The 112,401-nt window shown below is 66.2% G+C and carries 107 protein-coding genes, 1 pseudogene and 1 riboswitch (1 of these 109 only partly in view); of the genes and pseudogenes, 70 read left to right on the top strand and 38 right to left on the bottom strand.

Features of this window, described 5'->3' with window-relative positions:
- A protein-coding gene (acs, locus tag ITX31_RS08375) for an acetate--CoA ligase (protein WP_194782950.1) crosses the window boundary here: on the bottom strand, positions 1 to 1,702 show its 5' portion. 287 nt of this gene lie to the left of the window's left edge; the window shows 1,702 of its 1,989 coding nt (coding positions 1-1,702); its start codon is at positions 1,700 to 1,702; its stop codon lies beyond the left edge, outside the window.
- Between the two features lie 323 nt (positions 1,703 to 2,025).
- On the opposite strand from acs, the gene ITX31_RS08370 reads away from it, so the two are divergent.
- The 3 genes from ITX31_RS08370 (at position 2,026) to ITX31_RS08360 (ending at position 4,876) form a co-directional block, all read left to right on the top strand.
- Entirely contained in the window at positions 2,026 to 3,321 is a 1,296-nt protein-coding gene (locus ITX31_RS08370; protein ID WP_194783649.1) for a hypothetical protein, read from the top strand.
- 83 nt (positions 3,322 to 3,404) lie between these two features.
- Entirely contained in the window at positions 3,405 to 4,196 is a 792-nt protein-coding gene (gene nth / locus ITX31_RS08365) for an endonuclease III (protein ID WP_194782949.1), read from the top strand.
- Positions 4,193 to 4,876 carry an NUDIX hydrolase gene (locus tag ITX31_RS08360; RefSeq protein ID WP_194782948.1) on the top strand — a complete coding sequence of 228 codons (684 nt, stop codon included), beginning with the start codon at positions 4,193 to 4,195 and terminating at the stop codon, positions 4,874 to 4,876. The genes nth and ITX31_RS08360 overlap by 4 nt, the downstream gene beginning before the upstream one ends.
- Here the strand turns inward: ITX31_RS08360 and ITX31_RS08355 are convergent, their stop codons facing one another.
- The 3 genes and pseudogenes from ITX31_RS08355 to ITX31_RS08345 form a co-directional block, all read right to left on the bottom strand.
- Positions 4,877 to 5,185: a response regulator transcription factor gene (locus tag ITX31_RS08355; protein WP_194782947.1), complete on the bottom strand. Its 309-nt coding sequence runs from the start codon at positions 5,183 to 5,185 to the stop codon at positions 4,877 to 4,879.
- A gap of 61 nt (positions 5,186 to 5,246) precedes the next feature.
- Positions 5,247 to 5,540, bottom strand: a pseudogene (locus ITX31_RS08350) (response regulator transcription factor); the annotation flags it as partial.
- Positions 5,537 to 6,706: a sensor histidine kinase gene (locus ITX31_RS08345; protein WP_194782946.1), complete on the bottom strand. Its 1,170-nt coding sequence runs from the start codon at positions 6,704 to 6,706 to the stop codon at positions 5,537 to 5,539. The gene ITX31_RS08345 and the pseudogene ITX31_RS08350, both read right to left, overlap by 4 nt.
- 134 nt (positions 6,707 to 6,840) lie before the next feature.
- Between ITX31_RS08345 and ITX31_RS08340 the strand changes: the two genes are divergently transcribed.
- Positions 6,841 to 7,800, top strand: a complete 960-nt coding sequence (locus ITX31_RS08340) for a CPBP family intramembrane glutamic endopeptidase (RefSeq protein WP_194782945.1) — start codon at positions 6,841 to 6,843, stop codon at positions 7,798 to 7,800.
- A 3-nt stretch (positions 7,801 to 7,803) separates the two neighbouring features.
- On the opposite strand, the gene ITX31_RS08335 is transcribed toward ITX31_RS08340, so the two are convergent.
- A complete protein-coding gene (locus ITX31_RS08335) occupies positions 7,804 to 9,516 on the bottom strand; it encodes a bifunctional 3'-5' exonuclease/DNA polymerase (protein WP_194783580.1) in 1,713 nt (570 codons plus the stop codon).
- Between the two features lie 164 nt (positions 9,517 to 9,680).
- On the opposite strand from ITX31_RS08335, the gene ssd reads away from it, so the two are divergent.
- The 7 genes from ssd (at position 9,681) to ITX31_RS08300 (ending at position 14,874) form a co-directional block, all read left to right on the top strand.
- Entirely contained in the window at positions 9,681 to 10,805 is a 1,125-nt protein-coding gene (gene ssd / locus ITX31_RS08330) for a septum site-determining protein Ssd (RefSeq protein ID WP_194782944.1), read from the top strand.
- Positions 10,802 to 12,007, top strand: a complete 1,206-nt coding sequence (locus tag ITX31_RS08325) for a TadA family conjugal transfer-associated ATPase (protein WP_194782943.1) — start codon at positions 10,802 to 10,804, stop codon at positions 12,005 to 12,007. The genes ssd and ITX31_RS08325 overlap by 4 nt, the downstream gene beginning before the upstream one ends.
- A 73-nt stretch (positions 12,008 to 12,080) precedes the next feature.
- Positions 12,081 to 12,857, top strand: a complete 777-nt coding sequence (locus ITX31_RS08320) for a type II secretion system F family protein (RefSeq protein ID WP_323745620.1) — start codon at positions 12,081 to 12,083, stop codon at positions 12,855 to 12,857.
- A gap of 16 nt (positions 12,858 to 12,873) precedes the next feature.
- Positions 12,874 to 13,515 carry a type II secretion system F family protein gene (locus ITX31_RS08315; protein ID WP_194782942.1) on the top strand — a complete coding sequence of 214 codons (642 nt, stop codon included), beginning with the start codon at positions 12,874 to 12,876 and terminating at the stop codon, positions 13,513 to 13,515.
- A 209-nt stretch (positions 13,516 to 13,724) separates the two neighbouring features.
- Positions 13,725 to 14,129: a DUF4244 domain-containing protein gene (locus ITX31_RS16075; RefSeq protein ID WP_323745619.1), complete on the top strand. Its 405-nt coding sequence runs from the start codon at positions 13,725 to 13,727 to the stop codon at positions 14,127 to 14,129.
- Positions 14,126 to 14,482: a TadE family type IV pilus minor pilin gene (locus ITX31_RS08305; RefSeq protein WP_194782941.1), complete on the top strand. Its 357-nt coding sequence runs from the start codon at positions 14,126 to 14,128 to the stop codon at positions 14,480 to 14,482. The genes ITX31_RS16075 and ITX31_RS08305 overlap by 4 nt, the downstream gene beginning before the upstream one ends.
- Positions 14,479 to 14,874 carry an Rv3654c family TadE-like protein gene (locus tag ITX31_RS08300; RefSeq protein WP_194782940.1) on the top strand — a complete coding sequence of 132 codons (396 nt, stop codon included), beginning with the start codon at positions 14,479 to 14,481 and terminating at the stop codon, positions 14,872 to 14,874. Before ITX31_RS08305 ends, ITX31_RS08300 begins: the two co-directional genes overlap by 4 nt.
- Before the next feature lie 11 nt (positions 14,875 to 14,885).
- Here the strand turns inward: ITX31_RS08300 and ITX31_RS08295 are convergent, their stop codons facing one another.
- Both ITX31_RS08295 and ITX31_RS08290 read right to left on the bottom strand, forming a co-directional pair.
- Positions 14,886 to 17,282: a DEAD/DEAH box helicase gene (locus ITX31_RS08295; RefSeq protein WP_194782939.1), complete on the bottom strand. Its 2,397-nt coding sequence runs from the start codon at positions 17,280 to 17,282 to the stop codon at positions 14,886 to 14,888.
- Between the two features lie 68 nt (positions 17,283 to 17,350).
- On the bottom strand, positions 17,351 to 18,001 hold the full coding sequence (locus tag ITX31_RS08290) for a GNAT family N-acetyltransferase (RefSeq protein ID WP_194782938.1): 651 nt from the start codon (positions 17,999 to 18,001) through the stop codon (positions 17,351 to 17,353).
- 83 nt (positions 18,002 to 18,084) lie between these two features.
- On the opposite strand from ITX31_RS08290, the gene ITX31_RS08285 reads away from it, so the two are divergent.
- A complete protein-coding gene (locus ITX31_RS08285; protein WP_194782937.1) occupies positions 18,085 to 18,978 on the top strand; it encodes a rhodanese-related sulfurtransferase in 894 nt (297 codons plus the stop codon).
- Positions 18,979 to 19,038: 60 nt separating this feature from the next.
- On the opposite strand, the gene ITX31_RS08280 is transcribed toward ITX31_RS08285, so the two are convergent.
- Positions 19,039 to 19,686, bottom strand: a complete 648-nt coding sequence (locus ITX31_RS08280; RefSeq protein WP_194782936.1) for a TetR/AcrR family transcriptional regulator — start codon at positions 19,684 to 19,686, stop codon at positions 19,039 to 19,041.
- A gap of 80 nt (positions 19,687 to 19,766) precedes the next feature.
- On the opposite strand from ITX31_RS08280, the gene ITX31_RS08275 reads away from it, so the two are divergent.
- The 6 genes from ITX31_RS08275 (at position 19,767) to proC (ending at position 28,824) form a co-directional block, all read left to right on the top strand.
- Positions 19,767 to 21,224: an MDR family MFS transporter gene (locus ITX31_RS08275; RefSeq protein WP_228529110.1), complete on the top strand. Its 1,458-nt coding sequence runs from the start codon at positions 19,767 to 19,769 to the stop codon at positions 21,222 to 21,224.
- Between the two features lie 51 nt (positions 21,225 to 21,275).
- On the top strand, positions 21,276 to 22,901 hold the full coding sequence (locus tag ITX31_RS08270) for a methyltransferase (RefSeq protein WP_194782935.1): 1,626 nt from the start codon (positions 21,276 to 21,278) through the stop codon (positions 22,899 to 22,901).
- A gap of 170 nt (positions 22,902 to 23,071) precedes the next feature.
- On the top strand, positions 23,072 to 25,786 hold the full coding sequence (topA, locus tag ITX31_RS08265) for a type I DNA topoisomerase (protein WP_194782934.1): 2,715 nt from the start codon (positions 23,072 to 23,074) through the stop codon (positions 25,784 to 25,786).
- Positions 25,787 to 25,873: 87 nt separating this feature from the next.
- Positions 25,874 to 26,923: a Ppx/GppA phosphatase family protein gene (locus tag ITX31_RS08260; protein WP_194782933.1), complete on the top strand. Its 1,050-nt coding sequence runs from the start codon at positions 25,874 to 25,876 to the stop codon at positions 26,921 to 26,923.
- Entirely contained in the window at positions 26,920 to 27,753 is an 834-nt protein-coding gene (locus ITX31_RS08255) for a sugar phosphate isomerase/epimerase family protein (RefSeq protein WP_194782932.1), read from the top strand. The genes ITX31_RS08260 and ITX31_RS08255 overlap by 4 nt, the downstream gene beginning before the upstream one ends.
- A gap of 225 nt (positions 27,754 to 27,978) precedes the next feature.
- Positions 27,979 to 28,824 (top strand): pyrroline-5-carboxylate reductase, encoded by an 846-nt coding sequence (proC, locus tag ITX31_RS08250; RefSeq protein ID WP_194782931.1) that lies wholly within the window; start codon positions 27,979 to 27,981, stop codon positions 28,822 to 28,824.
- Positions 28,825 to 28,829: 5 nt separating this feature from the next.
- On the opposite strand, the gene ITX31_RS08245 is transcribed toward proC, so the two are convergent.
- Together ITX31_RS08245 and ITX31_RS08240 are read right to left on the bottom strand one after the other, a co-directional pair.
- Positions 28,830 to 29,498, bottom strand: a complete 669-nt coding sequence (locus ITX31_RS08245; protein ID WP_091602010.1) for a potassium channel family protein — start codon at positions 29,496 to 29,498, stop codon at positions 28,830 to 28,832.
- Positions 29,491 to 30,900 (bottom strand): TrkH family potassium uptake protein, encoded by a 1,410-nt coding sequence (locus ITX31_RS08240; RefSeq protein WP_194782930.1) that lies wholly within the window; start codon positions 30,898 to 30,900, stop codon positions 29,491 to 29,493. Before ITX31_RS08240 ends, ITX31_RS08245 begins: the two co-directional genes overlap by 8 nt.
- 106 nt (positions 30,901 to 31,006) lie before the next feature.
- On the opposite strand from ITX31_RS08240, the gene ITX31_RS08235 reads away from it, so the two are divergent.
- The 3 genes from ITX31_RS08235 to gdhA all read left to right on the top strand — a co-directional run bounded on the left by ITX31_RS08235 (position 31,007) and on the right by gdhA (position 34,246).
- Positions 31,007 to 32,215, top strand: coding sequence for an acetoin utilization protein AcuC (locus ITX31_RS08235; RefSeq protein WP_194782929.1), 1,209 nt, complete (start codon positions 31,007 to 31,009; stop codon positions 32,213 to 32,215).
- Positions 32,216 to 32,272: 57 nt separating this feature from the next.
- Entirely contained in the window at positions 32,273 to 32,818 is a 546-nt protein-coding gene (locus ITX31_RS08230; protein WP_194782928.1) for an ArsR/SmtB family transcription factor, read from the top strand.
- An 87-nt stretch (positions 32,819 to 32,905) separates the two neighbouring features.
- Positions 32,906 to 34,246, top strand: a complete 1,341-nt coding sequence (gdhA, locus tag ITX31_RS08225; protein WP_194782927.1) for an NADP-specific glutamate dehydrogenase — start codon at positions 32,906 to 32,908, stop codon at positions 34,244 to 34,246.
- Here gdhA and ITX31_RS08220 read toward each other — a convergent pair.
- On the bottom strand, positions 34,243 to 35,478 hold the full coding sequence (locus ITX31_RS08220) for an alpha-hydroxy acid oxidase (RefSeq protein WP_323745618.1): 1,236 nt from the start codon (positions 35,476 to 35,478) through the stop codon (positions 34,243 to 34,245). The two genes, gdhA and ITX31_RS08220, sit on opposite strands and share 4 nt — an antisense overlap.
- 305 nt (positions 35,479 to 35,783) lie before the next feature.
- On the opposite strand from ITX31_RS08220, the gene ITX31_RS08215 reads away from it, so the two are divergent.
- The 3 genes from ITX31_RS08215 (at position 35,784) to ITX31_RS08205 (ending at position 37,528) form a co-directional block, all read left to right on the top strand.
- Positions 35,784 to 36,881: a 3-deoxy-7-phosphoheptulonate synthase gene (locus ITX31_RS08215; RefSeq protein ID WP_194782926.1), complete on the top strand. Its 1,098-nt coding sequence runs from the start codon at positions 35,784 to 35,786 to the stop codon at positions 36,879 to 36,881.
- Between the two features lie 148 nt (positions 36,882 to 37,029).
- The gene (locus ITX31_RS08210) at positions 37,030 to 37,242 is read left to right on the top strand and encodes a helix-turn-helix domain-containing protein (RefSeq protein ID WP_194782925.1); all 213 of its coding nucleotides are present in this window, start codon (positions 37,030 to 37,032) and stop codon (positions 37,240 to 37,242) included.
- Positions 37,243 to 37,429: 187 nt separating this feature from the next.
- Positions 37,430 to 37,528, top strand: a complete 99-nt coding sequence (locus ITX31_RS08205; RefSeq protein ID WP_003792170.1) for a 30S ribosomal protein bS22 — start codon at positions 37,430 to 37,432, stop codon at positions 37,526 to 37,528.
- 115 nt (positions 37,529 to 37,643) lie between these two features.
- Here ITX31_RS08205 and ITX31_RS08200 read toward each other — a convergent pair whose 3' ends face one another.
- The gene (locus ITX31_RS08200; protein WP_194782924.1) at positions 37,644 to 38,456 is read right to left on the bottom strand and encodes an HAD family hydrolase; all 813 of its coding nucleotides are present in this window, start codon (positions 38,454 to 38,456) and stop codon (positions 37,644 to 37,646) included.
- Positions 38,457 to 38,522: 66 nt separating this feature from the next.
- On the opposite strand from ITX31_RS08200, the gene ITX31_RS08195 reads away from it, so the two are divergent.
- Positions 38,523 to 38,786: a glutaredoxin family protein gene (locus ITX31_RS08195; protein ID WP_194782923.1), complete on the top strand. Its 264-nt coding sequence runs from the start codon at positions 38,523 to 38,525 to the stop codon at positions 38,784 to 38,786.
- Between the two features lie 114 nt (positions 38,787 to 38,900).
- Positions 38,901 to 39,611, top strand: a complete 711-nt coding sequence (locus ITX31_RS08190; protein WP_194783575.1) for a redox-sensing transcriptional repressor Rex — start codon at positions 38,901 to 38,903, stop codon at positions 39,609 to 39,611.
- Between the two features lie 4 nt (positions 39,612 to 39,615).
- Here the strand turns inward: ITX31_RS08190 and ITX31_RS08185 are convergent, their stop codons facing one another.
- The 3 genes from ITX31_RS08185 to ITX31_RS08175 form a co-directional block, all read right to left on the bottom strand.
- Positions 39,616 to 40,527: a hypothetical protein gene (locus ITX31_RS08185; protein WP_194782922.1), complete on the bottom strand. Its 912-nt coding sequence runs from the start codon at positions 40,525 to 40,527 to the stop codon at positions 39,616 to 39,618.
- 173 nt (positions 40,528 to 40,700) lie between these two features.
- The gene (locus tag ITX31_RS08180) at positions 40,701 to 41,471 is read right to left on the bottom strand and encodes a DUF6264 family protein (RefSeq protein ID WP_194782921.1); all 771 of its coding nucleotides are present in this window, start codon (positions 41,469 to 41,471) and stop codon (positions 40,701 to 40,703) included.
- A gap of 208 nt (positions 41,472 to 41,679) precedes the next feature.
- The gene (locus ITX31_RS08175) at positions 41,680 to 42,219 is read right to left on the bottom strand and encodes a YceI family protein (protein WP_194782920.1); all 540 of its coding nucleotides are present in this window, start codon (positions 42,217 to 42,219) and stop codon (positions 41,680 to 41,682) included.
- Between the two features lie 145 nt (positions 42,220 to 42,364).
- Between ITX31_RS08175 and ITX31_RS08170 the strand changes: the two genes are divergently transcribed.
- The 5 genes from ITX31_RS08170 to ccsB all read left to right on the top strand — a co-directional run bounded on the left by ITX31_RS08170 (position 42,365) and on the right by ccsB (position 47,353).
- On the top strand, positions 42,365 to 43,027 hold the full coding sequence (locus ITX31_RS08170; protein WP_194782919.1) for a histidine phosphatase family protein: 663 nt from the start codon (positions 42,365 to 42,367) through the stop codon (positions 43,025 to 43,027).
- A 96-nt stretch (positions 43,028 to 43,123) separates the two neighbouring features.
- A complete protein-coding gene (locus tag ITX31_RS08165; protein ID WP_194783574.1) occupies positions 43,124 to 43,723 on the top strand; it encodes a TlpA family protein disulfide reductase in 600 nt (199 codons plus the stop codon).
- A 77-nt stretch (positions 43,724 to 43,800) separates the two neighbouring features.
- Positions 43,801 to 44,517 (top strand): cytochrome c biogenesis CcdA family protein, encoded by a 717-nt coding sequence (locus ITX31_RS08160; RefSeq protein ID WP_194783573.1) that lies wholly within the window; start codon positions 43,801 to 43,803, stop codon positions 44,515 to 44,517.
- Positions 44,518 to 44,585: 68 nt separating this feature from the next.
- Positions 44,586 to 46,322 (top strand): cytochrome c biogenesis protein ResB, encoded by a 1,737-nt coding sequence (gene resB, locus ITX31_RS08155; protein WP_194782918.1) that lies wholly within the window; start codon positions 44,586 to 44,588, stop codon positions 46,320 to 46,322.
- Positions 46,322 to 47,353, top strand: coding sequence for a c-type cytochrome biogenesis protein CcsB (gene ccsB, locus ITX31_RS08150; RefSeq protein ID WP_194782917.1), 1,032 nt, complete (start codon positions 46,322 to 46,324; stop codon positions 47,351 to 47,353). Before resB ends, ccsB begins: the two co-directional genes overlap by 1 nt.
- A 237-nt stretch (positions 47,354 to 47,590) precedes the next feature.
- Here ccsB and ITX31_RS08145 read toward each other — a convergent pair whose 3' ends face one another.
- A complete protein-coding gene (locus tag ITX31_RS08145) occupies positions 47,591 to 47,968 on the bottom strand; it encodes a PLD nuclease N-terminal domain-containing protein (RefSeq protein WP_194782916.1) in 378 nt (125 codons plus the stop codon).
- Between the two features lie 122 nt (positions 47,969 to 48,090).
- Between ITX31_RS08145 and ITX31_RS08140 the strand changes: the two genes are divergently transcribed.
- Together ITX31_RS08140 and ITX31_RS08135 are read left to right on the top strand one after the other, a co-directional pair.
- Entirely contained in the window at positions 48,091 to 48,399 is a 309-nt protein-coding gene (locus tag ITX31_RS08140) for a DUF4229 domain-containing protein (RefSeq protein ID WP_194782915.1), read from the top strand.
- Between the two features lie 81 nt (positions 48,400 to 48,480).
- Positions 48,481 to 49,530, top strand: coding sequence for a hypothetical protein (locus tag ITX31_RS08135; protein WP_194782914.1), 1,050 nt, complete (start codon positions 48,481 to 48,483; stop codon positions 49,528 to 49,530).
- Positions 49,531 to 49,592: 62 nt separating this feature from the next.
- Here ITX31_RS08135 and ITX31_RS08130 read toward each other — a convergent pair whose 3' ends face one another.
- The 8 genes from ITX31_RS08130 to ITX31_RS08095 form a co-directional block, all read right to left on the bottom strand.
- Positions 49,593 to 50,822 carry a glycosyltransferase family 2 protein gene (locus ITX31_RS08130; RefSeq protein WP_194782913.1) on the bottom strand — a complete coding sequence of 410 codons (1,230 nt, stop codon included), beginning with the start codon at positions 50,820 to 50,822 and terminating at the stop codon, positions 49,593 to 49,595.
- Between the two features lie 30 nt (positions 50,823 to 50,852).
- Complete coding sequence (locus ITX31_RS08125) at positions 50,853 to 51,599, bottom strand: hypothetical protein (RefSeq protein ID WP_194782912.1); 747 nt, start codon at positions 51,597 to 51,599, stop codon at positions 50,853 to 50,855.
- A 17-nt stretch (positions 51,600 to 51,616) separates the two neighbouring features.
- Positions 51,617 to 53,239, bottom strand: coding sequence for a polysaccharide deacetylase family protein (locus ITX31_RS08120; RefSeq protein ID WP_194782911.1), 1,623 nt, complete (start codon positions 53,237 to 53,239; stop codon positions 51,617 to 51,619).
- A 43-nt stretch (positions 53,240 to 53,282) separates the two neighbouring features.
- On the bottom strand, positions 53,283 to 54,284 hold the full coding sequence (locus ITX31_RS08115) for a dTDP-glucose 4,6-dehydratase (protein WP_194782910.1): 1,002 nt from the start codon (positions 54,282 to 54,284) through the stop codon (positions 53,283 to 53,285).
- Between the two features lie 38 nt (positions 54,285 to 54,322).
- Entirely contained in the window at positions 54,323 to 55,675 is a 1,353-nt protein-coding gene (locus tag ITX31_RS08110; RefSeq protein WP_194782909.1) for a nucleotide sugar dehydrogenase, read from the bottom strand.
- A 418-nt stretch (positions 55,676 to 56,093) separates the two neighbouring features.
- Entirely contained in the window at positions 56,094 to 56,978 is an 885-nt protein-coding gene (locus ITX31_RS08105) for a 1,4-dihydroxy-2-naphthoate polyprenyltransferase (protein ID WP_194782908.1), read from the bottom strand.
- A 202-nt stretch (positions 56,979 to 57,180) separates the two neighbouring features.
- On the bottom strand, positions 57,181 to 58,317 hold the full coding sequence (locus ITX31_RS08100; RefSeq protein WP_194782907.1) for an AMP-binding protein: 1,137 nt from the start codon (positions 58,315 to 58,317) through the stop codon (positions 57,181 to 57,183).
- A 6-nt stretch (positions 58,318 to 58,323) separates the two neighbouring features.
- The gene (locus ITX31_RS08095) at positions 58,324 to 59,277 is read right to left on the bottom strand and encodes a 1,4-dihydroxy-2-naphthoyl-CoA synthase (RefSeq protein WP_194782906.1); all 954 of its coding nucleotides are present in this window, start codon (positions 59,275 to 59,277) and stop codon (positions 58,324 to 58,326) included.
- Between the two features lie 126 nt (positions 59,278 to 59,403).
- Between ITX31_RS08095 and ITX31_RS08090 the strand changes: the two genes are divergently transcribed.
- Genes ITX31_RS08090 through ITX31_RS08055 form a run of 8 tightly spaced genes read left to right on the top strand, consistent with a single transcriptional unit; the run spans position 59,404 to position 69,998 of the window.
- Entirely contained in the window at positions 59,404 to 63,129 is a 3,726-nt protein-coding gene (locus ITX31_RS08090) for a nitrate reductase subunit alpha (protein ID WP_194782905.1), read from the top strand.
- Positions 63,129 to 64,805, top strand: a complete 1,677-nt coding sequence (narH, locus tag ITX31_RS08085; RefSeq protein WP_194782904.1) for a nitrate reductase subunit beta — start codon at positions 63,129 to 63,131, stop codon at positions 64,803 to 64,805. The genes ITX31_RS08090 and narH overlap by 1 nt, the downstream gene beginning before the upstream one ends.
- Complete coding sequence (gene narJ, locus ITX31_RS08080) at positions 64,802 to 65,497, top strand: nitrate reductase molybdenum cofactor assembly chaperone (protein WP_194782903.1); 696 nt, start codon at positions 64,802 to 64,804, stop codon at positions 65,495 to 65,497. Before narH ends, narJ begins: the two co-directional genes overlap by 4 nt.
- Positions 65,498 to 65,511: 14 nt before the next feature.
- Complete coding sequence (gene narI / locus ITX31_RS08075; RefSeq protein WP_194783572.1) at positions 65,512 to 66,318, top strand: respiratory nitrate reductase subunit gamma; 807 nt, start codon at positions 65,512 to 65,514, stop codon at positions 66,316 to 66,318.
- A gap of 22 nt (positions 66,319 to 66,340) precedes the next feature.
- The gene (locus ITX31_RS08070) at positions 66,341 to 67,585 is read left to right on the top strand and encodes a nitrate/nitrite transporter (RefSeq protein ID WP_194782902.1); all 1,245 of its coding nucleotides are present in this window, start codon (positions 66,341 to 66,343) and stop codon (positions 67,583 to 67,585) included.
- Between the two features lie 30 nt (positions 67,586 to 67,615).
- A complete protein-coding gene (locus ITX31_RS08065; RefSeq protein WP_194782901.1) occupies positions 67,616 to 68,341 on the top strand; it encodes a histidine phosphatase family protein in 726 nt (241 codons plus the stop codon).
- Positions 68,325 to 69,194 (top strand): NAD(P)H-hydrate dehydratase, encoded by an 870-nt coding sequence (locus ITX31_RS08060; RefSeq protein WP_194782900.1) that lies wholly within the window; start codon positions 68,325 to 68,327, stop codon positions 69,192 to 69,194. Before ITX31_RS08065 ends, ITX31_RS08060 begins: the two co-directional genes overlap by 17 nt.
- Positions 69,195 to 69,242: 48 nt before the next feature.
- Entirely contained in the window at positions 69,243 to 69,998 is a 756-nt protein-coding gene (locus ITX31_RS08055) for a CPBP family intramembrane glutamic endopeptidase (RefSeq protein ID WP_194782899.1), read from the top strand.
- A 16-nt stretch (positions 69,999 to 70,014) separates the two neighbouring features.
- On the opposite strand, the gene ITX31_RS08050 is transcribed toward ITX31_RS08055, so the two are convergent.
- On the bottom strand, positions 70,015 to 70,455 hold the full coding sequence (locus ITX31_RS08050) for a VOC family protein (RefSeq protein ID WP_194782898.1): 441 nt from the start codon (positions 70,453 to 70,455) through the stop codon (positions 70,015 to 70,017).
- 314 nt (positions 70,456 to 70,769) lie between these two features.
- Between ITX31_RS08050 and ITX31_RS08045 the strand changes: the two genes are divergently transcribed.
- From ITX31_RS08045 to ITX31_RS08035, 3 genes are read left to right on the top strand one after another with little or no spacing between them, the layout of a single operon-like run.
- On the top strand, positions 70,770 to 72,422 hold the full coding sequence (locus tag ITX31_RS08045; RefSeq protein WP_323745617.1) for a 3-hydroxyacyl-CoA dehydrogenase: 1,653 nt from the start codon (positions 70,770 to 70,772) through the stop codon (positions 72,420 to 72,422).
- A 41-nt stretch (positions 72,423 to 72,463) separates the two neighbouring features.
- Positions 72,464 to 73,273: an enoyl-CoA hydratase/isomerase family protein gene (locus ITX31_RS08040; protein WP_194782896.1), complete on the top strand. Its 810-nt coding sequence runs from the start codon at positions 72,464 to 72,466 to the stop codon at positions 73,271 to 73,273.
- Between the two features lie 2 nt (positions 73,274 to 73,275).
- Entirely contained in the window at positions 73,276 to 74,070 is a 795-nt protein-coding gene (locus ITX31_RS08035) for an enoyl-CoA hydratase-related protein (RefSeq protein ID WP_194782895.1), read from the top strand.
- Between the two features lie 50 nt (positions 74,071 to 74,120).
- Here ITX31_RS08035 and ITX31_RS08030 read toward each other — a convergent pair whose 3' ends face one another.
- Positions 74,121 to 74,861, bottom strand: coding sequence for an IclR family transcriptional regulator (locus ITX31_RS08030; protein WP_194782894.1), 741 nt, complete (start codon positions 74,859 to 74,861; stop codon positions 74,121 to 74,123).
- Positions 74,862 to 75,035: 174 nt separating this feature from the next.
- Here ITX31_RS08030 and ITX31_RS08025 point away from each other — a divergent pair, with 174 nt between their 5' ends.
- From ITX31_RS08025 to ITX31_RS08000, 6 genes are all read left to right on the top strand, one after another.
- Entirely contained in the window at positions 75,036 to 76,430 is a 1,395-nt protein-coding gene (locus ITX31_RS08025) for a TIGR00366 family protein (RefSeq protein WP_194782893.1), read from the top strand.
- A gap of 50 nt (positions 76,431 to 76,480) precedes the next feature.
- Complete coding sequence (locus tag ITX31_RS08020) at positions 76,481 to 77,908, top strand: phenylacetate--CoA ligase family protein (protein WP_194782892.1); 1,428 nt, start codon at positions 76,481 to 76,483, stop codon at positions 77,906 to 77,908.
- A gap of 47 nt (positions 77,909 to 77,955) precedes the next feature.
- Positions 77,956 to 78,945, top strand: a complete 990-nt coding sequence (locus tag ITX31_RS08015) for a zinc-binding dehydrogenase (protein WP_194782891.1) — start codon at positions 77,956 to 77,958, stop codon at positions 78,943 to 78,945.
- 137 nt (positions 78,946 to 79,082) lie between these two features.
- Positions 79,083 to 80,294: a thiolase family protein gene (locus ITX31_RS08010; protein ID WP_194782890.1), complete on the top strand. Its 1,212-nt coding sequence runs from the start codon at positions 79,083 to 79,085 to the stop codon at positions 80,292 to 80,294.
- A 38-nt stretch (positions 80,295 to 80,332) separates the two neighbouring features.
- A complete protein-coding gene (locus tag ITX31_RS08005; RefSeq protein WP_228529226.1) occupies positions 80,333 to 81,061 on the top strand; it encodes an enoyl-CoA hydratase/isomerase family protein in 729 nt (242 codons plus the stop codon).
- Positions 81,058 to 81,906, top strand: coding sequence for a 3-hydroxyacyl-CoA dehydrogenase family protein (locus tag ITX31_RS08000; protein WP_194782888.1), 849 nt, complete (start codon positions 81,058 to 81,060; stop codon positions 81,904 to 81,906). Before ITX31_RS08005 ends, ITX31_RS08000 begins: the two co-directional genes overlap by 4 nt.
- A gap of 54 nt (positions 81,907 to 81,960) precedes the next feature.
- Here the strand turns inward: ITX31_RS08000 and ITX31_RS07995 are convergent, their stop codons facing one another.
- The 3 genes from ITX31_RS07995 to ITX31_RS07985 are packed head-to-tail and all read right to left on the bottom strand — an operon-like array spanning position 81,961 to position 83,694.
- Positions 81,961 to 82,419: a hypothetical protein gene (locus ITX31_RS07995; RefSeq protein ID WP_194782887.1), complete on the bottom strand. Its 459-nt coding sequence runs from the start codon at positions 82,417 to 82,419 to the stop codon at positions 81,961 to 81,963.
- Positions 82,416 to 82,859, bottom strand: a complete 444-nt coding sequence (locus tag ITX31_RS07990) for a hypothetical protein (RefSeq protein ID WP_194782886.1) — start codon at positions 82,857 to 82,859, stop codon at positions 82,416 to 82,418. Before ITX31_RS07990 ends, ITX31_RS07995 begins: the two co-directional genes overlap by 4 nt.
- Positions 82,860 to 82,875: 16 nt before the next feature.
- Positions 82,876 to 83,694: a MerR family transcriptional regulator gene (locus ITX31_RS07985; protein WP_194782885.1), complete on the bottom strand. Its 819-nt coding sequence runs from the start codon at positions 83,692 to 83,694 to the stop codon at positions 82,876 to 82,878.
- A gap of 96 nt (positions 83,695 to 83,790) precedes the next feature.
- Between ITX31_RS07985 and ITX31_RS07980 the strand changes: the two genes are divergently transcribed.
- Positions 83,791 to 84,537 carry a tyrosine-protein phosphatase gene (locus tag ITX31_RS07980; protein WP_194782884.1) on the top strand — a complete coding sequence of 249 codons (747 nt, stop codon included), beginning with the start codon at positions 83,791 to 83,793 and terminating at the stop codon, positions 84,535 to 84,537.
- Positions 84,538 to 84,596: 59 nt separating this feature from the next.
- On the opposite strand, the gene ITX31_RS07975 is transcribed toward ITX31_RS07980, so the two are convergent.
- Complete coding sequence (locus ITX31_RS07975; protein ID WP_194782883.1) at positions 84,597 to 84,983, bottom strand: hypothetical protein; 387 nt, start codon at positions 84,981 to 84,983, stop codon at positions 84,597 to 84,599.
- Between the two features lie 16 nt (positions 84,984 to 84,999).
- Positions 85,000 to 85,133, bottom strand: a riboswitch (SAM riboswitch).
- 141 nt (positions 85,134 to 85,274) lie between these two features.
- On the opposite strand from ITX31_RS07975, the gene ITX31_RS07970 reads away from it, so the two are divergent.
- The gene (locus ITX31_RS07970; protein ID WP_194782882.1) at positions 85,275 to 86,315 is read left to right on the top strand and encodes an NAD(P)-dependent alcohol dehydrogenase; all 1,041 of its coding nucleotides are present in this window, start codon (positions 85,275 to 85,277) and stop codon (positions 86,313 to 86,315) included.
- Between the two features lie 7 nt (positions 86,316 to 86,322).
- Here ITX31_RS07970 and ITX31_RS07965 read toward each other — a convergent pair whose 3' ends face one another.
- A complete protein-coding gene (locus ITX31_RS07965; protein WP_194782881.1) occupies positions 86,323 to 87,417 on the bottom strand; it encodes an SGNH/GDSL hydrolase family protein in 1,095 nt (364 codons plus the stop codon).
- A 151-nt stretch (positions 87,418 to 87,568) separates the two neighbouring features.
- Between ITX31_RS07965 and paaZ the strand changes: the two genes are divergently transcribed.
- On the top strand, positions 87,569 to 89,653 hold the full coding sequence (paaZ, locus tag ITX31_RS07960; RefSeq protein WP_194782880.1) for a phenylacetic acid degradation bifunctional protein PaaZ: 2,085 nt from the start codon (positions 87,569 to 87,571) through the stop codon (positions 89,651 to 89,653).
- 98 nt (positions 89,654 to 89,751) lie between these two features.
- On the opposite strand, the gene ITX31_RS07955 is transcribed toward paaZ, so the two are convergent.
- The 3 genes from ITX31_RS07955 to ITX31_RS07945 all read right to left on the bottom strand — a co-directional run bounded on the left by ITX31_RS07955 (position 89,752) and on the right by ITX31_RS07945 (position 92,365).
- Positions 89,752 to 90,390 (bottom strand): TetR/AcrR family transcriptional regulator, encoded by a 639-nt coding sequence (locus ITX31_RS07955; protein WP_194782879.1) that lies wholly within the window; start codon positions 90,388 to 90,390, stop codon positions 89,752 to 89,754.
- A 68-nt stretch (positions 90,391 to 90,458) separates the two neighbouring features.
- Positions 90,459 to 91,802: a phenylacetate--CoA ligase PaaK gene (gene paaK / locus ITX31_RS07950; protein ID WP_194782878.1), complete on the bottom strand. Its 1,344-nt coding sequence runs from the start codon at positions 91,800 to 91,802 to the stop codon at positions 90,459 to 90,461.
- Between the two features lie 86 nt (positions 91,803 to 91,888).
- Positions 91,889 to 92,365, bottom strand: coding sequence for a hotdog fold thioesterase (locus tag ITX31_RS07945; RefSeq protein ID WP_194782877.1), 477 nt, complete (start codon positions 92,363 to 92,365; stop codon positions 91,889 to 91,891).
- A 161-nt stretch (positions 92,366 to 92,526) separates the two neighbouring features.
- Here ITX31_RS07945 and ITX31_RS07940 point away from each other — a divergent pair, with 161 nt between their 5' ends.
- Positions 92,527 to 93,321 (top strand): DedA family protein, encoded by a 795-nt coding sequence (locus tag ITX31_RS07940; protein ID WP_323745616.1) that lies wholly within the window; start codon positions 92,527 to 92,529, stop codon positions 93,319 to 93,321.
- Positions 93,322 to 93,379: 58 nt separating this feature from the next.
- On the opposite strand, the gene ITX31_RS07935 is transcribed toward ITX31_RS07940, so the two are convergent.
- The gene (locus ITX31_RS07935) at positions 93,380 to 95,563 is read right to left on the bottom strand and encodes a S9 family peptidase (RefSeq protein WP_194782876.1); all 2,184 of its coding nucleotides are present in this window, start codon (positions 95,561 to 95,563) and stop codon (positions 93,380 to 93,382) included.
- An 84-nt stretch (positions 95,564 to 95,647) separates the two neighbouring features.
- Positions 95,648 to 96,205: a hypothetical protein gene (locus ITX31_RS07930; RefSeq protein WP_194782875.1), complete on the bottom strand. Its 558-nt coding sequence runs from the start codon at positions 96,203 to 96,205 to the stop codon at positions 95,648 to 95,650.
- 226 nt (positions 96,206 to 96,431) lie between these two features.
- Here ITX31_RS07930 and paaA point away from each other — a divergent pair, with 226 nt between their 5' ends.
- The 11 genes from paaA (at position 96,432) to ITX31_RS07875 (ending at position 104,938) form a co-directional block, all read left to right on the top strand.
- Positions 96,432 to 97,415, top strand: a complete 984-nt coding sequence (paaA, locus tag ITX31_RS07925) for a 1,2-phenylacetyl-CoA epoxidase subunit PaaA (protein WP_194782874.1) — start codon at positions 96,432 to 96,434, stop codon at positions 97,413 to 97,415.
- 2 nt (positions 97,416 to 97,417) lie between these two features.
- Positions 97,418 to 97,780 carry a 1,2-phenylacetyl-CoA epoxidase subunit PaaB gene (gene paaB / locus ITX31_RS07920; protein WP_228529106.1) on the top strand — a complete coding sequence of 121 codons (363 nt, stop codon included), beginning with the start codon at positions 97,418 to 97,420 and terminating at the stop codon, positions 97,778 to 97,780.
- Positions 97,777 to 98,595: a 1,2-phenylacetyl-CoA epoxidase subunit PaaC gene (paaC, locus tag ITX31_RS07915; protein WP_194782873.1), complete on the top strand. Its 819-nt coding sequence runs from the start codon at positions 97,777 to 97,779 to the stop codon at positions 98,593 to 98,595. Before paaB ends, paaC begins: the two co-directional genes overlap by 4 nt.
- Before the next feature lie 56 nt (positions 98,596 to 98,651).
- Entirely contained in the window at positions 98,652 to 99,146 is a 495-nt protein-coding gene (paaD, locus tag ITX31_RS07910) for a 1,2-phenylacetyl-CoA epoxidase subunit PaaD (RefSeq protein ID WP_194783569.1), read from the top strand.
- Positions 99,147 to 99,148: 2 nt separating this feature from the next.
- Entirely contained in the window at positions 99,149 to 100,309 is a 1,161-nt protein-coding gene (gene paaE / locus ITX31_RS07905) for a 1,2-phenylacetyl-CoA epoxidase subunit PaaE (RefSeq protein WP_194782872.1), read from the top strand.
- 41 nt (positions 100,310 to 100,350) lie between these two features.
- Positions 100,351 to 101,118 carry an enoyl-CoA hydratase/isomerase family protein gene (locus ITX31_RS07900; protein ID WP_194783568.1) on the top strand — a complete coding sequence of 256 codons (768 nt, stop codon included), beginning with the start codon at positions 100,351 to 100,353 and terminating at the stop codon, positions 101,116 to 101,118.
- Between the two features lie 168 nt (positions 101,119 to 101,286).
- On the top strand, positions 101,287 to 101,889 hold the full coding sequence (locus ITX31_RS07895) for a hypothetical protein (protein ID WP_194782871.1): 603 nt from the start codon (positions 101,287 to 101,289) through the stop codon (positions 101,887 to 101,889).
- 55 nt (positions 101,890 to 101,944) lie between these two features.
- Entirely contained in the window at positions 101,945 to 102,562 is a 618-nt protein-coding gene (locus ITX31_RS07890; RefSeq protein WP_194782870.1) for a copper resistance CopC family protein, read from the top strand.
- A 132-nt stretch (positions 102,563 to 102,694) separates the two neighbouring features.
- A complete protein-coding gene (locus tag ITX31_RS07885; protein WP_228529105.1) occupies positions 102,695 to 103,345 on the top strand; it encodes a copper chaperone PCu(A)C in 651 nt (216 codons plus the stop codon).
- Positions 103,345 to 104,580, top strand: coding sequence for a Dyp-type peroxidase (locus ITX31_RS07880; protein ID WP_194782869.1), 1,236 nt, complete (start codon positions 103,345 to 103,347; stop codon positions 104,578 to 104,580). Before ITX31_RS07885 ends, ITX31_RS07880 begins: the two co-directional genes overlap by 1 nt.
- A gap of 94 nt (positions 104,581 to 104,674) precedes the next feature.
- Complete coding sequence (locus ITX31_RS07875; RefSeq protein WP_091602168.1) at positions 104,675 to 104,938, top strand: DUF6480 family protein; 264 nt, start codon at positions 104,675 to 104,677, stop codon at positions 104,936 to 104,938.
- Between the two features lie 95 nt (positions 104,939 to 105,033).
- Here the strand turns inward: ITX31_RS07875 and ITX31_RS07870 are convergent, their stop codons facing one another.
- Positions 105,034 to 105,483, bottom strand: coding sequence for an Lrp/AsnC family transcriptional regulator (locus tag ITX31_RS07870; protein ID WP_194783567.1), 450 nt, complete (start codon positions 105,481 to 105,483; stop codon positions 105,034 to 105,036).
- 255 nt (positions 105,484 to 105,738) lie between these two features.
- Here ITX31_RS07870 and pdhA point away from each other — a divergent pair, with 255 nt between their 5' ends.
- Genes pdhA through ITX31_RS07845 form a run of 5 tightly spaced genes read left to right on the top strand, consistent with a single transcriptional unit; the run spans position 105,739 to position 111,458 of the window.
- Entirely contained in the window at positions 105,739 to 106,842 is a 1,104-nt protein-coding gene (gene pdhA, locus ITX31_RS07865; RefSeq protein ID WP_228529223.1) for a pyruvate dehydrogenase (acetyl-transferring) E1 component subunit alpha, read from the top strand.
- A 13-nt stretch (positions 106,843 to 106,855) separates the two neighbouring features.
- Positions 106,856 to 107,908 carry an alpha-ketoacid dehydrogenase subunit beta gene (locus ITX31_RS07860; protein WP_194782867.1) on the top strand — a complete coding sequence of 351 codons (1,053 nt, stop codon included), beginning with the start codon at positions 106,856 to 106,858 and terminating at the stop codon, positions 107,906 to 107,908.
- Between the two features lie 2 nt (positions 107,909 to 107,910).
- Positions 107,911 to 109,344, top strand: coding sequence for a dihydrolipoamide acetyltransferase family protein (locus ITX31_RS07855; protein WP_194783566.1), 1,434 nt, complete (start codon positions 107,911 to 107,913; stop codon positions 109,342 to 109,344).
- A gap of 51 nt (positions 109,345 to 109,395) precedes the next feature.
- The gene (locus ITX31_RS07850; RefSeq protein ID WP_194782866.1) at positions 109,396 to 110,247 is read left to right on the top strand and encodes an MBL fold metallo-hydrolase; all 852 of its coding nucleotides are present in this window, start codon (positions 109,396 to 109,398) and stop codon (positions 110,245 to 110,247) included.
- Positions 110,226 to 111,458, top strand: a complete 1,233-nt coding sequence (locus ITX31_RS07845) for an MFS transporter (protein ID WP_228529221.1) — start codon at positions 110,226 to 110,228, stop codon at positions 111,456 to 111,458. Before ITX31_RS07850 ends, ITX31_RS07845 begins: the two co-directional genes overlap by 22 nt.
- Positions 111,459 to 111,471: 13 nt before the next feature.
- Here the strand turns inward: ITX31_RS07845 and ITX31_RS07840 are convergent.
- Positions 111,472 to 112,401 (bottom strand): phosphatase PAP2 family protein (locus tag ITX31_RS07840; protein WP_228529104.1); only part of this gene is annotated, 930 nt, incomplete at its 5' end.

Below are 112,401 nucleotides of genomic sequence, written 5' to 3'. Positions count from 1 at the left end.
TGGCGCCGACCACTGCCGCTTCGGCCACCGAGGGATGGCTGACCAGCGCGGATTCGATTTCCGTGGTGGAAAGCCGGTGCCCGGATACGTTCATCACGTCATCCACGCGGCCCAGCAGCCAGATGTCCCCGTCCTCGTCCTTCTTGGCGCCGTCTCCGGCGAAGTACATGTTGTCGAAACGGGACCAGTAGGTGTCCTTGAACCGCTGCGGATCTCCCCAGATGCCGCGCAGCATGGAAGGCCAGGGCTCCTTGACCACCAGGAAGCCGCCGGACCCGTTGGGTACCGGTTCGCCCATTTCATCCACGACATCCACGGAAATGCCGGGCACCGGAACCTGGGCAGAACCGGGCTTGGTGGCCGTGACTCCGGGCATCGGGGCGATCATGTGGGCTCCGGTCTCCGTCTGCCACCAGGTGTCCACGATCGGGGCGGGGATTTCCTTCTTGCCGCCGTTGCCGCCGATCACCGTGCGGTACCACATCCAGGCTTCGGGGTTGATGGGCTCGCCCACCGTGCCCAGGACCCGGATGGAGTCAAGGTTGAACTTGCCGGGAATGTCCCGTCCCCACTTCATGCAGGTGCGGATCGCCGTCGGGGCGGTGTAGAGGATTGAAACCTTGTACTTCTCCACCAGTTCCCACCAGCGTCCCTGGTGCGGAGTGTCCGGAGTTCCCTCGTACATCAGCTGCGTGGCGCCGTTCACCAGCGGTGCGTAGGTGACGTAACTGTGGCCGGTTACCCAGCCGACGTCGGCGGTGCACCAGTACACGTCCGTCTCCGGTTTGAGGTCAAAGGTTGCCCGGTGGGTGAAGGCCGTCTGGGCCAGATAACCGCCGGTGGTGTGCAGGATGCCCTTGGGCTTGCCCGTGGTGCCGGAGGTGTACAGGATGAACAGCGGGTGCTCGGAGTCGTGCGGCACGGCGGTGTGCTCTGCGCTCGCTGAACCAACGACGTCGTCCCACCAGACATCGCGTCCCCCGGTCCACTCAACCGGCTCGCCGTTGCGCTTAACCACGACGACGTTGGTGACGGTGTGCCCTTCCCTCACCAGGGACTCATCAACGGCAGGCTTGAGCAGGCTCGGCTTTCCGCGCCGGTAGGAGCCGTCGGCGGTGACGACCAGCTTGGCCTCGGCGTCGTCAATGCGGCTGCGCAGGGCGTCAGCGGAGAAGCCGCCGAAAACCACTGAATGCACGGCACCGATGCGCGCACAGGCCAGCATGGTGATCACGGCCTCGGGAATCATGGGCAGGTACACGGCCACGCGGTCGCCTTTGGAAACCCCGAGCGCTTCAAAAGCATTCGCGGCCTTTTTCACCTCTTCGGTGAGCTGGGCATAGGTGTAGGTGCGGGTATCCCCGGGCTCGCCCTCAAAGTAGATGGCTACGCGGTCTCCGCGTCCTTCTTCGACGTGCCGGTCAAGGGCGTTATAGGAGGCGTTCAGCCTTCCCCCGACGAACCACTTGGCGAAGGGTGCATCCGTCCAGTCCAGGGTCTGGGAGAAATCCTCATCCCAGCTCAGCAGCTCCCGCGCCTGCTTGGCCCAGAACTCCGGGCCGGACGCAGCGGCCTCGTCATAAAGCCCGGGCTGCGCTGCCGCCGCGGCCGCGAATTCCGCGCTGGGCGGAAAGCTGCGGCTTTCGTGATAGAGGTTCTCCAATGCGTCACCGTGCTGCTTGACCGGAGGCTGTTCAGTCATCTCGGACCCTTTCCGTTGGCTTGGACCCGGCGCCGGGGCCGGGCGCCTGCCCGGCCGGCGGGGCTGTTGGTAGTGTCTGCCCTTACCCTAGCGCGGACACGGCCAAGGTGTGGTGCCGGTCACAAGCACCTCCGTGAAACGGGGTAATTATGCGATAAACGGTCGACCCGCTGCCCCTGCGCAGGCGTGAACCGGTAGTCTGACCTGCTGGCGTTGACTAGGCTGTCATTGAAAGCAAACCGCTTGCGGCACCGCTGTGGCGGTGCCAGAGCACGGTCGGCGCACCCGCCTTCCGGTTGGATGCTCTCGGAACGGAGACCAGAATGAACCAGCCCCACGTTGAACACGAGGAACACCCCGCTGCGGAAGCCCCCGGCCCCCGGCCCGGCGCCGAACCGGCAACCGGGCTTCGTGCTGTCGCGGGGCCGTTCGGCCTGCGCGACATTGTGGTGGGATCCGCCGTTCTGGTGATGCTGGTGGGCAGCGTCCTGCCGTTCACCGTTGGCAGCGGACGGAACCTGTGGACCGCCTTCAGCCTTTTCTACGTTGGTATCGGCATCATCATGCCGCTGGTGGTAGCCGGGCTCTTCACCGCCCGCCGGCTGGCGCCGTCCACGCGCCTGCGCGTTGGCTCCCTCTCACTGGACCAGTTTGCCTCCGTCATAGCGGTCCTGGCCGCCGTTTTCTTCTTCCTGCAGATTGTCTACGTATTCAGCGTCGGCTCCCTGCTGGGACTACTGGGCGCCGTGGCGCTGCTCGCCGCGACCACGTTCGCGCCCTACATCCCGCCGTTCGCAGCTGAGTTCAGCGAACGCCCGGAGACTCCGGCGCACCCGGTTGCGCGGGAGGCCAAGCCGCTTGTCCGCGCTCCGAGGCCGGCACCCGCCCCCAAGCCCGCAGCGGCCGATGGCGCCGGGCACCCCGGTACGTTCGGACAGCCAGCCGCAACAGGTCCCGGCGCACCCCAATCCGGGCAGGTCCAGGCCCAGCAGCACGCCGCCACAGGCCGCCCGGAAGCCGGGTCCGGCGCGGCAGAAGCCCGTTCCGCCGGGACCGGCACCCGACACGAATCCGGCCAGGCCGGAGCCAGCCAGGGTGCTGCGAGCACGGGCGCTGCCGGTCAGGCCGGTGCCGGCCAGGCAGGAGCCAGCCAGGCCGGTGCTGGCCAGGGTGCTGCGGCCGCGGCCGGGTCGGCAGCGGCAGGAACGGCTGCAGCAGCCTCAGCCCCCGGAGCAGCCGGAACGTCCGGCGGGAACAGCGCCGGACGCGGCCGGGACATCCCGGCCGGAGAAGATCCGCTGCCCGCCACCACGGTGAATCCTGCCGTCCAGGGCGGTGCGGCGGCGTCGAACACCCAGGCCCAGGAATCAATCTCGGCGACCCGCGAAGAGAACGAAAACGTGGTGGAGGCTTTCTGGTTCGCCGTTGGCACGCCGCGCCAGATTGTCGACGAACGCACCGGCCTGCCGCTGTTCATGTTCTACCCGGGAGACTGGGAACTTGGCCTGGAAGACCGCGGCCACGAGTTCCTGGTGCAGGACAAGCGCACCGGCCGGATTGGCGTGCTGCGCGACCTGACCAACATCGAACGTGTCAGCGACGACAGCTCAGGACACTAAGGCAACCACCACCGATGCCCCGGCACCCCGGATTCTTCCGGGAGTGCCGGGGCATCGTTGAACTGCGAAGGAAACTACGCCACATGCCCACCGGCAACGACGCCTCCGCGCTGGCCACGAAGCGCCGCGCCCGCAAGATCAACCGCCTGCTCGGGGAGCTGTACCCCTATGCGGTGGCCGAGCTGGACTTCACGAACGCCTTCGAGCTGCTGATTGCAACGGTGCTCTCCGCCCAGACCACGGATGTACGCGTCAACGCCGTCACCCCGGTCCTGTTCGCCCGATACCCGGACGCCCGCTCGCTCGCGGAAGCGAACGCAGAGGAGCTGCAGGAACTGATCCGGCCCACCGGTTTCTTCCGGGCCAAATCGGCCGCGATCAAGAAGCTGGCCACCCAGATCGTCGACGACTACGACGGTGAAGTGCCGAACAAGCTTGAAGAACTGGTGAAATTGGCCGGGGTAGGCCGCAAGACCGCCAACGTGGTGCTGGGCAATGCCTTTGGAGTTCCGGGCATCACGGTGGACACCCACTTCCTGCGCCTGTCCCGGCGGTTCGGCTGGACGGACTCGAAAGACCCGGTGAAGGTGGAGCAGGACGTGGCGGAGCTCGTCGAACCCAAGGACTGGACGCCGCTGTCCAACCGCGTGGTCTTCCACGGCCGCCGGGTCTGCCATGCCAAGAAGCCCGCCTGCGGTGCGTGTGCCGTCGCGCAGCTGTGCCCCTCCTACGGTGAAGGCGAAACGGACCCGGACAAGGCCCGCAAATTGCTCAAATATGAACTGGCCCCCGGACGCGAGGACCTGCTTGCCCGGATGATGGCTTCCGAAACCAGAGCCCAGCTGCGCGCCGCCGGCTACGGGCTCGAAGCATGAGCGCCCGGGCTCAGCTGGAAGCCTTTGGCAGCGTGGTCAGCGGCGGGGGCGGAAACTACGGGCGGGACCTGCGTTTCCTGACCCGCGCGGTGGATCCCGCCGTGGCCCGTGAAGCGGCCGTGCTGATCCTCTTCGGCGTGCTCGATGACCACCCGGCACGGTTCCACGCGGATGCCGTTCCGGATGACCTGGACGTATTGTTCGTGGAGCGCGCCTCCACCCTGAACGACCACCCGGGACAGGTGGCTTTCCCGGGCGGCGGGGTGGACCCCTCTGACGCCGATGCGGTGGCAGCGGCGCTGCGTGAGGCGAACGAGGAAACCGGCCTGGACCCGAGCGGCGTGCGGGTGCTGGGCACGCTGCCGGAGGTTGGGCTGCCGGTGAGCAACTTCCTGGTGACGCCGGTCCTGGGCTGGTGGGACAAACCTACCCCGGTGGACGTGGTCGATGAGGCCGAATCGGCGTCGGTATTCCGGGTGCCCGTGGCGGACCTGCTGAACCCGGTCAACCGCCGGACCACCGTGCTGGGCCGCCCCGGGCAGGAACACCGGGGGCCGGCGTTCCTGGTCAACGGGGTGGTGGTGTGGGGCTTCACCGCCCTGCTCCTGGATGAAGTGTTCAACCAGCTGGGCTGGACGCTGCCTTGGGATGAGACCCGGGAAATGGTTCCGCCCCTGTAGCTACGTCGCCTCGGCGCTCCGCAGCGACTCCAGGACGGTGACGGCCAGCTGGACCCGGTTGGTCACGTCCAGCTTGGTGAAGGCGTTGGCGATGTGGGTCTTCACCGTGGCGACGCTGACGAACAGTTCGGTGCTGATCTCCGTATTCGTCAGCCCGCGGGCCACGGCCTCCGCGACCTCCCGCTCCCGCTCGCTGAGAACTTCCAGCCGGGTGTCCGGTATCCGGACGGAGGGCGGCGGGACCGCCGCCGCGGCGGCGACAATGCGCTTCAGCGGCGGGGGAGAACTGCAGTGAATCTTGCGCAGCATCCCGGACGGCGGATACCAGGGCTTCCGGTGCAGTGTCCTTGAGGAGGAACCCGCTGGCACCGGCGCGCAGGGCCGACAGAATGAAGTCGTCCGTATCGAACGAAGTCAGGACTATGATCCGGGGCGGGGCAGACATCGCTGTGATGCGTTCTGTGGCGCCGATGCCGCTCAGGACCGGCATCCGGATGTCCATGAGAACCACATCCGGGTGCAGCAGTCCCGCGAGCCGGACAGCGGCCTCACCGTCCGCAGCCTCGCCCACGATCTCGATGTCCGGTGCGCCGTCAAGGATGAGCCGCAGCCCCGCCCGGATGAGCGGCTCGTCGTCGGTCAGCAGGACCCGTACCGAATTCACCAGGGCACCTTCACAGTCGTCGCGTAGACGTCTCCGCGGACGCCGGTTTCAAAGGATCCGCCCGCGAGCCGGGCCCGTTCAGCCAGGCCGACCAGGCCAAGCCCGCCGGCATCCGGAGCTGCTGCGCCGGCCGGCAGGGGGTTGCTGACCGCCACAGTGATGCCTCGTCCGGGCGCTCCGGTGAGGGAAACCTGGATGGGCTGGTGCGGAGCGTGCTTCTGCGCATTGGTGAGCCCTTCCTGCACAATCCGGTACAGATGGCGGGAGGTTGCGTCCGGCAGGGACGCTGCAGCCTCGCCCTGGAGCGGCGGCTCCATCTGCAGCGTAACGTCGCTGCCGGCAGTCCGTGCGGAAGACACCAGGCCCGGAATCGAGTCCAGTGCAGGCTGGGGGGTGGTCTCCGCCGGATCTTCCCGCAGCACGGACAGGACGGTGCGCAGTTCACCCGCAGCTGTCTGCGCGGTCTCACGCAGGACCGCCGCGGTGGCCCGGATGGTGTCCCGGTCCAGATCGGAGCGGTACTCGAGGGCGCCGGCATGCATGGAGATCAGGCTCAGCCGGTGGGAGAGCGTGTCATGCATTTCCCGGGCGATGCGGGTGCGTTCAGCCAGCCGCGCTGCGGACATCCGCGCTTCCTGTTCGCGGTGCGCGCTCTGTGCCTCATGCTGCAGGGAGCGGATGAGCTGCCGCCGGGCACCACGGTTGAGGCCCACCAGAACTAGGACCGCAAGCAGCAGGCCGGCTGCCGTCGGAACGGCCCACCAGGGCAGGTCCCCGTCCGGATGCACGGCCAGGTCCACCGCGACGGCGGCAGCGTAGGCGGCTGCCGCGGCGCCCAGCGCGCGCGGCCGGCGCAGGGCGGCAATACCGATCAACGCCATGCAGGCCGGGATGAATGCCAGTGAGGAGAGTGAAGAGAGGACGATGATCGGCAGGCCGGCGGCCAGCGGCGCCCTCCGAAGCGCCAGCGGCAGGAGCCCGACGGCGGCGAGGCCCAGCAGCAGGTCCAGCACCATCAGTGCCAGGAAACCCGGTGGCGGCTGCGAACCCTCAGCGGGAAGCAGGCTGCCCTGCACCACCAGGAAGGCGACGATTCCGGCCGCCGCCGCGCCGAGGGTCAGTCCCGTGGTCCGGAGGACGCTGGGGCGGTAAGGCATCGGATGCATTCAATCGATCCTAGTGAGGGCCGCTTCTCCCCGGCAATTGGCCGAAAGCATGAGCTTCGGGGTGCCGGAGGAGGGAGCCTGAAAGGGCCGCAGGACGGATGCGGGACCGGGCCGGCGGCAAGGATGCTGGGAACATGGTCTTCCCTTCCTCACTCCACATCCCAGCCACGGCAGCACTCGACGGGACTGCCTTCCACCGGCTCGCCCGTTCCAGGCCGGACCACCGGTGGTGGCGCCCGGTGCTCACCCTGCTCTGTGCCGCCGGAATCTACTGCGTCCTGGTCCTGGCTTCCATCGTGTTCCTTGTCATCCTTGGGCTTTTCGTTCCATCCGTTGCCGCCACCGTAGAGAGTGCCGTTTCGTCGGGGACAGACCTACGCGACCCGGGGCAGCTGGCGTTCCTGCTGGGAACGGTGTGCCTACTCTGGCCTGCGGCAGCGCTTGGCGTGCGGTGGGGTGGCCGGCGGAGCGCCGGGACGCTTTCGTCGGTTGCCGGCCGGCTGCGCTGGCAGCTCTTTCCCAAGCTGCTGGGGCTGGCCACCGGGCTCCTCCTGGCCGGCAGCGCCCTTACGCTGCTATTGCCCGCTGAGCCCTCGGGCGAGTCATCCGGCAGCGGAGCCGGGGGATGGTGGGTCATGCTCCTGGTCGCCGCGGCGCTGGTCCCGTTCCAGGCCGCCGCGGAGGAATACGTTTTCCGGGGGCTGCTCATGCAGGTCATTGGGTCCTGGCTACGCCATCCGGCATTTGCGATCCTTCTCCCGGTGCCGTTGTTCGTGCTCGGCCACGGCTACGGGCTGGCGGGCCAGATCGACGTCGCCGTCTTCGCCGTGGCAGCAGGCTGGCTGACGTGGCGCACGGGCGGACTGGAAGCGGCCATTGCCCTGCACGTGGTGAATAACCTGGTGGTGCTGGCGATGGGAGCGGTGGGGCTGGCGGACCCGAACGCCGTCGACATGCCGCTGGCCCACCTCCCGGTATCCATCGCCATCGTACTGGCCTACGCGCTGCTGGCGGTGCGCTGGTTCCCGGCTCCCGGTTCCCCCCAGCGTCCTGCGCCCTTTGCTGCCGGCGCGGCAGCCAGCCGGGCCGGCTGAGCCCTACTTCGCCTCTGCGTAGGAGTCGACGGCGGCACACACCACCGGGAACTCGAGCGGGATCTTTCCGAAGAGCAACTCTGTCGCCTCCGCCGCGGCTTCGGTGACGATCACCTCTGCCTCCCGGACACGCCCGGCCGGAACCTCAAGCATCACTTCGTCATGCAGGAAGAACACGAGCCGTCCTGCCGGTGAGGCTCCCGACGCCGCCCGCAGCCGCCGTCGTATTCCCGCCAGCCAGCAGGTAGCCCACTCGGCCGCTGTGCCCTGGACCACGAAGTTCCGCGTGAAACGGCCCCGGGAACGGGCCAGGTTATCCGCACGGCGCTGTTCCTCCGCTGACGCGGTCCGCTGCGAGGCAAGCCACCGTTCGGAGGCCGGGGGAGTGCTGCGGCCCAGCCGGCTGGAAACCGTTCCGCCGGCTTCGCCGGCACGTGCAGCGCGTTCCACGACGGCGATTGCGCGGGGATAGTTCCGGGTCAGGACGGGCATCAGCCGGCCCGCCTCACCGCTGGTCGCCCCGTACATGGCTCCGAGCATGGCCATTTTGGCCAGTGACCGGTCGCCATTGAAGCCCTGGTCTGCAATGCCCTGGTACAGGTCCTTGCCGCGGGCAGCTGCAGCAAGGACCGAATCCTGTCCCAGGGCAGCGAGGACCCGGGGTTCCAGCTGGGCGGCGTCGGCGACGAGGAGCTTATGCCCGCGATCCGCCCGCACTGCATCGCGCACGGACTTGGGGATCTGCAGGGCGCCTCCGCCGCGGGAGGACCAGCGCCCGGACACGACGCCGCCCACCACGTACTCGGTGCGGAACCGTCCGTTCTCCACCCAGTCATCCAGCCAGCTCCAGCCGCTGGCTGAGAGGAGCCGGGCAAGCTTTTTATAGCGCAGCAGCGGTTCGATCGCGGGGTGGTCCTGCTGCTCAAGTTCCCAGGTGCGGGTGGTCCGCACCTCAATGCCGACGCGGTGAAGGGCGCGCAGGAGTTCCTGCGGCGAGTCGGGGTTGAAGGACGGATTGCCCAGCTTTGCCCGCAGCTCGGCAACTGCGGCTTCCAGTTTCACCGGACGCTGGCCTTCCGGCGGGCGTGGCCCGAGCTGCTCTTCCAGCATGGCTTCGTGCAGGTCCCGGCGCCAGGGAATGCCCGCGTGTTCCATTTCGGCAGCAACCAGTCCGCCGGCGGATTCGGCGGCGAGCAGCAGGGTGAGCCGGCGCCTTTCGGGGCTTCCGGCGACGGCGGCGAGCTGGTCCTGGAGCTCTTCGGTTAGTTCCTCCACCGTGCGGGTATGCTGCCGTGAGCGGGGATCGAGGTTCCCGGCGCCGTCGAGCCCCTCGAACAGCGATCCCTGGTCCGGTGCCGGGGCTGCCGGCAGCAGCTGCCGGGGTGCCAAATCGGGTTCGTCCTCCGGACGGCGGGCCCGCAGTTCCTTGATGTAGGGCGTTTCCGCGGCGTATTCCGAGTTGCGGAGGATCTCCCGGCACAGGCTGAGGTCATGGCTGCGTTCGACGCTGCTCCCGGCGGCCAGAAGCCTGCCGTATGTCTCCCGGCTGCGGTCCCAGACCCAGCGGACCGGCCGCTGTTCCGCCTGCGCCACAGCGTGCGCCAGCTCGGCTCCGGGTACGACGGCGCCCGGTGCGGTGGGTGCCCCGGCGGCATCAGCCGGCTGCAGGACCCAGGCGTCGGCGCTTCCGGGAGCGGGGGCCAGGACGAGGTGCATGCCCTTCATTCTTCCTTGTCCCGGGGACATCCGCAGACGGCACGGGGAGCCGGACCGGACGGCTTGTCCTCCACAGGACGCCAGCCCCTGAGCGCAGGGGCCTTTTAGTCCCCAGTCCCAGTTCTCATGGTCCGGGGGCGGGGCATGACCGAGAAGCTGGACCCATGACGGAAACTCTCTCCTGGACCCCGCGGGCCAGGCAGGTCCACCCGGAACGGGCACACTTCGGCCAACCCGGCGGAGGAGACGCCGTGCTGGTGATTCCCAAGAACCAGGAGCTCCAGGACGAAATCGCGCGCATCGCCGTCGCGGCCGGCATTGCCCTCGCCACGGCGGAGACCGTTTCCGGGGCACTGACGCTTTCGCCCGGAATCCTGCTGGTGGACCCCCACGCCCTGGAACGCGGCGGACGTGCGCTGGGAGGTTTTGGCGGAATGGAAACCATCTGTGTTGGTTTCGACGCCGACGAGCCATGGCAGCAGTCCGCCCGCCACGGCGTGGATGGCGTGGCAGTGCTGCCCCAAGCAGCGGCCTGGCTGGCGGAGCACCTCGCCCGCCGCAACTCTCCCACCGGCCGGATCCTCGGCGTGGCGGGGGCGTGCGGCGGTGCCGGCGGTTCAACTCTGGCTTGCCTGCTGGCCAGGGAAGCGGCTGAGTCCGGGCTGCAGGTACTGCTCGCTGAAACGGGCACCGGCGGGGGAGGGCTCGAATACCGTGTGGGCGCAGCGGATGCGAGCGGACTGCGCTGGCAGGACCTTGCCGGTGTTGAGGGAACGGTCAATCCGGCCCAGCTGGCGGCTGCCCTCCCGGAGGCGGGGCGCTTTGCGGTGCTTGGGAACGCCGCCGGTGAACCCGCGCCGGAAGGCCTGGAAGACGAGGTCCAGCCTGCGGTCCTGCACGCGGCCCGGGCAGCTTTTGAACTGACCATCCTGGACCTGGGCAGCTGTCCTCCGCGGACTTCGAGGGCGCTGGAACAGTGCGATGCACTGTTGGCGGTCGTCGGAGGAGGAACGGCCCGCCTGCTCGCTGCCAAGTCCTGGTGGAACAGCCTGGGCTCCGGAGCGCCGCCTGCATTCGCCGTCGTCCGGGGCCCGCTCCAGGAAGGCATGGATGAGGCTCGGATAGCCGGGCTGCTCGGGATGGAACTGGCCGGTTACCTGCCGTGGATGCGCGGCCTGGCGTCAGCCTCCGATGACGGACGCCTGCTGGATGCCCGGCGCAGACGGCTCCGCCGGGCAGTCGGCGGTATCCTGGCAGCCGCAGGGTCCACCCCGGGGCGGGATGCATGAACGGAGCGGGGCGGCGGGCCCGGCGCCCGGCGCAGCGGGCAGCTGATCCGCAAGCCTATGCCGGACTGGTCAACCAAATCCGGGAGGACGTCCTGGCCGGCGACGTCCCCGTCACAGGTGCGCGGCTGGCAGCGGCGGTTCATGCCAGCGGCCGCCTGCTGGGATCGGACGGCGGCCTGCGTGCCGTTGACCGGGTTCATGCGGAGCTGCAGGGCCTCGGTCCGCTGCAGGGACTTCTTCGAATACCGGGCCTGACAGACATCCTGGTCAATGGGCCGCGGGAGGTATGGATAGACACCGGAGCCGGCCTCTCACGGACCGAAGTCTCCTTCTCCTCCGAGGCCGAGCTGCAGGGGCTGGCTGTGCGGCTGATCGCCGCCGGTGGGCGGCGCCTGGATGATTCATCGCCCTGCGCGGATGTACAGCTTCGGGGGTGCCGCGTGCACGCAGTGCTGCCGCCGGTCTCCACCGGTTCCACCCTGCTGTCGATCCGGGTTCGGGCAGCAGACAATTTCAGCCTGGAAGAACTCCAGGCCGCGGGCATGATGGGCGCAGAGTGTGCGCGAATATTGCGGAGCGTTGTAGCCTCCAGGCTGAATTTCCTCATCAGCGGTGCCACCGGCACCGGCAAAACCACACTGCTCTCGGGCCTGCTGTCCCTCTGCCCGCCGCATGAACGCCTGGTGCTGATCGAGGATGCCGCCGAGCTAATGCCCGGGCACCCCCACGTCATAGGGCTGCAGGCCCGGCACACCAACATTGAGCGCGCCGGATCAGTGGACCTCGCCGACCTGCTTCGTCAGGCCATGCGCATGCGGCCTGACCGGTTGATCGTCGGGGAATGCCGCGGGGCGGAAGTGCGGGAACTCCTCGCGGCAATGAATACGGGCCACGACGGCGCCGGCGGAACGATTCACGCAAGCGCCGCGTCAACCGTGCCCGCCCGGCTTGCTGCCCTTGGTGCGCTCGCCGGGCTGAACGCCCGGGCCCTCACGCTGCAGGCTGCCGGGGCGCTGGACGCTTTGATCCACTTGGAAAGAGACACCGAGGGTCGCCGCGTTGCAGAGATCGCGGTCCTGGACCGAGCCGGCGACGGTGCCCTGGTTGCACTCACGGCGCTTGATTGCCGTCCCGGCGTTCCGGAATTCGGGCCGGGCTGGAAAAAGCTGCAGGCACGGCTAACCGCGAAGACGGCATGGTGACGGCAGCTGTCCGGGAGCTGTCCGCTGTCCCGTGCCGGTTGCCTGTCCGGCTACCGATCGCCCGGAGGCGGGCGTGACGGGCCTGTGGGTGACCGGCCTGCTGGCAGCGGCCTGGCTGCTGATGCTCAAGAGCCCGGACCACAAGGTATGGGAATTCACGCAGCGGAACCAGTTTGTGCTCGGGGCCGGCTCAGATCCCCCGCCCCGGAGCCCGCGCCGTTCCGTGCAGCAGCGGGCCAGACGGAAGAGAAGCTCCGCCGAGGACGAACTGCACCGGTTGCCACTGCTGGTCCACCAGTTGGCCGGTCTTCTTGAAGCGGGCCGGACGCCGGGCCAGCTCTGGGCTGATGCAGCCCGGCTGCATCGGGATGCAGAGGACTCACTTCCCGGGAACCATCTATCACCAACCCTGGACCGTGCTGCCCGTGCAGCCCTGCTCGGGATGAGCCCCGTTCCTGTGCTGCGCCAGGCTGCGCAGGGAACCTCCGGGCTGCGTGCGGTGCTGTGGAGCGACCTGGCGGCGTGTGTACAGGCCTCTGAGCGCAGCGGAGCGCCGCTGGCAGGCATCCTGGGACGCTACGCGCAGGGCCTTGAAGCAATCCTGGATTCCCGCGCTGCCCGGGCATCTGCACTTTCCGGACCGCAGGCCACCGTCCGGCTGCTCACCTGGCTCCCCGTGGCCGGGCTGGGGCTTGGATTCCTGTTGGGAACCAATCCGCTGGCTGTCCTCGCCCAGAGCCCGCTCGGATGGGCCGCGGCCGGATCGGGTGCGGTGCTCGGCCTGGCTGCACGGTTCTGGTCCAGGCGGCTAATGCGGCGTGCGGTGCCGCCGGGGGAGGGGGCCAGGTGACGTTCCGGACCGGGACATGACGGGCCTTGCAGTGGGCCTTCTGCTCTGCCTCGCGGCAGTAGTCCTGTGGATAAGTCCCGTCAGGTCGAGCGGAGTTGCTTCGGAGGAAGGGTCAACTGATGCAACCGGCGAGGCCGGACGCGCTGCAGCACTGGGCGCCGGGAAGTCGTCCGGTGCCGCGGCTACCCTTGCCGCTGCTCCCGGCATTCGGGATCCGGCGCTCATGCTGGACCTTTCTGCGGCCATGTTTTCTGCGGGGCGGCCGCTGGGTACCGTGCTGCTGGTGCTTGCTGAAACCTCCGACCCTCCGCTCGGGGTGGTCCTTCGCCGGGTAGTGACGGCGCTGGAGCTGGGGGCCGGTTGGGAACAGGCCTGGGAGCTGGGAACCAGGGTGGACGGACGGGAGGCCCGGGAAGCAGCGCCCGCGGCCGCAATCCTCAGGGACGCCCTTGCCTTTGCTGCGTCCAGCGGCGCGCCCTCCGCCGAGGTGCTCCACGCCCAGGCCTCCCAGATCCGCCGCCGCCGGGCCCGGGATGCGGAGCGGCGGGCCGCGGCACTTGGAATTCAGCTGGTCTTGCCGCTGGGCTTGTGCTCTCTGCCGGCTTTCCTATGCGTCACGGTGGTCCCGCTCCTGCTTGCGCTGTTGCCGGAGTTCTAGCCTCCAATCCCCAGCCCTGTGCCTGTGTCCGGGCTCGTGGAGGAGCACGCGGCCCAAGGACCGGGTGTTCCTCCACAAGGGCGTGGCTGAGAGCTGTTTTCCCTAGGTAAGGCCTCTTTGGCCTCCCCGGTTCCCTCTGCGGGCAAGACTCGGTTCATGCCACAGGCCGCCGGTCCGCGGCGTAATCCACTCAATCGAGGAGTCACAGAATGTCATCCATACAGCTCGAACCGACAGCAGCCCCCGAGCCCCGCCGTGCGGCTGCACCGACAGGTGCCAGCGGTGTCGGCGGTGCCGGCAGCGGTGCCCGTAACGCACCCGCTGGTGCCCGTCACCCGTCCGGAGGTGACGCACGCGCCGCCGTCTCCGGGCCCACCGGGCTTCCCGGCACGCCGGGCGAATCGATGCCCCTGGCCCGTATTTACCCATTCCCGGACAGGAGGAGACACACAACGGAGGCTGAGGACAAGGAAGCGGGGATGGCCACGGCAGAGTATGCCATCGCTACCCTCGCCGCCGTAGCTTTTGCTGCACTGCTGGTTGCAGTGCTTAGCAGCGGCGATGTTCGCGAACTGCTGATGTCCCTTATCCGTGCGGCGCTCAGTTTCGGGTGAAGCCGGCCCACCGACAGGCAGCCGATGAGGGCGCAGTCACCGCGGAACTCGCAGTCGCCATGCCGGCCGTGGCGATTCTCCTGGCAGCGCTGCTGTCCGGAGCCGCGGCCGGCTTGACCCAGTTGCGGCTGGAAGAAGCAGCAGGTGCTGCAGCCAGGCTGGTCATGCGCGGGGACATCAGCGAGGCAGCGGGAGCCGTCACACGCCTTGCGGGTGATGGTGCAGCGATGGAGGTGTCGGAGAACGGGTCCTGGATACACGTCCGCGTTGAATCCTCGCTCCGGGCTCCGCTGCTGGACCTGCTGCCCATCACCCTCGCTGCTGAGGCTTCGGCTCCGCGGGAGGAAAAATGATGAACCGCGGCCACTGCCGGGCCTCGGTGGACGGCGATACCGGGTCTGGAACGGTCCTTATGCTCGGCATTGTGCTGGGGGTGATCACGCTCGCCGTGGCCGCGGTGCTTCTGGCCTCCGCAGTAGTTTCCGGAGCCAGGGCAGGTACAGCGGCGAACCTGGCCGCGCTCGCCGGGGCGGATGCACTGCGGGGGCTTCGCAGTGCGGACCCCTGCACGCTGGCCGCTGCGGTCGCGGAACGGAACAGAGGGCAGATGGTGCAGTGCGTGCCGGATCTCCAATCACGAACGGTGACCGTCAGCGTGCATACCGCAGCCGGGCTGCTGCCCTGGCCTGCAGCAGCCGAGGCTCGGGCAGGACCGCCGCCAGTCAGCCTGGCGGAACGTGGCTGATGGCGGCCGGACTATGAACGGGTGCCGACTTTGCCCGCAGCGTGTTCTTCCCCGGACGGGTTGCCGGACTGGTCCGGGGAAGCGCCGGTCCTGGGCGCATTCTCCAGCAGCACGCCGATCAAGGTGACAGCGCCCCTCTTGTCCAGGGGGTTGTTCTTGTTGCCGCATTTGGGGGACTGCACGCAGGAGGGGCAGCCGCCGTCGCACTCGCAGGCCCGGATCGCGTCCCGAGTGGCGGTGAGCCAGATCGCGGCGGCTTCGTAGGCCCGTTCCGCGAAGCCGGCACCGCCGGGATGGCCGTCATACACAAAAATGGTCGGCTTCCCGGTGTCAACGTGCAGGGCGGTGGAAACGCCGCCAATGTCCCAGCGGTCCGAGGTTGCCACCAGGGGCAGCATGCCGATCGCTGCATGTTCTGCCGCATGCAGTGAGCCCGGAAAGTCAGCAGCGGCCAGTCCGGCACCCAGCAGAAGCTTCTCGTCGATGATGAACCATACGGCCTTGGTGAACAGTTCCTTGGCCTCCAGCTCCAGCGGCTCCTCGCCAAGGATTTCGTTGGAGACCAGGGCCTTGCGCTGGAAGGAGACTACCTGGGTGGTTACCTTCACAGTGCCGAAGCACATCTGGACCTCGCCCCACTGCTCGGAGCGCTCGGTTTCCATGACTTCTATCTGGGTGATGTCCCGGGCCTGGGTATAGAACTCGGGGTTCGCCCGGGTGACAACGGCGCAGTGGTCCGCTTCATTGAGTTCCTCCACCAGGAAGGTCTGTCCCTGATGCACATATATGGCTCCGGTGTGGGCCTGGTACTGGCTCTGCGCGCCGTCCATGGTGCCCAGCAGCGTTCCGGTCTCGGCCTCCACGATGTTGATCGGACCGCCGCCGGCCGCCCGCAGGTTAACCATCGAGGCGGCGCTCTCGGCATGGGTCCAGAACCACCCGGCCGGGCGGCGCCGCAGGTACCCCTGCACCACCAGCGAATCCAGCAGTGCCGCCGCCGTGGGGCCGAACATCTCCCGTTCCTCGGGCCTCAGCGGCAGCTCGGCCGCCGCCGCGCACAGATGTGGCCCCAGGACATACGGGTTCGAGGGATCGAAGACCGTCGCCTCTACGGAGATGTCGAAGATTGCTTCCGGATGATGCACCAGATAGGTGTCCAGCGGATCGTCACTGGCCACAAAGGCGGCCAGGGCATCCTGCCCGGAACGGCCTGCCCGGCCGATCTGCTGGAACAGGGATGCCCTGGTACCCGGCCAGCCGGCCACGAGCACGGCGTCCAGGCCGGAAATGTCGATGCCCAGTTCCAGCGCCGACGTGCTGGCAATGCCTAGGAGCTGCCCGCTGCGCAGCTGATTCTCCAGGGCACGGCGCTCCTCCGGAAGGTACCCGGAGCGGTAGGCGGCCACACGGTCCGGAAGGGAAGGGTGCACCTCGTCGAGCAGCCGCCGGGTAATGGCGGCAATGGTTTCAGCGCCCCTGCGGGACTTGATGAACGCAATGGTCCGTACCTGCGCGGAGACCAGGTTGGCGAGCAGATCGGAGGTTTCGGCAATCACGGTGCGGCGCTCGCGGGCACCGTTCTCCCCCTTGCCGTCCGTGAGCTGCGGCTCCCACAGTGCAACCGTTGTCGCTCCGTGCGGCGAATAATCACGAGTAAAGGCCTGGACCTGGCTGCCGATCAGCCGGCCGAAGGACTGGGCAGGATCAGCGGAGGTAGCGGACGCTCCAATGAACACCGGGTCCGCCCCGTAGTAGGAGCAGATTCGCCGCAGCCGGCGCATCAGGTTGGCCACGTTGGAGCCGAATACACCGCGGTAGCTGTGCGCCTCGTCGATGATGACGTACTTCAGACGGCGGAAGAACCGCGCCCACCACGCGTGGTTTGGGAGGACCCCGAAGTGCAGCATGTCCGGGTTCGCCAGCACCAGGTTGGCATGGTCCCGGATCCAGCGGCGGGCACCCGGGTCCGTATCGCCGTCGTACGTTTCGGCACGCAGCGTTGGCAGGTGGAGGGAGTTAAGGGCGGCCAGCTGGTCAGCGGCGAGGGCCTTCGTAGGGGAGAGGTAAAGGGCAACGGACCCGGTGGGCTCCAGGGAGATCCGGTCGTCCAGGGCGGTGCGGTGAATCTCGTTGAGGACCGGCAGCTGGTAGGCCAGCGACTTGCCGGACGCAGTACCGGTGGAAATGATGGTGTGCCGTCCGGCATGGGCGCAGTCAGCTGCCTCGGCCTGGTGCTGCCAGGGGGAACGAACCCCCAGCATCGTGTATGCCTCAACAAGGTCAGGGTGCACCCACTCTGGCCAGGGCACAATCTTGGCTTCCCGCGCGGGAATCCGGTGGATGTGGACCAGCTGCTCCGGGTCGGCTCCGCCGCCGAGCAGCGGGATCAGGGAATCAGAAATGGCCACGCGGCCATTGTCCCACCGGTACCTGGACATTCGGGACTCGAGCACCGCCGGTCCGCGGCGGGCGGAATCTACAGCCGCGGCTCGAACATCATGACACTGGCAAGCGATTCCCAGCCTAGATACCGGTACAGTTCCAGCCCGGTCGCGGGAGAGATCAGCAGCCCGGTCTCGGCGTCGTGCTCGAGGGCGAGTGCCGTCAACGCCCGCATCACGTAGCTGCCCAGCCCCTGCCTGCGGAACTGGCGGTCTGTGTAGATCTGGTCGTAAACCGCAAACCCGTCCACCACCGCCACATGCCCCCGCGCGGCCGGCGTCTCCCCGGCGTCAACCTCCACCCGTCCTCCATTGGAACTGCGGATGGTCCTCACACTGAAGCCCTCCGGCGGAATTGGATCTTCGACGTCCTGGCTCTCCATCGGCAGCATCATGAAGACCTCATCCGTGGACCGGACGGCAAGCCCGTAGACGTTTGCTGCAGCGTGGAGTTCGGACACCCTCGACGTCACTATCGTGAACAACCGCCCTGCGCCCTGCCGGGCCGAATTAGCCAATGCCGCGAACTCGTCATGGGAGGGCTCCAGTGCGAAGTACTCCCAATCGTTGGTCTTGTCGTGCAGGAACGCGGCCGGAAACCGGCCCTCATGGCGGGTCTGGTAACCCCTGGCACTGGCCCACCCGCTCACCCAGGTTTCCAGGAGTTCGTCGGTTAGTCCGTTCATGCAGAAACACTAGCCTGCCGCTCCGGCCTGCGGGAGGGCGGCCCGGCAAATCAGGATTTCGCCCCCCGGTCTACCCTTAATAGGTGGCCATGAATCGAATTGCTCTCTACTACGCCTTTACCCCCCTTCCGGATCCCGAGGCGGTCCGGCTCTGGCAGCGCGCCCTGTGCGAGAAGCTCGGACTGCGCGGCCGCATCCTGATCTCGAAGGACGGCATCAACGGAACCGTCGGCGGCGAACTCAGCTCGGTCAAGGCCTATGTGAAAGCCACCCGCGAGTACCCCGCCTTCAAGAAAATGGACATCAAGTACTCCGAAGGCTCCGCCGAAGACTTCCCCCGCCTGAGCGTGAAGGTCCGGCCTGAAATCGTGAGCTTCGGAGCGCCCGGCGAGCTGAAGGTGGATGAAAACGGTGTCATGGGCGGCGGCACCCACCTGCGGCCCGAAGAAGTGCATGAGCTGGTTGAGGCCAGGAAGGCCGCCGGTGAAGACGTGGTCTTCTTCGACGGGCGCAACGCTTTCGAAGCCCAGATCGGAAAGTTCAAGGGCGCCGTGGTTCCGGACGTATCCACCACGCACGACTTCATTAAGGAACTCGAGTCAGGCAAGTACGACGACCTGAAGGACAAGCCCGTTGTCACCTACTGCACCGGCGGTGTGCGCTGCGAAGTGTTATCGGCGCTGATGGTGAACCGCGGATTCTCCGAGGTCTACCAGATGAAGGGCGGAATCGTCCGCTACGGCGAGACGTTCGGGGACAAAGGGCTCTGGGAGGGTTCGCTCTATGTCTTCGACAAGCGCATGCACACGGAATTTACCGACGACGCCGCCACTATCGGTGAGTGCGTGCGTTGCCACGCGCCCACCAGCAAGTTCGAGAACTGCTCCAATCCGTCCTGCCGGAAGCTGACACTGTACTGTGCCGAATGCGCTGCCGATCCCTCCACGCTGCGCTGCCCGGACGGCTGCGAAGACTAGTACCGGCCGGGAAAAGCACCACCGTACAACAGCACCGGGGCGGCAGCCGCCTGGCCCGGACTAGCGGCCGAACGCCGCAGGCGCGGTGATGTCCGCCAGTCCCTGCACAGCCTGTTCGAACAGGTCTGCAGGATCCGAGCTCCGGCCGGCGCTCTCCTCCCGGGCGAAGCACTGCCACGCCACCCGCCAGGTGCAGGCAACCAGCTCCGCCACGAGCTGCGCCTGCATCCGGGTCAACAGAGCGGGTTCCGTAAGTGTGCTGCTCAGCGTGTCCACCAGATGCATCTCCTGGCGGGAGACTGCCTGGAGCAGCCGGGGCTCACGCAGCAGGAGACGTGAGATCCGCCTGAACTGAACCTGTTCCACCTCGCAGGCGAACTGCTGCCGGCAGGCGTCGATCAGTTCGCGCAGGATCTCCGCCGGGGCCGCTGACGGGTCGATGTCACGGGAGAGCAGCGCTTCCAGCAGTTCGCCCTGACCTGGAACGGCGGCGGATTCCTTCGAGTCGTAGTAGCGGAAGAACGTCCGCTCCGAGATCCCGGCGCGCTCTGCGATGCTGGCCACCGTGGTGGCCTCCACCCCCGCCGTCTCCATCAGGTCCAGGGTTGCCTGCTGGATCTGCCGTCTCGTCGCGGCTTTGTGGTCGTCTCGTTTTCCCACGGTGTTCCAGCTTTCATCGGAGGGCCGCCACTCAATATCTTCTGTCACAGTATGCCAGTTTGTTTAGAATAATCTGTCAGTCTGTGACAGTATTTTCCGGTTCACGTCCCACAGAAACCGAGGAATCCTTGACTTCCGAAAGCCCCGCCGCCGAGCACAAAGCGGCACCCGCAGCACCTCCGCGTCCGGCCCTGCCCACCAGACAGCTGACCGGCATCATCGGCGCGCTGGCCCTGGCCGCGTTCCTCATGATCCTTAATGAGACCGTCCTCTCAGTGGCGCTTCCCTCGATCATGGCGGACCTGGACGTCACGGCGTCCGCAGGCCAGTGGCTGACCACCGGCTTCCTGCTCACTGTTTCGGTAGTCATTCCCACCACGGGATTCCTGCTCCAGCGGTTCACCACCCGGAGCCTGTTCATCTTCGCGCTGGCCAGCTTCCTGAGCGGAACCGCCCTGGCCGTCTTCGCCCCCACCTTCGCCGTGCTGCTCATCGCGCGGATCATTCAGGCGGTGGGTACCGCTATTGTGCTTCCGCTGCTGATGACCACCACGCTGACCCTGGTTCCGCTGCACAAGCGCGGCACCATCATGGGCCTGAATTCGATCGTCATCTCGGTGGGGCCGGCTATTGGCCCCACTGTCTCCGGAGCAATCGTCAACGCACTGAGCTGGCACTGGATCTTCGTGCTGATGATTCCGCTTGCCGTGGCGATCCTGCTGCTGGGAATCATCTTCATCAAGCTGCCCTCCCAGACCCGCCGCCTGCCTGTCGACGTTCCCTCCGTCATTCTTTCCGCCCTGGCCTTCGGGTTCCTGGTCTACGCGATCTCCAGCCTTGAGCACGCTTCGGACAACCTTTTCCTGATCTCCGCCAGCGTCATCGTCGGGGCCGGAGCCCTGGTGCTGTTCATCCGGCGCCAGATCCGCCTGGCCCGGACCGGCCGGGAACTGCTGAACCTGACGCCGTTCCGGAACCGGAACTTTCGGCTCAGCGCGATCATGATCATGATTGCCATGGGCACACTGCTGGGCACCGTCATGGTTGTGCCAATCATGCTCCAGACCGGCCGGGGCCTGGACACCCTGACCATAGGCATGGTGCTCCTGCCCGGCGGGCTGGTGCAGGCCGCCGTCGGCCCCGTCTTTGGGCGGGTCTTCGACCGCTTTGGTCCGCGTCCCGTCCTCATCCCCGGCGCGGCCATGCTGGCGCTGGGACAGTGGCTCTACGTCAGCATCACGCCGGATTCCCCGCTCTGGTTGTTCACGGTTTCCCATGTCGTGTTCAGCATTGGGCTGGCGATGCTGATGACCGGCCTGCTTTCCTCAGCCCTGGCCACGGTGGAGCCCCGGCTCTACGGCCACGGTTCAGCCATCTTCAACACCGGCCAGCAGCTGGGCGGTGCAGTCGGAACCACCATCTTCGTGACCGTGCTGTCCATGCTCTCGGCAAACCGGCTCGAGGAGGGGGCCGCGCTGGCGGATTCACTGTTCGCCGGTGCGCACACGGCGTTCATTATCGGGGCGCTGCTGGCCACGGCCAGCCTCGTCCTGGCGCCCTTCATCCGCATCCCGCGCCGCGCCTAAGCCAGGCACGGGGCGGAAACGGCGGCAGGCCGCGGAACCTAGACTGGAGGGGTGACTGACTTTTCCCGCATTCCGGGCACCCCCCAAAGCTCCAACCCCCGGCTGCTGGCCGGCCTCGCGGCCGACCTGTCCGAGGCCGGCTACACGGTCGACGGCGTCGCTGGCTTCCTCGGGGAAGAAGCCAGCGGGGCACTGTCCCGGGACCAGCTGGTTCCTGCCATGCTCGCCTGCAAGGCAGCGGCCGACGGCGGCACCCCGGTACCGGTGGCAGCTGCCGCAGCACTGTGGCTGGTGGGCTCCTCCGTTCCTGCACAGCAGGTCCAGGAGGCGTTTCCGCGCACCGGTGCGGAGGGACTGGCGGAACTCGGACTGGTGGAGAAGGACCCCGACGCCCCGGACATGCTCCGCGCCAGCGTGGACCTGCGCCCCTACGAGTTCGACGGACGTGACGGCGGCACGCACCTCTGGGTGGCCAGCGACCTTGGCGCCCACCAGCGCCCCGGAGTCCTCCCGCACGGCCACGTGCTGGGCATTGGGCAGGCCTCCCTCTCCCTGGCCCAGCTGAGCATCAACGCTCCGGTGGACCGGGCGCTGGACCTCGGCACCGGCTGCGGAATCCAGGTTTTCCACCTGCTGGGCCACTCCAGACACGTCACTGCCACGGACATTTCCGAGCGGGCGCTGGGCTTCACCCGCTTCAACCTGGTGCTCAACGCGCCCGCCCTCCGGCTGGACCCCGAAAATCCGGAGCAGCGCGTGGAGCTGCGGCTTGGCAGCATGCTGGAGCCGGTGGCCGGGGAGCGGTTTGACCAGGCGGTCTCCAACCCGCCGTTCGTGATCACTCCGCGGGTGGCCGGCGAGGATGAGGATCACCGCTTCACCTACCGCGACGGCGGGCTGCCGGGAGACCAGATCGTCTCCGGGCTCTTCCGGAACCTCGAATCCGTGCTGGCTCCCGGCGGCATCGCCCAGATGCTGGGAAATTGGGAGATTCAGGGCTCAGCGGACGAAGCGGCGGTGGAGAAGGATGCCTGGAGCGAACGGCTGCGCTCCTGGCTGCCGGAAGGCATGGACGCCTGGGTCATCCAGCGGGAAGTGCTCAGCCCGGCCGAATACGCGGAAATGTGGCTCCGGGACGCGGCGGAGAACCGGGACCGGAACGAGTACGCCGCCTCCTATGCCGCGTACCTGGAAGATTTCACCTCCCGCGGCACCACCGGCATCGGTTTCGGCTCGGTGTGGATGCGCCGGCCGGTAGATCCGCAGGCTGTGCCGCTGCGCCGGTTCGAAGACATCCCCCACCCGCTTGAGTCTCCGCTCGCGCCGCACCTGGCTGCCGCCGTCGGGCGTTTTGACTGGATCCAGGCGCATCCGAACCTTGCCGCCGAACACCTGGTTGTGGCCGAAGACGTTACCGAGGAACGCCATGCACGCCCCGGAGCCGAGCACCCCGGAGTGATCCTGCTCCGCCAGGGCGCCGGCCTGCGCCGGACCACCCTGATGAGCACCGAGCTGACCGGCTTTGTGTCAGCGTGCGACGGCGACCTCCCCGCCGGGGCGATCATCGCGGCGCTGGGTTCGCTGCTGGGCCGGGATGATCCGGAGTTCGCCGCGGGACTGGAAGAAGAGGTGCGCAACCTGGTCCTGGACGGATTCCTCCTTCCGGCTGAACCGTAACCCGTGGAACCGTAACCCGGCCCACAGCTAAATTGGTCCTGGTCCGCCCGCCGGTGCAGTTATGGTTACCCTTGTGCTTGGGGTTTCCCCATACTGTCTAAGGATGAGCGGGCATGCGGTGCAGCACGCGCCCTCATCCGTTTTGATCCACCCCCGTACGTAGGAGAACAGTGCCAGTTAAGGCAACGGACAAGTCGACCGGCAAGAAGAAGCTGGTAATTGTCGAGTCACCGGCCAAGGGCAAGACGATCGCCGGCTATCTTGGCGAGGGCTTCGAGGTCACGGCGTCGATGGGTCACATCCGTGACCTTCCGCAGCCCTCGGACCTGCCCGCCGAGCTCAAGAAGAGTTCGCTGGGCAAGTTCGCCGTTGACGTGGATAAGGACTTCGAGCCCTACTACGTTGTCTCCACGGACAAGAAGAAGAAGGTTGCCGAGCTCAAGGCCGCCCTCAAGGACGCCGACGAACTCTATCTCGCAACTGACGGTGACCGCGAAGGCGAAGCCATCGCGTGGCACCTGCTCCAGGTGCTCAAGCCCAAGGTTCCCGTCCACCGCCTGACCTTCCCCGAAATCACCAAGGAAGCGATCCAGCGCGCGCTCCAGGAAATGCGCGACATCGACATCTCCATGGTGGACGCCCAGGAAACCCGCCGCATCCTGGACCGCCTCTACGGCTACGAAATTTCCCCCGTGCTCTGGCGCAAGGTGGCCCGCGGCCTCTCCGCCGGCCGTGTCCAGTCCGTGGCGACCCGGCTCGTCGTGGAGCGCGAACGCGAGCGCATGGCGTTCCGTTCGGCGTCCTACTGGGACCTGCTCGGCACGTTCTCCACCGCGTCCTCTGAGTCATTCAAGGCCCGCCTGACCTCGGTCGACGGCGCCCGGATCGCTTCCGGAAAGGACTTCACCGACCGCGGTGAACTCAAGTCCAAGAACGTCACACACCTGGATGAAGCGGCCGCGCTGTCCCTCGCCGAGGGCCTGCAGTCGGCGTCGTTCACTGTCCGGTCCCTTGAAACCAAGCCGTATACCCGCCGGCCGGCAGCCCCGTTCACCACTTCCACGCTGCAGCAGGAAGCCAGCCGCAAGCTGCGCTTCTCCTCCCGCGTGACCATGCAGGTTGCGCAGCGCCTGTATGAAAACGGCTACATCACCTATATGCGTACCGACTCTTCGGCGCTGTCGGACCAGGCGATCAACGCTGCCCGCCGCCAGGCATCGGAACTCTACGGACCCGAGTACGTGCCCGAAGCCCGCCGCGTCTACAAGGGCAAGTCCAAGAATGCCCAGGAAGCCCACGAGGCCATCCGCCCCGCCGGCGACTCTTTCCGCACTCCGGCGCAGGTGGCCTCCTCGCTGCGCGGGGACGAGTTTAAGCTTTATGAACTGATCTGGAAGCGTACAGTCGCGTCTCAGATGGCGGATGCCAAGGGCTCGACGGCGTCAGTCAAGCTGGGTGCCGTCTCGGCGGACGGGCGCGACGCCGAGTTCTCTGCTTCCGGTACCGTCATCACCTTCCGCGGCTTCATGGCAGCCTATGAAGAAGGCCACGATGCCACCCGCGACGAGGACGAGGGATCCGAAGGAGGACGCCTGCCGGTCCTGAAGAAGGACGATCCGCTCAGCGCGTCGGACCTGGCAGCCAGCGGCCACGAGACCTCCCCGCCGCCGCGCTTCACCGAAGCTTCGCTGGTGAAGACGCTCGAAGAGCTGGGAATTGGACGCCCGTCCACGTACGCCGCGACGATCTCCACCATCATGGACCGGGGCTACGTTACGCAGCGCGGGCAGGCACTGGTGCCCAGCTGGATCGCGTTCTCCGTGGTGCGGCTGCTGGAGGAGCACTTCACGGATTACGTGGACTACGACTTCACTGCCGAAATGGAAGAGGACCTGGACCGCATTGCCCGCGGCGAAGCCGGCCGCGTGGAATGGCTCAACCAGTTCTACTACGGAGACCGGAAAGACACCGGCCTGCACACCATCGTCAACGACCTCGGTGAAATCGACGCACGCGCGGTGAACTCCATTGAAATCGCGGACGGCATTGTGCTGCGCGTGGGCAAGTTCGGCCCGTACCTGGAGCGGCCGCTGCCGGCGGACGCCCCGGAAGGCACCGAACCGGACCGCGCCAACGTACCCGAAGACCTTGCCCCGGATGAGCTGACCGCCGAGAAGGCCGTCGAGCTGATGAACAGCGCCGGCCCCGAGGAGCGGGTGCTGGGCGAGGATCCCGAGACCGGGCGCACCATCGTGGCGCGCAACGGACGCTACGGGCCGTACGTCATTGAAATCATTCCGGAGCCCACGGCCGAGGACCTGGCGAACCAGCCGGTGGAGTACTACAAGAACGGCAAGCCCAAGCCGCCGAAGAAGCCTGCCAAGGTCAAGCCGCGCACGGGTTCGCTGTTCAAGTCCATGAGCGTTGACACCGTCACCCTGGAGGAGGCGCTGAAGCTGATGCGGCTGCCCCGCGTGCTGGGTACTGACGCCGAGGGCAACGAGATCACGGTGCAGAACGGCCGGTTCGGTCCGTACCTGAAGAAGGGCACTGACTCCCGGTCGATCGGCTCCGAGGAGGAGATCTTCACGATCACCCTGGAGCAGGCACTGGAGATCTACTCCCAGCCCAAGCAGCGCGGCGGCCGGCAGGCCGCGGCTCCGCTGGCCGAGTTCGGTACCGATCCTGTCTCCGAGAAGCCGGTAGTGGTCAAGGACGGCCGGTTTGGTCCCTACATCACCGACGGCATCACGAACATCACCGTTCCGCGGTCCATGGCCATCGAGGAACTCACCCGGGAACGGGCGCTCGAACTGCTCGCGGAGAAACGCGAAAAGGGTCCGGCCAAGAAGCCGGTCCGCAAGCGCGCCGCGGCCAAGAAGTAAGACTGTGCCGGATGCCGCGCACGTTTTGCGGACCCTTGCACAGGGGGCCGGAAAGGTGCGCGGCCGGCACAGCCGCATAATGGGATCATGCGACTAGGAGTCCTGGACGTCGGGTCCAACACGGTGCATCTGCTGCTGGTGGATGCACACCCCGGCGCGCGCCCGGTTCCGTTCGCATCCCACAAACGGCCCCTGCAGCTGGTAGCCCACCTGGACGCCGAAGGGGCAATAACAGCCGAGGGCCAGCGCCTCCTGGCAGATTTCGTGGCCGAGGCCCGGAACTTCGCCCTCCGCCACCACGCGCAGGACATGCTCGCCTTCACCACCTCCGCCATCCGCGAATCCGCGAACGGCCAGCACGTACTGGATTTCGTGGAACGTGAAACTGCAGTGGTGCTCAGGGAGCTCAGCGGCCGGCAGGAAGCGTCCATGACGTACCTCGCGGTCCGCCGCTGGTTCGGCTGGGGCGCCGGCACCCTGCTGGACCTGGACATTGGCGGCGGTTCCTTTGAAATGGCGCAGGGGCAGGACGAACTGCCCGACGTCGCTGTCTCGGTACCGCTCGGCGCCGGACGGCTCACCCGCGACTGGCTGCACGGCGACCCGCCCGGACCGGCCGCGGTGCAGGCGCTGCGCAGCTACATCCGGGACGTGGCGCAGGACGCCGCGGAGGAATTCAGGGAGTACGGCGCCCCGCACGTGGCTGCCGGTACCTCCAAGACGTTCCGGTCCCTGGCCCGCCTTACCGGAGCCGCGCCGTCGGCCGCTGGGCCATACGTTCGCCGCAGGCTCCGCCGTTCGGACCTCACCGCTTTGATCCCGCGGCTGGCCGGAATGACTGCCGCCCAGCGCGCGGAGCTCGACGGCGTCTCCGCCCTGCGCGCGCCGCAGGTCCTCGCCGGCGCGCTGGTTGCGGAAGCAGCCATGGAAGCCTTCAGCATCAAGTCCCTGCGGATCTGCCCCTGGGCGCTTCGCGAGGGACTCATCCTGCAGCGTTTCGACACGCTGCGCTTTGACACACCGCATGTTGACCTGCCGGTCCCGCTGCCGGCCGGCCCCCGCATCCTCCCACCGGTACCAGCCGGGGCCCTGGTCCTGGCTGAGGCCGGCGAATCGAACGGAAGTGCACCACTATGACACTGACCTCCCCCCAGAACGTGCAGCCCGCGGCGAACCTGCCGCAGATCCCCGTGGCGCTGTCCAGTTCGTCCGTGTACCCGCTCTCTGTCCACGACACGTTCGCCGTGGCACATGACCTCGGCTACGACGGTGTGGAAGTGATGGTTACCGGCAGCCAGATCAGCCGCAATCCGGAGACTATCCGCGGCCTCATCGAGCGGTACCAGATGCCGGTGCTCGCCATCCATGCGCCGACTCTGCTGCTGACGCAGCAGGTATGGGGAAAGGCATGGACCAAGATCGAACTGTCCGCTGCGATGGCCGCGGAAGTCGGTGCCACCACCGTGGTGGCCCATCCGCCGTTCCGCTGGCAGTCCGGCTACGCGGAGAACTTCGCGGAGGGCGTCCGCCGCATCGCGGAGGAGTACGGCGTCACCATCGCGGTGGAGAACATGTACCCGTGGCGGGTTCGGGGCCGGGAGGCCAAGGCGTACCTGCCGCACTGGAACCCCCTGCCGGAACCTTATGAGCATGTGACCTGGGACTTCTCCCACGCCGCCATCGCCGGGATGGACTCCTATGAGGAGATCCGCAAGCTCGGCACGCGGCTGAGCCACGTGCACCTCACCGACGGAACGCCCAACGGCAAGGACGAGCACCTGCTGCCAGGGGAGGGCACCCAGCGCTGCGCCGAAACCCTGCAGTATTTGTCCGAAACCGGCTATACCGGCACCGTTGCGATCGAAGTCAGCACCCGCAAGGCAAAAGAAGCGGGCGAACGGGAGGAGATGCTGCGGCAGACGCTTGAGTTCGCCCGCGTGAACCTGAACCAGGTGCTGGACGAATAGCCCTTAAACGAGTGGGTGCCGGCGGTCAAACGGGACGGTTGGGGGAAAACGTCCGCGGATCGCCGGCACCACCGGACCGGGAAGACCGGCCCTTCATCACTCGCACCTCCAAGAGGCACTTCCTACGATAGGCATCGAAGTTGTGCGCAGGCACCGAAGAGCCTGGATTTCTGCTTTGAATCTGCGTTTTCGAGGCTCTGCAGCGCGGCGTGAAAGAATCGTGGCATGCAGAACCTACCCCGACTTTCATTCCTGGGCTGCGGCTCCATGAACGAGGCCATCCTCGGCGGCATCCTTGCCGGCGGCTTCCCGGCAGAATTCATCACCGCCACGGTTCGCCGGGCCGAACGTGCGGCGCAGCTGCGCGAACGCCACGGCATCACGGTGCTGGCTGAGTCCGAGGACGGCACAGCCAACCGCACCGCCGCCGAATCCGCGGACGTCGTCATTGTCGGGGTAAAGCCCGTGGGTGTCCGCGCCATGCTGGAAACCGTGGCCGGCGTCCTGAACCCGTCCGCCGTCGTCGTCAGCGTTGCGGCGGCAGTCCCGCTGGAACTCATGGAGGCCGCCCTGCCCGCCGGCGCCCAGGTGATCCGAACCATGCCCAACACGCCTGCGAAGCTGGGCCGCGGGGTCACCGCGCTTGCAGCGGGTTCGGCTGCGACGCCGGAGTCCGTGAAGCTGGTCCGTTCCCTGCTGTCAGGCACCGGGCGGATAGTCGAGGTCCGTGAGGACCAGATCAACGCGGTCGGCTCCGTCAGCGGTTCCGGCCCGGCGTACGCCTTTTACCTGGCTGAGGCGATGGCGAAGGCCGGCGCGGACCTGGGCCTGGACCCGGAGCTGGCCGCCCTGCTGGCCGCCGAAACCATCGCCGGAGCAGGCGCCATGCTGGCCGAGCCGGAAGCGGACGCCGCAGCCCTGCGGAAGGCCGTAACCAGCCCCAACGGGACCACGGAAGCCGCAATCGGCGTTTTCGATGATCAGGGGCTGCCAGGCATCATCGCCGCCGGAATGCAGGCCGCGGCGGACCGCTCAGCGGAGATCACCGACGAACTCAGCGCTTCCCGGTAACGGACCTAGGGCCTGGACGCGAAGCGTTCCAGCAGGTCAACGTGCCCGGAGACGATCAGCACGTCCCGGCTGGAGACTTTGGTGTCGGCCTGCGCATACGTGAAGTCCTCGCCGGGGGACTTCACCCCCACCACCGTGACCCCGTATTTAGAGCGCACGTTGGATTCCCGCAGGGTGAACCCCTGGGTCTCCTTCGGCGGGTACATCTTCACGATCGCGAAGTCGTCGTCGAATTCGATGAAGTCCAGCATCCGCCCGCCCACCAGGTGCGCGGCGCGCTGCCCGGCGTCGGCTTCCGGATAAATCACATGGTTCGCGCCGATCCGGGTGAGGATCTTTCCGTGCGCCGGGGTGATGGCCTTCACCCACAGGTGCTCGATGCCAAGGTCCACCAGGTTCACGGTGATCAGCACGCTCGACTCAATGGACGTGCCAACACCCACGACGGCGGCGGAAAAGTCCTGCGCGCCCAGCTGCTTCAGCGCATCGATGTTGGTCGCGTCCGCCTGCACCACGTGCGTGAGCTTGCCTGACGCTTTCTGCACCAGATCGGGGTCCCGTTCGATCGCCAGGACTTCGCGGCCCTGCTTCACCAGCTGCTCGGCGGTGGCGGAACCAAAGCGTCCCAGCCCGATGACCAGGACGGGGGCATTATGCGGCGGTCTCTCAGCCAATGATGGGCCTTTCTTCGGGATAGTGGTACAGCGGCTTGCGCTGCCTCAGCGCCAGGGCGGCTGCCAGGGTGATCGTGCCGACGCGGCCGGCGAACATCAGCCCGGCCAGGATGTACTTGCCCGACGGCGGCAGCTCGGGACTGAGCCCAATGCTCAGGCCCACGGTGGCAAACGCGGAGATCACTTCGAACAGTACCGGCTGCAGGGTTTCCTCCGTGACGACCAGCAGCCCAATCGTAGCCACCGCCACCATGGTCGCGCCCAGGATGACCACCGAAATGGCTACCCGCAGGGCTCCGGCCGGGATGTTCCGGCCAAAGGCACGCACGTCCGTATCACCGCGTGCTTCGGCTATGATGGCCAGGAAGATGACGGCGATGGTGGTCACCTTGATGCCGCCCGCTGTGGAGGCTGAGCCGCCGCCGGCAAACATCAGCATGTCCGTGATGAGCAGGGTGGAGGCATCCTGGTCCGCCATGTCCACCAGGTTGAATCCGCCGGAGCGCATCATGACGGAAGCGAACACTGCGTGCAGGATTTTCTCTCCCACGCCCATGCCGGCGATGGTGCGCTGGTTGAACCATTCCAACATGGCCCAAAGCACTGAACCGGCGGCCAGCAGGATCAGCGAGACCAACACGGTGAGCTTGGTGTGCAGGTTCCACCGGCGGGTCCGCAGCCGGCTCTGCAGCAGGACCATGATCACCGGGAAGCCGAGGCTGCCGATGAAGACGCCCGCCATGATGGGGATCAGTACCCACAGGTCGTTTTCGTAAGGGACCAGTCCGTCTGAGTGGGGTGTGAACCCGGCGTTGTTGAACGACGAAACGGCGTAGAACACGGCGTGCCAGATGGCCTGGCCGGGGGATTCGCCGAGGATCATGAACCGCGGTGCCAGCACGGCGGCCAGCGCAAGTTCGATGAGCACGGTGGTGCTCACCACGATCCGCAGCAGGTTGCCCACCTCGCCCAGGCGGCCGGTGTTCATGCCTTCCTGTGCGATCAGCTTGCCGCGCACGCCCAGCCGGCGGTTCACGGCCAGTGCCAGCAGCGAGGCCATGGTCAGGATGCCAAGGCCGCCCACCTGGATAGCCACAAGAATAAGAACCTGCCCGAAAGCCGACCAGTAGGTGGCCGTTGAAACTACTGTCAGTCCGGTGACGCAGACGGCTGAGACCGCAGTGAACAATGCGTCATGCAGGGCAGTGGCCTGGCCTGAGGAGGACGCGACAGGCAGGGCCAGCAGGGCCGTGAAGACCAGGATCACCAGGGAAAAGACAATCAGCGCGAGCCGGGCCGGGGAAGAACTGGCCACTGCGTCAATGAAGTCCCGGCCTGCGACGATGAAGCCGAGGGGACGGCGCTGCCGCGTCTGCAGCGTGCGCTGCGGTTGGGATGCCATGGGTCGAAAAAGTCCAGTTCTGTGCGGGGTCCTGCCAAGTAGTAAACCACTTAACCCGGCGTCCGGCGGTGCATGCCGCCGTGGGCGGATCGCGTAGCCTGTGAGCATGACGAGTACCGGGCTGGGCCTCACCGCTGTGCCCACGCACATCGTGTGGGACGAATCGCTGCTGGCGTATAACTTCGGGCCCTCCCATCCCATGAGTCCGCTGCGGCTGGACCTGACCGCCCGCCTGGCGAAGGAGCTGGGGATTTTCGACCTGCCCCAGGTCACCCTGGGAGCCCCCTACGTCGCCGAGGACCGCGAGCTGGCGCGGGTTCATGACCCCGCCTACGTCGCCGCCGTGCGGGAAGCCAGCCGGAACCCGCACACCTCCAATGCCGCCCTTGGACTGGGCACCGAAGATGACCCGGCCTTCGAGGGGATGCACGAAGCCAGTGCCCGGCTTGTGGGAGGTTCCCTGGCCGCAGCCGAGGCGGTGCTTTCCGGACGGGCACGCCACGCAGTCAACTTCGCCGGCGGAATGCACCATGCATTTGCCGGCAAGGCGGCCGGGTTCTGCATCTACAACGACGCCGCTGCCGCCGTCGCCCGGTTCCTGGACGCCGGCTACACCCGGGTCCTGTACATCGACGTCGACGCGCACCACGGGGACGGCACCCAGTCCATCTTCTGGAACGACCCAAGGGTCATGACCATCTCGATTCATGAAACCGGAATGTCGCTCTTTCCGGGGACCGGGTTCGCCAACGAATCCGGAGGGCCGGACGCGCCCGGCACGGCCGTGAATGTTGCCCTGCCGCCCGGCACCCGGGATGCCGGCTGGCTGCGTGCATTCCACGCCGTCGTTCCCCAGCTCGCAGCCGCCTTCGAACCGGAAGTATTCATCAGCCAGCACGGCTGTGACGGGCACCGTGATGATCCGCTCTCCAACCTGCGCGTATCCGTGGACACGCAGCGGCAGGCAGCCCTGAGCATTTCCGGGCTGGCAGACCAGTTCTGCGAGGGACGCTGGCTTGCCACCGGCGGGGGCGGATACAACGTTGCCAGCGTGGTGCCGCGGTCCTGGTCGCTGCTGCTGGCAGTTGCCGCGAATATCCGGATGCCGCTGAACACCGCCGTCCCCCAGCAGTGGCGGGAATACGTCCGCGAACGGCACGGGATCGACACTCCTGCAGAGATGGGGGACGGTGTGGATATGTGGTGGCGCTCATGGGAGGTCGGGTATGACCCGAATGACGATATTGACCGGACCGTCATGGCCACCCGCAGGGAAGTCTTCCCGCTGCACGGGCTGGATCCCTGGTTCGACTAACGGTCCTGCGATGTTGCCGAAACGGAGCACCACAGATATGCCGCTAAGGTAATGCCTATGGTCATTGACGATGTTTTCGCTGTCATAGCAGAGGGAACCCGGCGGGAGATCCTGGGTGCGCTGCGCTGCGGCGACAAGTCCGTAGGGACGCTGGTCCAGGAACTGGAGGTCAGCCAGCCCACGGTATCCAAGCACCTGAAGGTCCTTCGGGAAGCCGGACTGGTCGACATGCGGGCTGAGGGCCAGCGACGCTACTACTCCCTGAAGACCGGCCCCCTCGATGAAGTAGTACTATGGCTAAGCGCATTTGATCTGCCATCACTCACAGCCGCCCAGGCCACCACACCTCGTCTGGCAGGCGTCGCCGCCGGACTCAGCAGCGATGCCCGCGGCCGTTCCCTGTTTGCCGGGCTTCCCGGCACAACACGGCAAACCACTGCTGCGGCAGCCGCGGCCGAGATGCCGTCCGGCGCCGCCGAAACCCCGTCAGCAGCGGTCGATGCCAGAGTCCAGCAGCAGCTGGGCCGAACTGTAGGCCGTGCCGCGGAACGTGCAGCCGATCTGTTGGGAGCTCTGCCCAAGTTCCGCCGTCGCCGCCCGTAGGCGGCACCCAACCCGGTCCTGGATCGCTTACCGGCGCTGACCGGTCTAGCGTGGTAAACGGGTGGGGGCATCGATAAGGAGCAACACATGGACGCAACACTCACACGCGTGCGCGACGAAGTCTTCCGCCGCAATCCCGGCGAAACAGAATTCCATCAGGCAGTCGTCGAAGTCTTCGACTCCCTGGAGCCGGTGCTGCGCAAGCACCCTGAGTTCGGGGAAGCCGCAATCCTGCAGCGGATCTGCGAGCCTGAGCGGCAGATCATCTTCCGGGTGCCGTGGGTGGATGACCAGGGCCACGTGCGCATTAACCGCGGGTTCCGCGTTGAGTTCAATTCCGCCCTCGGCCCGTACAAGGGCGGCCTGCGCTTCCATCCCAGCGTGTACCTCGGCATCGTCAAGTTCCTCGGGTTTGAGCAGATCTTCAAGAATGCCCTGACCGGCATGCCCATCGGCGGCGGCAAGGGCGGTTCAGACTTTGATCCGCGCGGGAAGTCCGACGCCGAAGTCATGCGTTTCTGCCAGTCCTTCATGACTGAGCTTTACCGGCACATTGGTGAATACACGGATGTGCCCGCCGGCGACATCGGCGTTGGCGGCCGGGAAATCGGTTACCTGTTCGGCCAGTACAAGCGGATCACCAACCGCTATGAGTCCGGTGTCCTTACGGGCAAGGGCGTTAGCTGGGGCGGGTCGCTGGTGCGCCCCGAAGCAACCGGCTACGGCGCGGTCATGTTCGTCGAAGAGATGCTCAAGACCCGCGGACTGAGCCTGGACGGGCAGCGGGTGATTGTCTCCGGTTCCGGCAACGTGGCGGTCAACGCAATCGCCAAGGCACAGGCGCTGGGCGGCAAGGTTGTGGCCTGTTCCGATTCCTCAGGCTACGTGGTGGACGAAGCCGGGATCGACGTCGAACTGCTGCGCCGGATCAAGGAACACGAGCGTGGACGCATCTCCGAGTATGCCCAGCGCCGCGGGGGCAACGTCTCCTTCGTGGCCGGCGGCTCAGTGTGGGATGCCGGTGCCAATGTGGCCCTGCCCTGTGCCACACAGAACGAACTGAGCGAAGACGACGCCGTCTCCCTGCTGGAGTCCGGCGTTGTGGCGGTAGCAGAAGGCGCCAACATGCCCTGCACCCCCAAAGCCATCGAGGTCTTCCAGGAAGCGGGCGTGCTCTTCGGCCCGGGCAAGGCAGCGAACGCCGGCGGCGTCGCTACCTCGGCCCTTGAAATGCAGCAGAACGCCAGCCGCGACTCCTGGTCCTTCGAGCACACCGAGCAGCGGCTAAGCCAGATCATGGTCAACATCCACGACCGCTGCGCCGCCACCGCGGACGAATACGGCGCCCCCGGCAATTATGTGGTGGGGGCCAACATCGGCGGTTTCGTGAAGGTTGCCGATGCGATGCTGGCCCTGGGCGTTATCTAGCGCACAGATCCCAGCCGTACGTGGTCCGGTGTCAGTTCGCTGACGCCGGCCACGCCCATCAGGGCCATGGTCCGGGCTGCCTGGGAGGCCAGGATGCCGATGCTGCGGTCCACGCCCGCCCGCCCTCCGGCCATGAGGCCGTACAGGTAGGCGCGGCCGATGAGGGTGAAATCAGCGCCGAGGGCCAAGGCTGCGACGATGTCCCCGCCGTTCATGATTCCGGTGTCCAGGATGATGCTCGTCTTGCCCTTGAGCCGGGCGGCCACCTCCGGCAGCAGCTGCAGCGGAATGGGTGCCCGGTCCAGCTGGCGCCCGCCGTGGTTGGAGAGCACAATCCCGTCAGCACCGTGGTCGACCGCCCGCTGGGCGTCCTCGAGGGTCTGTACTCCCTTGACCACCAGGTTTCCCTTCCAGACCCCGCGCAGCCAGTCAAGGTCCTCATACGTGAGGGTGGGGTCGAACATGGAGTTGATCAGTTCCGCGACTGTTCCGGAGTACCGGTTCAGTGAGGCAAAGGACAGCGGCTCATGGGTCAGGAAGTTGAACCACCAGGCCGGCCGGTAGGAGGCATCGAGCACGGTCTTCAGTGTCAGGGCCGGGGGAATGGTCATGCCGTTGCGCACATCCCGCAGCCGTTCGCCCGCTACCGCGGTGTCCACGGTGACCATCAGGGTGTCGAACCCGGCAGCCGCAGCCCTGTTGATGAGCTCCAGTGACCTGTCCCGGTCCGTCCAGAGGTAGAGCTGGAACCAGTTCCTGCCGCTGGGCGCCGCAGCTGCAACATCCTCTATGGAAGCGGTCCCCATGGTCGACAGTGTGTACGGGATGCCCGCTGCCGCTGCCGCCTGCGAACCGGCGTATTCCCCTTCGGACTGCATCATGCGGGTGAAACCCGTGGGGGCGATGCCGAACGGCAGGGTGGAGGGCCGGCCAAGTACTGAGGTGGAAAGGTCTACCGTCTCGACGTTCCGCAGCACGCCGGGCCGAAACTGCAGGTCCGTAAAGGCCTCCCGCGCCCGCCGCAGGGTGATTTCCGCCTCGGCTGCGCCGTCTGTGTAGTCGAAGGGCGCCTTGGGGGTGCGCCTCTTGGCCATGTCCCTCAGGTCCCAAATGGTGCTCGCCTGCTGCAGCCGGGCGGCCGTTCCCAGCTGTGGCTTCCTGAACTGCATCAGGGGTGCCAAATCCTGGACACGGGGAATCCGGCGGGTCAGGGCACGGGGTTTGGAGGTCACCAAAAACTCTCTTTCACTGCTGGCTGTTCTTGGCACCCGAGCCTACGCCGTCAACGGCAGCCCTTGCGTCACACAGAGGCATTGTGAACCCGGGAATTTGCGTTGCCTGAGGAACCGGCTTACGGTCTTACCCATGACTAACCGTTGGTATGCGTATTTTTCGTTGGCTCTGGAGGAGCCCGCGCGATAATTCGCTGACGCCAACCTTCAGAGCCAACAGGACAGGGATCATTCCCTGTCCTTCGCCATTTCCGGCGGGTTCTGAAGCTGAGTCCCGCCGGTCCACCTCAACCGGATTCGGGACCATGAACCTCACCGCCACACAGCACACCAAGACCACCTCAGACCAGCGCGTACGTGAATTCCGCCCGTTGCCGGCGCCGGAGCAGCTGCTGTCCGAACTGCCGCTCTCCGGTGAGCTGGCGGCCACCGTGCGCAGCAGCCGCGACGCCGTGCGCGCGGTGCTCGACGGCGTTGACGACCGCCTGCTCGTCGTCGTCGGACCCTGCTCCATCCATGACCCGGACGCCGGCCTGGAGTACGCCCGCCGCCTGGCCGCCGTGGCGGAAGAGCACCGTGGCGACCTCCTCATTGTGCTGCGTGCCTACTTCGAGAAGCCGCGGACCACGGTGGGCTGGAAAGGCCTGATCAACGATCCCCATCTGGACGGCACCCATGACATTGAGGCTGGCCTGTACGCGGCCCGCAGGTTCCTGATTGCGGCCGGCGAGCTGGGCCTGCCCGTTGCCACCGAATTCCTCGAACCCATCAGCCCGCAGTACGTCGCTGACCTGGTCAGCTGGGGAGCCATCGGTGCCCGGACCACCGAAAGCCAAATCCACCGCCAGCTCGCGTCGGGACTGTCAATGCCGGTCGGCTTCAAGAACGGCACGGACGGTTCGCTGCAGATCGCCCTGGACGCCTGCGCGGCGGCCGCGGCTCCGCAGTCTTTCCTGGGGATCGACGGCTCCGGCCGTGCCTCCATGGTCCGCACTGACGGCAACGCGGACACCCACCTGATCCTGCGCGGCGGAAGTGCCGGACCAAACTACTCGCCGACGGACGTCGCTGCCGCCTCGCAGGCGCTGGCGGCCCGGGAACTGAACCCGCGGCTCATCGTCGATGCCAGCCACGCAAACTCCGGAAAGGACCACCACCGCCAGGCGGAAGTCGCACTGGAGCTGGCCGCCCAGCTTGAATCGGGAACGGAAGGCGCCGGCATCCTTGCCGGAATCATGCTGGAGAGCTTCCTGGTGGGAGGTGCGCAGGCGCATGACTCCGGGAATCCGGGTCCGCTGGTCTACGGCCAGAGCATCACGGACAAGTGCATGGACTGGGAAACCTCAGCGGGGGTCCTGACTGTCCTTGCCCAGGCCGCACGCACCCGCCGCAACGCGTCATAGGAGTCGAAGAAAGAGCGATTGAACTTCCACTATGGTTACTCCAGCCACTAGAGTAGGGTCCTAGACGGTCACGAGATGGTCATCAAGGCGACACGCCGCCTCCAGTTGTATGGCGCAGGTTGCTTCCGAGCGAAGGAACAGAAGAAAAATGGCAGACGAGAGCAATTTCTCGGACGTGCGGTTTCTGACGGTGTCAGAGGTTGCGGATGTCATGCGCGTGTCCAAGATGACCGTTTACAGGCTGGTGCATTCCGGGGAACTGCCGGCAGTCCGTTTCGGCCGGTCCTACCGCGTTCCGGAGTCTGCGGTGCAGCAGGTTCTGCGCAACGCCGTCACTGACCGGCAGTCCGGAACAGCGTAGGCACTTTCTCGTCCGTAACCTGACTCGAGGCTGCCCCGGCGCTGTCCATGAAGGCTGCGCGGAGGCGGTACCCTGTTAAGGAACGTTTCATTCTGGCTAGTAATTGCCGGAACCGATGCTGGCGGGCCGCAAGGCCTGACGGAAGCGGGGACCGGCATGGCTCCTAATTCAAGTTTGTGAGGACTCTGTGGGTTCAGTAATCAAGAAGCGCCGCAAGCGTATGGCCAAGAAGAAGCACCGCAAGCTGCTTCGTAAGACCCGCCACCAGCGCCGCAATAAGAAGTAGGTTCTTCTTAGCTGCCGCGAAGCCCGCCGTCCTACAGGACCTGGCGGGCTTCCGCTTTTAACTGTCGTCTTTTACTGTCGTCTTTAACTGTCGTCGTGATGCTCCGGCGGTCGCTCTAGCGGGAACGCACCCAGGAGAAACCGCGCCACAGTCCGTAGGCTGCACCGGCAAGGGAAGCCGTCTTCAGTCCCAGTGTCGCGGCACGGCGTCCGGAGCGGAAATCGTAGACCGGCCAGTTGCGGTCGCGGGCATGGCGGCGCAGCCGAGCGTCCGGGTTGATCGCCACGGGGTGTCCCACGATGCTGAGCAGCGGCACGTCGTTGTAGGAATCGCTGTAGGCCCAGCAGCGGTCCAGATTCAGCCCTTCCTGCTCGGCCAGTGCCTTCACACCGGCCGCCTTGGCAGGACCGTGAAGGAACTCGCCCACCAAACGCCCGGTGTAGAGGCCGTCCGTGACTTCGCTGACGGTTCCCAGCGCTCCGGTAAGGGAGAGCCTGCTCGCGATGACTGACGCGACTTCCACCGGGGTTCCGGTAACCAGCCACACAGGGCGGCCGGACTTCAGGTGCTGCTCGGTCAGCGCGCGGGTTCCCGGCCAGATCTTGGAGACGATCATCTCGTCATAAACTTCTTCGCCCAGAATGCGGACGTCCTCGGCAGCCAGCCCGGTGGCGAACGCCAGGGCTGCGTCCCGGACACTGTGTACATCCTTCAGGTTCTCTCCGCGGAGCATGAAACGCACCTGCTTCACGGCGAATCCGGCCGCTTCACGGAGCGTGAAGACCTTCTTCTGGTACATCTTCCTGCCCACATGGAACAGGCTGGCTCCGCGCATCAGTGTGTTGTCTACGTCGAAGAAGGCCGCTTCTCCCGGGGTGCCTTCCGCGGCCGGAGAATCGGCGGCACGGACGAGCGTGGGACGGGGCATGGAAGAAGTCTACTGAAAAACCCCGACCGTACGCGGAAACGCCGCTGGGAGACTAAGTTGGAGGTCATGAAAGACGCACTTTCCGGAACCCCAGTGCCTGAGCTCCTTCTGCTGACCCGTCCCGGCTGTCATCTGTGCCAGGGCGCCCGCGAGGTCCTCGAGCGGATCTCGGCCGACCTGGGTATTCCCTGGCAGGAACGTTCAATCACCGACGATCCCGAGCTGCAGGTGCGTTTTGCCGAAGAGATTCCGGTGCTGCTCATCGACGGCGTGCAGCGCGACTTCTGGCAAATCGACGAAGCCCGCCTGCGCCGGCTGCTGGCAGGATGACCGCACGCTGAACACACTTGGACGCCGGGGGAACCGGTTCTAGAGTGGAGAACCTGCCGGGGCATCCCGGCCTGCAGGAGCAGCCCGTAGCGAAGGAAAGTTGCCGAAGTGAGTATGCCGGATGAGACAGCCGCCGCAGGCGCGGCCGTGTCCGCGCACGGACGGCACATTCCGCCTGCGTCCCTGGCTCGGCTGACCGTGTATCTGAGGGTCCTGGGAACCATGCTGACCGAGGGCGTCGAGCGGGTGTCCTCAGAGGAACTCGCAGAAGCGGCAGGGGTGAATTCGCCCAAGCTCCGCAAGGACCTTTCCTACCTGGGTTCCTACGGTACCCGCGGGGTTGGCTATGACGTGCCCTATCTCAGCGGCCAGATTTCGGCCGCACTGGGCCTGACCCTGAACTGGCGGGTGGCGATCGTGGGCGCCGGACACCTGGGACGGGCGCTGGCCGGATATCCGGGGTTCGGGTCCCGGGGATTCGAAGTGGTGGCGCTCTTCGACGCCGATCCGCTGACCGTGGGACAGGAAGTCGGCTGGCTCCGCATCAGCGACGTGCAGTCAATGGAAGCCGTGCTTGAAAAAACGCGGGCCAACATGGCCGTCCTGGCCGTTCCCGCCGAAGCAGCGCAGGAGATGTGCACACGCCTGGTGGACGCCGGAATAACGAGTATCCTCAGCTTCGCGCCGGTGGTCCTGCAGGCCCCTCCCGAGGTCCAGATCCGCAAGGTGGACATGGCTACCGAGCTGCAGATCCTTGCCTACCACGCGCAGCGCGCCCAGGTCTCCGCTCTCGCGACGGATGCCCAGGCGCGGCTCATGCGCTGAGGACCTAAGCGGTCCTGCCACCGCGGCTCGCCAAATACCTGCGGCTGGACGGCACGAACAGGAATCCGGTTCCCAGCATGGCCAGCAGCGCCGCGGCCACATGCGCGGAAGAACTATCCCGGAACCCCAGGAACAGGGCTGCGGCCACCACCACACAGGCGCCGGTCCGTGCCCAGCTCCTGCCGTCCCGGACCAGGGATGCCAGCAGCAGGAAAATGCCAAAGGCGACTGCGGCAACGGCGACGTCCGCGATCCTCGCCAGTGACAGGACCGTCTCAACCGGAACGCGCAGCTCCGCCAGCTGGGCGGCCGCCTGGGGCGCCGGCCGTGCCGGATCCAGGGCCGCACGCAGGCCGGCTATCAGGCCCAGCACGCCGCCTGCGGTGATGAGCAGGGCAGCGGTGTTTATGGCTAGCGGCGCGGGACGACGTGTCCTGCGGGCGGAGATCTGCGGCGGCCGCGGGACTGTTGCCGGAGCCGACGGCGAGCGATCCGGCCGGGGCGGCGTTTTGGCTGCTGGGCGCGCCACCGGGGGTTTGGCGGATTGCCCGGACATGCCTGCTCCCGGGCTGGACGCCGTCTCCTTCGCCGTGCGGTCTTCCTGCAGGACCGCCGACCCGTTCAGGGCGGCCGGGGAGGGGCTCAGCCGCGGCCTGCGGGCAGCCGGAGAGGAGAGCGCCAGCTGGATGACTGCATCCGGAAAACGGGCCCAGCCGAACAGGCGGTCGCCGATGCCCATATGGCTGGCGGGGGTTCTGCGGGGATGCGAGACGGAAGCATTACCGGCTGGCAGGTCGAGGTCCGGGGAAGAATGATCCACTTCCGCATGACGGCGATGGCCGGGATGCAGGATGCGGTGGGTGAGGGAATTGGTGCCTGCTCTGGGGGAGCGGGGAGCTGCGGGAGGAATCGTCATAATCGTCGCCGCCTTCACAAGACCGGAGAATCTAACCACCGCCGTGTTCCCGAAGGTGCCGGCGGAGACTCAACGCTACGCGCCGGCGCTTCGGCTGTGACCTGTGCAGCCCCGAACCCGTGCGCTGTGGCCGCAGATTCTTTTCGCGGGCCCTCAGAACGGGTACCGAGTGCCTAGTAGGCGCGGTAAGGGTTGAATTCCCGGCGCCGGAAGTAGGGGTTGCTCGGGCGGAGATAAAGCATCACGATTCCGGCGATTCCGGCCAGCGAGGAAAGCAGCGAGAGCCAGCCAAGCACCGATGTCACATATACGGGGAGGGAAACCAGCAGCCCGACGGCGGAAAAGGCGGCGAACACTGTGCCCAGGATCCGCGCCCAGTTGTGCCCCTTCAGGATGAACCAGGCGACCAGGACGTACAGGCCCAGTCCAATAATGCTCATGACTACGGAGAACCAGACGATGAAGCCGCCGGCGTCCTGGACATCGACGTTGGCGTCCCGCAGTGCGTCTATTTGGGACGTGGTCAGGACATCTGGGAGCCGGAAGGAAGTCACCAGGTTGTTGATGAGGGACAGGACACCGGCGGAGATGATGAGCCAGAAGCCGATGACGACTTCCCGCGGTGCCGGTCCCTTGGGCTGGCCTTGCCGCTGCGGGGACCCTGGGGAGCTGTAGCCGGAGGGCTGGGCGGGCTGGTAACCGTAGGATTGGCCGTACTGGCCCTGTCCGTATGGCCCCTGGCCCTGTTGACTTTCCGGCGCGCCGTAGGGCCTCGAGCCTTGGGCCGGGTCCTGGCCCGGCTGCGGTGGAATGTGCGCTGCGCCCTGCTGCCCGGATGGCTGGCCGTACTGTCCATAGCGTGGCTCGGGCCGGGGGTCCGGTGCGGAGCCGCCTTGGTCTGGGTTGCCGTGGTCCTGCGGATCGGGAACGTTGGGAGTGCTCATTTGTGGCCCGCCTGCCGTGTGGATTGGCCTGCCGGAGGGCCTCCGGCAGGGCAGATAACCCATCTGCGAAGTCGGAAACCAGTCTATGCCCCCGCCCTGTCCCTCCACACGGGCGCCGGATCTTTTGCCACGGCGCCTAAGCCCTTAAAGACGTGGATCCGAAGCGCGTCAAGAGCGCTTCGGATCCACGGTGATGCCTGGTGGCGGACTAGGCCTTGACGAAGGCTACGTCCACGTTGATGGTGACCTTGTCGCCCACGAGGACGCCGCCGGTTTCCAGGGCCGCGTTCCAGGTCAGTCCGAATTCCTTGCGGCTGATGACCGTGCTGCCGGCAAATCCTGCGCGGGTGGCACCGAACGGATCAACGGCAACGCCGTTGAACTCGACGTCGAGGGTCACCGGGCGGGTGGTGTCCTTGATGGTCAGGTCTCCGGTGAGCATGTATTCCTCGCCGGAACCTTCGATACCGGTGGCGGTGAAGCGCAGTTCGGGGAACTGCTCAACATCGAAGAAGTCCGGGCCCTTGACGTGTGCGTCGCGGTTGGCGTCGTTCGAGTTGAAGGATGCGGCATCGATCACGGCAGTGATCTTGGATTCAGCCAGGTCCTGGCCGACTTCCAGAACGGAGGTGACCTTGTCGAAGTTGCCGCGGACCTTGCTGATGCCGGCGTGGCGGACGGTGAAGCCAACCTCACTGTGGGATGAATCGAGGTTCCAGGTGCCTGCGGTCAGACCGGTGGGGATCATGTGTTTCTCCTTGGTTTCGCCGGTGGGAGGCGTTCTGCCCCATCACCATTAGATGCATTTGCATTCACTATTGCATACGTTGCTCAAAGGTTCAACCGTTTGTGAAGATTTAATCTTCCCCGGCGTGTCTGCGAGACTGGGAGGCATGTCCCGCGCCTCAATCCACCTCGTCCGTCACGGTGAAGTCTTCAATCCGGACGGCATTCTCTACGGCCGGCTGCCTGAATTCCATCTCTCGGACCTCGGCCGGGAAATGGCGGACCGCGCGGCGAAGTACTTCGAAGAACGCCGGAACGACGGCGCGAAGCTGGTTTACCTGGTTGCCTCGCCGTTGACCCGTGCCCAGGAGACAGCAGCTCCGATCGCCCGCTCACTCGGACTTGAAACCGTCACGGACGAGAGGATTCTCGAAGCGGAGAACCGCTTCGAGGGGCTGCCCGGGGTGAAGCGCCAGCTGCGCAACCCCAGGTACTGGCCGCTGCTGCGCAATCCGATGAAGCCATCGTGGGGCGAGCCTTACGCCCGGCAGGTGGAACGGGTCATGGCTGCTGTGCATGAGGCGAGGATCCACGCCCTTGAGCTGGGTGGCAGCGGTGCCGAAGCTGTCCTGGTCAGCCACCAGCTGCCCATCTGGGTCACCCGGCTCGCCGCCGAAGGGCGCAGGCTCTGGCATGACCCCCGCAGCCGGGAGTGCACCCTCACGTCGGTCACCACCCTGGACTTCAATGACATGGAACTTACCGGGGTTCGCTACGCCGAGCCGTCCGCCGACCTCCTGCCCGGGGCGGCGAATCTCCCGGGCGCATAATACAATTACTACGCGTTGTAGAAGTGGCCGCCCCCGGCCGCGATGAAAGCTGGAGCTTCCGTGAAGAAACCCAATAGCGAAACACCCCCTGCTGCCATGCACCGCAGGTCCTTCCTGCGGCTTGGCGCCGGGCTGGCAGTTGGCGTGCCGCTGGCGGCTGTCCTGGCAGGGTGCACGGCGGATGATCCGCTTGCGGAGCAGGCCAAGGCCGGAGACAACAAGAACTACATAGCCGGTGACGGTTCAGTCACGGAATACGCGCCGTCCGAACGCGGCGAGGCGGTACGCCTGACCGGAACCCTCTTCGACGGTACGGAAGTCAGCGCTGCCGACTGGGCCGGCGACGTCGTCGTCCTGAACTTCTGGTACGCCGCCTGTGCACCGTGTCGGAAGGAAGCCCCGGACCTTGTGGAACTCCATGACACCTATGCCCCGGAAGGCGCACGCTTCTACGGCGTGAACATCCGGGATGAGGCGAAGACCGCAGAGGCGTTTGAGCGGAACTTCGCCATTCCCTACCCCAGCTTCGAGGACCGCAACGGGGGAGTGCTGCTGGCCATGACCAGTTTCGTTCCTCCGCAGGCCGTTCCCACCACACTGGTCCTTGACCGCGAGGGCAGGGTAGCGGCACGCATCCTCGGCCTTGCGGACAAGGGCACCTTGAAGACCCTCATCTCCGACGCGCTGGCCGCGTAGCCGACGTGCCTCCCGTGCTTGCAGCTGCCTCCGTACCGGCAGCCAACGTCTTCGCCGAAACAATCCTGAATGGATCCATGCTGCTGGCGATTCCCGTTGCGGTGCTGGCCGGGCTGGTGTCCTTCCTTTCCCCGTGTGTGCTCCCGCTCGTGCCGGGATACCTTGGCTACGTCACCGGACTGACGGGAATCGACCTCCAGAAGCAGCGCCGTGGCCGGATGTTCACCGGCATCGCTCTGTTCGTACTGGGTTTCTCCGTGGTGTTCGTGGCAATCGGTGCCGGAATCGGACAGCTGGGTGCCTGGCTGCGCGGCCCGGACCAGGTGTGGATCCAGCAGGTGCTGGGTGCGCTGATCATCCTGCTGGGCGTCATCTTCATGGGCGGCCTGTCCTGGTTCCAGCGCGACCGGAAGATTGAGGCCCGCCCTCCCGCCGGCCTTTGGGGTGCTCCGCTGCTGGGAGTCACTTTTGGCCTGGGCTGGGCTCCCTGCCTTGGCCCGACCCTCTCCGCCGTCCAGCTGCTTTCGTTTTCCGGTGACGACGCCTCCGCAGCCAAGGGTGCGCTGCTCACCTTCGTCTACTGCCTCGGCCTGGGCCTGCCGTTCCTGCTGATCGCCCTCGGCTTCCGGCGCGGCATGGGAGCGCTGGGCTTCTTCCGCCGCTACCGCGTTGGACTGCAGCGCTTTGGCGGCGGCATGCTGATTGCCCTCGGCCTGCTGATGGTCACCGGCGTCTGGAATCTTTGGATCAACCAGCTTCAGGGCTGGCTGGACAGCGTGACCCTGCCGATCTGATGACTAAACCCCCGATTCCGTCCCCAGAGAACAATGAGAACCAGTTGAAACCGAAACCGGAGAGCGAAATGACGCCACAGCCTCCCGTGGAGAACACGGAAGCGGATCCCGCTGCTGCGGACCGCACGGGAAAAGCGGCTGACAACGACGTCGCCCTTCCCGCCCTGGGGCTGCGCGGCACCCTGCGCTGGGCGTGGACGCAGCTCACGAGCATGCGCACGGCACTGTTCCTGCTGCTGCTGCTCGCGGTGGCTGCGGTGCCCGGATCGCTGTTTCCGCAGCGTCCGGCCAACCCCGGGGCGGTAACCCAGTACATCCAGGACAATCCGGACACCGGACCCTGGCTGGACCGGTTCCAGCTGTTCGACGTGTACTCCTCGGTGTGGTTCTCCGCCATCTACCTGCTGCTGTTCATCTCCCTGATCGGCTGCGTCATTCCCCGTGCCAAGGTGCACTGGAAGGCCCTGCGCTCCAAGCCGCCCCGCACGCCCACCCGGCTCTCCCGGCTGCCTGAATACGGAACCCTGGCCGTGCCGGCGGGCACGGGACTCACCGCCGCCGAAGCTGCCCGCGACGCAGCAGCCGTCCTTCGCAAGCGGGGGTACCGCGTCGAGACCCGGGACCTGGACGGTACCCGCCCGTCCGTCGGTGCCGAGCGCGGTTTCGCCAAGGAGACCGGCAACCTGGTCTTCCACGTGTCGCTGATCGGCGTACTGGCATCCGTCGCCGTCGGCGGTCTGCTGGGCTACAACGGGCAGCGCGTCGTGGTTGAAGGGGACACGTTCGTGAATACCCTGGTTGGCTACGACACCTTCAGCCCGGGCACGAACTTCTCCGAATCCCAGCTCAGCCCCTACTCCCTGACGCTTGACGAATTCGACGTCACCTTCGACCGGCAGCCGAACGGCAACGTCCAGCCGCTGGACTTCACCGCCAGCGTAACCGTGCAGGAAGACGCGGAGGAAGAACCCCGCCAGGAGACGCTCAAGGTCAACGAGCCGCTGAACATTGGCGGCACCAAGGTCTACCTGGTCGGCAACGGCTACGCTCCGGTTGTCACGGTGCGCGACGGAGAAGGCGACGTCGCCTTCCAGGGCCCGGTGGTCGGTGTCCCGACGGACGGTGTGTACACCTCCCTGATGGTTATCAAGGCCCCCGATGCCAAACCGGATCAGCTGGGATTCGTCGGGTTCTTCCTCCCCACGGCCATGCTGGACTCCGCCGGCGTCTCCTTCTCCGGAGACCCTGACCCGGTCAATCCGCAGCTGAACCTGAACTCCTACTACGGCGACCTTGGTCTGGACGACGGCGTGCCCACCAACGTCTTCGTCCTGGACACCGATGAGCTCACGGAACTGAACAACAGGGACCTCGATTCCGGCGGCATCGTCCTGGGCATGAACCAGAGCTACGACCTGCCGGAGGGCAAGGGCTCCATCAGCTTCGACGGCCTGCTGCGCTACGCGGCACTGGACGTGCACTATGACCCGGCGAAGACAGCGGTAGGTATTTTCGCCGCGCTCAGCCTCCTCGGCCTCTCGGCGTCGCTCTTCATTGCACGCCGCCGCGTCTGGGTCCGTACCGGAACGGCCGGGGATGGCCGCATAATGGTCGAGTACGGATTGCTGGCCCGGGGTGAAGACCCGCGTCTGGAAACTGAGGGTGAAGCGCTGCGGACCCTGCTTGAAAAGATGTGGCTGGCGGACGCCCACGCCGCAACCCCAGCGGAAGACCGGGAATCCCCGGCCGACGCATCAGTGGCCGGCAGCACCGGACGCACGGAAGAAGAAGGTAAGGACTCCTAATGCCCTCCATTGACTACCAGCTCGCGGAATACAGCGAACTCTTCATGCTGCTGGCGGCGTTCACGTACACCGTCGCGCTGCTTGCGTTCGCCTGGGACCTGGCGAAGAGCAGCAAGACGCTGAAGGCGATCGACCAGAAGGCGGCCGTCCAGTCCACTCCGAAGGTCATGGCGACCGCGGGAGCGCCGTCGTCCGGCCCGGCGGATTCAAACCGGGAGTGGAACACCGGCGAAGCCGTCACCGCCGACGACGCCATGGGCTACACCGGTAAGCGCCGCAACGCAGCCCGCGTCGCCGTGGCCCTGACCGCGCTTGCCACGCTCATCCATGCAGCCGCCGTGGTTGCCCGCGGACTTGCCGCGCACCGCGTGCCCTGGGGCAACATGTACGAGTTCTGCACCACCGGCGCGCTGGTGGTTTCAGTGGTCTTCCTGCTGGTGCTGCTGCGCCGCGACCTGCGTTTCCTGGGCACCTTTGTGGTGGGCCTGGTGCTGATCATGATGATGGCTGCGACCATCGGCTTCCCCACCCCGGTTGGACACCTGATCCCGGCACTGCAGAGCTACTGGCTGATCATCCACGTCTCCGTCGCCGTCATCGCGTCCGCGCTCTTCACCCTCACCTTTGCCATGTCCGTGCTGCAGCTGCTGCAGGCTGACCGTGAGTCCAAGGCCCGCGCGGGCGGCAAGGAGCGCTTCGGCTTCCTGAAGATCGTTCCCTCCGCGCAGTCCCTGGAAAACTTCTCCTACCGCATCAATGCCATTGCCTTCGTACTGTGGACCTTCACCCTGATGGCCGGAGCCGTGTGGGCCGAGCAGGCGTGGGGCCGTTACTGGGGCTGGGACACCAAGGAAGTCTGGACGTTCGTAATCTGGGTCGTCTACGCCGGTTACCTGCACGCCCGCGCCACCCGCGGCTGGACCGGTACCCGTGCCGCCTGGCTCTCGATCGTCGGCTACCTGTGCGTGGTCTTCAACTTCACGATCGTGAACGTCTACTTCGCCGGCCTGCACAGCTACTCCGGCGTCTAGAGCTGACGTTCAAGAACCCCGCTCCGGCCTCTGCCGGGGCGGGGTTTTTTCTGCGACCGGCGGGGCTTGCAGTGCAGGGGCGGAGACGGGTCTGCTTCCGCCGCCGGGGGCGGGCGAAGCAAGGGCAGGTCACCACACGCCGGTCCGGGGACTCCGTCGAAGACTCCGCGGCGGGCAGGCAAAAAGCCCCGTTCCGGAAATGGATCCGGAACGGGGCTTCCCTGCCGAGAGGCCGGGCTAGCTGTTGCTGGGCTTCTCGTCGTCGTTCTGCTTGGAACGTTTCTCGCGGTCCGCGATTTCCTGCTCGCGGCGCTTGAGCTCAGCTTCCTTTGCCTGCTGCCGGCGGCGGATCTCCAGGTTGCGGAGGAACTCGGGGTCATCATCCGGGGCGGTGGGGCGCCGCGGAGCCCGTGGTTTGGGCTCGGGGCCGTGGCCGGGACGGCCAAAAAGGAACCAGAGGATCGCGCCCAGGACCGGCAGCAGCAGGATCACCGCGATCCAGAAGGGTTTGGAGATGCTCCGCACTTCATGGGCCCGGGACATGAGGCAGTCGATGAAGGCGTAGATAATTACGGCTGCGACGACGATGACGCCGAGGAGTACGAAGCGGGGCATGCTCCCCAGTGTAGTGGAGCCGGCTGGAGGCGGCCTGAATGGTTTCCAAAGGCACCTAATTCGTTCTGGGGGCTGTGAAGTGCCTGGGAGCCCGGATCCGTCCATACCCGTAGAATGGGCACGTGGCTTTCTGGAAATTTACCGCTCTCCGCCTCGGTCTGGTGGCAGTCTTCTTTATTGCAGGCATTTACCTGCAGCTTGGACTGGTGCTCTCTGCCATCGTCTCTGCCATTCTGGCCTGGTGCGTGACGTACCTGTTCTTCCGGGACATGCGCGACGCCGCGGCCGTTGGCCTGCAGAGCCGCTTCAGCGAAAAGACGCCTCAGTCCCGCAACCGTGCCGAGCTGGACGACTCGGCAGCCGAGGACTCCCTGCATGACGCCAACCCCGACGTAACCATCGACGCGGACCGCAAACCCCGCGAGAGCTGACGCCGGCCCCCGCTCTTCGTCCCTGTTAGGGTCGACGGACAGTCCTGTCCGCCACGTACCGGACAGGCAGCGGGGGAGTGCATGGAAAAGACAGAACTTAGGAACCGTCCGGAGCACAGCGAGAGTGCCTACAACCGGCGCTGGCTCATCGGTGCAACTGCTGGCCCGCTGGCCCTTGGGCTGGCTGCGGCAGCATGGATGGCCACGGTTTCCGGCAGTCTTCCCAGCCGGCTTGCCAGCCACTGGGGGTCCGACGGCGTCGACGGCTACTCTTCCCTGTGGACCCTGGCGGCCATCGCTGTCCTCGCCGGCGGAGGAAGCGGGGCACTCCTCGCGGGTTTGTCCGTCCTGCTCCGCGGCCACTCGGCGCTGACTGCCCGCAGCGGAGTAGGCTTCGGCATCGCGTTCGGAACCCTGATGACGGGGCTGGCCGCCGCAGTTGTCGCCGGTCAGATTGGGCTCGACGACGCTTCCCAGGCCGTGATTGACGGGGCGGTGATCTGGAGTTCGGCCGCAGCCGGCTGTGTGGCCGGCGGTCTCTGCGCCTGGCTGTACCGCCCTTCGGAGGTGGACCGCACACCCGCTCCGGAGACTGTCGACGCCGCCGCGGCCGCAGCGAACGCGGACTCATCCCTGGCGGCCGAGGCACGCCGTGCGGCCGGCAGCCGGCAAAGCCTGGCCATTGAGTTGTCCATGGGCATGGTCAGCTGGCTGCTCAGCCTGGGCACCGGAGCTGTAGTTGCCCTAAGCCTGGTGTTTGTCCATCCGGCGCTGGCACTGCTGGGGCTTCCCGCCGCCATGCTGCTGCGGATCTTCTGCTCCGGCAGGGCAGTCATCGACGACGCCGGTGTGCGGGTATTGGCGGGCGGGTTCTGGAAGGTTATGCCGCTGGCACATCGGGAGATCACCAATGCGTCCGTGCGGGACATCCAGGCACTGGACTTCGGCGGCTGGGGGTACCGGATCAGCGCCGCCGGCACCGGATTCGTCATGCGCAGCGGTCCGGCCCTGGTGCTGTCCACTGGGTCCGGGCCGCGGTTCGTGATTTCAATGCCCGACGCCGGGACGGCTGCCCGCGCATGTGCCCTGGTGAACGCGTACGGCGCGGGCAGCGAATCCGGCGGAGACTGATACGGCTCGGGCCTGCGGCCAGTGCCGTCATCCGGTCTCCCATGTTCGGTCATCTGCCGGGTCTATGTTGGCTGCAGCCTGCGCGTCGGGCTGACCCACACCCCGCTCGTCTTCTGTGTCCAGGACTGAACGAGAGTAACCAGACAGAGGCCGGCGTCCAGCAGCCGGACCAGCGGGAAGAAGAGTCCTACCAGAAGCAGGCCGGGACGCCGCAGGCTGCAGGCAACAAAGACCGTCAGGAGATAGTCAGGCAGAAGGACGCCGATCAGGATATCCACCGGACGCAGCAGTGCCACCTCTGTCATTTCTGAAATCAGCAGTATGGGCAGGCAGAGGAGCAGGACGATGCTCGCGGACACGAGCTCCACGATGTGCAGCGCCAGCACCGCCCAGAATCGACCCATATGAAGACCGTGCCTGCGAACGGTTTGCCAGAACCCCAGCGTCCATCGCCGTACCTGCCGGGTGTACTCCGCCAAATTGTCCGGGTCCTGGGTGTACGCCACCGCCGCCTGCGGATGGAACTCCACCCTGCCCAGCCGTTTGGCATGCACTTCGAAGGTCATGTTGAAATCCTCGATCAGCAGCCCCCGGGCCTCCACGTCAATGGACGGAAGGACGCGGGCCCGATACATGCTGGCGAACCCCGGAACAATGTTCACTACATTGGCGGGACGGGAGGCCTGACCGTATTTGAGCAACAGCTGAACGGCCGCATACAGGCGTTCCCGGTAGCCGAGCAGTATCCGTGCTGCCAATCCGTGCCTGCCGCTCTCGGGCAGCGACTTCGCCCGGCCGGCCACGGCAACTACCTCAGGGTCCCGGAACAGCTGCAGCCCGGTCTGCAGGTAGTCCGGAGACAGCCGGGTATCGGCATCCAGCAGCAGCACGACCTCGAACCTGTCTGCCATGTCGAAGTACTCAATTCCCGCGCTCAGGGCGCCGGCTTTGCCCCGGTTTGGTGACAGCTCTAGACAGTTCACTCCGGCTGCCTCGGCCTTTACGGCTGTGGAATCCGTGGATCCATCGGAAATTACATGAATATTCTTCGCCGGGACCAGGGTCAGAGCAGACGCGATGGTCTCAGTGATTACCAGTTCCTCATTGTGCGCAGCGATGAGCACAGCCACCTGGCCGGGGCTTATGGGGAGCTCCTGTGAAGCGGCCAGCTGCCGGGGTGAGGACCGGTTCTGCCATTCCCCAACCCTCCGCAGTAGTCCCGCAACGCCCCAGAACGGCGTGCTGATGCCGAGAACGAGGAGAGCAATCACCAGTATTGTCCAGGGTTCCATAACCTACTCCCAAAAGGTCGAAGTGAAATATCAGGGGCCGACAGGTGTCAGCTGCACCTGGCTGCTGGTGACGATTTCCCGCCAGGGACCATCGGGCACGTCGTCAGCCTCCACGAACTGCCAATCGACGAGGTCCGATGCTCCGTTGAGGTCAGCGAAACCCAAGCAGCCATTTAGCGCCGGCGAGACGTCAAGCCCGGCACCGTTGTATCGGGTATTGGCCGGACGGCGGTCGTCATCGCCAAAGACGTAATCGGCGTCGTCATAGACCGACGGACCTGCATCTTGGATTTGGCCGTAGCATTCACGGCCATCCTTGGACAGGCGGACCCACCGGTTCTTCATGTAGCTGAAGGATTTGTCAGTCTCCCGGCCGGCGTATCCCGGATCATCGGCCCAGGGAATGACGTCTCCGCGCATGCCGAAGGCCACTGGATTATTGACGTCGTCGAACGGCAGGTCCAGGTAGAAAGGGTTCTCCAACGGAGTCAGTTCCGTGGGGAAATAGCCGTTGTCCGCGGTCCGCTTTTCCGTTTCACAACTGCCCTCCACCACTCGCCCGTCGCAGCCGCCGTAGCTCTCCATCCAGTACAGGTCGTACGCGGACCGCACCTGGCTGCCGTCCGCGGCCTCAGGATCATGGATTTCCCCCACCCAGAAGGTGGTTGCCACGATGCCGGTGTGCAATGGGTATTCATCATCGCCGTAAGATGCCTCCTCCGGCGGCAGTACCGCGCACCCGGCCCCCAGCAGTCCGGTGACGACAGCGGCGGGCATGATCGTTATCCGTCCCCTCATTGGGTCTGGCCCGCGGTGGGTGCGGGCGAGCCGTCTTCCGCACGGGAGAGCGAGATGGCTTTATCCGACAGCGGCGGGGCCCCGGCGGAGCTGTACATCCCATAGTCGTCCGTGACCAGATACCCTTCAGAGGTCAGCGACAAGCCGAAACTGAGCGCTGTCGCTTCGGCCGGTACGGGCGGAGTCGTCCATTCGGCTTCCCGAAAGGCGGCGCTGGGCGCCAGTTCCGGGCTCGGCAGCCAGTAGGTCCACCTGCCAAAGCTGTCCCGGTAGTACACGCTGAACTGGGTGGGTGCGTCTGAGGTGTACCAGAGGCGGAGTGAGTAGCGTTCACCTTCCCGCACGGCGGGGGCGCAGGCACCCAGGTCCTGGCGCTGCACCAATTTGGCGTCGCCGGTGTCCAGCCGGTGCATCGTTATTCCGGCACCCGTGCTTCCGTTCCTGCCCGTGGCCTTGCCGGAGGTGGCCTCGTTGGAGCCAAAGCGGGCATTAGCCCAGCACAATGGCTCCTCCCCGGCCCACTGTTCAAGGTCCGCATTGTGGAGCGCGTTCACCCCGGGCGGTGCCGGCGCCGGGGCGGGCGCGGCGACGGCCGGGTGTTTCGGACCACCGATTACCTGCTGCACGGTTCGTACAACGGTGCTGCCGTCCTGAGTGCGGGTGGAAAGCCATTCGGTGAATTCCTGGAAGAGCTCTTCGTCAATATCGATCGAATCGCACTGGTAGGGGCAGAGACCATGGAACGTCAGAATGACCCAGCCGCCGGACGCCGCTTCCACCCTGTTCTGCAAATCGGCCAGCGTCCAGTTCCATTCCACCTGGGAGGGGGCTTTGAGGAGGTACGGTTCCTCCGGCTGGAATGATTCGGCGGTGGGGCAGCCTTCGCAGGAGGGGCCTGCCGTCCCGCCCAGTCCGCGGGCGCTGTTGTAGCCGCACGCTTCAACCAGGGAAGTGACTCCCTCACTGCTGGCGAAGGGGTAGGCGAAGTTGGTTACCTCGAACCCCAGATCGAGCAGGTTCTGCCGGTCCTGGCAGATTTCGCGCTGCGCTTCTTCCGGCCCGATGGTCTCAACATCCGGATGTGAGAAGGTGTGTCCGCCTATTTCGTGCCCGGCGAGGGCCATCTCCTTCGCCTTCCGGACGGTCAGGGACCCGGCGTCATCCAACAGGCCCGAGTTCAGGTAGAAGGTTCCCGGGAATTCGAACTCAGTCATGATCTCCGCTGCCCGCCCGGCACCGCTGAAACCGTCGTCGAAGGTCAGGCTGACCACCGTTTGGCCCGGAGCCACCTCCATGGGCCCGGACGGAACGTAATCCGGTACATCAATGGCCGCCGCCGCCGCGAACTCAGCCGCAGCCTTGTCAGCGGCGGACGGTGAGGCGGACGCTGAAGGCGGAGCTGTCGCCTCGGCGGCGGGTGACACGGTGGAGGCTCTGTTGTCTGACGGTCCCAGCCCTATGTCCGCCAGCCAGGCGCTGCCGAATGCCAGGAAGGACGCAGGCAGTGCCAGAACGATGAGCGCGGTGAACACCTGGAGGGACCGCTTGTGTTTTCGTGTGGCCCGGCGGGGGGGAGTGTTCCGCTCCCCGCCGGATGGGGTATGGCGCGTGGTGCCCATGATCAACTCTCCTTGGGAAGGCCGGCGAAGCCTGGCTGCGGGCCTAGGCTCCAGCCAATTCCGAGGAGGCAGGCAGGTAGGCGGGCAGCTGCTGACCGCCCTCGGCCACATTGGCGATGATTTCGTCTATGGTCGTGGCCGGGTTGAACCCAACCAGCTCGCGGGCCTTGGTGTTGTCGGGAACCCGGCGCCGCATATCCTCATACCCGGGGGCGTACGCCTGGTCGTAGGGGATGAGGGTAATGCTGCTTTTGCTCTCCAGCAGTTCCACTACGCGATGGGCGAAGTCAAGGATCGACACTTCCTGGGTGCCGCCGAGGTTGAACGCCTGACCGTAGGCAGCGGGAGTCTCGGCGATACGCACCAGCGCGGGCACGATGTCCCCAACGTAGGAGAAGCAGCGGGTCTGGCGTCCGTCGCCGAAAACTGTGAGCGGTTCGCCCCGCAGCGCCTGGCCCACCAGATTGGGAACTACCATGCCATACCGGCCGGTCTGCCGCGGGCCCACCGTGTTGAACAGGCGGACAATCGCAGCTTCCATGCCGTATTCCTTCCAGTAGGCATAGGCGAAGGCCTCATCGATGCCCTTGGCCGCCGCATAGGTCCACCGCGACTTCAGCGGCGACCCGAGGACGCGGTCGGACTCCTCCGTGAGGGCATCGGAGGTGTTTTTGCCGTACACCTCGGAGGTAGAGGCCAGGACCAGGACGGCGCCGGCGGCCAGCGTAGAGTCCAGCACCACTTCCGTGCCGTGGATGTTGGTGCGCAGGCTGGTCAGCGGATCTTCCACGATGAGCTTCACGCCGACGGCAGCGGCCAGGTGGAACACACGGTCAGAACCGGAGATCACGCTGTCAACGGCGCCCCGGTCCAGGATGCTCCCCTCGACAAACCGGAACCGCGGACTGTCCAAGGCCCCGCGGAGGTTGTTCAGGGAGCCGGTGGAAAGGTCATCCAGGACAACAACGTCATCTCCGGCTGCGAGCAGATACTCAGTGAGGTGGCTGCCGATGAACCCGGCGCCTCCGGTGATAGCGGTCTTCATGTAATCGAGTCCTTAGGGGTTTAAGCGTTGGGTGCGGGCTAGAGCTGGATCGTGTTTGCGGCTGCCGGGAGTTTGTAGGTCGTGTCGAGAACGGCCGGTACGGCGGCCAGCCAATCGAGGTTGAACTGGGTATGCGCGGTGTGCACGATGACGAGGTCCGGTTCAAAGGTTCCCGGATCCTTGAGCGCTTCCAGGGTTGCTCCGTTGACACGGATGCTGCCGATCAGCGGGTCAACGTAGCCGACCGTTGCGCCCTCGGCTTCCAGGCCAGCCAGGATTTCCAAGGCGGGGGATTCACGGACGTCCTCGACGTCGGGCTTATAGGCCACCCCGGCGAGCAGCACCCGGGCACCGGCGAGTCCCCGGAACCTGTCGGACAGGATCTTGCGGGCACGGCCCACCACCTCGCGCGGACGGGACGCAATGTTCTGCATCGCCTGTTCAATGACGGGAGCCGTTATTCTTTTGCTCCGCAGCTGCCACAGCAGGTAATGCGGATCGCACGGGATGCAGTGGCCGCCGACGCCGGGCCCGGGCACGAAGCGCATGAAGCCGAAGGGCTTAGTGTCCGCAGCGTCGATGACATCCATGACGGATATGCCCAGCGTGGTGCAGATAGTGGAGAACTCGTTGGCGAGGGCAATATTCACTGCCCGAAAGGTGTTCTCCAGCAGTTTGGTCATTTCAGCGGCCTCTGCCGTCGGAACGGCGTGGACCTTTGGCACGTACTTGCCGAGCAGCGCCTCGGCGCGCCGGCCGCAGGCTTCAGTGACGCCGCCCACGACGCGGGGGACCTGCTCCTGGCTGAAGTCGCTTACACCCGGATTAATCCGCTCGGGGCTAAAGGCGACATACACATCCGTGCCCGGTTCAAGTCCGCGTGCCCGCAATGGAGCAGCCAGCATGTCGAAAGTGCTGCCCACATAGGTGGTAGAGGTCAGGATCAGCAGCTGGCCGGCTACCGCGTGTTCCACCACGGTTCTGCAGGCGCCGCGAAGTATGCCCAGTTCGGGCACGAGGTATTCATCCACCGGGGTCGGGACGGCGATAATCACAGCCGAGGCCCGGGCCAGGAGGGCGGAATCGGCGGTGAGCGCGAAGTCGGGGTCGGCCAGGGCACGGGAAAGGCGTCCGCGGTCTTCGGCGAGCAGGTCCGCGCGCAGTTCGCGGATGGTCTGCAGCCGCTCTTCGCTGACGTCCACACCGAGCACCCGGTAACCGGCCTCGCGGAGCGCGAGGGACGTTGGCAGGCCCACGTAGCCCATGCCGACAACCGCCACGTCGAATTCAGAGGTTGATTCCGCGGGGCTGACGGGCAGTTCCGGGCTTGCGGTACTGACCGGGTGAAGCTGTTGATGGGTTTTACGGCGAAGAGAATGTTGCAGAGTCATGGTGAGACCCCCTGTCCTGTCGGATGGTATGTGCGCAGACCGACAGCCCCGAGCTGGCGTATGCCCCCAGTCAGGTCGGAAGAAACGGATGCTTCCGGCTGCGGCTGGATCAGGCTAAGAATCCGCGTGCACTGGAGGCATGCGTAGCAGCTACGGGCCTTCCAACAGGATCTACGTGGGGGTGCCCCAGGTTCTACTCACGGGTAGGTACGCACTGCGGTGCATCATCCGGGTCGAGGGCATGGCTGAGGAGGGCCAACGCTGTGCACCGTCTGCGGGGGGAGGAAAGTTGGAGTAGAAGGAGGGAGGGGCGGGCACTGCGAAAGCAGGCACGGGTGCTGCAGGGAGAGTCCGCTCGGCAGGGGCGTTCATCAATGGACCCCGGTGTGTTTCCAGGTCTCTCATGCCTCGGCTGAAGCTAGGCCAGCACCCGCGTCAGTACCAGGGACAGCCCGTACACAATGCTGAAGCCGAGGTTGATCAGCCCGGTCTGCTTGAGCACCGGAATCAGGCTGCGGCGCTTCTTGCCCTTGAGCATCAGCCAGCCCGGCATCAGGCAGGCGGGGAGCAGCAGCAGGACGAGCAGCACCCACGGGTAATCGCCCACCAGCAGCAGCGGCAGAAGCAGGGCCAGCGCCAGCATCATCACGTAGCTGATCCGGGCGGCTTCGTCGCCGAGGCGGACCGCAAGGGTTCGTTTGCCGGACTCCCGGTCTGTGGGAATGTCCCGCACGTTGTTGGCCATCAGCAGCGCCGTGGCAATCAGACCGGTGGAGACGGCGCCCACCCAGGCGGCGCCGTTGACGGTGCCGGCCTGTGTGTAGGTGGTGCCCAGCGTCGCCACGAGGCCGAAGAACACAAAGACAAAAACGTCGCCGAGGCCGAGGTACCCGTACGGGTTGCGGCCGCCGGTATAACCCCAGGCAGCGGCAATACAGCCCACTCCGACAAGCAGCAGGAACCATGCCTGGGAGAGGACCACCAGGGCGAGTCCGGCCGCCATGGCCAGGCCGAAGGCCAGGAACGCGGCGTACTTCACCGATTTGGCCGGTGCCGCACCGGAACCGGTGAGCCGCAGCGGGCCAACGCGGTTGTCATCGGTGCCGCGCACGCCGTCGGAGTAGTCGTTGGCGTAGTTGACGCCCACCTGCAGCAGGACTGCCACCACAGCGGCGAGAACTGCATTGAGCCAGCGGAAGCCGCCCAGGTCGAACGCCGCAGCGGAGCCGATAATCACCGGAGCAACCGCCATCGGAAGTGTCCGGGGGCGTGCCCCCTCGAACCATTGCGCCGCTGTGGCCACAGTCAATTCCTTCATCGTTTGGCTATCTTGGGCTGATGCTCACCGCCAGGAGGTCTTCCTGCCGGCACCAGCTTCATTCTCCCGCACCGCCGCCGGGAGCGCGAAAACGCCGTCCGCCGCGCGCCGAGATAGCAGAAACTGCACGTCTCAGCGCTGAGACGTGCACTTTCTGCTATCTCGATGGGGGAGAGGGGGAGGTGGCCTAACCGCGGGCGGCGGCCAGCAGCTGGCGTACGGCCAGCCGGTCGGTCTTGCCGCCCGGCAGCAGGGGCAGCCGCTCCAGCTCAACCACTACCTTGGGTACTGCGGGGGCTCCGAGTGCGGAGCGGACAGCGCTGCGCAGCCGGCCCGTGTCCACGGAACCGACGACGACGATTCCCACGACAGCGCCCCACTCCAGGTCATCGAGTCCCATGGCCACCGCCTGGTGCACCTCGGGAAGCTGTTCGGCGGCAGCCGCTACTGCCGCGCCAGAGACCTTCACGCCTCCGGTGACGATCACGTCGTCGAGCCGGCCTGTCACCGAGACGGTGCCGTCCCCGGACACCGAACCGGTGTCATCAGTGCGGAACCAGCGCTTCCCGGAACGGAAGGGAAACCTCTCGGCGCTCAGTTCGGGAGCGCCAAGGTAGCCTTCGGCCAGCATGTCGCCGGCGATCCAGAGCCGGCCCTGGTCCTCCTGCACCTCGACGCCGGGAAGCGGAACGCCGTCGTACACGCAGCCTCCGGCGGTCTCGCTCATGCCGTAGGTGCGCACCACCTGAAGGCCGGAGTCCTTCGCCTGCGCCAACAGGGCCGGACTGGCAGCCGCGCCGCCGAGCAGGATGGTGTCGAACCTCCGCAGCACCGACAGTGTGTCCGGTGCCGGATCGGTGAGCAGGCGATGCAGCTGGGTGGGAACCAGGGAGGTGAGCCGGGTCCGGTCGGTCATGGCCTGCGCGGCGGAGGTGAACGCTTCGGGGCTGAAGGGCCCGCTTGTATCCAGAAGCACCGGTTCGGTTCCGGCGTAGAGCGACCTCACCAGCACCTGCACGCCGGCAATGTAGTGCACCGGCAGGGCCAGCAGCCACTGGCCGTCCTGGCCCAGGTGCATGGCGGTGGCCATGGAGGAGGCCGCCAGGGCATCGGTGCTGAGCATGGTCTGCTTGGGTGTCCCGGTGGACCCGGAGGTGCTGATCACCAGTGCGACGTCGTCATTGGGCAGTTCGCCGGTGAAGGTCTGCGCGGGATCCGCATGCGGGGCAACGGCGGGGCCTTCCCCGGCCAGCGCCGCGGCAAGCGGAGGCAGCAGGTCCCCGGCGTTGAAACCGGACGGCGTGTGGACGGGCAGCAGTTCCATGACGTCCTAGAAGTAGTAGGGGAAGTTGGACCAGTCCGGGTCCCGTTTCGCCAGGAACGCTTCCTTGCCTTCCACCGCCTCATCCGTCATGTACGCCAGCCGGGTGGCTTCACCGGCGAAGACCTGCTGGCCGGCCAGGCCGTCGTCGGCCAGGTTGAAGGCGAACTTGAGCATGCGGATGGCCTGCGGGGACTGCCGGGCGATGTCCGCGGCATATTCGAGGGCCGTCTTCTCCAGGTTGTCATGGTCCACCGCTTCGTTGACGGCGCCCATGGCCACCATGTCCTCGGCAGAGTATTCGCGGGCCAGGAAGAAGATCTCCCGCGCCCGCTTCTGGCCGATCTGACGGGCCAGCAGGGCTGAGCCGTAGCCTGCGTCGAAGCTGCCCACGGTGGCGTCGGTCTGCTTGAACTTTCCGTGCTGGCGGGAGGCGATGGTCAGGTCCGAGACCACGTGCAGGCTGTGCCCGCCGCCGGCAGCCCAGCCGTTCACGACGGCGATGACCACCTTGGGCATGGTCCGCATCAGCCGCTGTACTTCCAGGATGTGCAGCCGGCCGGCGCGTGCCGGATCAATGGTTTCCCGGGTCTCCCCATCGGCGTACCGGTACCCGTCCCGGCCGCGGATCCGCTGGTCTCCACCGGAACAGAACGAATGCCCGCCGTCCTTGGGCGAGGGGCCGTTTCCGGTGAGCAGGACGGTGGCAACGTCCGGGGTCATCCGCGCATGGTCCATGGCGCGGTAGAGCTCGTCCACGGTGCCCGGACGGAACGCGTTGCGAACCTCGGGGCGGTTGAAGGCGATCCGTACCGTGGGCAGGTCGCGCACGACGGCGCCGTCGGCGTCGCGCTCCACCTGGCGGTGGTAGGTCATGTCAGTGAAGTCGTCGAAGCCGCCAACCACCCTCCACTGCATGGGATCGAAGATGTCAGAGACCTGCTCGGGAAGTTGTGTGCTCACGCATCGAGTTTATCGCGGCAGTAAAACCCGGTCCGAGGGGACGCCGGGGGCGGCTTCTTCGCCCGCCCGGAACGGGAATCCATCAGCATGCTGTCCGCCCCGGGAGGCGGCGCGTAGCTTGAGTAAATGGCTTCCAGCTCCGTGACGGGGACAGACGGCCCCGCTTCCGACGCACTCCTAAAACTCGGCAGGTTCTTCACCCGCTGGGATGAGACGGCCGACCGCCGTGCAGTCTTCCGTGAAGGCGGGCGGAAAGGTGATGCGTTCTACCGGAACCGGTGGAGCCATGACAAGGTGGTCCGCTCCACCCACGGGGTGAACTGCACCGGTTCCTGCTCCTGGAAGGTCTACGTCAAGGACGGGATCATCACCTGGGAAGCGCAGGAAACCGACTACCCCACGGTGGGCCCGGACCGGCCCGAGTACGAACCCCGCGGCTGCCCGCGCGGCGCCGCGTTCTCCTGGTACACCTATTCGCCCACCCGGGTGCGCTACCCCTACATCAGGGGGGTGCTGCTGGAAATGTACCGGGAAGCCAAACGTTCGTCCGGCGGAGATCCGGTGCTGGCCTGGGAAGCGCTGGTGGACGATCCCGCGAAGCGCCGCACCTGGCAGCAGGCGCGGGGCAAGGGCGGGCTCGTGCGCTCCAGCTGGCAGGAAGCACTGGAGATGACGGCGGCGGCGCACGTTTGCACGATCAAGAACTTTGGCCCGGACCGCTGCACCGGGTTCTCCCCGATCCCGGCCATGTCCATGGTTTCCCATGCTGCCGGGGCCCGGTTCATCAACCTGATCGGCGGGGTGATGAACAGCTTCTACGACTGGTACGCGGACCTTCCGGTGGCCTCCCCGCAGGTCTTCGGCGACCAGACGGATGTACCGGAGTCAGGGGACTGGTGGGACGCGACCTACCTGATGATGTGGGGCTCCAACATACCGGTGACCCGCACGCCGGACGCGCACTGGATGGTGGAAGGGCGCTACCGCGGCACCAAGGTGGTCTCCGTGAGCCCGGACTATGCGGACAACACCAAGTTCGCCGACGAGTGGCTGCCGGTCCAGGCCGGGTCCGATGCGGCGATGGCGATGGCCATGGGGCACGTGATCCTGAAGGAGAACTTCGTGGACCGGCGCGTGCCGTTATTTGAGGACTACGTGCTGCAGTACACGGACCTGCCGTTCCTCGTCACCCTGGTGGACGGGCCGGGCGGCACCACCGTTCCGGGCAAGTTCCTGACCGCACGGGACCTTGGCGGAGAGAGCGCGCAGGCGGCGGACGCCGCCTTCAAGACCGTCCTGGTGGACCGGTTCAGCGGAGCTCCGGTGGTGCCGAACGGTTCCCTGGGCTTCCGCTACAACGACGACGACGCCGGCAAGTGGAACCTCGACCTGCAGGGGGTAGTGCCCTCGCTGTCGCTTGCGGACACTGCCGGATGGGCGGGAGAAACATCGGGTGTTGACCTGCCCGTGTTTTCGGATCCCTCCGGCACCGGCAGCGTGGTGCACCGCGGCGTTCCGGCCGCGGACGTAGCCGGATGGAAGGTCACCACGGTCTTCGACCTGATGCTGGCGCAGTACGGGGTGGGACGGGACGGCCTGCCGGGGGACTGGGCGGCCGGATACGACGACGCCGCCACCGCCTGCACTCCGGCGTGGCAGGAGGAACTGACTTCCGTTCAACCCTCCGCGGTGATCCGCACCGCCCGGGACTTCGCGGCGAACGCGGAGAAGTCCCGAGGCCGGTCCATGATCATCCTGGGCGCCGGGATCTGCCAGTGGTACCACGGGGACGTCACCTACCGGGCCATCCTGGCAATGCTGATGCTCACCGGGTGCGAGGGACGCAACGGCGGCGGCTGGGCGCACTATGTGGGGCAGGAGAAATGCCGCCCCATCACGGGGTGGGCCGCCATGGCCTCCGCCGGGGACTGGAACCGGCCGCCGCGCTTCATGATCGGCACCGCGTTCTGGTACATGCACACGGACCAGTTCCGGTCCGACGGCTACTCCACGGACGGGGTGCAGTCCCCGCTGGCGGAAGGCCACCTGCGCGGCATGCACTCCGCTGACGTGATTGCCAAGTCCACCCGGATGGGCTGGATGCCGTTCTTCCCGCAGTTTGATGCGAAGAATTCCCTGGACGTTGCAGATGAGGCCGCGGCCGGCGTCGAACGCGGCGAAGCCGGCACCCCGGCACGCTGGGTGGCAGACCGCCTGAAGGACGGTCGGCTGCGCTTCGCGGTGGAGGACATTGACGCACCGGAGAACTGGCCGCGGACCCTCATCCTGTGGCGTTCCAACCTGCTGGGCTCCTCCGCGAAGGGCGAGGAGTACTTCCAGAAGCACCTGCTGGGCACGCTGAACAACGTGCTGGGCACCGACCACGGCGATGCCCGGCCCAAAGACGTGGTGTGGCGCGAGGAAGCACCCCAGGGCAAACTCGACCTGCTGGTCTCCGCGGACTTCCGGATGACCAGCTCCACCCTGCTCTCCGACGTCGTTTTCCCGGCCGCCACCTGGTACGAAAAATACGACCTCTCCTCCACCGACATGCATCCCTACGTCCACGCGTTCACCCCTGCCATTGCGCCGCCGTGGGAGTCGAAGTCGGACTTCGAACTGTTCCGCCTGCTCTCCGCGGAGTTCTCCCGCCAGGCCGCGGTGCACCTGGGGGTCCGCAAGGACCTGGTGGCAACCGCGCTCACCCACGACACCCCGGGGGAAATCGCGCAGCCCGGCGGCCATGCCCCGGATTGGAAGAACACGGACATCCCGGCGGTGCCGGGGAAGAACATGCCAACCCTCGCCGTCGTCGAGCGCGACTATCCGGCCGTGGGAGACAAGTTTGTTGCCCTGGGCCCGCTGGCCGAAAAGCTGGGATTCACCACCAAGCACGTCACCTACAGGGTGGATAAACAGGTGCGGCAGCTGGCGCAGAAACACGGGGTGTTCGACTCCGGTGCTGCCCGCGGCAGGCCCGCAGTGGACACCGACGCCCGGATGGCGGAGGCCATCCTGCTCTTCTCCGGCACCACCAACGGCGAACTGGCCGTCCAGGGTTTCGAGACCCTGGAACAGCGCACGGGCACGTCGCTGGCAGACCTGGCCGCCGGCGCCGAGGACAAGCTCATCACCTTCCGCGACACCCAGGACCGTCCGACGCCGGTGATCACCTCCCCGGAGTGGTCCGGTTCGGAGTCCGGCGGCCGGCGCTACGCCCCGTTCACCATCAACATTGAACGGCTCAAGCCGTTCCATACGCTCACTGGGCGGATGCATTTCTTCCTGGATCATGACTGGATCCGGGACATGGGCGAGGCGCTGCCGGTGTTCCGGCCGCCGCTTGACATGCACCGGCTCTTCGGTGAGCCCAAGCTGGGCACCCGGGGCGAACTGTCCGTTGCAGTGCGGTACCTGACTCCGCACAACAAGTGGTCCATCCATTCCGAGTACCAGGACAACCTGTTCATGCTCTCACTTTCCCGGGGCGGCACCGCGGTGTGGATGAGTCCGCAGGACGCGGAGCTGATCCAGGTGGCGGACAACGACTGGGTGGAGTGCGTAAACACCAACGGCGTGCTTGTTGGCCGGGCCATCGTCTCCAGCCGCATGCCCGCCGGGGTGGTCTACGTGCACCACGCCCAGGAACGCATCATCGATACCCCGAAGTCCGAGGCCACCGGGCGGCGCGGCGGCATCCACAACTCGGTCACGCGGATCCTGGTCAAACCCAGCCACATGGTCGGCGGCTATGCCCAGCTGTCCTGGGCCTTCAACTACCTGGGCCCCACGGGCAACCAGCGGGACATTGTTTCCGTGGTCCGCCGGCGCTCGCAGGAGGTGAGCTACTGATGAGGATCATGGCGCAGACGGCGATGGTCATGGCGCTGGACAAGTGCATTGGCTGCCACACCTGTTCGGTCACGTGCAAACAGGCCTGGACCAACCGGGCCGGCACCGAATACGTGTGGTTCAACAACGTTGAAACCCGGCCGGGGCAGGGATATCCCCGGCGCTGGGAGGACCAGGAGCAATGGCGCGGCGGGTGGGAACTGAACCGGCGCGGCAACCTGAAACTGAAGTCCGGCGGGCGGGCAGCAAAGCTCTTTGGCCTGTTTGCCTCTCCGGTGCAGCCTGAGCTCAGCGACTACTACGAGCCCTGGACCTACGATTACGAGAACCTGATCCAGGCACCGGCCGGCAACGATTTCCCGGTGGCGCGGCCCAAGTCCCTGATCACCGGGGACAACATGAAGATCCAGTGGTCGGCCAACTGGGATGACAGCCTGGGCGGTGCTCCGGAAACCGCGAGGCAGGATCCCGTGGTGGAGAAGCTTCGCCGCGATGCCGAGGACAAGGTGAAGTTCGAGTTCGACCAGACCTTCATGTTCTACCTGCCGCGGATCTGCGAGCACTGCCTCAACCCGTCCTGCATGGCCTCCTGCCCCTCCGGCGCAATCTACAAGCGGGAGGAAGACGGAATTGTCCTGGTGGACCAGGACCGCTGCCGCGGTTGGCGGCAATGCGTCACCGGCTGCCCATACAAGAAGATGTACTTCAACCACCGCTCCGGCAAGGCGGAGAAGTGCACGTTCTGTTATCCGCGGATCGAGGTTGGTCTGCCCACCGTGTGCGCTGAAACCTGTGTGGGCCGGCTGCGGTACATCGGGATCTTCCTGTACGACGCCGACCGCGTCACCGAGGCAGCGGCCACCCCCAACGAGCAGGACCTCTACGAAGCGCAGCTGGACCTGATGATGGATCCGAATGATCCGGAGGTTATTGCCGCCGCCCGGGCAGAGGGCATCCCGGAGGACTGGCTGGACGCGGCACGCCGGTCACCGGTGTACGCGCTGGCGAAGGAGCTGCGGGTGGCGCTGCCGCTGCACCCTGAGTACCGGACCATGCCGATGGTCTGGTATGTGCCGCCGCTGTCCCCGATTGTGGACGTGCTCAAGGACCAGGGGCACGACGGCGAGGACGCCCGGAACCTGTTCGGCGCCATTGAGGCCCTGCGCATTCCGGTTGAGTACCTTGCGGAACTCTTCACCGCCGGGGACACGGACCTGGTGACCGCAGTGCTGCGCAAGCTCGCAGCGATGCGTGCCTACATGCGGGCCATCACCCTGGGCGACGCGCCGGACGAATCGATCGCCGCCGGCGTCGGGATGACCGGGGAGTCCATCGTGCGGATGTACCGGCTGATGGCAGTGGCGAAATACGAGGAACGGTACGTGATTCCCAGCGCCCACCTCGAGGACGCGCACAACCTGGAGGAAATCGGCTGTTCCCTGGACACCGACGGCGGTCCGGGCATGGGCCAGACGGGAGTGTTCGGTGAAGCGTCCGGACGGCCGATGCCCGTGGCCGTGGAGAACTTCGCCGCGCTGGAGGCACGGCAGCGCGGCGACGACCCGGCCGGAAACCGGGACATGGCGGGCCGGGTCAACCTGCTCAACTGGGACGGACGGGGTTCGCCGCAGGGACTCTTCCCGCCCGGCCAAACCGGCGGCGGTGAACGGACATGAGCCTGCTGGAGAAGCTGCTGGGCAAACCCGGCAAGGGCACCCTGGCCCCCGAAGCGTATGCGGACAGCAACCCCCGGCGCAGCGCCGTCGTGCGCCAGGTCGCCTCGCTGCTGCTCCAGTACCCGGACGAGGACCTGCTGGCATCCCTGCCTCTGCTGCGCGCGGCGCTGGCTGAGGAGGGTGCGCTTACCGAAGGCATGGAGGAGTTCCTGGCGTGGTTCACGGACCGGCCGCTGACGGAGGTCCAAAGCGAATACGTCCAGGAATTCGACCTGTCCAAACGCCACAGCCTGCACCTGACCTACTGGACCGACGGCGATACCCGCCGCCGCGGCGAAGCGCTCGCCGCCTTCAAGGAGGTCTACCGGGAACACGGACTGCTGCCCGAGGGAACGGAACTGCCGGACTACCTTCCGCTGGTCCTGGAGTTCGCGGCCAGGGTCTCACCTGCCGACGGCTATGAACTGCTGCAGCGCTACCGTCCCTCCGTGGAACTGCTGCGGCTGGCGCTGCGCGACGCCGGCCTGCCCTGGCACCATGCCCTGGCCCTGGTCTGTTCCACCCTGCCCGGTGTCTCGCCCGAGGACGCGCAGACGGTGATGCGCACGGCCGGTTACGGCCCGCCCACCGAAAGCGTGGGCCTGGAACCTTACAGTTCCCGGCTGCTGCCGCTCTCTGAGAGGAACCCGTGATGATCCAGGCCGTTATGCCCCGGGACGTGGCACCGCCGGAGAACGTGCAGGTCACTCTGGGGGACGTCATGCTCTGGGGAGTGCTGCCCTACGTGGTCATCGCCGTACTGGTACTGGGTTCCGTCTGGCGGTACCGGTACGACCAGTTCGGCTGGACCACCCGGTCCTCGCAGCTCTATGAGGCCCGGATCCTGCGCATTGCTTCTCCGTTGTTCCACTTTGGGATCCTGGCAGTTGTCGCCGGGCATTTCATCGGACTGGTGATTCCCCAGGCCTGGACAAAGGACGTTGGGATCTCCGAGGGGCTGTACCATGCGATGGCGCTGGGGATCGGGCTCGTCGCCGGGATCGGCACCATGGTGGGGATCGTGATGCTGATCTACCGGCGCCGGACCACGGGGCCGGTGTTCATGGCCACCACCCGGAATGACAAGCTGATGTACATCGTGCTGGTAGCCGCCCTGTTCGCCGGGCTGGCCACAACCCTCATCTCCGTGTTTGACCGGAATATCACTGACTACCGTGAGACCGTTTCGCCCTGGTTCCGGTCCATCTTCATCTTCCAGCCGGACATCGCCGAGATGACCGCCGCGAGCCTGTCTTTCAAGATCCATACCCTGTGGGGCCTGGCCCTGTTCGCGATCTGGCCGTTCACCAGGCTGGTGCACGCCTTCACCGCTCCGCTGCAGTACATCTTCCGCCCGTACATCGTCTACCGCTCCCGCGGTAAGCGGAAGGCACCGGGGTCCGTGCCGCCGCGCCGCGGTTGGGCGCCGGTCGGCACGCCGGACCGGGACCGCAGGGGAATTCCCCGGCAATAAAGGACTCCGCGAGAGGACAGCCATGGCATCGGCACCATCCGCACCGGCCGTCCCGGAGCTGAAATCCGGGCAGCTGCTGAACCTGATCACGGCCACCGCGGCCTCCACCGTGGGCTTCTGGGCATGGACCGTCATCGGTCCGCTCTCTGCCCGCTATACCCAGACACTGGACCTGAATCCTTCCCAGGCTTCCATCCTGGTGGCCATGCCCATCCTGGTGGGTTCCCTGGCCCGGATTCCCGTGGGTGCCTGGACCGACCGCTACGGCGGCAGACGCATGTTCACGCTGGTCCTGGGCACCACGGCGCCGCTGGTCCTGCTGACCGCACTGGCGGGTGAATCGGGAAGCTACGCGCTGCTCATCATCGTCGCGTTTTTCCTTGGCATTGCCGGTACGGTCTTCGCGATTGGCATTCCGTTCTGCTCCGCCTGGTACGACCGCAGCCGCAAGGGCTTCGCCACGGGCGTCTTCGGTGCCGGAATGGTCGGCACCGCCGTGTCCGCGTTCTTCACGCCCCGGCTGGTTGCCGGCGTCGGGTATTTCAATGCGCACCTGATCATTGCCGGAGTGGTTGCCCTGATGGCCGGAATCAGCTGGCTGGTACTGCGGGAGTCACCGGCCTGGAGCCGGCCCACCGAGCCGACGCTGCCCAAGATTCGGCACGCGTTCACCCATAAGGCAACCTGGCAGCTGTGTTTCCTCTACGGTATTGTCTTCGGCGCGTTCGTCGCGTTCTCCAACTACCTGCCCACCTATCTCGGCAACGTCTATGACTGGGATGCCACCGACGCCGGAACGCGCACCGCAGGCTTCGCCGTCGCCGCGGTGATTGCCCGGCCCGTCGGCGGCACGATAGCGGACAAAATCGGGCCCCGGATCGTTACCCTCGTGTCATTCGCGGGGACCGTGGTGCTGGCCATGGTGGTGGCCTTCCAGCCCAGCCAGGAGCGGGTGTACGGCACGGCGTTCCTGCTGATGGCCGTGTTCCTGGGGCTGGGGACCGGCGGCGTTTTCGCCTGGGTGGGACGGGTGACCCCTCCGAAGGACGTGGGTACCGTCGGCGGGATCATCGCCGCCGCCGGCGGACTGGGCGGATACTTCCCGCCGCTGGTCATGGGAGCAACCTACGACGCCGAGAATTCAAGCTACTTTGTGGGCCTGACCCTGCTCGCCGTCTTCGCCGCACTGGCCCTGCTGCTCACGTTCACGGTACGCAACGGCGGGAAAGCCGACGAACGGGCCGCGGCGCCGTCGTCGCATGCCTAGGCCCGGCAGGGGCGGGAGTAGAGTCGGACGATGGGTGCAATCGAGCTGATCCTCATCCGCCACGGCGAGAGCGCCGGCAACGTCGCGGCGACCCGGGCCCAGGAAACCGGAGCCGAGGTGATCGACGTCGGGCTCCGGGACCCGGACGTGCCGCTGAGCTCCGACGGTGAGCGGCAGGCGGTGGCTCTGGGCGCCTGGCTGGCGTCCCTGCCCGCTGGGGAGCGGCCGGAGTCAGTCTGGTGTTCGCCGTATTTGCGGGCCCGGCAGACTGCCGAACTCGCCGGGATGTCCCCCTTCCGGGTGGATGAACGCCTGCGGGACCGTGAACTGGGGATCCTGGACCTGCTGACCCCCCGCGGAGTCGCTGCCCGGTATCCCGCCGAAGCCGAACGCAAGCAGTGGCTGGGCAAGTTCGCCTACCGTCCGCCGGGCGGTGAATCCTGGGCAGACGTGGCCCTCCGGCTGCGCTCGCTGCTGCGGGACCTGGACGACGTCGAAGACGGTCGCCGGGTGGCAGTGGTCTGCCACGACGCCGTGATCCTGCTCCTGCGTTACGTCTGTGAAGGACTCCTGGAAGCGGAACTGCTGGACATCGCCTTCTCCGCCAGCGTCCGGAACGGTTCAATCACCCGGCTGGTGCGTCCCTCGGGTACCGGTTTCTGGACCGTTGCGGACTTCAACGGGGTGGACCACCTCGCCGCGGGCGGCGCCCCGGTCACCGAGCATGCAGGAGATGAAAATGTCCATCCGCGCTGACCTGGTCACCCCGGCACTGCTGCGCTCCTGGCAGGTCTCCCGTGACGCCGACGGCAAGGACGACAGGGGCACCGTGCTGGTAGTGGGCGGAGCGCGGCGGACGCCCGGTGCCGCAATCCTCACCGGCCGGACGGCGCTGCGTGCCGGCGCCGGCCGGCTCACCCTCGCCGTGGCCGAAGGCGCTGCCGTAGCCTCGGCCGTCTCACTGCCTGAGTGCGGCACCGTGGGCCTTCCGGAGAAAGGCCTGCGCATCGACGGGAGCGCTGCCGCCAACGCACTCGGTGCAGACCTTAAAACCGCGGACGTGCTGGTGGTGGGTCCGGGCCTGGACAACGCCGCGGACACCGCGGACCTGCTGCGCGGCATCCGCTCCGGCATCCCGGAGGACACATCCGTGGTTCTGGACGCCTACGCCCTGGGCGTGCTCCCGGGCCTGCCGGAGCTTCGGGAAGTGCTCTCCGGCAGACTGGTGCTGACTCCGAACCGCACAGAAGCCGCACGGTTGCTGGACACGGATGAAGTCGCCGACGCCGACGCCGCTGCCCTGGAAATAGCGCGCCTGTACGGTGCCGTGGTCACCAGCAGAGGACGGATCACCGCCCCGGACGGGCGTGCCTGGGAGGTTCCGGCCGGCAACCCCGGATTGGCCACTTCCGGAAGCGGAGACGTCCTGGCCGGTGCCGTGGCCGGATTCCTGGCCCGCGGGGCAACACCGGACCAGGCGGCCTGCTGGGGCACCTACCTCCATGCTGCCGCCGGGGACAGGCTTTCATCCTCGAAGGGGCCGCTGAGCTTCCTGGCCAGCGAACTGCTCGAAGCCATGCCGCAGGTGCTGACGGAACTGACCGTCTAATGCCTGCGCGTTAGTGCCTGCGCGGCCCTGGGCCGATACTGTGGATTGATGGCAACACCTGACCTCCCGGCCCGATCACGCCGCACTGTCCTGCAGGAAGCGCCGCTGTCCTACCACTTCACCAGGAGCGACGGCGCCGCCCTGGCCTTTTATGTCGGAGCGATGCTGCTGCTGACACTGACGCCGGCGGCACTTGCGGTGACTGCCGTAATTAAGGACCCGGTGACGGCGTCGTACGCGGTGAACTTCACGTTCTACCTCATCGCGGGAATCCTCGCCCTCGCGGCCGCCCGCCAGTACGTGGTGCGCGAAACCCGGATCCTGGCGACGCGGCCCTGGCTCACGCTAGGTGTGATCCCGCTTGCCATCATCGCGATGCTGGTCGCCACGATGATCCTGGTACTCCTGACCGGCCCGCCGGAAACAGCGGTGAACCAGGTTGCAGCCCAGGACCTCATGACCTCGGTGTCCCCGTGGTTGATCGTGCCGCTTTTCGTGGTGCTCGCCCCGTTCGTGGAGGAGTACATCTACCGCCATCTGCTGATCGGCAAGCTGTCGCAGCGGGTGAATATTTGGGTGTGTGCCCTGCTCTCCGTGCTCGTCTTCTCCGGCATCCATGTCCTGGGGGAAGCTGAGTTCTCCCTCGCGGTGCTCGTGCCGTACCTGGCCATGGGAGCTGTGCTGGTGGGCGTGTACGTCTGGGCAGGCAACAACTTCATGCTGTCCTATTTCGTGCACGCCGCGAAGAACCTGCTGGCCGTGGTTCTCACCTATGCCGTCCCGGCGGAGCTGCTGCAGCAGTAACCCGCCGCCGGCGCCCCTAGCTGATGCAGAACTCATTGCCTTCCGGGTCTGCCATCGTGTACCAGAGATGCGGGCCCTGGCTGGCTTCCCAGAGGAACTTGGCGCCGCGGGCCTCGAGGGCGGCGCGGGTGGCGTTGATGTCATCCCCGGCGAGCCGGATGTCCAGGTGGATCCGGTCCTTGACGGTCTTGGGCTCCGGAACCGGTTGGAACAGGAGGCGCATCGGTGCCACCGGGGATCCGGGCGGCACCGGCTGCAGGACAGCTGATCCGGCTGCCCACATTCGGGTGCCGTTATGGTCAAGAACGTCCCCGGGGGAGGCGAAGCCCTTCGCGAGCATCTCGTCAATGAAGTCCTGGTTGGTTTCCTCAACCGGCCAGCCGAGGGTTTCTGACCACCAGTCGGCCTGGTCATGGGCGTTTTCGCAGTCGATGCAGATCTGGATGTTGTAAGCCATGGGGGCAAACCTAGGCCAGCCGCGGCTGTGCGTCCTGCGTCATGCGGACAAGTGCCGTCCGCAGTCGGAGGTTTCAGTTATCCCCGGACTGGGCGGACTGAGCGGCTAAACAAGCCAACGGGGAAAGATGCAGGAGTTTCACGACGACGTGAAACTGTGGCTGCTGGGGAGGCAGCCCCTGTTCTGCGAATTCCGTCAGATGAGGACGACACCCCCGCAGGCCGTAATACGGCCGAGGGCGGCTGAACCACCGCCGACTGCGTCGTGCACGTCATCTCTTGAACGGTTTAGGCCTGTTGAGAGAATGATGGTCAGTGACAGGGCAGTCGGTTGACGCCAGTCCAGCATGGTTCCGCTCTGCGGAAAGGGGTTCCGGGCATTTTCATTGTGGCCGGTCCGGCACGCTTCCTAGGCTGAAAGCACATTGGAGTATAGCTGCAGGGAGTACAGACGTGCGGGTTGGGGTCGTAGGGGCAGGGGTCATGGGGCGGGGCATAGCTGCCGCCTCAGCAGTCGCAGGACATGAAGTTCTGCTTTACGACGTCATTCCAGGCGCTGCACAGACTGCCCTGGACGAGATTGAACAGGGCCTGGCGCGCTGGGCGAGCAAGGGCAGGATCACGGAGGCGGAGGCTGTCCTCGCCCGTGGCCGGCTCCGGGCAGCCGGTGCATTGACTGAGCTCAGCCTCTGCAACATCGTCGTCGAAGCAGTCGTCGAGTCGCTTGAGGCCAAACAGCAGGTTTTTGCCGTCCTTGAGGACAATGTCGGCACGGATGCCATCCTGGCCACCAACACCTCGTCCCTGTCCGTGGCAGCCATCGCCCGCGGAACAGCGCATCCGGAACGCTTCCTGGGAATGCACTTCTTCAACCCCGTCAGCGCCATGGACCTCGTTGAGATTATCCCCGGTCCAGCCACGGGATCCGCGATACTCGCCGGTGCCCAGGCCTTCGTCCGAAGCCTGGGCAAGACTGATGTCGTGGTCAGGGACAGCCCAGGTTTCCTGGTGAACCTAGCTGGCCGCGCACTCGCCACGGAAGCCCTGCACATCGTCCAGGACGGTGCGGCCAGTTTCCGGCAAGTGGACACTGTTGCCCGGAGGAACCTTGGTTTCCCACTGGGGCCCTTCGAGCTCATGGACCTCACCGGTATGGACGTGAACTATCCGGTGACAGCCAACCTCTTCGAACACAATTTCGCCGATGACAGACTGCGGTCGACCTGGTATCACCGTTGGTTGTTCGAAGCTGGCATGCTGGGCAGGAAGACGGGTCAGGGATACTACGAGTACCCCGAGCGGAAGACTGGGCCATCTGCTCAGGACGTACCGGAACCATCCGGCACCGTCGTGCCTGCGGTAGCGGTTGCGGGAGAATTCGCCAAGCTGCTGAGGGGGTGGCTTTCGGAACGAGAAGTGCCTGTCACAAATTCCGTGGCGGACGCGGAGCTTTGCCTGGTGGCAGCCGAAGGCCTTGATGCCTCCCGAACGGCTGCTGTCCTGGGGACTGATCCGAGGCGGACCGTCGCCCTTGATCTCTTGGACCCCGAGGGGCCCATTACGGTCCTCATGGTTCCGCCCGGTGTCTCCTCCGAGGCCGTGGGAGCGCTGGCTGAGCATCTGCGACGCCACCAGGACGTGGAGGTGATCGCCGACACCCCCGGGTTCATCGGCCAGCGTCTGCTGGCCGCAGTCATCAATCTGGCGTGCGACATCGCCCAGCGGAAGATCGCGGCGCCGGCTGACATCGACACCGCCGTCAGACTCGGACTTGGCTATCCCCGCGGCCCCCTCGCCTGGGCCGATCATGTGGGGCCTAAGAGGATCGTCCGTATTCTCGACGGCATGTTCGAGGCGACCCGGGACCCGCGGTACCGCTGCAGTCCCTGGCTGCGCCGCCGAGCAGCGGCCGGCCTTTCCTGCCTCGAACCTGACTATGAGCCCGGGACTCCTCTTTCCCGGCTTTGAACCCAACAGCAACAACCGTTACAACACGAAGGAATGACCAGATGTCGGTATATGACGCGTACGAGCACCTGCTGATAGAGGAAGTAGAGGAGGGCATTCTCAAAGTCACCATGCACAGTCCCGGACGGCTTAATGCCGCTCACGCAGGAATGCACACCGAGCTGGCCCGCATCTGGAAAGACATCGATGAGGACCCGAACGTCAACGTGGCCATCCTGACCGGATCCGGGGGCGTCTTTTCAGCAGGCGGTGACCTCGACCTGGTCAAGGACATGTCGGAAAACTTCGATGTCCTGACGCGGGTCTGGAAGGAGGCTCGCGACCTTGTCTACAACGTCATCAACTGTTCCAAGCCCATTGTCTCCGCGATGGAAGGTCCAGCGGTAGGTGCGGGGCTGGCGGCCGGGCTCCTTGCTGACATTTCCATCGCCGCGAAGGATGCGCGGATCATAGACGGACACACCCGGCTGGGCGTGGCAGCGGGGGACCATGCGGCCATCGTTTGGCCCTTGCTCTGCGGCATGGCCAAGTCAAAGTACCACCTCATGCTTTGTGAACAGGTGACGGGTGAGGAAGCTGAACGCATGGGTCTCGTCTCGCTGACCGTCGACGCCGGTGAAGTTCAGGACCGGGCGCTTGACGTGGCCAGGAAACTCAACCGGGGCTCCAAGACGGCACTCCGCTGGACCAAGTATGCACTCAACAACTGGCTGCGGATGGCCGGACCAACCTTTGACGCCAGTCTCGCCCTGGAATTCATGGGCTTCAACGGACCGGATATCAGGGAAGGCCGGGCCTCCGTATTGGAGAAGCGCCGTCCGCAGTTCGGTGCTCCGGCAGAGACGCGCTGACTATGGTTGCCAGGGAAGCCGGAGTCGAGGGACGAATCCTCGTCGAGGCGCCTGCCCCGGGAGTCGCGCTGGTCCGCATCTGCCGTCCGGAAGCACGCAATGCCCTCTCCATGGCACTGCGTGAGGAACTTGCCGACGTCTTTCACGCACTGGAAGCCGACTCTGCCGTCCGGGCAGTGGTCCTGACCGGGACAGATGGGTTCTTTGCAGCTGGCGCGGACGTCAGGAGCATGGTCGGGGTTGGGCCCATCGAGATGTACCAGCGTCATACGGAGCGGCTTTGGGGGGCAGTGGGGTCCTTCGGCCGACCGGTAATCGCCGCCGTTAACGGACATGCTCTCGGCGGCGGACTTGAACTGGCGATGAACACTGACATCATCATTGCCGCCGACTCAGCGAAGCTCGGTCAGCCCGAGGTGCGCCTGGGTATTATGCCCGGAGCCGGGGGGACCCAACGGCTGCTGCGGGCAGTTGGAAAATTCCATACGATGCGGCTGTGCCTGACGGGTGAGACCATCACCGCTACTGAGGCACGGGACATGGGACTCGTCTCGATGGTGGTCCCGGCTGGCGAGGTGGAAGAGACCGCGGTACGGATGGCCCGGGATATCGCTGCCCTTCCGGCAGTGGCGGTGGAACAGATCAAGGAAGTGATCACTTTGGGTGCAGATGCGCCGCTGGAGGCAGCCATGGCACTGGAGCGCAAGGCGCTGCAGCTGCTATTCGCCAGCGAGGACAAGGAAGAAGGTCTGGTCGCTTTCACCCAAAAACGCCCTCCGAACTTCAAGGGCAGGTAACAATGATTGCGGGGCAGCTGCTGTAGCAGCTGCCCCGCAATCATTTTCGGCTAGTCGGCGAGGTAGTCCGCGGACTGGAGCAGGGGCGGGACCAATTCGGCGGAGATATCAGCCGCTTCAAGCTGACTGGTCCGGGCGATAAGGGTCAGGGCATACAGTTCGCCGCTGCACCGTACGGGAACAGCTACTCCGCCGAGGTCCGTGTTCCAGCCTCCAATGCTGGACACGTACCGGCCCGACGCCGCCGCCAGACGCTCCTCGAACGGCTTGACGGGCTGGCCCCGGCGTTCCAGGTCATAGCGGATGGCCGACGTCAGGCGGCTCTTCTCCGGTTCCTCCGACGCCGTAACAAATGCCAGCCCTGCCGCCGAAACCGAGATGGGTAACCGTCCCCCGACTGCGAGGTTGACACTGCTGGAACTACGCGGCCGCGTAACGCTCATAAATGTCATGTGCAGGCCATCCCGGGTCGCCAGGGCAGCAGTGAGCCCGGTGGTATCGGCAAGGCTGTCCAATGCCCGGCGCGCCCGACCTGCGATCGGAAGGTTCGCCAGGACCGGGTAGCCAAGACGCAGGTTTTTCGGAGTCAGATAGTAGGCGCCGGAATCAGAACTGACCCTGAGATACCCCAACTGGACCAGGCTGTCCGTGAGCCGGGAAACAGTGGATGGCGGGAGTCCAGTGGCACGTGACAGCTGTCCGTTGCCCATGGAACCTGTTGCACGGGAGAGGACTTCAAGGATCTTTAGCCCGCGGGCGAGGGCCTCTATGGGTCGGGTAGGGGAGCTCACATATCTGATCGTAGCGATCAACAGCTCCTCGGGCTGAAACCGGACGCTCGTTCCGACAGGCGGAAATAGCTTCCGGCAATTTCCATTGAAGCCTATGACAGTGCCTCATTAGCGTGATGGGACGGGCAATGCCGAGAACCCCGTATCCACTCCGAAACGAAAGTCGAGCTGTCCATGTCAATGACGACTGCGCGCCGAAAGCTCTCCCTCTCAGAAAAAGTCGCAACCGGTTACTCCCGTTATTTTCCTGATTCTTTGATATTTGCGCTTGTGCTCACCGTCATAGCCATGATTCTGGCGCTGATCTACACCGACTCCGGGGTAGGAGAGGTGATGGACGCCTGGTTCGTGGGTATTCCAATGCTCTTCACCTTCGCGTTCCAGCTGGCGTTCACTTACGCCGCAGCCCTTGTCCTCGTAGACACTCCCCGAATCCAGCAGCTCATCCGACGTCTAGCGCAGCTGGTGCGTACGCCGCAGGCGGCCTACATTTACACCGGAATCTTCGGTGCGCTGACCTCATTCGTCGGGTGGTACATCGGTCCAGTAGTCACCGCCATTTTCGCCCGGGCCGTGGCCAAGGAATTGAAGGGGGTTGATTACCGCCTCATCTCGGCCATCGCATATTCGTCCTTCGTTATTTCCCTGACTGGTATTTCCGGAACGATTCCGCTGTTCGTGGCGTCCGAAGGCCCGCTGACCGAAACGTTGGGTGGGCTCATCGGACTTCAGGACACTACGTTTTCCGTCATGAACCTGGCCTCAGCCGCCATGATTGTCCTAGCCACGACGGCCACGTTTTACTTCATTGCCCGTAACAAGAAGCATGTGGTGTCCTTCGCTGACCTCGCCGTTGGTGCAGCCGACGATCGGACAGATCGTGTTGAGGACGAAGAGAGCGCCGACCTCGCGGACGGTGACAGCTTCGCCTCCCGGGTCAACCGAAGCCGGCTGCCGATCCTCGTCATCGGCCTGCTGGGCCTTGGCTACTTGGTCTTCTATTTTGTCCAGAACGGCCTCAGCGGCCTGGACCTGAACACCGTAGCCTTCATTGCCCTGGTCATGGGACTGCTGGTCCAGCGAAACGCAGTGACGTACTCAGCGTCCTTCGCCCGTAACCTCGTTTCGACCGGCTCAATTATGCTGCAGTTCCCCATTTACGGGGGGATAGCCTCAATTTTCGCCGTGACGGGTCTGGCCGGCGTGCTCACTGAGGGTCTGGTGAGCATCTCTAACGAGTACACCTACCTGACCATCACCTTCCTCATCACGGGGGTGCTGAACCTCTTCGTCCCCTCAGCGGGATCGCAGTTCGTCGCGACGGCACCCTTCTTCATTCCGGCGGGTGAGAGCTTTGGAATCGACAACACCCTGACAGTGATGGCTATCACCTATGGTGACATCTGGACCAACTTGGTTCAGCCGTTTTGGGCGCTGCTGTACTTTCCAATCCTTGCCGCTGGTACTCGCCTGAGGGTTCGGGACTTTCTGGGGTACTGCCTCCCCATACTGGTGGTGGTGGGCATCATCTGGATCATCGCCCTGAACTTCATTCCGCTGCATCTGTGACTGAGAACAATCCAAATTAACCCTGAAACAACGTACGTGAGGCCATAAGCATGACCACTCCCCACCGCCCTGCCGTCCGCCCGCCCTACTACTACGAGTCCCTGGACTGGGCAGGACTCGTCAAGGAGTACGAGCCGCCCTTCGAGTTCATGACAGGCGCCCGTCTGTGGTCCCGGGACCAGATTGCTGAGGAGCAGCTCAAACGCCTGCGGGGTGCTATGTCCCGTGCCGCCAGGGTTCCGTTCTACCAGCGGCTGTGGGGGGAGGCAGGCTTCCATCCGGAGGACGTGCGTTCGCTTGAGGACCTCTCCCGGATGCCCCTTTACACGATCGATGACATCCGGGACAGCATTGAACGCCAGCCGCCGTTGGGCGACTATCAGGGCCTGGGCTTCGAAGACGGTGCAGCCACACCTTTGCGCCTTTACACCAGCGGCGGTACCACCGGGGCTCCCCGTCCGACCATCTACAGCCAGTGGGACCGGGAGGTGGGCGCCATCCTCAGTGCGCGGACCTTCTACATGCAGGGGGTCCGCCCTGGCGACGTCGTGATGAATGCGTGGGCATACTCGACCCACAATGCGGCATGGATCATGGACCACGCGCTTTGGCACTGGTTGGGGGCGACCCCGCTGACCACGAGTACCGGAAATGTCACGCCGACGGAGAAGCAGGTGGAGCTGGCACACCTTTTCGAGGCATCCTCCATCACAGCCACGTCCGACTATCTTCTTCACATCGCGGACACTGCACGAAAGATGGGCCTCGACCCGAAACGCGACCTCTCCCTGAAAACCCTGCTTTCATTTGGGGACACAGCGGCCGTAGAAGAAGCCTTCGGGGTGCCCACATACGACTCGTACGCCTTCCACGAAGTCCAGTACGTGGCCGCGGAGTGCCACGCAAAAGACGGACTGCACGTCTTCGAGGATGCCTTTATTGTCGAGGTCGTCGATTTTGAAACAGGTCAACCGCTGCCGCCCGGCCACCGGGGCAACCTCGTGGTTACAGCGCTGTACAAGACTGGAACATCTCAGCTCCGCTACAACATCCAGGATATTTCTGCCGCGTATGAGGATGTCGAGTGTGCGTGCGGGAGCCGGCATCGAAAATTGGACTACTTTCAGGGACGCAGCGACACCATGGTTAAACTGCGCGGTGTCAACGTTTGGCCGGAGGCATGCGGCAGGATCGTCCGTGACCACCCGGGGGTGAGCGGTGAATACTTCTGCATTGCCCAGCGAGTTCAGCCTGAGGGCAAGCCGGCTCGGGACGCCATGAGGATCATGGTCGAAACAGTGGAAGGAGCGGAGGACTCGGTCCAACTGCGCGCGGAACTGGAGAAACTGCTCAAGCAGAAAGTCGGAGTCCAGATCGACGTGGAACTCGTCGGGCGTGATTCGCTTCGCGGCCTCACCGGGCACGGAGAACGGGCCAAGCTCAAGCGGTTCGAGGACCAGCGGACGGTGAACAGGTGAAGGCGTACGTTCAGCAGGAGCACGGTCAGCCCGTAGAGGCTGTCCAAATGCCCGATCCTTCTCCGCAGAACGGAGAGATCGTGGTATCCGTGGCCAGCTGCGGCCTGAACCATCTGGACCTGTGGCTGAAACAGGGTTCCACTGGCGATGACCTCAGACTGCCGCGGGTTCCAGGGAGTGACGTCGTTGGTCGCGTCACTGAGCTGGGGGCGGGCGTTGATCCCTCGCTGGCCGGGAAGAACGTGGTCATCTACCCGGGTAGAGGCTGCGGTAGCTGTGACTGGTGCTCATCCGGGCAGCTCAGCGCCTGCCGGGGGTTCGGGATCATGGGATATTCCTTCGACGGCGGATACGCCGAGAAGGTTGTCGTACCTGCTGAATCAGCAATGGTGCTGGGCGATGACCCGGACCCGGCCTGGGCCGCGGTGCCCGTGGCCTACGTGACGGCTTGGAACGCCCTGATAACCAAGGGCGGGCTGGAGAAGGGAAAGACGGTCGCGGTATGGGGAGCTGCGGGAGGTTTGGGCAACGCCGCGCTCCGCCTGGCAGAGGCCATGGGTGCCATCCCACTGCCGATCGTCGGTTCCGAGGAAAAAGCCTCCTGGCTGGCCGCCACAGGATGGTCCGGGGACATCGTTGTCAGAGGAGAGGACGTGGCCTCCAGAGTTCGGTCCCTCACTGGCGGACGAGGCGTAGATATGGTCCTGGACCACGTCGGCGCCGCGGCGGTCAACAGCAGCCTGCGGATGTTGGCGGTACGGGGACACCTAGCCTTCTGCGGGGTCACCACAGGGCACCGCGCAGAGATGGATCTGCGGCAGATTTTCGGGAAGCAACTTACGGTTGCGGGAACATGGATCGGTGACCCGTCGGACATGCGTGCTGTTGTGCGTTTCCTGGACCAGAATCCGCAGGCACTGCCAGTCGTCCAATCCTCCTACGCATTCGATGACGCGCGCGCTGCGCAGGACGCCCAGGCCGATCCCGGACGCAGCGGAAAGGTAGTTCTGCGTTCGGGTCGACCCGCGCAGACATAGTGGATGAGTGGCGGGCGTCACCTGTTTGACCGCCCCGCCCCGTTCTGCGATTGTTTATAGAACGATTGGTCGGTAAATCCGGCGGCCGGACGGGCAGCGAAGCCCGGCGGTGAACTGGCAACTCTTTGGGAGCAGACATGGCTGAGGCTTTTCTCGTTGGCGGAGTGCGGACCCCGGTGGGCCGCTACGGAGGTGCGCTGTCCAGCGTCCGTCCCGATGACCTCGCTGCACTGACGCTGCGCGAACTGGTCGCCCGCGAGGGCCTCGATCCCGCCGTCGTGGACGAAGTCATTCTTGGCAACGCCAACGGTGCCGGCGAGGAAAACCGCAATGTGGCCCGCATGGCCGCCCTGCTCGCAGAGTTCCCGGACACCGTTCCGGGCATCACCGTGAACCGCCTCTGCGCCTCCGGGCTGTCCGCGATCATCATGGCCTCGCACATGATCAAGGCCGGTGCTGCGGACATCGTTATTGCCGGCGGCACCGAATCAATGTCCCGCGCCCCCTGGGTCACCGAAAAGCCCACAAAGGCCTTCGCCAAGCCCGGCGACACCTTCGACACCTCGATCGGCTGGCGCTTCGCCAACGAACGCTTCGTCTCCGGCGACCTCTCCCGCGACGGCAAGATGACCTACTCCATGCCGGAAACCGCCGAGGAGCTGGCCTCAACGGACAGCATTTCCCGCGAAGACGCCGACTCATTTGCCGTCCGCTCCCACGAAAACGCCCTGGCCGCTATCGCTGCCGGACGCTTCAAGGATGAGATTGTTCCGGTCACCATCAAGGGCCGCAAGGGAGACACCGTCGTGGACACCGACGAAGGTCCCCGCGAAGGCACCACCCTGGACGTACTCGGCAAGCTCCGCCCCGTGGTCAAGCCCGGCGGAATCGTCACCGCAGGCAACGCGAGCTCCCTGAATGACGGAGCCTCGGCGATCATCATCGCCTCCGAGCGCGCCATCAAGGAATACGGTCTCACCGCCCGCGCCCGGATCGTCGACGGCGCCTCCGCCGGTGTGCCGCCGGAAATCATGGGCATCGGCCCGGTTCCAGCCACCCGGAAGGTCCTGCAGCGCAGCGGCATTCGCCTGGACCAGGTGGGAGCCTTCGAACTCAACGAAGCCTTCGCCACCCAGTCCCTCGCCTGCATCCGCCGCCTCGGCGTCGATGAGGCAATCGTAAACAACGACGGCGGCGCCATTGCCCTGGGCCACCCGCTCGGCTCCTCCGGCTCCCGCATCGCCATCACCCTGCTGGGCCGCATGGAACGTGAGGGCGCCTCCCACGGCGTCGCGACTATGTGCGTGGGCGTCGGGCAGGGCACCGCCATGCTGATCGAGGCCGTGTAGTGGCGGACTTCGCGGAGCTCTCCGCGCACTTCACCACGCTGAAGGTCACCGTTGGCGAGGACCGTATTTCCGCAGTCCTGAACCGGCCCCAGGTCCGCAACGCCATTGACCAGGCCATGGTTGATGAACTGCACGCGCTCTGCGCCGAACTCGAAACCAACCCGAAGATCCTCATCCTCTCCGGCACCAACGGGATCTTCGCCTCCGGGGCGGACATCGCCCAGCTGCGCGAACGCCGCCGGGAAGATGCCCTGCGTGGAATCAACTCCACGATCTTCCACCGCATTGCTAAGCTCCCCATGCCCGTCATCGCCGCGCTGGACGGCTACGCGCTCGGCGGGGGAGCGGAGCTGGCCTTCGCCGCCGATTTCCGCATTGCTACCCCGACGGTCAAGATCGGCAACCCGGAAACCTCGCTCGGCATTATGGCTGCCGCCGGAGCAACCTGGCGGCTGAAGGAACTGGTTGGCGAACCCCTGGCCAAAGAAATCCTCCTGGCCGGGCGCATCCTCAACGCAGAGGAAGCCCTCGCGGCCCGCCTGGTCACCGAGATCCACGAGGCTGACGAGCTGCTGGCCGCAGCCGACGCCTTGGCCGACCGGATCGCGAAGCAGGACCCGCTGGCCGTACGCATCACCAAGTCCGTGTTCTCCGCGCCCGCCGAGGCACACCCCGTGATCGACACCCTCGCCCAGGGCATCCTCTTCGAGTCCGAGGCGAAGTTCGACCGCATGCAGGCATTCCTGGAAAGGAAGAAAAAGAAATGACAGTTCCCTCCAAGGTGGGTGTCCTCGGCGGCGGCCGCATGGGTGCAGGCATCGCCCACGCCTTCTGCACCGCCGGCGCCTCCGTCGTCGTCGTTGAGCGTGACCAGCAGGCAGCCAACGCTGCGTACGAGCGCGTAGCCTCCAACCTGGCCAAGAGCGTTGAGCGCGGCACCACGGATGAGACCCTCGACGCCCTGGTGGCCCGGCTCAGCGTTTCCACGAACTATGCGGACTTCGCCGGCTCCGGCCTGGTTGTTGAAGCAGTGCCGGAAGACTTCGAGCTGAAGGCCACGGCCCTGCAGGCGGTGGAGGAACAGCTCGACGCCGATGCCTGGCTCGCGTCCAACACCTCCTCCCTGTCCGTGTCGGAACTCGCCGGGAAACTGCAGCGCCCGGAGCGGTTTTGCGGACTGCACTTCTTCAACCCGGTTCCGGCCTCCACCCTGATCGAGGTGGTCCTGGGCAAGCAGACCTCGGACGAACTTGCCGAGGCTGCCCGGACCTGGGTCACTGACCTGGGCAAGACGCCCGTCGTCGTCAATGACGCTCCCGGCTTCGCCAGCTCCCGGCTGGGCGTGGCTATCGCCCTCGAAGCGATGCGCATGGTCGAGGAAGGCGTGGCGTCCGCCGAGGACATCGACGCCGCCATGGTCCTGGGCTACAAGCACCCGACCGGACCGCTGAAGACCACGGACATTGTGGGACTGGATGTGCGGCTTGGCATCGCCGAGTACCTCGCGTCGACCCTCGGCCCGCGCTTCGAGCCGCCGCAGATTTTGCGGGACAAGGTGGCCCGCGGCGAACTCGGCCGCAAGACCGGCAAGGGTTTCTTCGACTGGAGTTAGTTCACTGTGCTTTGCCGATACCCGCATTCAAAAGAGGGATGCGGGCATCGGCGTCTAAGGGTGATTGGTCATGTTGGCACGGGCGCCGAGCGCTGCACGGACGACGCCGGGGCGGAACAGTCCCAGCAGCACCAGGGCACATCCGAGTTCGGCCAGGCCAATGCCGGCGAACACGGCCTGCAGCACCGGAAGCACGATCCATTCGCCGCCGTAGTCCGGCACGCGGAAGAGCATTTGCTCCGCGATGATCCAGATGGTCATTGAGAATCCGGCCGCAGCGGTCCAGAAAAGGCCGCTGCCGCTGCGTCGCAGCAGCTGGACGAAAGCCACCGCCTGCGGCCCGCCGACCGCCAGCAGGAGGATGACGGCGGGCCAGAAGTAGGAAGTGAACATTGAGCCGACCAGATATTCAGTGCTCCAGCCGGCCGCTCCGCCTGGTCCCAGATAGACAAAGCCCATAACCGTCCAAAAGGCTGAGAAAGCGGTCAGGACCAGCAGCAGGACGCGGATCATGGCTCCTCCTCGGGACGGCCCGAATTCAATGACCTCATTGTTGGCCGGGTTCCGCGCCGGAGTCCAGAGGTCCCCGGAAGGCAGACGCCCCTCACCGGGTAGCCACAATCCCCGCCCGCCAGCCCGGCAAGATCCGGAATGACGCCGTTGCGGCGGCACCGCACCTCATACCGGAAGAACCGGAACCGTCCCAGGGGGCGCAGGCCGACTGCGCCGGTGGCCACGACGCCGGGACCCGCGGCCCCCCGGCCCCAGGCCGGCGCCATTTCGACGGCGTAGCGCCCGTCCGGGGCCAGGACTTCCAACCCGGCATGGAAGTGCGGCCGGGGGTTCCGCCTTTCCCGGCGCGCCCGCCAGAGCTCCCACCAGCGGCTGGTGTGAATGACGACGTGCCCGCCGGCGCCGACGGGCAGCCACCACAGGCGGACCTGGGCCTGCACCTCTTGCTGCCACTGGCTATCCGAGGGCCGGCTGCACCCTGGTGACCGGCTGCTGCAGCTCAGTCACCCAGTCGGCCTGGTCCGCTGACTCCGACCGGAGGTAGACCTCGCGGCACGGACCGGACAGGGTCAGGCCCCGGGCGATGATTCCGGCGTGCACCGCCTGCCAGCTCTCGCCGATGTGCTCCATCGGACCGAGGTGGACTCCGCAGACAGCCAACGGAACAGCCGGCAGCTCAACGGTCTCGGCGCCGTCGGGCACCGGTCCTGGGTGGGCGAATCCGGCGGTGATCCGCAGGCCGTCCTCTCCCATGTCGTATTCCGCCACCGGCACCCCGCCCGGCGTGCCCGACGGGGCCAGCAGCGCGCCGACGGCGTCAAAGAGCGGCCCGACGACGCCGGGGACCTCAGGCTGTTCGGCCACAACGGCGCTGCGGGCAGCGAGCCGAACGGCAGGGAGGGGCTCTTCAATGATTTCAATCTGGGCCATGGCATTTTCCTTTTCAATAAGGTGGAGCCTGCGCTCGACGTCAATGAGCCGTGCCGCCGCCGTCCGTGCCTCTTCCGCGACTTCCGCTTGCCGAATGCGAAGCAGGCCGGCGATGCGGCCTGAGTCCACCCCGGCAGCGAGCATCGCGGAAATATCCTCCAGGCCGAAGCCAAGCGAACGCAGTGCCACGATCCGGTGCAGCCGCTCAAGCTGGGAGGGGTCGTAGGAACGGTAGCCGCTGAACTCATCCACGTGGGCGGGAACAAGCAGTCCGGCGGTGTCCCAGTGCCGCAGCATGCGGTGGGTTACCTGCCCGATCTGCGCGAACGCTCCAATGGATAACATGCCTCAGTTCTCCTGCCTTCCACTGTGTCAGGGTCAAGTATCGCCCCGGAATGCCTTCCGGGACGCCCGCGGTGCAGAACCGCCTACGCTGGAGGCATGGGAAACCGGCCGAACCGCACGCTGGACTGGGAGGGTGCCGCGAATGCGCGGGACCTCGGCGGAATTCCGGCAGCCACCGCACCCATTCAGCCCGGGCGGGTTTACCGAATGGGGCGCTCCGAATGGCTGACTGCCCGCGGCTGGCAGCAGGCGCACCACGCCGGTGTCCGTACCGTCGTCGACCTGCGCAACGCAGCGGAGATTGGCCGGCGGGATACTGATCCCTTGGTGGCGCCGTCGGCAGTCCGAGGGATCCGCTTCCTGAACCTGCCCACCCAGGAACCCGACGATCCGGACTTCACCGCACTGACCGGCCCCTACATGAGCTCGCCGCGGTTCTATACGGAGAACCTGCGCCGCTGGCCGGAGAAGTTCGCGGCGATCGCGCAGGCCGTCGCTGATGCCCCGCCCGGCGGCGTCGTTCTTCACTGTTCCGCCGGACGGGACCGCACCGGCCTGGTGGCGGCACTGCTGCTGGACCTGGCCGGTGTTCCGCAGGAGGAGATCGCCGCGGACTACCGGGCAGCCCTGACGGGCATCAATGACTGGCACCGGAGGCAGCAGCAACCCCGTGAACGTCCGCTGGACGACGCCGAGCTGGCAGTCCGTGCCGGCGCTGCCGAAGCCGAGCTGCTCGGTTTCCTGCAGGACCTCGACGCCGCTGCCTACCTGCGCCGGGCCGGGGCCGGGGCGGAATCCCTAGCCCGGCTCCGGTCCCGGCTCCTCGACTCCCCGTCGAGATGACAGAAACTGCACGTTACAGCGCTCATACGGGCAGTTTCTGCCATCTCGGCGGCCGGGACTCAGGCAGAACCGTGATCCTGCATGGTGACGTCATTCCGCGGAACCCGGCCGCGGCAGGGAACCACCCGCTCAGGGGTGGCTAAGTAGAAAAAAGAGCTCCGGTTCCGCCCCTCATAGGCGCCGGGAACCATCAGCGATGAATACCGGGTGCACCACTGGGGCTGTTCCTGCGTTGCGCCAAGCGCCTCGGCCACCAGCGGAACATCATGGTGCCACATGATCTGCTGCCGCCCGTCCAGCACCAGGCAGATCAGGTCCAGTTCCGGGTCGGCGTGGACCTCGACGTCGGTCCAGTCGTCGTACCTCATGAGGCGGCCGCCGTGGATCCAGTGGATCTTATGGCCGGGGTAGAAAGCGGTGCAGCGCGGGTCACTGGAGGGAATCACAGCGTGTCCTTCGAGATGAGTGTCCTTGCCCGCTCCGGTTGGACGCGGGCCGCTTCGTCATCCGAACCACCCGCCGAACATTGGGGTTGGTGCATGGCCAGTCGGAGCTTTTCCGTACCCTGACGGGTGCGGAGGCCATGTCTCGTGAAGCACTGATCACGTTAGCAGGTGGCAGGGACACTGGTACATCCTCCCGCGCGTGCCGGCGCCGCTGGCTTGGGTACATGTAAATGCATGTATGGTGAGAAAGGTGGATAACCTCCACCCAACCGATTCAAAGAAGAAGGCATCATGCGTGCAGTTGTATTTGAGAAGTGGCAGACTTTCCCGTCCCTGACGGACATCGAGCGGCCCAAGCCGGGCCCGGGAGAGGTCCTGCTGAAGGTGGCCGGCGCCGGAGCCTGCCATTCCGACGTCGCCCTCTACAAGGACTTCGAGGAAGGCGCCCCGGGATCGATTCCGCCGGCCTTCGTCCTGGGCCATGAAAATTCGGGCTGGGTCGAAGAAGTTGGCGAAGGCGTGACCGGCGTGGACGTCGGGGGTGCGTACCTGGTCTACGGCCCCGTGGGCTGCGGACGATGCAAAGCCTGTTCCCGCGGACAGGACACGTACTGCGAAAACGCGGCCGAGATGCCCTCCCTCGGCATGGGCCTGGGCCGCGACGGCGGCATGGCCGAGTACATGGTCGCCCCGGTGCGCAACCTCGTGCCGCTGGGCGATGCCGATCCGGTAGCAGCCGCACCGCTCTCCGATGCTGCCCTGACGCCCTACCACGCGATCAAGAACTCGCTGCCGAACCTGGCCGGCGGCGGCAAGTACGCCCTGGTCATTGGGCTGGGCGGACTCGGCCAGATGGCCGTGCAGATCCTGAAGGCCCTGACCGGCGCCACCGTGATCGCCACGGACATGAAGGAAGACGCCATGGAACGGGCCGAGGCTGCCGGTGCCGTGGTGGTGCCCGGCGGCGAAGGCCAGGTGGAGCGCATCCGGGAGATCACCGGAGGCCGCGGCGTGGATGCGGCATTCGACTTCGTGGGCGCCGGACCGACCATTAAGACGGCCGCCGCATCAATGGCCCCGCAGTCACGGTTCACCGTGGTGGGCATTGCCGGGGGAACCTACGAGTGGAGCTTCTTCACCACGCCGTACGAGTCCACCATCAGCAACACCTACTGGGGCACCATCGAGGACCTGCACGAAGTGGTTGCCATGTACCGTGCCGGCCAGATCAAGCCCGAGGTGGAGCTCTACAGCATGGACAATGCACCGGAGGCGTACCGCAAGCTGGAGGCCGGAGAGCTCACCGGACGCGCCGTCGTATTTGGGGAATGAATGCGGGTCAGCGGCGCCCGCGGCAGGGCTGGCCGCCGCCCGGATGCAGGTCGACGTCGGCAGTGATGGCCGCCAGGTAGCCCTCGCGGTATCCGGTGGCATCCGGATGCAGGTCGAAAGGCCCCTGCTCGAAAATAATCCATGGATCCGCGGACCCGATGCCGTGCCCGGCGAATTCGTCGACGACGTCCACGTAGGTGGACCGCCGGTCGGGAAGCTGGGCGGCCAGCACTGCGTTCAGCGCATCGGTGCCCGCATTGAATGCGGCCGCGGCTTCGGGACTCAGCAGTCCCGGAACTCCGGCCCCGTCGAAGAGATGCGGATACCCCGCCAGCACCAGCTCGGCCCTGGGAGCCAGGGCCCGCAGCTGCTCCAATGACTGGCGGACCTGGGGTGCCAGCGTTGTCTCGGCATAGGCCTGTGCTGCTGCGAGGGCAGGTGCGCATGTAGCCGGGATCTCGGGCCCGGCGCAGGAGGCAACGACCTCCGTGAAGCGGACATCGTTGCCGCCGATGGTCAGGGTGACCAGGTCTGTGTTCCGGTCGATGCTGCCCGCAGCCTGCAGCGAGGCGATTTGTTCCGGCAGGTCCACCGGGCCCGACGGCGCCGGCGGGGGAGTGCTCGACGCCGTGGCGCCGGCACAGGTCACATCGGCATCCAGCTCAACCTTCCGCAGGGCGTCCAGCAGGGCGGGGTAGCCTTCAGCGGTTCGCCCGCAGGAATCGAGCACCGCTCCGCCGCCGTACCCGGCTGCGTAGGAATCCCCGAGCGCTACGTAGTCGACCGTCCTCTGCGGCCCGCGGTCCCAGCCCTTGGAGGGGCCGTGGTGGCCCCGGTCCCGGTCGGCACCGGCAGTGCTCCGCCCCTGCGGAGCATCAGCGGCGGCACCGGCCGCCGGCAGTGCCGCGGAGCCTGCCGTAAGAAGGCACCCTGCGGACAGCAGCGCCGCCGCCCGCCCCCACTTGCGCAACGTGAACATGTACTTGCCTTCCGCCGTCGTTGTCCGCAGCTCAGTGCCGCGTAACGGAACACGGTAACGGCCCTGCCGCGGCGGCGGAACCATGGCGGTGTCCGAAGGTGCCCGCGGGCGAAATGTGGGCACGGATCCGCCACGGGTGATGTGCCGCACGGCACTCTCATGTAGGCTGGATTCATTACCGACCGTCCGGTCAGTTATCGGTTTGCGCCGCAGCTGCGGCCAGCCCGGCCCGGACTGGCAAATGAACGTCCAGTATCGAAAGGGTCCGTCAAAGATGACCTCAACCGCCATAGACGTGCAAGTCGTCCCCAGTTTCGTCCAGGACGAATGGTGGACCCCGGAGAACACCTCCGCCAGCTCCGCCGAAGTCCGGGATGCCTCTACCGGCGAGCTGCTCGCCCTGGTCAGCACCGACGGCCTGGACACCGCCGCAGCCATCGAGCACGCCCGCGCCGTGGGCCACCGCGGACTGGCCGGGCTCACGTTCCACCAGCGCGCCCTGAAACTGAAGGAGCTGGCCCAGTACCTCAACGGCCGCCGCAAGGAGCTCTACGAAATCTCCGCCCGCACCGGCGCCACCAAGATCGACTCCCTCGTGGACATCGACGGCGGCATCGGCGTGCTGTTCACCTTCGGCTCCAAGGGCCGGCGCGAACTGCCGAACTCCACCGTGGTGATCGACGGAACCCCCGAGGTCCTCTCCAAGGACGGTTCATTCATCGGCGAGCACGTCTACACGTCCATTCCCGGCGTCGCCGTGCAGATCAACGCCTTCAACTTCCCGGTCTGGGGCATGCTGGAGAAGTTCGCCCCGGCCTTCCTCGCCGGCGTTCCGACCATCGTGAAGCCCGCAACTCCCACCGGCTACCTCACCGAAGCCGCGGTGCGCATGATGATCGAATCCGGGATCCTGCCCGCCGGTTCGCTGCAGCTGATCTCCGGCTCCGCCCGGGACCTGCTGGACCACCTCGACTACCGGGACATGGTCTCCTTCACCGGATCGGCGTCGACCGCCAACAAGCTGAAGAACCACACCAACGTCATTGAAGGAGGTGTGCGCTTCACCAGCGAGACCGACTCGCTCAACGCCTCCATCCTGGGCCCGGACGCTGTTCCCGGCACGCCCGAATTCGACGCGTACGTGAAGTCACTGGTCACCGAAATGACTGTCAAGGCCGGCCAGAAGTGCACTTCCATCCGCCGGGCCATTGTGCCCAAGGCGCTGGTGGACGACGTCGTTGCTGCCGCTGCCAAGCGCATCGAAGAGCGCGTGGTGCTCGGCGACCCCCGCGCCGAAGGCGTCACCATGGGTGCGCTGGCCTCGGTAGAGCAGCGCGACGGCGTCCGCTCTTCGGTGCAGACTCTCCTGGACGCCGGCGCGAGAATCGCCTTCGGCAGCCTGGATGCCCCGGAAACCGTGCAGGCTGACGGCAGCCGCGGCGTCGTCGAAGAGGGTGCCTTCCTGGCGCCCATCCTGTTGACCTGGGACAACGCCGAGGCTGAGGCACTGCACTCCGTGGAGGCTTTCGGTCCGGTGTCCTCGGTGGTCGGCTACGAAGATACGGCCGACGCCGTGCGGCTGGCTGCGCTGGGCGGCGGCTCGCTGGTTGCCACCGTCTGCAGCAACGACCCGGAGACCGTCCGCGGGGTTGTTACCGGCATCGCGGGCCACCACGGCCGCGTGCACGTGCTGAACCGGGAAACCGCCCGCAGCTCCACCGGCCACGGCTCGCCCGTGCCGCACCTCGTCCACGGCGGCCCCGGCCGCGCCGGCGGCGGCGAGGAGCTCGGCGGCATCCGCGCCGTCAAGCACCACATGCAGCGCACCGCCATCCAGGGTTCGCCGAATATGCTGACCGCCATCACCGGCGTCTGGCACACCGGGGCGGACCAGAACTTCGACGAGACGCACCCGTTCCGCAAGGACCTGGCCACGCTGAAGATCGGCGACGCGATGGCCTCCGAGCTGCGCGAGGTCACCCTCGAGGACATCACCGCGTTCGCGAACAGCACCGGCGACACGTTCTACGCCCACACCAACCAGGAAGCTGCCGAGGCGAACCCGTTCTTCCCGGGCATCGTGGCGCACGGCTACCTGCTGCTTTCCTGGGGTGCAGGTCTCTTTGTGGAGCCGGCTCCGGGGCCCGTACTGGCCAACTACGGACTGGAGAACCTGCGCTTCATCACGCCGGTTGCCGCAGGCGATTCGATCCGCGTGACCCTGACCGCCAAGAAGATCACCCCGCGTGAGACCGACGAGTACGGCGAGGTTGCCTGGGATGCCGTCCTGCACAACCAGAACGATGAGATCGTGGCGACGTACGACGTGCTGACCCTCGTGGAGAAGAAGCGCGCCTAGCCAACTTCACCCCATCGAGATGACAGAAACTGCCCGTTAGAAGCTTCTAACGGGCAGTTTCTGTCATCTCGATGTAGGGGGAAGTTCCGAGAACGGGATCACGGTTTGCCGTGCAGACCGTCGAACATCATTGAAATGATGTCATCGGCGAGCTTCTCCGCACCGATGGGGCCGCCCGGCTTGTACCACTCGACAATCGAGTTGATGGTGCCGAAGAGCAGCCGGGTAGTGGTGCGCGGATCGATGTCGCTGCGCAGCGAACCTTCGGAGCGCGCGGCGTCCACAAGGCGGGCGACCCGCCGGTCGAACTGGCGGCGGCGTTCAAGGGCATCGCGCTCGACGTCGGTGTTCCCGCGCAGCCGCAGCAGCAGCGTGACGAAGGGCAGGCGCTCGGTCAGGACGCTGATCGTTCCGCGCAGCACGAATTCGAGCCGTGCGTCGGCCGGCCCGGTGGAAGCCCGGGGATCATCGAGCACGCCTTCGAGTCCGCCCAGCGCGTTCTCCAGGGCAAGGCGCAGCAGGTCGCCCTTCGACGGGACGTGGTGGTAGATGGCGGACTTCGTGATGCCCAGATTCTCCGCCAGGATGCCCATGGAGGTCGCTTCGTAGCCGTGGCGGTTAAAGACGTCGACGGCGATGTTCAGCACGGTCTGCTGGTCATAGCCAGGGCGTCCGCGGCGGGAACCGTTGCCGGCTGCTGAGGACGGGGATGTCGCGGAACTCGAGGGACTAGGCATCTGGATATTTTCGCATGAACGTTCGGTTGGCCGGGACAGCCCGGCCAACCGATTGATTCTATCGGCTGCTAGGCCGGCTTGTTCTCCTGCTTGCGCAGGTCATAGATGCGGCGCAGCTTGCCGCTGGAGCGTGCCAGGGAGCCGGGTTCCACGACGTGGATGGCGCAGGAGGAACCGATGTGGATCTTGATCTGGTTCTTCAGCTCCGCGGCCGCCCTGGTGCATTCCTCAGCGGACGATTCGGCGCGGCGCTCGATCTTCACGGCCAGCTCGTCCATGCGGTCCGGGCGGGTGATTTCGAGCTGGAAGTGCGGGCTCAGGGCCGGAATCCGCAGTGCGATTTCCTCGATCTGGCTCGGAAAGAGGTTCACGCCGCGCAGGATGATCATGTCATCGTTGCGGCCCGTGATACGGCCCATCCGGCGCATGCCCGGACGTGCGGTGCCCGGCAGCAGACGGGTCAGGTCGTGCGTGCGGTAGCGGATGATCGGCAGTGCTTCCTTGGTGAGGGACGTGAAGACCAGTTCCCCGTGCTCGCCGTCGCCCAGGACCCGGGTCTCATCAAACGGGTCGATGATTTCGGGACGGAAGTGGTCCTCCCAAATGTGGGCGCCGTCCTTGGTCTCAACGCATTCCCCGGCTACGCCGGGACCCATGACCTCGGAGAGGCCGTAGATGTCGCAGGCGTCAATGTCCATCATCTGCTCAAGCTCATGCCGCATTTCCTCGGTCCACGGCTCGGCGCCCAGCACCGCGTTCTTCAGCGAGGTGGAGCGCGGATCAATGCCGGCACGCTTCATGGCGTCGGCAATGGTCAGCAGGTACGTCGGGGTGGCCAGGATGGTGTCCGGCTGGAAGTCCTGGATCATCTGGATCTGCCGTTCGGTCTGCCCGCCGGACATTGGAATGACCGTGCAGCCCAGCTTCTCGGCACCGAAGTGCGCGCCCAGGCCGCCGGTGAAGAGGCCATAGCCGTAGGCGTTGTGCACCTTGTAGCTGGACTTCACGCCCGAGGCACGCAGTGAACGGGCCACCAGGGTTCCCCAGCGGTCAAGGTCGCCCTTGGTGTAGCCGACCACAGTGGGGCGGCCGGTGGTTCCGGAGGAGGCGTGGATGCGGGAGACCTGGTCCATCGGCACGGCGAACATGCCAAACGGGTAGCTCTGGCGCAGGTCCTCCTTGGTGGTGTACGGGAACTTGGCGAGGTCGGAGAGTTCCCTGAGATCGTCGGGGCGGACACCGGCGTCGTCAAACTTCTTCGTGTACAGCGGAACCCGCTCGTAGGCGTAGCGGACCGTCTCCTTGAGGCGGGTGAGCTGCAGGGCCTCGATCTGGTCCCGGCTCATGAGCTCCTCGGCGTCGAGGGTGGCGGGATCTGCTGCGGTGGCCTTGATGGCGGAGGCGGTATTCATTGCGTAGAACCTTTGGGAGAGGGGTGGGGCTTGATTGTGCAGTGTGGGGGATGCAAACGAAAGAGCGGGATTCGCCGGCCCGGAGCCTAGCTTCGGCGTGCAGGATTGGGAATGGTTCGGGAACGGCCCCTGAACTCGGCGATGACGCGGGTGGTGCCGTCGGGGGACTGGGCAGTGACTTCAATGTCGAAGACGCCGCTGCGGCCGGCCGCAGCGCGGCGGCTGGCTTCTGCCCGGAGCCTGTCGCCGGCACGGGCGGAGGAGATGAAATTGATGTCTGCGCCGGAGGCCACGGTGATGGTGTCCATGCTGGCCAGCGACTCGGCGCTGGAAGGGTTGCAGGCCAGCGCGAAGGCGGTATCCGCAAAGGCGAAGACCATGCCGCCGTGGGCGATGGAGAAACCGTTGAGCATCTCGGGCCGAAGGTCCATAGTGATCGCGGCATAGCCGTCGGCGAGTTCCTGGACTGAGATGCCAAGCCATTCGGACGTCGCATCATGTTCGAGGATCGGATGCTCCGAGCCCGTTTTCCGGACCGGGGCGGTGACAGCGGAGTCAGCCATGGAAGCCCTCTCTTTTCTTTACCGAATGTTCATTAGGTAATCCTGTGAGCGTCATCACTGTCAAGTTGATGAGTGCCTGCCGTCATCTGTGACGCCCGTCGAAGCGGGTGCCGGCCGGGCTCTCCCCGTCGGGGTGGAGACTCATGGTCTAACCTGTTGGAGTGACCCTAGCCACAGCTGCTTCCGCTGCGCTGCAGCCAAAGTCCTCACTATTGCCCGAGTGGCTGGACCCCCAGGTCTTCCTGGCCGATCCCGCTATTGGTCCGTGGGTCGTGCTGCTGGTCTGCGGAATCGTCTTCGTGGAGACCGGACTGCTCATCGGCTTCTTCCTTCCGGGAGATTCGCTGCTCTTCACCGCGGGACTGCTTGTTGCCACCGGTGCCGTGCAAATCAACATCTGGGTGCTGATCCTGCTGATTGCGCTCAGCGCGTTTGCCGGAGACCAGATGGGGTACCTCATTGGCCGCAAGGCCGGGCCGGTGGTCTTCAATAGACCTGAATCCAGGTTCTTCCACCAGGAAAACGTGGACCGCGCAGAGGCCTTCTTTGCCCGCCACGGCGGGAAGGCCGTGGTGCTGGCCCGCTTCGTCCCGGTAATCCGCACGTTCACCCCGGTCGTGGCCGGCGTGGGACGGATGCACTACGCCACCTTCATTGCCTACAACGCCATCGGGGGAGCTGTCTGGGCCCTCTCCGTCACGCTGCTGGGGTACATCCTGGGGGACCGGGTTCCATTTGTCCGGGACAACCTGGACCTGATCTTCCTGGGCGTCATTGGCCTCACGCTGGTCTTCGTGCTCGCGGGCCTGTTCCGGCCCGGCCGCCGGAAGCAGCGTACGGCGAAGCAGGACGGCGCGGCGAAGCAGAAGAACGTCGAGCAGAAGAACGTGCAGCAGAAGGATGTCCGTAAGCCCCTGCCCCGTCCCCGGCCGGAAGCAGCCGCCGGGGAGGACTGAAAACGGCGCAGGCCGGGCATCCCGCGGGATGCCCGGCCTGCGCCGTCGTTCTTGCCGCCTACGCGGCTGTAGCCGCCGGTGAGCTGATGCCCGGAAGCAGGTCCCGGGCATCAAGCGCCGCGAGCACAAAGGCGTAGTCCCAGGCGCGGTCCTTCCAGGCCTCGTAGCGGCCGGAGGCGCCGCCGTGTCCGCCGTCCATTTCGATCTTCAGCACCACGGGCTCGGAACCGGTGGTGGTTTCACGCAGCTTTGCCACCCACTTGGCCGGCTCCACGTACAGCACGCGGGTGTCGTTGAAGCTGGTGACCGCGGCGATGCGCGGATAGTCAACGGCACGCACGTTCTCATACGGGCTGTACTCGCTCATGTAGCGGTACGCCGCGGGATCGGTGATCGGGTTGCCCCATTCTTCCCACTCCAGTGCGGACAGGGGCAGGTTGGGATCCAGGATGGTGGTCAGTGCATCCACGAACGGCACCTGCGCCACGATGGCCCGGTATTTCTCCGGAGCCAGGTTCGCGACGGCGCCCATGAGGAGTCCTCCGGCAGAGCCGCCCATGGCCGCGATCCGGGCCGGATCAACCCAGCCCGATGCCGCCATATGGTCGGTGGCTGCCACGAAGTCGGTGAAGGTGTTCTTTTTGTTCAGCTTCTTGCCCTGGTCGTACCAGGCGCGGCCCATCTCGCCGCCGCCGCGGATATGCGCCACCACAAAGATGACCCCGCGGTCCAGCAGGGACAGGCGGGCAATGTTGAAGCCGGGGTCCATTGAAACTTCGTAGCTGCCGTAGGCATAGACCAGGGCGGGATTGGAACCGTCCCTGGCCACCTCGGACCGGCGCAGGACAGAGAGCGGAATCCGGGTGCCGTCAGCCGCCGTTGCCCAGTCGCGTTCGGCTACGTACTGCGCGGGATCGTAGTTCCCCCGCACCGCTGTTTCCTTGCGCAGCTGAAGCTCGCCGGTGGCCAGCACATAGTCGTAGACCCGCGGAGGGGTCAGGTATGACGTGTAGCTCAGCCGGATGATCGGCGACTCATATTCAGCGTTGGTCAGGCCGGCGGTGTACAGCTCCTCGTCGAAGGCGGGCTCGGCAGGGGCGGCCTGCTCCGGGGTGCCGATCCCGGCCAGCGGCAGGACCTGCACCCGCTCAGTGGTGTCCTTGCGGACCGAAACCAGGACATGGGTGGAGGTGACGGACACGCCGTTGACCCGCACGGCGTCGTCGTGCGCCACGACGGTCTGCCACTGCTGTTCGCCCAGCGGCTTGGCGAATTCACCTTCGGCCACCAGGGAGACCATCGAGTTCAGGGCGTCCTTGTTGTGAGTCACCAGGTACTGGCGTTCCCCGTCCCGGGTAAACGGTTCTGCTTCATAGAGGATCCGTTCGCTGCGCGGGATCAGCGTGCGCACGGTCTCCGACGCGTCGTCGAAATCCATCACCCGGTATTCGCTGTATTCGGAGCAGCTGACGCCGATCAGCAGTTGCTTCCGGTCCGCGGAGAGATCGAAGCCAGTCCACATGGCGACGTCGTCTTCCTGGTAAATGACGGCGTCTTCACTGACATCCGTGCCCAGCGTGTGTGCCTTGATTTGGTACGGGCGCCAGGAATCGTCGACGACAGTGTAGAACACGCGGGTGCCGTCCGGGGAGAAGGCCAGCGAGTAGAACACATTGGAGACGACGTCGGGCAGCATCTCGCCGGTGCACAGGTCCTTGATCCGCAGGGTGAAGCGTTCGTCCCCGGCATTGTCCTCGGAGTAGGCCAGCAGGTTGCCGTCCTCGGTGACGGCCAGGCCGCCGAGCGCGAAGAAGGGCTTGCCTTCGGCCTCGGCATTGCCGTCAATCAGGATCTGTTCGCCGGGTACTGCAACGCCCGGTTCGACGACGGGAGGCGTCCAGTCCGCGTGCAGGTCTCCGGTGTCCCGTGCCGCGGTGCGGCAGTGGATTGCGTACTGCTGGCCTTCCTCGGTCCGGGTGTAGTACCACCAGCCGCGTTTGCGCGCCGGGACTGACAGGTCTGTTTCGACGGTGCGGGCCTTGATCTCGTCGAAGATCTGCTGCCGCAGGGGCTCCTGGTCCGCGGTGACAGCCTCGGTGTAGGCATTCTCCGCGTTGAGATGGTCCACCACCTCCGGGTTTTCCTTCTCGCGCAGCCACTCGTAGTCATCGGTGAACGTTTCACCGTGGTGGGTGCGTTCGACGGGGACTTTTTTCGCGGCCGGGGGAGTGGGTGTAGTCATGTCCCGAATATATCGATCCGTCCGACAGCCCGCGACGGGCCGCGCCTCCTTTATGCTGGCGGCTTATGCGTCGCGGCGGCGTGCCTAGCGGCCGAGCAGGATCCAGGCACTGAACATGCCTGCCGCGGCGAAGAACACCCAGTTGGCCAGCACCAGCACCAGGGTGTGGGCGAAGGGTCTGCGGGCCGCGGCTCCCGTCACCCGGACCGGTTCGTCCGAGGCCGGTCCGCGCCGGAACTGGGACCACAGGGAGGTGGCCAGCAGCAGGCAGCCGCCGGCCGCGGCGACCGGAAATGCCGGCAGGGTCAGGAATACTGTGCTGCCCGCCGTCCAAAACAGCAGAAAGTGCGCCAGGGCGACGCCGGCCAGGACAGCCAGCGGGCGGCCGGGCCTTCCCTCGAGGGCCACGGGCAGGTACCGGGGTGCGGCGGCCGCTGCTGCCAGCAGTGTCAGGACCACGCCCAGCCCGCTCACCGTGATGCCGAGGGCGCCTCCGGTGGAGGCTACGGCAGCGGCTACGGCGCAGAAGCCCAGCAGGCCCAGCAGGATGGGCACCAGCAGGTGTGCGGCCAGGCCCGGAGTGGACGCCGTTTCGGCAGCGGGGCGCAGCCGCGTGCGTTCGGGCGTTTCCCTTCCTGCCATGCTCTGCTTCCTCCTTGCCTTGGCTGATAGATCAAAGGTAGCCGCTGGCCGGGCACCCCGCTTCCAAGGGCACCTCCGTGCCGCGGCGTCAACAGCGTGGAAAACTGAATCCACCTTGACGTGCGATCGCTCACACGCATATCCTGAACGAACGGTCGGTAATTATTGGCCGAACGACTTCCGCGGAGCTGTCCGCGGCCCCGTGGAAAACAGTGAGGTGACATCTATGGCTACGCAGACAGAGTTGTACGCAGTCCCGGCCCAGCAGGATGACGACGCAGCCGGACAGGCAGCATTCGATGCGGTCATCGCCGACGATTCGCGGATCGAACCGCGTGACTGGATGCCGGAAGGTTACCGGAAGACCCTGGTCCGCCAGGTTTCCCAGCACGCGCACTCCGAGATCATCGGCATGCAGCCCGAAGCCAACTGGATCACCCGCGCCCCCTCACTGAAGCGCAAGGCCATCCTGCTGGCGAAGGTCCAGGACGAAGCGGGCCACGGCCTGTACCTCTACTCCGCCGCCGAGACGCTCGGGACGCCGCGGGACAAGATGACTGAAGACCTGATCGCCGGCAAGGCGCGCTACTCCAGCATCTTCAACTACCCCACCCGCAGCTGGGCGGACATGGGTGCCATCGGCTGGCTCGTTGACGGCGCGGCCATCTGCAACCAGGTCCCGCTGTGTCGTGCCTCCTACGGCCCGTACGGCCGGGCAATGGTCCGCATCTGCAAGGAAGAGTCCTTCCACCAGCGCCAGGGGTTCGAGATCCTGCTTGAGCTGGCCAACGGCACCGAGGCGCAGAAGCAGATGGCCCAGGACGCCATCAACCGCTGGTACGCCCCGGCCCTGATGATGTTCGGCCCGCCGGATGACGATTCCCCCAACTCCCGCCAGTCCATGGCGTGGAACATCAAGCGCTTCTCCAACGACGAACTGCGCCAGCGCTTCGTCGGCATGATCTACGAGCAGGTCAAGGTCCTTGGCCTGACCCTCCCCGATGACCAGATCCGGTTCAACGAAGAGACCGGCAAATGGGAGCACGGCCCGCTGGACTGGAACGAGTTCAAAGAAGTCCTCGCAGGACGCGGTCCGTGCAACTCGCAGCGGCTGGCCCGCCGCCGCGAAGCACACGAAGACGGCGCCTGGGTGCGCGAAGCAGCGGCCGCCTATGCGGCAAAGCAGGCACGAAAGACAGAGGTGGCATAAGCATGGTTTCCGGTTCGACAACGGGCGACGACGGCACCAAGACGGAGGCGACGTCCGGTTCGGTGGAGCCTGACACGGGCGTCAACGCGGCCTGGCCGCTCTGGGAAGTGTTTGTCCGTTCCTCCCGCGGCCTCTCCCACGTCCACGCCGGTTCGCTGCACGCGCCCGACGCCGACATGGCGCTGCGCAACGCACGCGACCTCTACACCCGCCGCAACGAGGGAGTTTCCCTCTGGGTGGTTCCGGCCGAGGCCATCATCTCCAGTGATCCTGACGCCAAGGGCCAGTTCTTCGAGTCCCCGCAGGGCAAGGACTACCGGCACGCAACGTACTACCGCAAGTCTGAAGGGGTGAAGCACCTGTGAGTACGGACAGCGCCACCCGGATTACCCCGGGCAACGCCCTCCGGCCGGAGGATATCGCCGCGTCGAACGCCAAGGCCCCCGAAGCCGTCGCGGAGTACGCGCTGCGCCTCGGCGACGACGCACTGATCCTGGCCCAGCGCCTGGGTTGGTGGGTTGCCCGGGCTCCTGAACTTGAAGAGGACATTGCCCTCTCCAACATCGCCCTGGACCTGCTCGGCCACGCCCGGTCCTTCCTCACCTATGCGGGCACCGCCTGGGACAAGACCGAGGACGACCTCGCCTACTGGCGCGGCGAAGAAGAATACCGTTCCGCGCACATTGTGGAGCAGGAAAACGGTGACTTCGCCAAGACGATCGCCCGGCAGCTGGTGGTCTCCTTCTTCCAGTACGAGCTCTACACCGCCATGCTCTCCTCCAAGGACGAGACCCTGGCCGCCATTGCAGCCAAGGCCGTCAAGGAAGTCGACTACCACCGGGACCACAGTGCCCAGTGGGTGCTGCGCCTGGGACAGGGAACCGAGGAATCACGCACCCGCATGATCCGCGCGCTCGAACTTACCTGGCCGTACGTGGGAGAGCTGTTCGAGGATGATGACCTGGTCCGCTCCCTCGACGGCATCGCCGTCGCACCCTCCACACTCCGTGCAGCCTTCGACGAGAAGGTCGGCGCGGTGCTGGCTGAGGCCGAGCTCGAAGTCCCCGAGGTGCAGCCTGCACCGGGCGGCGGACGCCGCGGTGAACACAGCGAGTACCTTGGTTACATCCTGGCTGAGCTTCAGGTCCTGGCCCGCCAGCACCCCGGCGCAACCTGGTAACAGCTGTGAACGAGACTGAGGCAGCACCCGCCGTCGACGCCGCAGCCAGTACGCAGCTGCGTCCCGCGGACCCCGCATCAGCGGCAGCGTGGGATGCAGCGGCGACAGTCTGCGACCCGGAGATTCCGGTCCTGACCATCGAGGACCTGGGTGTCCTGCGGGCCGTTCAGGTGCAGCCGGATAACTCGGTGCGGGTGGCCATCACCCCCACCTACTCCGGCTGCCCCGCCATGGACGCGATCCGCGACGACGTCACCGCCGCGCTCCGCGCCGCCGGCTACGGCCCGGTCCAGGTGGACCTGGTCCTGGCGCCGGCCTGGACCACGGACTGGATGAGCGAATCCGGCAAGGCCAAGCTCAACGAGTACGGCATTGCCCCGCCCACCGGCCGGGCCGCTGCCGGACCCGTGCGGCTTGGCCTGAGCGTCAAGTGTCCCCAGTGCTCCTCACTCAACACGCGTGAAATGACACGCTTTGGCTCTACTTCCTGCAAGGCGCTGTACGTCTGCCGCGACTGCCAGGAACCCTTCGACTACTTCAAGGTGCTCTAACCATGACAACCTCCACCACCGAGGCAGGCGCAGCTCCCGCCTCGCGCCGCACCGCCTTCCACCCGCTGACGGTCAGTGCTGTCCGCCGGCTCACCGAAGACGCCATCGAAGTCACCTTCGCGGTTCCCGAAGAGCTGGCCGGTTCCTTCGACTACCTGCCCGGCCAGTACGTCGCCCTGCGCACCACCCTGGACGGGACGGAGATCCGCCGCAGCTACTCCATCTGCGCCGAGCCCCGGCCAGGAGAGATCCGGGTGGCCATCAAGCGGGACCTCGGCGGCAGGTTCTCCACCTGGGCCAACGAAAGCCTCAAGGCAGGAGATGTCCTGGACGTCATGAGCCCCACCGGCGGGTTCATCTCCAAGCACCCCATGACGGCGCTGAACCACCCCGAAGACATCGACGTCACCGATGAGAACGTGTTCGTCGCCGTCGCCGCCGGCTCCGGCATCACCCCGGTGATTTCGATTGCCCGCACCGTCCTCGCAGCGTCGGAGAACGTCCGCTTTGATCTGGTCTACGCCAACAAGGCTGCCATGGACGTGATGTTCCTGGAGGAACTGGCAGACCTAAAGGACAAGTACCCCGCCCGCTTCGCCGTCCATCACGTGCTTTCCCGGGAACAGCGCATTTCCCCGCTGCTCACCGGCCGCATCGACGCGGAGAAGCTCTCCGCGCTCATCGAGTCCGTGCTGCCCACACGCGACGTAGACGAGTGGTTCCTCTGCGGTCCGTTCGAACTCGTGCAGCTGTGCCGGGACACCCTGGCCGAGCGCGGAGTCGAGTCGGAGAAGGTCCGCTTCGAACTCTTCACCACGGGCCAGCCCGGAAAGCCCGAAGGCCAGATCGGCCGCCCGGTCCAGGTGGACCCGTCGGCGGACAACTTCGAGATCAGCTTCCGGCTGGACGGGCTGCAGGGCAAGGTTGCCAGCCCCACCCACGCCCGCGAATCGATCCTGAACGCCGCGCTTCGCGTCCGCCCGGATGTTCCGTTCGCCTGCGCCGGCGGTGTCTGCGGCACCTGCCGCGCCAAGGTTGTCTCCGGCACCGTGGAAATGGAAGAAAACTACGCGCTGGAACCGGATGAAATCGAAAAGGGTTACATCCTGACCTGCCAGAGCCGCCCCACCAGTCCCGAAGTCACTGTCGACTACGACGCTTAGGAGCGAAGCCACCGATGAACGAGCAGAACCAGCCGAAATCCATGGTTGAACTCAGTATTGCCGACGGCGTTGCCGAGGTTGTCCTCAATGCCCCGCAGAAGCTCAACTCGCTGGATGAACAGGCCCTCGCGGACCTCTCCAGGGCCTACGACGACGCCGCTGCCGCCGGGGTGCGGGCCCTCCTGCTGCGCGGGGAAGGCCGGGCCTTCTGCGCCGGACGCGACATCTCCGGCGTCGTGCCGGCCGATGACGACGCGTACGCCTATCTGGGGGACCTGGTAACCCCGCTGCTGAAGAAGATGGCAGCCTTCAAGGCACCCACCTTCGCCGCAGCGCAGGGCGCCTGCCTCGGCGTCGGGCTGGGCCTGCTGGTGGCCACGGATGTCGTCTACGTGGCGGACAATGCGAAGATCGGCTCGCCGTTCGCGAACCTGGGGGCAACCCTGGATTCGGGCGGGCACTGGCTCTTCACCGAACGGCTGGGTGCACACCGCACCCTGGACCTGATTTACACGGCGGACCTGATGAGCGGCACGGAAGCCGTGGCTGCGGGCCTGTTCAGCCGGGTCTTCCCGGCCGATGAGCTGCTGGACAGCACCCGTGCCACTGTTGCCCGCGTTGCCTCCGGCGCCACCGGTGCGTTCCGCGCGTCCAAGGAACTCGTTGCGCAGATCCGCGAGGCCCGCCTGGGCCTGTGGGATTCGGTCGAAGACGAGAACAAGGCGCAGGGCGTGCTGTGTGGCACCGGGGACTACGCCGAAGGCTTCGCCGCCTTCAAGGAAAAGCGCAAGCCGGTGTTCAAGGGCTAGCGTCCCCGTCATCGAGATAGCAGAAACTGCACGATACAGCCCTGTAACGTGCAGTTTCTGCTATCTCGACGGTGACGGGGAGTGGATATTCGACACGGCGTCGAAACTTTGCGAGAATTACAGGGCCGGTTGCGATCCCGCCCGGTACACGGTGCCTGAGGAGGACCGATGACAGCGCGTGCCGCACGCTTGGTGCGCGGCTGGGCCGGAGCATTCGCGGCCACGGCCGTCGCTGCTGCGTCGCACGTGCTTGGCGGCGGGGCAGCTCCCGCACCGGCCCTCGTCCTCTTCTGCCTCGCAGTCTCCGGCATGGTCAGCTGCCTGCTCGCAGGCCGCGGACTTTCCCTCCCCAGGCTCAGCACCGCCGTGGTGCTCAGCCAGGGCCTGTTCCATCTCATCTTCAGCTTCGGCTCCGCCCCGGCCGCCGTGGGCGCAGGTTCCGCCCACGCCCACCACGCAGGCCACTCACTGGCTGGGACCGGAACGGCCGCAGTGACGGCCCCGGCCCACGGTCTCCTGATGTGGCTCAGCCACGCCTTGGCTGCCGTGGCCACGGTGTGGATTCTTGCCCACGGCGAGCGGACGCTCATCCGCCTCATCGAGGCCCTTGGCGTCCGGCCCGGCGCGCTGCTGCCGTTCTTCCGTCCCGCGCATCTTCCCCGCGCCATTGCTTCCGTCCTGGCCGTGCGCCCCCTTGGACTGCGGAACCTCGGCATTCCCCTCCTGGCGTTCCGTCACCGGGGCCCACCTGCTGCATTCGTGTCCAGCTAGGCGCACTCCGCGCACCCACACGAATCCCAGTTCCTTCCCGGAACGGAAAGCAGTCATGCCTACCACTTTCTACCGCCAGGCCCGTACGCGCGCCTCGCTCCTTGCCGCAGCTCTCCTCGCCGCCTTCGCGGCGGTCCTCTTCCTCGCAGCACCGGCACACGCGCACGATGAACTTGTGTCCTCCAACCCGGCCGACGGTGCCGTCCTGGACGCCGCTCCCTCCGAGATCGAACTGGTCTTCAGCTCCGAGCTCATGGACCTGGGCAACCAGGTCATCGTCGAAGACTCCGCCGGGAACAACGTGGCCGAGTCCGAACCGGTGCTCACGCGCGAGACCCTGACCCTGGCCGTCCCCGCCCTGGATGCCGGGGACTACAACGTCAATTGGCGTGCTGTCTCCAGCGACGGGCACCCGATCACCGGCACCTTCAGCTTCACCGTGAACGCATCCGAAGGCGCGGAAACCGCCGCTCCGGAAACTGCAGCCGCGAGCCCGGCAGCCAGCGAAGCCGCCGCCGCCGAAACCGCGTCGCCTGAGGCAGCCACCGCGTCCGACGGGACCTCGTTCGGCCCCATGGGCTGGGTCCTCACCGCGGCCGGCGTCGTCGTTGTTGCCGTGCTGGTGTACGTGATCGTCACGCTGACGAGGAAGCGCCGCGGCACCAGCGCCTAACCGGCGGAACCGGCGCCTTACCAACACCGCCGCTTTTCCGCGGCACTTCCTGCGGCCGTGCTCCGGCGCGGTGCGCACCTTCCCTTTCCCGCGCCCAACAGCGCGGACCGTACCTTTGGAGTACCGAAAACCATGAAGAAGTTCACCCTTGCCGCAGCCGTCCTCGCCGTCTCCGCGGCAGCCCTCACCGGCTGCGGCTCGTCCAGCCCCGCTGCCGAAACGGCCCCTGCCCCGGATGACGCCGCCGCGCTGTCCATGACCGGAGCATGGGCCAAAGCCGCGGAAGCCGGCGGGATGACCGGCGCCTTCGGCACGCTCGAAAACACCGGCGACGAGGACCTCACCGTCGTCTCCGCCAGTTCATCCGCGGCCTCTGCGGTGGAGCTGCATGAAGTGGCAATGGACGACGCCGGCGCGATGGTCATGCGCGAAATCGAAGGCGGGTTCGTTGTCCCCGCCGGAAGCGGGTACCTCCTGGAGCCCGGAGCCAGCCACCTGATGCTGATGGGCCTCACGGACGGACTGCTCGCCGGAGACACCGTGACGATCACCCTGGAGCTGGCTGACGGCTCCACACTGGATGTCGACGCCGTGGCCAAGGACTTTGCCGGCGGAAACGAAAGTTACGGATCCGGTGAAGGCCACGACGCCGGGGGCCACGGATCCGAATCGCACGGATCCGAATCGCACGGGACTGAAACCCACGGGACTGAAACCCACGGGACTGAAACCCACGGGACTGAAACCCACGGGATTGAAACCCGTGGAACCGCGGACCACTGATGGGCATTGAAACCCCGCCTCGGGGAGTGGAGCGGCGGCGGCTGCTCTTCGGCGGTGCCGCAGCGGGCCTGGGAGCGGTTGCGGCTGCCGGCGGCCATCTGGTCGGCAGCAGTGGGTCGGAGCTGGAACGCACGGGCTTGGATCAGTCCGGCAGCAACGGCCGCCGGACGGTTCCGTTCTACGGGCGGCACCAGGCCGGGATAGCCACGCAGCCCGGCGCATACGCTGCTTTCGTCGCCCTGGACCTGCTCGACGGCATTGGCCGGGACCGCATCCGGTCCTGGCTTCGGATGCTGAGCGATGACGCCGCCGCGCTGACCCAGGGTGAACCCGCGCTGGCAGACACCGAGCCGGAGCTGGCCCGGAACCCGGCACGGCTGACGGTGACCTTCGGATTCGGGCCCGGGCTGCTGGCAGCCGCCGCCCCGGAAAAGACCCCGGCCTGGCTGGCTCCGCTGCCCGCCTTCGGCGTCGACAGGCTGGAAGAGCGCTGGAGCGGCGGCGACCTGGTGCTCCAGCTGTGCGCCGACGATCCGATGACGCTGGCCCACGCCCAGCGGATGCTGCTCAAGGACAGCCGGGCATTCGCCGTCGTGCGCTGGGTGCAGCCGGGCTTCCGGCGCGCCTACGGCAGCGAAAAAGCCGGCACCACCATGCGGAACCATTTCGGGCAGGTGGACGGCAGTGCGAACGCGCTGCCCGGAAGCCCCGAATTCGACCGGGTGGTCTGGGGAGACGCAGAGATCCCGGCGTGGCTGGAAGGCGGCACCTCGATGGTGGTCCGGCGGATCGCCATGAACCTGGACACCTGGGACGAGCTCGACCGCCGCGGCAGGGAAGAATCGGTGGGCCGCCGGCTGGACAACGGGGCTCCGCTCACCGGTGAATCCGAACGGGACGAACCGGAATTCGACGCCGTCACAGGGCTGGGCTTCAAGGTCATCCCGGAGTACGCCCACATGCGGCGTGCCCGGCCCGATGATCCGCGCCGGCGGATCTTCCGCCGCGGCTACAACTATGACGCAGCTCCGGAACCTGGCGGCGGCGTCTCCAATGCCGGGCTGATCTTCGTGGCCTACCAGGCGGATGTGGCCCGTCAATTCGTGCCGATCCAGCAGCGGCTGGACAAGCTGGACCTGCTCAACGAATGGACGACGCCGATCGGATCGGCCGTATTTGCCGTTCCGCCGGGCGCAGCGGAGGGCGGATTCGTGGGGGAGGGGCTCTTTACCTAGGGATTGCTCCTCAGCCTGTAGTCCCGCTAGGTTGGAAATATCAGCATGCTGACTAAATGTTTCCTCCCTTGCGGGACATCACCGAAAGGCCACGATGACGCAAAGCTACGATCCGAACAATGACCCAGCCAATCCGGACAAGCCCAAGGAAGCTGACCACGCTGCCGCGCAGAAGGGGCCCGATACCCAGGAGGGTACCGGCAACCACGCCGGAAGCGGTGAGAAGGGCCGTCGGGTGAATCCTGATCCGGCTGAAGGCAACATCACCGGCCTTGAGCCCGGCGGCGGAGTTCCGCCGGGAGAGACCCCTCCTGCTGAGGATCAGATGAGCATGGATCAGGGGCACGACGAGAACTAGCGTCCCCTCAACCTCAATCGAGATGACAGAAACTGCCCGTTTGGAGCTCCAAACGGGCAGTTTCTGTCATCTCGATGAAGAGGAAAACGGGCGGGTCAGCGGACGTCGAGGTCCTCGAAGACGAGGAAGGTTTGCGTGTCCAGGACCCCGGGGGCGGACTGCAGCTGGTCAAAGATGACCTGCCGCAGGTGCAGGTTGTCCTCGGCCCGGACCAGCAGGATCACGTCGAAGGTCCCGCCGACCAGGGCTACGTGGTGGACCTCCGGGATTCTGCGCAGGAACTCCTTGAGCTCCCGCCAGGACTGCTGGCGGACCTTCATGGTGACGTACGCGCTGGACCGCAGTCCGGCCTTGACCGGATCCACCAGTGCCGTGAACCGGGTCAGGACACCGGATCCGGTCAGTTTGGAGATGCGTGAGTAGGCGTGCGCCCGGGAAATGTGGACCGCTTCCGCCACGGCACTGACTGAAGCGCGGCCGTCCTTCGTGAGTTCCTCCAGGATCCGCTTGTCGATCTCATCCAATGCCGCCTGTGCCTGGGCCATAGTGTCTACGTCCTTCAAAGTAATCCAGCTCACTTTTGCAACTTGTCCATCACAATACGCAGAGCGATACAGAAAATCTAGGATTTCCGTCCGCAGTAGATGCGAATCGTCCAGTTCCGCATACTGGGCTTACAGAAATTCCATCCACGCTGGAGGGTCCGGGACGCCCGGAAACCCCTCCGGCATCCGCCGCGGCAGACGGAGATTCCCATGACAATTCCCACCGGCAACACACACGCCGGGTCCGCAGAAGGCATGCGGCCGGAGGGCAACGAGGACCGCACCGCCACCATGCTGCCCTCCGCCGAACCCGTCCAGCTGATCGACGCCGACGGCACCCACCGCCACAGCGAAAAGTACCCGCTGCCCGACGGCGAGGCCCTGAAGGCGGCCTTCGAAGGGCTGGTCTCCGGACGGCGCATCAACGACCAGGCCAATGCCCTGGTCCGCCAGGGGCGCCTGGCGGTCTACCCTTCCTCCCACGGGCAGGAAGCGTGCCAGGTGGCCGCTGCCGCAGTGCTCGCTGAAGGCGACTGGCTGTTCCCGACCTACCGCGACACCGTCGCCGTCGTCCACCGCGGGGTGGATCCGCTGCAGGTGCTGACTCTGCTTAAGGGTGACTGGCACGCCGGATACGACCCGTACGAGCACAACGTGGCACCGCAGGCGACTCCGCTTGCCACCCAGCTGCTGCACGCCGTCGGCGTGGCCCACGCGGCCAAGCTGCGCGGGGAAAACACCGTTGTGCTGGCCATGTGCGGCGACGGCGCCACCAGTGAAGGCGACTTCCACGAGGCCCTGAACTTCGCCGCCGTGTTCCACGTTCCGGTGGTGTTCTTCGTGCAGAACAACGAATACGCCATCTCCGTTCCGCTGAAGAACCAGAGCGTCGCCCCGTCCCTGGCGCACAAGGCCATCGGCTACGGCATGCCCGGCGAGCGGGTGGACGGCAATGATTCCGCGGCCCTGCTGGCCGTGCTGGGCGCTGCCGTCGAGCGGGCCCGTGAAGGCGGCGGCCCGGCCCTGGTCGAGGCACATACCTACCGCATGCAGGCCCATACCAACGCCGACGACGCTACCCGCTACCGCTCCGACGAGGACGTTGCCAAGTGGGTTCCGCGTGACCCGCTGACCCGGCTGCGCACCTACCTCACGGGACTGGGGATGCTCGACGACGATGCCGAGGAAACCATGCGGGCAGCTGCCGAGACGGTCGCCGCACGCATCCGGGACGGCCTGAACACGGACACCGTGCCCGAGCCCATGGACCTCTTCAACTTCGTCTATGACACCCGCACCCCGCAGCTCGCCGAGCAGGCCGCGCTGCTCGCAGACGAGCTCTCCCGGGCACAGGACTAAACAGGAGCCACCAATGACAGTCACAGCACAGGCGCCTGCGCCCGAAGAGACCCGCGCCAGCCTGACCTTCGCCAAGGCCCTCAATACCGCCCTGGCCGACGAAATGGCCGCGGATTCAACCGTGGTGATGTTCGGTGAGGACGTCGGCCCGCTGGGCGGCGTCTTCCGCATCACCGACGGCCTGACCGAACGCTTCGGCGAGGAACGCTGCTTCGATACGCCGCTGGCCGAATCGGGCATCATGGGCATGGCCGTGGGCATGGCGATGAACGGGATCCGTCCGGTTGTCGAGATGCAGTTCGACGCGTTCGCCTACCCCGCCTTTGAGCAGGTGGTCAGCCACGTTGCCAAGATGTCCAACCGCACCCGCGGCAAGGTGAAGCTGCCCCTGGTCATCCGCATTCCGTACGCCGGCGGAATTGGCGGCGTGGAGCACCACTGCGACTCCTCCGAGTCCTACTACGCCCACACCCCCGGCCTGACCGTCCTGGCTCCGGCCACCGTTGCGGATGCTTACACTATGCTGCGCGAGGCCATCCGCTTCCCGGACCCGGTGGTCTTCCTTGAACCCAAGAAGCTCTACTGGACCAAGGAGGACGTTGATCTCGCAGCACTGCGGGCGCCCTTCGAGGACAGTGCTCCGGCTGCGGGCGCCGCGATCGGCAAGGCAGCCGTTGCCCGCGAAGGCACCGACGCCACACTGATCGCCTATGGGCCTTCCGTTTCAACGGCGCTGTCCGCCGCGGAAGCCGCCGCTGCCGAAGGCCGCAGCCTGGAAGTCATCGACGTCCGCAGCATCGTTCCCTTCGACGATGAGACGGTGTGCGCTTCGGTGCGCAAGACCGGCCGGGCCGTCGTCATCTCCGAAGCGCCCGGCTTCGCGTCCGTCGCCTCCGAAATCGTGGCCCGTGTGCAGGAGCGCTGCTTCCATTCCCTCGCGGCGCCCGTGCTGCGCGTAACCGGCTTCGACATCCCGTACCCGGCACCGAAGCTGGAGCACTTCTTCCTGCCCGGCGTGGACCGGATCCTGGACACCGTTGATGAACTGCAGTGGGAGGACAAGTGAGCGTGCGTACTTTCCTGCTCCCGGACCTGGGAGAAGGCCTGACCGACGCGGAACTGGTGAACTGGCTCGTCGCCGAAGGGGACACCATAGCGGTGGACCAGCCGGTTGCCGAGGTGGAAACGGCCAAGTCGCTGGTGGAAGTCCCCTCACCCTTCGCGGGCGTGGTGCAGACCCTGCACGGCGCTGCGGGGGAGAGCATCGACGTCGGCAAGCCGCTGATCTCGGTGCGCACGACGGCGGACGCTCCGGCGCCCGGAGAGACCGCACCAGCTGCGCCGGCTGACCCGGATCCTGCCGGGGAAGCCTACCGGCAGGAGGAGCGCGCGGGGTCTGGCAATGTGCTGATTGGCTACGGCACTCCCGATCATGGCAGCCATGGCACCAACCGCCGCACCCGGGCGCCGCGCCGCGCTGCGGCCGCGCAGACCGTCGCCGCGGCCACCCCGTCAGCACCGGCACCCGCACCCGCAGCTGCAGCAGTCGCAGTCGCCGACCCGGCTCCCGCGACGTTCGAAGCTCCGCGGTGCATCTCTCCGCTGGTCCGCCGCCTGGCCCGTGAATCCGGCATCGCACTGCGCTCCGTGCATGGCACCGGGCGCGACGGCCTAATCCTGCGCCGTGACGTTGAACTGGCTATCGGCGGCGGCTCAGCTCCCGCCCAGGCACCAGCACCCGTCCCCGCCTCCCCGGCAGCGCCCGCGGCCGGGGATACGGATCCCCGTTCCGGCCTGGCCGTGACGTCCCGCACCCCGGTGAAGGGACTGCGCCGCACCGTGGCCGCGAACCTCAGCGCCAGCCGCAGCGAGATCCCGGAAGCCACCGTCTGGGTGGACGTGGATGCCACTGCGCTGCTGGAACTGCGTGCCGGTCTCAAGCGCCGGGACCCGGAGAACACCCCTGGCCTGATGGCGTTCCTGGCCCGGTTTACGCTGGCCGGTCTGCGCCGGTTCCCGGAACTGAACACCCGTTACGTGGCAGGTGCAGGTCCGGACGCCGAGCTGGTGGCCTTCGACGGCGTGAACCTGGGCTTCGCCGCGCAGACCGACCGCGGGCTGATGGTCCCCTCCATCCGGCACGCCGAGAAGCTCAGTGCCCGGGAACTTGACGCGGAGATCCGCCGGCTGACGGCGTCGGCCCGCACCGGCGCCGCCACCCCGGCGGAACTGACCAGCGGAACCTTCACGCTGAACAACTACGGGGTCTTCGGGGTAGACGGCAGCGCCGCGATCATCAACTATCCGGAGTCGGCGATCCTGGGCATCGGGCGCATCATCGACAAGCCCTGGGTGGTGGACGGGCAGCTGGCCGTGCGGAAAATGACCGAGCTGACCCTGGTCTTCGACCACCGGGTGTGCGACGGCGGCACGGCAGGCGGGTTCCTCCGTTACGTCGCGGACGCAATAGAGAACCCGGGCAGCGTCCTGGCTGACCTGTAACCGCCGGCACACGGTAGGTTGGTTAGCGCAGATACCTGAAGGATGGATGCCATGACCCAGACCAACCCGCAGACCGCCGACGACTGGCTGGAGCTGGCGCCGCACACCTATGTGCGGTCCAGTCCGGGCTGGGGAATGAACTCCGGCCTGGTCATCGGGCAGGAACGGGCTCTGCTGGTGGACACCGGTGCCGGTCCAATCCAGGCGAAAGCGCTGCTGGACGGCATCCGGAAGCTGACCGACCTGCCGGTGACCGCCGTGAATACCCACGCACACTACGACCACTTTTTCGGCAATGCCTACCTGCTGGAGAACGGCGTCGAAGAGATCTGGGCGACCAGCGGGTGCGCCCGGGTGATCGCCGCAACCGGCGAGGAACAGCGGCCCTCAGTCGCCGCCGTCGAACCGGACATGGCCGCGGGAACCGGGCCGGGAACCGCCGTCGCGGCGCCGCAGAAGCTGGTTGAAGGTGCCCCGGTGGACCTGGATTTGGGCGGAATGTCCGTGACCCTGTTCTACCTCGGCCGCGGCCACACCGACCATGACCTGCTGGTGGGCGCGCCGGACGTGCTCTTCGCCGGGGACCTGGTGGAGCAGGGCGCCGATCCAAACTTCGGCGACTCCTATCCCAAGGACTGGATCCGCACTCTGGGAAAGATCACCGCGCTGGAAGACCTGTACAGCACGGTGGTGCCCGGACACGGCAAGCCGGTGGACATGGACTTCGTGACCACTCAGATGAACAAGATGCGCACCGCCGTCGCCGTGACGCGCAGTGCCATGGACCAGGCCTCAACTGACATGACCAAGGCCATCCCCATTCTTCCCTACGGACCGGAGCAGTCCCGGACGCTGCTGACCAGGCTGCGCACCCTGGCACGCTGGAAGTGGCTGAAGCAATAGATACCTTCAGCCTGCGGAGCATCGCAGTACCGGCCTTTGGGCCCACCGTGCTGTACGGCACCGCCATCGGGGCGATCCTCCCGGTCGTTGCGCTGACTGCCCGCGACCTCGGCGCGACCGTTGCCCTCGCAGCCGCGATCGTCACGCTCACCGGCATTGGGTCCCTGCTCACCAACGTTCCGGCCACGCTGGTCACCACCCGGTTTGGGGAGAAATGGGCGCTGGCCGGTGCGGCGGGCTGGTGCGCGCTGGCGATGGTGCTGGCTGCGTCCGTTCCGGTGCTCTGGGTCTTCGCGCTATCCGTCTTTATGGTGGGCATGGCCGGTGCAGTGTTTGGGCTCGCCCGGCAGAGTTTCGTCACTGAAGCAGTGCCCCTGCATTTTCGTGCACGGGCGCTTTCAACACTGGGCGGGTCCAACCGCATAGGCGTGTTCATCGGTCCGTTTGCCGCCGCCGGAGCGATGTCCTTTGCCGGGACCTCCGGCGCCTACTGGGTAGGCGCCGCAGCCGCCTTCGCTGCCGGCCTGCTGAGCCTCACCGTGCCGGACCTGAGCGTCCGGACGCCTCGGCCCGGGAAAGCCCGGCCAGGACGGAAGGAGGAACTGGAGGACGCGGTGGCTCCGCCCACTATCGGCTCCATCCTCCGCAGCCACTCACGGATCTTTGGCACGGTTGGCATTGGTGTGCTCCTGATTGCTGCGGTCCGCGCTGTCCGGCAGGCCGTCATCCCCCTCTGGGCCCAGCACCTGGGGATAGACCCCGCCCAGACGGCCCTGATCTACGGCATCTCGGCCGGCATCGACATGCTCATCTTCTATCCCGCCGGCCGGGTCATGGACCTGCGCGGCCGCCGTGCCGTGGCCGTACCGTGCATGCTGTTCATGGCCGCCGGGCTGGGACTGCTGCCGCTGACCTCCACGCCGCTGCAGCTGCTGCTCGCCGCGCTGCTGATCGGGTTCGGCAACGGCATCGGCTCCGGAATCGTCATGACGCTGGGCGCTGATTTCTCCCCGCATCCGGGCAGGCCCCAGTTCCTGGGACTGTGGCGGCTGCTTTCGGATATCGGCATCCTCAGCGGGCCCGGCCTGCTGTCCCTTGTCACGGCGCTTATCTCGCTGTCCGCGGGGATTGCGGCGACCGCCGTCATGGGCCTGGCAGGTGCGGCCGTCCTCTGGCGGTACGTGCCCAGGGGCCGACGGCCCGGTTCCTAGCGGTCTGCGGTTTCTAGCGGTCTCCGGCCTGCTGGGTGAACAGCCAGGAGCCGAGGGCCGCAAGCACGTAGCCCACTCCAAGGATCAGGCTCAGTCCGCACCAGAAGAACAGCGGACGGCTGTCCAGCCCGGCAACCCCGGTGCCCCAGTTGGCGTACGCATACAGGGCCGCGCACAGCGCCAGGAAGACCAGCCCCGCCGCGGCGGACAGGCCGGTCCAGAGCCGCCCGCCCGCCCCGCGGCTGCCCGCCGGAAGGGTGTTCCATTCCCGGTTGGTGCGCATCATCACCAGCCCGCCCAGCAGCGTGCAGGCCGAGACCACAAAGAAGGCGGCAACGACGTCGGCCGGCCTGTGCCAGAGGTTGAAGAACGTGGCGGAGCCGGCGAGCATCGCGCAGGTGCCGCCCAGGGACGCCACGGCCGGACGCCAGCGCGGCGAGGAGACCAGGAACACGGCTGCCATGGCGGAGGCAGCCATGGTGGTGTGGCCGGAGGGCAGGGAATTGAAGGCCAGCGTGACGACGCCGCGGTCCGGCCGGTCAAGCAGCAGGTTCTTCAGCAGCTGCGTGGCCAGGTTGGCGCCGGCCATGGTGGCAATGGCAATGACTGCAGGAGAGACCCTGCGGCGGTAGATGGCAACCGCGGCGATGACAGCGAGGGCGATGAACACCGAAGCCAGCGGCAGGCTGTCCAGAATCTTCAGCACCGGAAGGCGGGATCCCGGTGCCACCTGCTCCGCTTCGACCCACGCCGACTCGTCTGCCAGCTGGCCCGTAGTCGTTCGGACGAAGCCGAAGTAGGTTACGGCCGCGCCCGCAGCCGCCAGCAGTGCCGCGAAAAGGAAAAGTGCAGGGTTATGCCCGGCCCGGCGCCGGACGGGCTGCCTTTCGTTTAGGAGATTGCGCGTATCCATCCTCTCCAGCGTGCCATACCTCGGTGCGGG

It is taken from the genome of Arthrobacter gandavensis (assembly GCF_015355785.1).
Taxonomy (GTDB): Bacteria; Actinomycetota; Actinomycetes; order Actinomycetales; family Micrococcaceae; genus Arthrobacter_B; species Arthrobacter_B gandavensis_A.
The sequence above is the reverse complement of the archived record's forward strand: the minus strand, read 5'-3'. Positions and strand labels throughout refer to the sequence as shown.

What these genes read in the sequence shown, in the direction of transcription:
- ITX31_RS07850 (WP_194782866.1), top strand. Translation starts at nt 109,396, where the DNA reads ATGACCCAGACCAACCCGCAGACCGCCGACGACTGGCTGGAGCTGGCG.
- ITX31_RS08130 (WP_194782913.1), bottom strand. Translation starts at nt 50,822, where the DNA reads ATGGAACCCTGGACAATACTGGTGATTGCTCTCCTCGTTCTCGGCATC.
- ITX31_RS08120 (WP_194782911.1), bottom strand. Translation starts at nt 53,239, where the DNA reads ATGGGCACCACGCGCCATACCCCATCCGGCGGGGAGCGGAACACTCCC.
- paaE (WP_194782872.1), top strand. Translation starts at nt 99,149, where the DNA reads ATGACAACCTCCACCACCGAGGCAGGCGCAGCTCCCGCCTCGCGCCGC.
- ITX31_RS08255 (WP_194782932.1), top strand. Translation starts at nt 26,920, where the DNA reads ATGACACTGACCTCCCCCCAGAACGTGCAGCCCGCGGCGAACCTGCCG.
- ITX31_RS08215 (WP_194782926.1), top strand. Translation starts at nt 35,784, where the DNA reads ATGAACCTCACCGCCACACAGCACACCAAGACCACCTCAGACCAGCGC.
- ITX31_RS08055 (WP_194782899.1), top strand. Translation starts at nt 69,243, where the DNA reads ATGGCAACACCTGACCTCCCGGCCCGATCACGCCGCACTGTCCTGCAG.
- ITX31_RS08175 (WP_194782920.1), bottom strand. Translation starts at nt 42,219, where the DNA reads ATGATCCCCACCGGTCTGACCGCAGGCACCTGGAACCTCGATTCATCC.
- ITX31_RS08170 (WP_194782919.1), top strand. Translation starts at nt 42,365, where the DNA reads ATGTCCCGCGCCTCAATCCACCTCGTCCGTCACGGTGAAGTCTTCAAT.
- ITX31_RS08360 (WP_194782948.1), top strand. Translation starts at nt 4,193, where the DNA reads ATGAGCGCCCGGGCTCAGCTGGAAGCCTTTGGCAGCGTGGTCAGCGGC.
- ITX31_RS08060 (WP_194782900.1), top strand. Translation starts at nt 68,325, where the DNA reads ATGTCCATCCGCGCTGACCTGGTCACCCCGGCACTGCTGCGCTCCTGG.
- proC (WP_194782931.1), top strand. Translation starts at nt 27,979, where the DNA reads ATGCAGAACCTACCCCGACTTTCATTCCTGGGCTGCGGCTCCATGAAC.
- ITX31_RS08090 (WP_194782905.1), top strand. Translation starts at nt 59,404, where the DNA reads ATGGCTTCCAGCTCCGTGACGGGGACAGACGGCCCCGCTTCCGACGCA.
- narH (WP_194782904.1), top strand. Translation starts at nt 63,129, where the DNA reads ATGAGGATCATGGCGCAGACGGCGATGGTCATGGCGCTGGACAAGTGC.
- ITX31_RS08010 (WP_194782890.1), top strand. Translation starts at nt 79,083, where the DNA reads ATGGCTGAGGCTTTTCTCGTTGGCGGAGTGCGGACCCCGGTGGGCCGC.
- ITX31_RS07875 (WP_091602168.1), top strand. Translation starts at nt 104,675, where the DNA reads ATGACGCAAAGCTACGATCCGAACAATGACCCAGCCAATCCGGACAAG.
- ITX31_RS07880 (WP_194782869.1), top strand. Translation starts at nt 103,345, where the DNA reads ATGGGCATTGAAACCCCGCCTCGGGGAGTGGAGCGGCGGCGGCTGCTC.
- ITX31_RS08020 (WP_194782892.1), top strand. Translation starts at nt 76,481, where the DNA reads ATGACCACTCCCCACCGCCCTGCCGTCCGCCCGCCCTACTACTACGAG.
- gdhA (WP_194782927.1), top strand. Translation starts at nt 32,906, where the DNA reads ATGGACGCAACACTCACACGCGTGCGCGACGAAGTCTTCCGCCGCAAT.
- ITX31_RS08065 (WP_194782901.1), top strand. Translation starts at nt 67,616, where the DNA reads ATGGGTGCAATCGAGCTGATCCTCATCCGCCACGGCGAGAGCGCCGGC.
- ITX31_RS08110 (WP_194782909.1), bottom strand. Translation starts at nt 55,675, where the DNA reads ATGACTCTGCAACATTCTCTTCGCCGTAAAACCCATCAACAGCTTCAC.
- ITX31_RS08180 (WP_194782921.1), bottom strand. Translation starts at nt 41,471, where the DNA reads ATGAGCACTCCCAACGTTCCCGATCCGCAGGACCACGGCAACCCAGAC.
- ITX31_RS08035 (WP_194782895.1), top strand. Translation starts at nt 73,276, where the DNA reads ATGGTTGCCAGGGAAGCCGGAGTCGAGGGACGAATCCTCGTCGAGGCG.
- ITX31_RS08165 (WP_194783574.1), top strand. Translation starts at nt 43,124, where the DNA reads ATGCACCGCAGGTCCTTCCTGCGGCTTGGCGCCGGGCTGGCAGTTGGC.
- ITX31_RS08235 (WP_194782929.1), top strand. Translation starts at nt 31,007, where the DNA reads ATGACGAGTACCGGGCTGGGCCTCACCGCTGTGCCCACGCACATCGTG.
- ITX31_RS08230 (WP_194782928.1), top strand. Translation starts at nt 32,273, where the DNA reads ATGGTCATTGACGATGTTTTCGCTGTCATAGCAGAGGGAACCCGGCGG.
- ITX31_RS08195 (WP_194782923.1), top strand. Translation starts at nt 38,523, where the DNA reads ATGAAAGACGCACTTTCCGGAACCCCAGTGCCTGAGCTCCTTCTGCTG.
- ITX31_RS08345 (WP_194782946.1), bottom strand. Translation starts at nt 6,706, where the DNA reads ATGCATCCGATGCCTTACCGCCCCAGCGTCCTCCGGACCACGGGACTG.
- narJ (WP_194782903.1), top strand. Translation starts at nt 64,802, where the DNA reads ATGAGCCTGCTGGAGAAGCTGCTGGGCAAACCCGGCAAGGGCACCCTG.
- ITX31_RS08315 (WP_194782942.1), top strand. Translation starts at nt 12,874, where the DNA reads ATGACGGGCCTTGCAGTGGGCCTTCTGCTCTGCCTCGCGGCAGTAGTC.
- ITX31_RS07970 (WP_194782882.1), top strand. Translation starts at nt 85,275, where the DNA reads ATGCGTGCAGTTGTATTTGAGAAGTGGCAGACTTTCCCGTCCCTGACG.
- ITX31_RS08100 (WP_194782907.1), bottom strand. Translation starts at nt 58,317, where the DNA reads ATGGAACTGCTGCCCGTCCACACGCCGTCCGGTTTCAACGCCGGGGAC.
- paaA (WP_194782874.1), top strand. Translation starts at nt 96,432, where the DNA reads ATGGCTACGCAGACAGAGTTGTACGCAGTCCCGGCCCAGCAGGATGAC.
- ssd (WP_194782944.1), top strand. Translation starts at nt 9,681, where the DNA reads ATGACGGAAACTCTCTCCTGGACCCCGCGGGCCAGGCAGGTCCACCCG.
- ITX31_RS16075 (WP_323745619.1), top strand. Translation starts at nt 13,725, where the DNA reads ATGTCATCCATACAGCTCGAACCGACAGCAGCCCCCGAGCCCCGCCGT.
- ITX31_RS07885 (WP_228529105.1), top strand. Translation starts at nt 102,695, where the DNA reads ATGAAGAAGTTCACCCTTGCCGCAGCCGTCCTCGCCGTCTCCGCGGCA.
- ITX31_RS08070 (WP_194782902.1), top strand. Translation starts at nt 66,341, where the DNA reads ATGGCATCGGCACCATCCGCACCGGCCGTCCCGGAGCTGAAATCCGGG.
- paaZ (WP_194782880.1), top strand. Translation starts at nt 87,569, where the DNA reads ATGACCTCAACCGCCATAGACGTGCAAGTCGTCCCCAGTTTCGTCCAG.
- ITX31_RS08135 (WP_194782914.1), top strand. Translation starts at nt 48,481, where the DNA reads ATGGAAAAGACAGAACTTAGGAACCGTCCGGAGCACAGCGAGAGTGCC.
- ITX31_RS08370 (WP_194783649.1), top strand. Translation starts at nt 2,026, where the DNA reads ATGAACCAGCCCCACGTTGAACACGAGGAACACCCCGCTGCGGAAGCC.
- ITX31_RS07895 (WP_194782871.1), top strand. Translation starts at nt 101,287, where the DNA reads ATGACAGCGCGTGCCGCACGCTTGGTGCGCGGCTGGGCCGGAGCATTC.
- ITX31_RS07995 (WP_194782887.1), bottom strand. Translation starts at nt 82,419, where the DNA reads ATGATCCGCGTCCTGCTGCTGGTCCTGACCGCTTTCTCAGCCTTTTGG.
- ITX31_RS07900 (WP_194783568.1), top strand. Translation starts at nt 100,351, where the DNA reads ATGGTTGAACTCAGTATTGCCGACGGCGTTGCCGAGGTTGTCCTCAAT.
- ITX31_RS07870 (WP_194783567.1), bottom strand. Translation starts at nt 105,483, where the DNA reads ATGGCCCAGGCACAGGCGGCATTGGATGAGATCGACAAGCGGATCCTG.
- ITX31_RS08290 (WP_194782938.1), bottom strand. Translation starts at nt 18,001, where the DNA reads ATGAACGGACTAACCGACGAACTCCTGGAAACCTGGGTGAGCGGGTGG.
- ITX31_RS08115 (WP_194782910.1), bottom strand. Translation starts at nt 54,284, where the DNA reads ATGAAGACCGCTATCACCGGAGGCGCCGGGTTCATCGGCAGCCACCTC.
- paaB (WP_228529106.1), top strand. Translation starts at nt 97,418, where the DNA reads ATGGTTTCCGGTTCGACAACGGGCGACGACGGCACCAAGACGGAGGCG.
- ITX31_RS08000 (WP_194782888.1), top strand. Translation starts at nt 81,058, where the DNA reads ATGACAGTTCCCTCCAAGGTGGGTGTCCTCGGCGGCGGCCGCATGGGT.
- ITX31_RS08210 (WP_194782925.1), top strand. Translation starts at nt 37,030, where the DNA reads ATGGCAGACGAGAGCAATTTCTCGGACGTGCGGTTTCTGACGGTGTCA.
- ITX31_RS08300 (WP_194782940.1), top strand. Translation starts at nt 14,479, where the DNA reads ATGATGAACCGCGGCCACTGCCGGGCCTCGGTGGACGGCGATACCGGG.
- ITX31_RS07930 (WP_194782875.1), bottom strand. Translation starts at nt 96,205, where the DNA reads ATGGCAGGAAGGGAAACGCCCGAACGCACGCGGCTGCGCCCCGCTGCC.
- ITX31_RS08160 (WP_194783573.1), top strand. Translation starts at nt 43,801, where the DNA reads ATGCTGCTGGCGATTCCCGTTGCGGTGCTGGCCGGGCTGGTGTCCTTC.
- ITX31_RS07955 (WP_194782879.1), bottom strand. Translation starts at nt 90,390, where the DNA reads ATGCCTAGTCCCTCGAGTTCCGCGACATCCCCGTCCTCAGCAGCCGGC.
- ITX31_RS08050 (WP_194782898.1), bottom strand. Translation starts at nt 70,455, where the DNA reads ATGGCTTACAACATCCAGATCTGCATCGACTGCGAAAACGCCCATGAC.
- ITX31_RS08125 (WP_194782912.1), bottom strand. Translation starts at nt 51,599, where the DNA reads ATGCCCGCCGCTGTCGTCACCGGACTGCTGGGGGCCGGGTGCGCGGTA.
- ITX31_RS08185 (WP_194782922.1), bottom strand. Translation starts at nt 40,527, where the DNA reads ATGACGATTCCTCCCGCAGCTCCCCGCTCCCCCAGAGCAGGCACCAAT.
- ITX31_RS08190 (WP_194783575.1), top strand. Translation starts at nt 38,901, where the DNA reads ATGCCGGATGAGACAGCCGCCGCAGGCGCGGCCGTGTCCGCGCACGGA.
- ITX31_RS08340 (WP_194782945.1), top strand. Translation starts at nt 6,841, where the DNA reads ATGGTCTTCCCTTCCTCACTCCACATCCCAGCCACGGCAGCACTCGAC.
- ITX31_RS08260 (WP_194782933.1), top strand. Translation starts at nt 25,874, where the DNA reads ATGCGACTAGGAGTCCTGGACGTCGGGTCCAACACGGTGCATCTGCTG.
- ITX31_RS08325 (WP_194782943.1), top strand. Translation starts at nt 10,802, where the DNA reads ATGAACGGAGCGGGGCGGCGGGCCCGGCGCCCGGCGCAGCGGGCAGCT.
- ITX31_RS07980 (WP_194782884.1), top strand. Translation starts at nt 83,791, where the DNA reads ATGGGAAACCGGCCGAACCGCACGCTGGACTGGGAGGGTGCCGCGAAT.
- ITX31_RS08335 (WP_194783580.1), bottom strand. Translation starts at nt 9,516, where the DNA reads ATGCACCTCGTCCTGGCCCCCGCTCCCGGAAGCGCCGACGCCTGGGTC.
- narI (WP_194783572.1), top strand. Translation starts at nt 65,512, where the DNA reads ATGCCCCGGGACGTGGCACCGCCGGAGAACGTGCAGGTCACTCTGGGG.
- ITX31_RS08200 (WP_194782924.1), bottom strand. Translation starts at nt 38,456, where the DNA reads ATGCCCCGTCCCACGCTCGTCCGTGCCGCCGATTCTCCGGCCGCGGAA.
- ccsB (WP_194782917.1), top strand. Translation starts at nt 46,322, where the DNA reads ATGCCCTCCATTGACTACCAGCTCGCGGAATACAGCGAACTCTTCATG.
- ITX31_RS08015 (WP_194782891.1), top strand. Translation starts at nt 77,956, where the DNA reads ATGCCCGATCCTTCTCCGCAGAACGGAGAGATCGTGGTATCCGTGGCC.
- ITX31_RS07935 (WP_194782876.1), bottom strand. Translation starts at nt 95,563, where the DNA reads ATGACTACACCCACTCCCCCGGCCGCGAAAAAAGTCCCCGTCGAACGC.
- pdhA (WP_228529223.1), top strand. Translation starts at nt 105,739, where the DNA reads ATGCGGCCGGAGGGCAACGAGGACCGCACCGCCACCATGCTGCCCTCC.
- ITX31_RS07860 (WP_194782867.1), top strand. Translation starts at nt 106,856, where the DNA reads ATGACAGTCACAGCACAGGCGCCTGCGCCCGAAGAGACCCGCGCCAGC.
- ITX31_RS08355 (WP_194782947.1), bottom strand. Translation starts at nt 5,185, where the DNA reads ATGCTGCGCAAGATTCACTGCAGTTCTCCCCCGCCGCTGAAGCGCATT.
- ITX31_RS07985 (WP_194782885.1), bottom strand. Translation starts at nt 83,694, where the DNA reads ATGTTATCCATTGGAGCGTTCGCGCAGATCGGGCAGGTAACCCACCGC.
- paaK (WP_194782878.1), bottom strand. Translation starts at nt 91,802, where the DNA reads ATGAATACCGCCTCCGCCATCAAGGCCACCGCAGCAGATCCCGCCACC.
- nth (WP_194782949.1), top strand. Translation starts at nt 3,405, where the DNA reads ATGCCCACCGGCAACGACGCCTCCGCGCTGGCCACGAAGCGCCGCGCC.
- ITX31_RS07890 (WP_194782870.1), top strand. Translation starts at nt 101,945, where the DNA reads ATGCCTACCACTTTCTACCGCCAGGCCCGTACGCGCGCCTCGCTCCTT.
- resB (WP_194782918.1), top strand. Translation starts at nt 44,586, where the DNA reads ATGACGCCACAGCCTCCCGTGGAGAACACGGAAGCGGATCCCGCTGCT.
- ITX31_RS07945 (WP_194782877.1), bottom strand. Translation starts at nt 92,365, where the DNA reads ATGGCTGACTCCGCTGTCACCGCCCCGGTCCGGAAAACGGGCTCGGAG.
- ITX31_RS08040 (WP_194782896.1), top strand. Translation starts at nt 72,464, where the DNA reads ATGTCGGTATATGACGCGTACGAGCACCTGCTGATAGAGGAAGTAGAG.
- ITX31_RS08145 (WP_194782916.1), bottom strand. Translation starts at nt 47,968, where the DNA reads ATGCCCCGCTTCGTACTCCTCGGCGTCATCGTCGTCGCAGCCGTAATT.
- ITX31_RS08025 (WP_194782893.1), top strand. Translation starts at nt 75,036, where the DNA reads ATGTCAATGACGACTGCGCGCCGAAAGCTCTCCCTCTCAGAAAAAGTC.
- ITX31_RS08240 (WP_194782930.1), bottom strand. Translation starts at nt 30,900, where the DNA reads ATGGCATCCCAACCGCAGCGCACGCTGCAGACGCGGCAGCGCCGTCCC.